Source organism: Niallia sp. NCCP-28, assembly GCF_023168165.1.
Lineage (GTDB): Bacteria > Bacillota > Bacilli > Bacillales > Cytobacillaceae > Niallia.
Genome location: NZ_BQYJ01000002.1, coordinates 461,371 through 576,713 on the forward strand (window position 1 = coordinate 461,371; position 115,343 = coordinate 576,713).

At 35.6% G+C, this 115,343-nt stretch carries 96 protein-coding genes, 1 pseudogene and 2 CRISPR repeat arrays (1 of these 99 running past the window's edge); of the genes and pseudogenes, 81 read left to right on the forward strand and 16 right to left on the reverse strand.

Features of this window, described 5'->3' with window-relative positions; genetic code table 11:
* From NCCP28_RS06975 to NCCP28_RS06985, 3 genes are all read right to left on the reverse strand, one after another.
* Nucleotides 1-451, reverse strand: the beginning of a protein-coding gene (locus NCCP28_RS06975; RefSeq protein ID WP_248560677.1) for a ring-cleaving dioxygenase. Its footprint begins 488 nt before the window's first position; only the first 451 of its 939 coding nucleotides appear in the window; its start codon is at nt 449-451; the stop codon falls past the left edge of the window.
* An 84-nt stretch (nt 452-535) separates the two neighbouring features.
* Entirely contained in the window at nt 536-934 is a 399-nt protein-coding gene (locus NCCP28_RS06980; RefSeq protein ID WP_248560678.1) for a DoxX family protein, read from the reverse strand.
* A gap of 59 nt (nt 935-993) precedes the next feature.
* Nucleotides 994-1,215, reverse strand: coding sequence for a MarR family winged helix-turn-helix transcriptional regulator (locus NCCP28_RS06985; RefSeq protein ID WP_248560679.1), 222 nt, complete (start codon nt 1,213-1,215; stop codon nt 994-996).
* Nucleotides 1,216-1,645: 430 nt separating this feature from the next.
* Between NCCP28_RS06985 and NCCP28_RS06990 the strand changes: the two genes are divergently transcribed.
* On the forward strand, nt 1,646-2,425 hold the full coding sequence (locus tag NCCP28_RS06990; protein ID WP_248560680.1) for a hypothetical protein: 780 nt from the start codon (nt 1,646-1,648) through the stop codon (nt 2,423-2,425).
* A 237-nt stretch (nt 2,426-2,662) separates the two neighbouring features.
* On the opposite strand, the gene NCCP28_RS06995 is transcribed toward NCCP28_RS06990, so the two are convergent.
* On the reverse strand, nt 2,663-4,681 hold the full coding sequence (locus NCCP28_RS06995; protein ID WP_248560681.1) for a helix-turn-helix domain-containing protein: 2,019 nt from the start codon (nt 4,679-4,681) through the stop codon (nt 2,663-2,665).
* 132 nt (nt 4,682-4,813) lie between these two features.
* Between NCCP28_RS06995 and NCCP28_RS07000 the strand changes: the two genes are divergently transcribed.
* The 17 genes from NCCP28_RS07000 (at nt 4,814) to NCCP28_RS07075 (ending at nt 31,647) form a co-directional block, all read left to right on the forward strand.
* Nucleotides 4,814-6,073, forward strand: coding sequence for an MFS transporter (locus NCCP28_RS07000; protein ID WP_248560682.1), 1,260 nt, complete (start codon nt 4,814-4,816; stop codon nt 6,071-6,073).
* Nucleotides 6,074-6,075: 2 nt separating this feature from the next.
* Nucleotides 6,076-7,515: a M20 family metallopeptidase gene (locus tag NCCP28_RS07005; protein WP_248561117.1), complete on the forward strand. Its 1,440-nt coding sequence runs from the start codon at nt 6,076-6,078 to the stop codon at nt 7,513-7,515.
* Nucleotides 7,516-7,557: 42 nt separating this feature from the next.
* Nucleotides 7,558-8,220, forward strand: a complete 663-nt coding sequence (gene sdaAB, locus NCCP28_RS07010) for an L-serine ammonia-lyase, iron-sulfur-dependent subunit beta (protein ID WP_248560683.1) — start codon at nt 7,558-7,560, stop codon at nt 8,218-8,220.
* A 76-nt stretch (nt 8,221-8,296) separates the two neighbouring features.
* Complete coding sequence (sdaAA, locus tag NCCP28_RS07015) at nt 8,297-9,172, forward strand: L-serine ammonia-lyase, iron-sulfur-dependent, subunit alpha (protein WP_248560684.1); 876 nt, start codon at nt 8,297-8,299, stop codon at nt 9,170-9,172.
* Between the two features lie 350 nt (nt 9,173-9,522).
* Entirely contained in the window at nt 9,523-10,554 is a 1,032-nt protein-coding gene (locus tag NCCP28_RS07020; RefSeq protein ID WP_248560685.1) for an alpha/beta fold hydrolase, read from the forward strand.
* Nucleotides 10,555-11,069: 515 nt separating this feature from the next.
* A complete protein-coding gene (locus NCCP28_RS07025) occupies nt 11,070-11,663 on the forward strand; it encodes a cell wall hydrolase (RefSeq protein WP_248560686.1) in 594 nt (197 codons plus the stop codon).
* Nucleotides 11,664-12,252: 589 nt separating this feature from the next.
* Nucleotides 12,253-12,453, forward strand: coding sequence for an HTH-like domain-containing protein (locus NCCP28_RS23970; protein ID WP_483870137.1), 201 nt, complete (start codon nt 12,253-12,255; stop codon nt 12,451-12,453).
* Between the two features lie 320 nt (nt 12,454-12,773).
* A CRISPR array of direct repeats spans nt 12,774-14,983; the repeat unit is 32 nt; unit sequence GTCGCATTCTATATGGATGCGTGGATTGAAAT.
* Nucleotides 14,984-15,371: 388 nt separating this feature from the next.
* Nucleotides 15,372-17,798: a CRISPR-associated helicase Cas3' gene (cas3, locus tag NCCP28_RS07030; protein ID WP_248560687.1), complete on the forward strand. Its 2,427-nt coding sequence runs from the start codon at nt 15,372-15,374 to the stop codon at nt 17,796-17,798.
* A gap of 260 nt (nt 17,799-18,058) precedes the next feature.
* The gene (gene cas5c / locus NCCP28_RS07035; protein ID WP_248560688.1) at nt 18,059-18,772 is read left to right on the forward strand and encodes a type I-C CRISPR-associated protein Cas5c; all 714 of its coding nucleotides are present in this window, start codon (nt 18,059-18,061) and stop codon (nt 18,770-18,772) included.
* A gap of 4 nt (nt 18,773-18,776) precedes the next feature.
* A complete protein-coding gene (gene cas8c, locus NCCP28_RS07040) occupies nt 18,777-20,666 on the forward strand; it encodes a type I-C CRISPR-associated protein Cas8c/Csd1 (protein ID WP_248560689.1) in 1,890 nt (629 codons plus the stop codon).
* A gap of 26 nt (nt 20,667-20,692) precedes the next feature.
* Nucleotides 20,693-21,553 carry a type I-C CRISPR-associated protein Cas7/Csd2 gene (cas7c, locus tag NCCP28_RS07045; RefSeq protein ID WP_248560690.1) on the forward strand — a complete coding sequence of 287 codons (861 nt, stop codon included), beginning with the start codon at nt 20,693-20,695 and terminating at the stop codon, nt 21,551-21,553.
* Nucleotides 21,543-22,202 carry a CRISPR-associated protein Cas4 gene (cas4, locus tag NCCP28_RS07050; RefSeq protein ID WP_248560691.1) on the forward strand — a complete coding sequence of 220 codons (660 nt, stop codon included), beginning with the start codon at nt 21,543-21,545 and terminating at the stop codon, nt 22,200-22,202. Before cas7c ends, cas4 begins: the two co-directional genes overlap by 11 nt.
* Nucleotides 22,199-23,230: a type I-C CRISPR-associated endonuclease Cas1c gene (gene cas1c / locus NCCP28_RS07055; RefSeq protein WP_248560692.1), complete on the forward strand. Its 1,032-nt coding sequence runs from the start codon at nt 22,199-22,201 to the stop codon at nt 23,228-23,230. The genes cas4 and cas1c overlap by 4 nt, the downstream gene beginning before the upstream one ends.
* A gap of 8 nt (nt 23,231-23,238) precedes the next feature.
* Nucleotides 23,239-23,529 carry a CRISPR-associated endonuclease Cas2 gene (cas2, locus tag NCCP28_RS07060; RefSeq protein ID WP_248560693.1) on the forward strand — a complete coding sequence of 97 codons (291 nt, stop codon included), beginning with the start codon at nt 23,239-23,241 and terminating at the stop codon, nt 23,527-23,529.
* Between the two features lie 168 nt (nt 23,530-23,697).
* A CRISPR array of direct repeats spans nt 23,698-25,846; the repeat unit is 32 nt; unit sequence GTCGCACTCTATATGGGTGCGTGGATTGAAAT.
* Nucleotides 25,847-26,138: 292 nt separating this feature from the next.
* Complete coding sequence (locus tag NCCP28_RS07065) at nt 26,139-28,085, forward strand: DUF2075 domain-containing protein (RefSeq protein ID WP_248560694.1); 1,947 nt, start codon at nt 26,139-26,141, stop codon at nt 28,083-28,085.
* Between the two features lie 11 nt (nt 28,086-28,096).
* Nucleotides 28,097-28,393: a nucleotide pyrophosphohydrolase gene (locus NCCP28_RS07070; protein WP_248560695.1), complete on the forward strand. Its 297-nt coding sequence runs from the start codon at nt 28,097-28,099 to the stop codon at nt 28,391-28,393.
* A 107-nt stretch (nt 28,394-28,500) separates the two neighbouring features.
* Nucleotides 28,501-31,647: a DEAD/DEAH box helicase gene (locus NCCP28_RS07075; RefSeq protein ID WP_248560696.1), complete on the forward strand. Its 3,147-nt coding sequence runs from the start codon at nt 28,501-28,503 to the stop codon at nt 31,645-31,647.
* Between the two features lie 11 nt (nt 31,648-31,658).
* On the opposite strand, the gene NCCP28_RS07080 is transcribed toward NCCP28_RS07075, so the two are convergent.
* Complete coding sequence (locus tag NCCP28_RS07080) at nt 31,659-32,051, reverse strand: (deoxy)nucleoside triphosphate pyrophosphohydrolase (protein ID WP_248560697.1); 393 nt, start codon at nt 32,049-32,051, stop codon at nt 31,659-31,661.
* A gap of 298 nt (nt 32,052-32,349) precedes the next feature.
* Between NCCP28_RS07080 and NCCP28_RS07085 the strand changes: the two genes are divergently transcribed.
* Entirely contained in the window at nt 32,350-33,348 is a 999-nt protein-coding gene (locus tag NCCP28_RS07085; RefSeq protein ID WP_248560698.1) for an HNH endonuclease, read from the forward strand.
* 261 nt (nt 33,349-33,609) lie between these two features.
* Nucleotides 33,610-34,194, forward strand: coding sequence for a DUF6241 domain-containing protein (locus NCCP28_RS07090; protein ID WP_248560699.1), 585 nt, complete (start codon nt 33,610-33,612; stop codon nt 34,192-34,194).
* Between the two features lie 147 nt (nt 34,195-34,341).
* Here NCCP28_RS07090 and NCCP28_RS07095 read toward each other — a convergent pair whose 3' ends face one another.
* A complete protein-coding gene (locus NCCP28_RS07095) occupies nt 34,342-36,243 on the reverse strand; it encodes a BglG family transcription antiterminator (RefSeq protein ID WP_248560700.1) in 1,902 nt (633 codons plus the stop codon).
* A gap of 169 nt (nt 36,244-36,412) precedes the next feature.
* Here NCCP28_RS07095 and NCCP28_RS07100 point away from each other — a divergent pair, with 169 nt between their 5' ends.
* From NCCP28_RS07100 to NCCP28_RS07210, 23 genes are all read left to right on the forward strand, one after another.
* A complete protein-coding gene (locus NCCP28_RS07100) occupies nt 36,413-36,724 on the forward strand; it encodes a PTS sugar transporter subunit IIB (RefSeq protein ID WP_248560701.1) in 312 nt (103 codons plus the stop codon).
* Between the two features lie 24 nt (nt 36,725-36,748).
* Nucleotides 36,749-37,978, forward strand: coding sequence for a PTS sugar transporter subunit IIC (locus NCCP28_RS07105; RefSeq protein WP_248560702.1), 1,230 nt, complete (start codon nt 36,749-36,751; stop codon nt 37,976-37,978).
* A 26-nt stretch (nt 37,979-38,004) separates the two neighbouring features.
* Nucleotides 38,005-38,364, forward strand: coding sequence for a PTS sugar transporter subunit IIA (locus tag NCCP28_RS07110; RefSeq protein WP_248560703.1), 360 nt, complete (start codon nt 38,005-38,007; stop codon nt 38,362-38,364).
* Nucleotides 38,357-39,793, forward strand: coding sequence for a glycoside hydrolase family 1 protein (locus NCCP28_RS07115; RefSeq protein WP_248560704.1), 1,437 nt, complete (start codon nt 38,357-38,359; stop codon nt 39,791-39,793). Before NCCP28_RS07110 ends, NCCP28_RS07115 begins: the two co-directional genes overlap by 8 nt.
* Before the next feature lie 358 nt (nt 39,794-40,151).
* Nucleotides 40,152-41,255, forward strand: a complete 1,104-nt coding sequence (locus NCCP28_RS07120; protein WP_248560705.1) for a 5-methyltetrahydropteroyltriglutamate--homocysteine S-methyltransferase — start codon at nt 40,152-40,154, stop codon at nt 41,253-41,255.
* Nucleotides 41,256-41,812: 557 nt separating this feature from the next.
* Entirely contained in the window at nt 41,813-42,847 is a 1,035-nt protein-coding gene (locus NCCP28_RS07125; RefSeq protein ID WP_248560706.1) for a LacI family DNA-binding transcriptional regulator, read from the forward strand.
* Nucleotides 42,848-43,012: 165 nt separating this feature from the next.
* Entirely contained in the window at nt 43,013-44,020 is a 1,008-nt protein-coding gene (locus tag NCCP28_RS07130) for a Gfo/Idh/MocA family protein (protein ID WP_248560707.1), read from the forward strand.
* A gap of 27 nt (nt 44,021-44,047) precedes the next feature.
* Nucleotides 44,048-45,280 carry a sugar ABC transporter substrate-binding protein gene (locus NCCP28_RS07135; RefSeq protein ID WP_248560708.1) on the forward strand — a complete coding sequence of 411 codons (1,233 nt, stop codon included), beginning with the start codon at nt 44,048-44,050 and terminating at the stop codon, nt 45,278-45,280.
* A 38-nt stretch (nt 45,281-45,318) separates the two neighbouring features.
* A complete protein-coding gene (locus NCCP28_RS07140; RefSeq protein ID WP_248560709.1) occupies nt 45,319-46,263 on the forward strand; it encodes a carbohydrate ABC transporter permease in 945 nt (314 codons plus the stop codon).
* On the forward strand, nt 46,263-46,658 hold the full coding sequence (locus NCCP28_RS07145) for an ABC transporter permease family protein (protein ID WP_248560710.1): 396 nt from the start codon (nt 46,263-46,265) through the stop codon (nt 46,656-46,658). The genes NCCP28_RS07140 and NCCP28_RS07145 overlap by 1 nt, the downstream gene beginning before the upstream one ends.
* Entirely contained in the window at nt 46,585-47,094 is a 510-nt protein-coding gene (locus tag NCCP28_RS07150; protein ID WP_248560711.1) for a carbohydrate ABC transporter permease, read from the forward strand. Before NCCP28_RS07145 ends, NCCP28_RS07150 begins: the two co-directional genes overlap by 74 nt.
* A gap of 28 nt (nt 47,095-47,122) precedes the next feature.
* On the forward strand, nt 47,123-48,091 hold the full coding sequence (locus NCCP28_RS07155; protein ID WP_248560712.1) for a sugar phosphate isomerase/epimerase family protein: 969 nt from the start codon (nt 47,123-47,125) through the stop codon (nt 48,089-48,091).
* 23 nt (nt 48,092-48,114) lie between these two features.
* A complete protein-coding gene (locus NCCP28_RS07160; RefSeq protein ID WP_375709382.1) occupies nt 48,115-49,275 on the forward strand; it encodes a Gfo/Idh/MocA family protein in 1,161 nt (386 codons plus the stop codon).
* 521 nt (nt 49,276-49,796) lie between these two features.
* Nucleotides 49,797-50,045, forward strand: coding sequence for a hypothetical protein (locus NCCP28_RS07165; RefSeq protein ID WP_248561119.1), 249 nt, complete (start codon nt 49,797-49,799; stop codon nt 50,043-50,045).
* 809 nt (nt 50,046-50,854) lie between these two features.
* Complete coding sequence (locus NCCP28_RS07170; protein WP_248560713.1) at nt 50,855-52,219, forward strand: SLC45 family MFS transporter; 1,365 nt, start codon at nt 50,855-50,857, stop codon at nt 52,217-52,219.
* 602 nt (nt 52,220-52,821) lie between these two features.
* Nucleotides 52,822-53,670 carry a BglG family transcription antiterminator LicT gene (gene licT / locus NCCP28_RS07175; protein WP_248560714.1) on the forward strand — a complete coding sequence of 283 codons (849 nt, stop codon included), beginning with the start codon at nt 52,822-52,824 and terminating at the stop codon, nt 53,668-53,670.
* A 261-nt stretch (nt 53,671-53,931) separates the two neighbouring features.
* On the forward strand, nt 53,932-55,788 hold the full coding sequence (locus NCCP28_RS07180; RefSeq protein ID WP_248560715.1) for a beta-glucoside-specific PTS transporter subunit IIABC: 1,857 nt from the start codon (nt 53,932-53,934) through the stop codon (nt 55,786-55,788).
* A 28-nt stretch (nt 55,789-55,816) separates the two neighbouring features.
* On the forward strand, nt 55,817-57,274 hold the full coding sequence (locus NCCP28_RS07185) for a glycoside hydrolase family 1 protein (RefSeq protein WP_248560716.1): 1,458 nt from the start codon (nt 55,817-55,819) through the stop codon (nt 57,272-57,274).
* Between the two features lie 214 nt (nt 57,275-57,488).
* Nucleotides 57,489-58,583 (forward strand): FecCD family ABC transporter permease, encoded by a 1,095-nt coding sequence (locus tag NCCP28_RS07190; RefSeq protein WP_375709373.1) that lies wholly within the window; start codon nt 57,489-57,491, stop codon nt 58,581-58,583.
* Between the two features lie 3 nt (nt 58,584-58,586).
* The gene (locus NCCP28_RS07195; protein WP_248560718.1) at nt 58,587-59,348 is read left to right on the forward strand and encodes an ABC transporter ATP-binding protein; all 762 of its coding nucleotides are present in this window, start codon (nt 58,587-58,589) and stop codon (nt 59,346-59,348) included.
* Between the two features lie 17 nt (nt 59,349-59,365).
* Nucleotides 59,366-60,376, forward strand: a complete 1,011-nt coding sequence (locus tag NCCP28_RS07200; RefSeq protein ID WP_248560719.1) for an ABC transporter substrate-binding protein — start codon at nt 59,366-59,368, stop codon at nt 60,374-60,376.
* 503 nt (nt 60,377-60,879) lie between these two features.
* Nucleotides 60,880-62,598: an ABC transporter ATP-binding protein gene (locus NCCP28_RS07205; protein ID WP_248560720.1), complete on the forward strand. Its 1,719-nt coding sequence runs from the start codon at nt 60,880-60,882 to the stop codon at nt 62,596-62,598.
* A gap of 307 nt (nt 62,599-62,905) precedes the next feature.
* The gene (locus NCCP28_RS07210; protein ID WP_248560721.1) at nt 62,906-63,742 is read left to right on the forward strand and encodes an STAS domain-containing protein; all 837 of its coding nucleotides are present in this window, start codon (nt 62,906-62,908) and stop codon (nt 63,740-63,742) included.
* Nucleotides 63,743-63,933: 191 nt separating this feature from the next.
* Here NCCP28_RS07210 and NCCP28_RS07215 read toward each other — a convergent pair whose 3' ends face one another.
* Entirely contained in the window at nt 63,934-65,565 is a 1,632-nt protein-coding gene (locus NCCP28_RS07215; protein ID WP_248560722.1) for a response regulator transcription factor, read from the reverse strand.
* Nucleotides 65,566-65,570: 5 nt separating this feature from the next.
* Complete coding sequence (locus tag NCCP28_RS07220; protein WP_248560723.1) at nt 65,571-67,277, reverse strand: sensor histidine kinase; 1,707 nt, start codon at nt 67,275-67,277, stop codon at nt 65,571-65,573.
* 352 nt (nt 67,278-67,629) lie between these two features.
* Here NCCP28_RS07220 and NCCP28_RS07225 point away from each other — a divergent pair, with 352 nt between their 5' ends.
* The 5 genes from NCCP28_RS07225 (at nt 67,630) to NCCP28_RS07245 (ending at nt 72,875) form a co-directional block, all read left to right on the forward strand.
* The gene (locus tag NCCP28_RS07225; protein WP_248561120.1) at nt 67,630-68,550 is read left to right on the forward strand and encodes an ABC transporter permease; all 921 of its coding nucleotides are present in this window, start codon (nt 67,630-67,632) and stop codon (nt 68,548-68,550) included.
* Between the two features lie 15 nt (nt 68,551-68,565).
* Nucleotides 68,566-69,486 carry a carbohydrate ABC transporter permease gene (locus NCCP28_RS07230; protein WP_248560724.1) on the forward strand — a complete coding sequence of 307 codons (921 nt, stop codon included), beginning with the start codon at nt 68,566-68,568 and terminating at the stop codon, nt 69,484-69,486.
* A gap of 17 nt (nt 69,487-69,503) precedes the next feature.
* Nucleotides 69,504-71,042 carry a type 2 periplasmic-binding domain-containing protein gene (locus NCCP28_RS07235; protein WP_248560725.1) on the forward strand — a complete coding sequence of 513 codons (1,539 nt, stop codon included), beginning with the start codon at nt 69,504-69,506 and terminating at the stop codon, nt 71,040-71,042.
* 88 nt (nt 71,043-71,130) lie between these two features.
* Nucleotides 71,131-71,760 carry a YesL family protein gene (locus tag NCCP28_RS07240; protein ID WP_248560726.1) on the forward strand — a complete coding sequence of 210 codons (630 nt, stop codon included), beginning with the start codon at nt 71,131-71,133 and terminating at the stop codon, nt 71,758-71,760.
* Between the two features lie 32 nt (nt 71,761-71,792).
* Nucleotides 71,793-72,875, forward strand: a complete 1,083-nt coding sequence (locus NCCP28_RS07245) for a Gfo/Idh/MocA family protein (RefSeq protein ID WP_248560727.1) — start codon at nt 71,793-71,795, stop codon at nt 72,873-72,875.
* Here the strand turns inward: NCCP28_RS07245 and NCCP28_RS07250 are convergent.
* A complete protein-coding gene (locus tag NCCP28_RS07250; RefSeq protein ID WP_248560728.1) occupies nt 72,850-73,023 on the reverse strand; it encodes a hypothetical protein in 174 nt (57 codons plus the stop codon). The two genes, NCCP28_RS07245 and NCCP28_RS07250, sit on opposite strands and share 26 nt — an antisense overlap.
* Before the next feature lie 390 nt (nt 73,024-73,413).
* Between NCCP28_RS07250 and NCCP28_RS07255 the strand changes: the two genes are divergently transcribed.
* The 10 genes from NCCP28_RS07255 (at nt 73,414) to NCCP28_RS07300 (ending at nt 84,789) form a co-directional block, all read left to right on the forward strand.
* Nucleotides 73,414-74,364 carry a DNA-binding transcriptional repressor DeoR gene (locus NCCP28_RS07255; RefSeq protein ID WP_375709374.1) on the forward strand — a complete coding sequence of 317 codons (951 nt, stop codon included), beginning with the start codon at nt 73,414-73,416 and terminating at the stop codon, nt 74,362-74,364.
* Between the two features lie 222 nt (nt 74,365-74,586).
* Nucleotides 74,587-75,888, forward strand: a complete 1,302-nt coding sequence (locus NCCP28_RS07260; protein WP_248560729.1) for a pyrimidine-nucleoside phosphorylase — start codon at nt 74,587-74,589, stop codon at nt 75,886-75,888.
* Between the two features lie 21 nt (nt 75,889-75,909).
* Entirely contained in the window at nt 75,910-76,584 is a 675-nt protein-coding gene (gene deoC, locus NCCP28_RS07265; RefSeq protein ID WP_248560730.1) for a deoxyribose-phosphate aldolase, read from the forward strand.
* Nucleotides 76,585-76,642: 58 nt separating this feature from the next.
* A complete protein-coding gene (locus NCCP28_RS07270; RefSeq protein ID WP_248560731.1) occupies nt 76,643-77,041 on the forward strand; it encodes a cytidine deaminase in 399 nt (132 codons plus the stop codon).
* A gap of 19 nt (nt 77,042-77,060) precedes the next feature.
* On the forward strand, nt 77,061-78,239 hold the full coding sequence (locus tag NCCP28_RS07275) for a NupC/NupG family nucleoside CNT transporter (RefSeq protein WP_248560732.1): 1,179 nt from the start codon (nt 77,061-77,063) through the stop codon (nt 78,237-78,239).
* Nucleotides 78,240-78,397: 158 nt separating this feature from the next.
* Nucleotides 78,398-79,000 carry an AmiS/UreI family transporter gene (locus tag NCCP28_RS07280; RefSeq protein WP_248560733.1) on the forward strand — a complete coding sequence of 201 codons (603 nt, stop codon included), beginning with the start codon at nt 78,398-78,400 and terminating at the stop codon, nt 78,998-79,000.
* Nucleotides 79,001-79,548: 548 nt separating this feature from the next.
* A complete protein-coding gene (locus tag NCCP28_RS07285; protein ID WP_248560734.1) occupies nt 79,549-80,406 on the forward strand; it encodes an AraC family transcriptional regulator in 858 nt (285 codons plus the stop codon).
* Nucleotides 80,407-80,921: 515 nt separating this feature from the next.
* Nucleotides 80,922-81,845, forward strand: coding sequence for a sugar phosphate isomerase/epimerase family protein (locus tag NCCP28_RS07290; protein ID WP_248560735.1), 924 nt, complete (start codon nt 80,922-80,924; stop codon nt 81,843-81,845).
* Between the two features lie 35 nt (nt 81,846-81,880).
* Nucleotides 81,881-83,047: a Gfo/Idh/MocA family protein gene (locus NCCP28_RS07295; protein ID WP_248560736.1), complete on the forward strand. Its 1,167-nt coding sequence runs from the start codon at nt 81,881-81,883 to the stop codon at nt 83,045-83,047.
* Between the two features lie 308 nt (nt 83,048-83,355).
* Complete coding sequence (locus NCCP28_RS07300) at nt 83,356-84,789, forward strand: sugar porter family MFS transporter (protein ID WP_248560737.1); 1,434 nt, start codon at nt 83,356-83,358, stop codon at nt 84,787-84,789.
* A gap of 100 nt (nt 84,790-84,889) precedes the next feature.
* Here NCCP28_RS07300 and NCCP28_RS07305 read toward each other — a convergent pair whose 3' ends face one another.
* Nucleotides 84,890-85,375 (reverse strand): GNAT family N-acetyltransferase, encoded by a 486-nt coding sequence (locus NCCP28_RS07305; protein ID WP_248560738.1) that lies wholly within the window; start codon nt 85,373-85,375, stop codon nt 84,890-84,892.
* Between the two features lie 287 nt (nt 85,376-85,662).
* Here NCCP28_RS07305 and NCCP28_RS07310 point away from each other — a divergent pair, with 287 nt between their 5' ends.
* The 15 genes from NCCP28_RS07310 (at nt 85,663) to NCCP28_RS07380 (ending at nt 102,271) form a co-directional block, all read left to right on the forward strand.
* Nucleotides 85,663-87,162: a BglG family transcription antiterminator gene (locus NCCP28_RS07310; protein ID WP_248560739.1), complete on the forward strand. Its 1,500-nt coding sequence runs from the start codon at nt 85,663-85,665 to the stop codon at nt 87,160-87,162.
* A gap of 28 nt (nt 87,163-87,190) precedes the next feature.
* Nucleotides 87,191-87,667: a PTS sugar transporter subunit IIA gene (locus NCCP28_RS07315; RefSeq protein ID WP_248560740.1), complete on the forward strand. Its 477-nt coding sequence runs from the start codon at nt 87,191-87,193 to the stop codon at nt 87,665-87,667.
* 15 nt (nt 87,668-87,682) lie between these two features.
* The gene (locus NCCP28_RS07320; protein ID WP_248560741.1) at nt 87,683-87,994 is read left to right on the forward strand and encodes a PTS fructose transporter subunit IIB; all 312 of its coding nucleotides are present in this window, start codon (nt 87,683-87,685) and stop codon (nt 87,992-87,994) included.
* A 19-nt stretch (nt 87,995-88,013) separates the two neighbouring features.
* Nucleotides 88,014-89,099: a PTS fructose transporter subunit IIC gene (locus tag NCCP28_RS07325; protein WP_248560742.1), complete on the forward strand. Its 1,086-nt coding sequence runs from the start codon at nt 88,014-88,016 to the stop codon at nt 89,097-89,099.
* Nucleotides 89,100-89,120: 21 nt separating this feature from the next.
* Entirely contained in the window at nt 89,121-89,975 is an 855-nt protein-coding gene (locus NCCP28_RS07330) for a class II fructose-bisphosphate aldolase (RefSeq protein ID WP_248560743.1), read from the forward strand.
* Nucleotides 89,976-89,990: 15 nt separating this feature from the next.
* Entirely contained in the window at nt 89,991-90,890 is a 900-nt protein-coding gene (locus NCCP28_RS07335) for a ketose-bisphosphate aldolase (protein ID WP_248560744.1), read from the forward strand.
* A 328-nt stretch (nt 90,891-91,218) separates the two neighbouring features.
* Nucleotides 91,219-91,992 carry an alpha/beta hydrolase gene (locus NCCP28_RS07340; protein ID WP_248560745.1) on the forward strand — a complete coding sequence of 258 codons (774 nt, stop codon included), beginning with the start codon at nt 91,219-91,221 and terminating at the stop codon, nt 91,990-91,992.
* Nucleotides 91,993-92,428: 436 nt separating this feature from the next.
* Nucleotides 92,429-93,433, forward strand: a complete 1,005-nt coding sequence (locus NCCP28_RS07345; RefSeq protein ID WP_248560746.1) for a LacI family DNA-binding transcriptional regulator — start codon at nt 92,429-92,431, stop codon at nt 93,431-93,433.
* A 331-nt stretch (nt 93,434-93,764) separates the two neighbouring features.
* Nucleotides 93,765-94,799 carry a Gfo/Idh/MocA family oxidoreductase gene (locus NCCP28_RS07350; RefSeq protein ID WP_248560747.1) on the forward strand — a complete coding sequence of 345 codons (1,035 nt, stop codon included), beginning with the start codon at nt 93,765-93,767 and terminating at the stop codon, nt 94,797-94,799.
* Between the two features lie 70 nt (nt 94,800-94,869).
* On the forward strand, nt 94,870-95,829 hold the full coding sequence (locus tag NCCP28_RS07355) for a sugar ABC transporter substrate-binding protein (protein WP_248560748.1): 960 nt from the start codon (nt 94,870-94,872) through the stop codon (nt 95,827-95,829).
* A 266-nt stretch (nt 95,830-96,095) separates the two neighbouring features.
* A complete protein-coding gene (locus NCCP28_RS07360) occupies nt 96,096-97,604 on the forward strand; it encodes a sugar ABC transporter ATP-binding protein (protein ID WP_248560749.1) in 1,509 nt (502 codons plus the stop codon).
* Nucleotides 97,605-97,671: 67 nt separating this feature from the next.
* Nucleotides 97,672-98,613 carry an ABC transporter permease gene (locus NCCP28_RS07365; protein ID WP_375709383.1) on the forward strand — a complete coding sequence of 314 codons (942 nt, stop codon included), beginning with the start codon at nt 97,672-97,674 and terminating at the stop codon, nt 98,611-98,613.
* Nucleotides 98,614-98,686: 73 nt separating this feature from the next.
* The gene (locus NCCP28_RS07370; protein WP_248560751.1) at nt 98,687-98,866 is read left to right on the forward strand and encodes a hypothetical protein; all 180 of its coding nucleotides are present in this window, start codon (nt 98,687-98,689) and stop codon (nt 98,864-98,866) included.
* A 102-nt stretch (nt 98,867-98,968) separates the two neighbouring features.
* On the forward strand, nt 98,969-99,517 hold the full coding sequence (locus NCCP28_RS07375) for a DUF3231 family protein (protein WP_248560752.1): 549 nt from the start codon (nt 98,969-98,971) through the stop codon (nt 99,515-99,517).
* Between the two features lie 393 nt (nt 99,518-99,910).
* A complete protein-coding gene (locus NCCP28_RS07380; protein WP_248560753.1) occupies nt 99,911-102,271 on the forward strand; it encodes a polyprenyl synthetase family protein in 2,361 nt (786 codons plus the stop codon).
* Nucleotides 102,272-102,375: 104 nt separating this feature from the next.
* Here NCCP28_RS07380 and NCCP28_RS07385 read toward each other — a convergent pair whose 3' ends face one another.
* The gene (locus NCCP28_RS07385; protein WP_248560754.1) at nt 102,376-103,056 is read right to left on the reverse strand and encodes an MFS transporter; all 681 of its coding nucleotides are present in this window, start codon (nt 103,054-103,056) and stop codon (nt 102,376-102,378) included.
* Nucleotides 103,057-103,264: 208 nt separating this feature from the next.
* Entirely contained in the window at nt 103,265-104,215 is a 951-nt protein-coding gene (locus NCCP28_RS07390; RefSeq protein ID WP_375709384.1) for an SDR family oxidoreductase, read from the reverse strand.
* A 217-nt stretch (nt 104,216-104,432) separates the two neighbouring features.
* Between NCCP28_RS07390 and NCCP28_RS07395 the strand changes: the two genes are divergently transcribed.
* The 7 genes and pseudogenes from NCCP28_RS07395 (at nt 104,433) to NCCP28_RS07425 (ending at nt 110,122) form a co-directional block, all read left to right on the forward strand.
* Entirely contained in the window at nt 104,433-104,597 is a 165-nt protein-coding gene (locus tag NCCP28_RS07395; RefSeq protein ID WP_248560755.1) for a hypothetical protein, read from the forward strand.
* Nucleotides 104,598-104,841: 244 nt separating this feature from the next.
* The gene (ilvD, locus tag NCCP28_RS07400; protein WP_248560756.1) at nt 104,842-106,557 is read left to right on the forward strand and encodes a dihydroxy-acid dehydratase; all 1,716 of its coding nucleotides are present in this window, start codon (nt 104,842-104,844) and stop codon (nt 106,555-106,557) included.
* Nucleotides 106,496-107,488, forward strand: coding sequence for a 2-hydroxyacid dehydrogenase (locus tag NCCP28_RS07405; protein ID WP_248560757.1), 993 nt, complete (start codon nt 106,496-106,498; stop codon nt 107,486-107,488). Before ilvD ends, NCCP28_RS07405 begins: the two co-directional genes overlap by 62 nt.
* A 68-nt stretch (nt 107,489-107,556) precedes the next feature.
* The gene (locus NCCP28_RS07410; protein WP_248560758.1) at nt 107,557-107,778 is read left to right on the forward strand and encodes a hypothetical protein; all 222 of its coding nucleotides are present in this window, start codon (nt 107,557-107,559) and stop codon (nt 107,776-107,778) included.
* Nucleotides 107,753-108,089, forward strand: a pseudogene (locus NCCP28_RS07415) (PfkB family carbohydrate kinase); the annotation flags it as partial. The gene NCCP28_RS07410 and the pseudogene NCCP28_RS07415, both read left to right, overlap by 26 nt.
* The gene (locus NCCP28_RS07420; protein WP_248560759.1) at nt 108,086-109,375 is read left to right on the forward strand and encodes an MFS transporter; all 1,290 of its coding nucleotides are present in this window, start codon (nt 108,086-108,088) and stop codon (nt 109,373-109,375) included. The pseudogene NCCP28_RS07415 and the gene NCCP28_RS07420, both read left to right, overlap by 4 nt.
* 102 nt (nt 109,376-109,477) lie before the next feature.
* On the forward strand, nt 109,478-110,122 hold the full coding sequence (locus tag NCCP28_RS07425; protein WP_248560760.1) for a bifunctional 4-hydroxy-2-oxoglutarate aldolase/2-dehydro-3-deoxy-phosphogluconate aldolase: 645 nt from the start codon (nt 109,478-109,480) through the stop codon (nt 110,120-110,122).
* 73 nt (nt 110,123-110,195) lie between these two features.
* Here the strand turns inward: NCCP28_RS07425 and trxA are convergent, their stop codons facing one another.
* The gene (trxA, locus tag NCCP28_RS07430; protein WP_248560761.1) at nt 110,196-110,519 is read right to left on the reverse strand and encodes a thioredoxin; all 324 of its coding nucleotides are present in this window, start codon (nt 110,517-110,519) and stop codon (nt 110,196-110,198) included.
* Between the two features lie 124 nt (nt 110,520-110,643).
* On the opposite strand from trxA, the gene NCCP28_RS07435 reads away from it, so the two are divergent.
* A complete protein-coding gene (locus NCCP28_RS07435) occupies nt 110,644-111,579 on the forward strand; it encodes a LysR family transcriptional regulator (protein ID WP_248560762.1) in 936 nt (311 codons plus the stop codon).
* 119 nt (nt 111,580-111,698) lie between these two features.
* On the opposite strand, the gene NCCP28_RS07440 is transcribed toward NCCP28_RS07435, so the two are convergent.
* Genes NCCP28_RS07440 through NCCP28_RS07450 form a run of 3 tightly spaced genes read right to left on the reverse strand, consistent with a single transcriptional unit; the run spans nt 111,699 to nt 115,176 of the window.
* Nucleotides 111,699-112,733: a sensor histidine kinase gene (locus NCCP28_RS07440; RefSeq protein ID WP_248560763.1), complete on the reverse strand. Its 1,035-nt coding sequence runs from the start codon at nt 112,731-112,733 to the stop codon at nt 111,699-111,701.
* Entirely contained in the window at nt 112,730-113,407 is a 678-nt protein-coding gene (locus NCCP28_RS07445; RefSeq protein WP_248560764.1) for a response regulator transcription factor, read from the reverse strand. The genes NCCP28_RS07440 and NCCP28_RS07445 overlap by 4 nt, the downstream gene beginning before the upstream one ends.
* A 23-nt stretch (nt 113,408-113,430) precedes the next feature.
* Entirely contained in the window at nt 113,431-115,176 is a 1,746-nt protein-coding gene (locus NCCP28_RS07450) for an ABC transporter ATP-binding protein (protein ID WP_282579530.1), read from the reverse strand.
* Between the last annotated feature and the right edge of the window lie 167 nt (nt 115,177-115,343).

Here is a 115,343-nt window from a genome sequence, read left to right on the forward strand (position 1 = left end):
TGACAGCCACTTCGGGGGTTACATCTCCAAATGTCCATTTATTGATTTCTCCAGCTTCTCTTTCTACTATTTCTAAGTGAAGGCCATGTGGGTCATCAAATTCTAAATATTGTTCTCCAAAGCGTTCCATTATAGTAAAAGGAACATTAAATTTTTTTAGTCTTTTGTTCCAAAAGTCCATAGAGCCTTTTGGAACAACATAAGAAGTGACTCCGACTTGGCCATCGCCTATGGTTCCTTGTCGAGCTCCTGCCCATGGAAAGAAAGTGATAATGGTTCCTGGTTTTCCGCCTTCATTGCCAAAATAAAGATGATAAGTGCCAGGATCATCAAAATTTACTGTTTGTTTTACCAAACGCAGTCCTAAAACACCAGCGTAAAAATCGACATTTTCTTGTGGATGGCCGACGATTGCAGTTATATGGTGAATGCCCAATGTTTTTTTGCTCATGTTTACACTCCTTTTTCATGAAAGTTCTGTTATTTAAATTATATAATATTTGCTTTAATTCGATAATCTTCAATTCGAGACATTTTAAAATAAGAAGGCATCTAAAGCATATTTACCAGGACCTGTCAAAGCTATTCCAATAGCAACCGCAAGCAATGTCAGATTGTATTCATAACCATTCGATGTTGCCCATAAGCCATTAGCTCCGTGCACTTTAACAATAGAAACTATCATTGCTCCTGCAATCATAATGCCTGCAAGTGGAGTCAGAAGCCCTAAAGCAAAAAGAATGCCGCCGATTAACTCGGCTAATCCTGCAAAAAGAGCCATGGTTACGCCTGGTTTCATGCCGATGGAATCAAACCAGCCGCCAGTGCCTTTTAATCCATACCCGCCAAACCAGCCAAACAGTTTTTGTGCACCGTGCCCGATGAAAAGCAAGCCAATTACTAAACGAATTATTAATAAACCAAAATCTATCATTGAAAAATCCTCCAGAATTATTATTTTATCTCGAAATCGAGATATTTTGTTTAAAAAAATTAATTTTCTACTTTTTTGTTTACCTTTTTTAATAGCGCAACAAGCATGTTTGCCTCCTCATCATTTAGAAAACCCAGCAAGTAATCAACTAAATTTCGATATTTTGGCATGCTATTGTCCATGAATTTATTCCCATCATCTGTTAAAGCAACATGGATTACTCTCTGGTCATCAGGACGTCCGCTGCGAATTAATAAACCGCTCTTTACTAATTTATCCATATGATAAAGCACTTCTAAAACAGAAAACTCAGTAATGCAGAGACTGCTTTTGGCTAAGTTCAGTTTTATTTGCCTTAAAACAAGGGAAGTTCGTGCACTTTTTCTTCATTTTATTTCACCTCCGAAAAATATCTTTAATTTAATTATCTTGAATATGAGATAATGATAGTATGTATAAACTTATATGTCAATAGCCTTTTAATATCTAGTCTGCGATTTTTTTAAAAAGCAAATAACTGCCATCTAAGAATTGTCGATAATTAAAGCCAACTCCAAGTTTGGAAAATAAAAAACCAGCGACCACAACGGGGATGGTAAAATGAATATAGATAATTTTAATCAGGGAAAAATAAGACTAAAATCCATAAATTCACAAAAAATAATATATATTTGCAAGCATATAGAAAAAAGTTATGGAGGAGAAGTTATTTTGGCAATAAAAAGCATAAGGAAAAACCTTGAGACACTTCGTGAAATTTATTCTAATAATCTTACGGTAGGATTAATAGCAGAAGAATTATCAGCGTGTTCCCCACAAGATGATGCATTAACAATAAAATTCCAAATGGAAAAACTTGATTTTGATTATTATGGAGTGGCGATTGATGGTAAAATCATCGGCTATATTATTCAATCTGAACTGGATGAAGGGCTGATTTCAAAGTATATGCATACCTTTCAAATGGAGGATCTTGTTTCAGAATCTACTTCTTTACTGGAATTGCTGTTGATTTTACGAGAAAGGCATCCTGTTTTTATATTAGAAAGCAACCGAATAAACAAATTAATAACTGTTGCGGATTTGCAAAAGCAGCCGATTCGCATGCTAGTATTTGGTTTAATATCTATTCTAGAAATGAATTTAGTTCAGTTAATTATGGATTATTATCCAAATAAACAGTGGAAAGAGCGCTTGAGTGCTAATCGGATAAATGAAGCAATGAACCTATTCCATGTAAGAAAAGAAAAAAATGCAGGCTTAGGATTAATTGACTGTCTGCAGCTTTCAGATAAAGGCATGATTGTCCAAAAAACTCCTGATCTATTGGGGAAATTAGAACTTCATTCAAGAAGAGAAGCAAAACAATTTTTTAACAGGATAGAAGAATTAAGAAATAATACGGCCCATTCACAAGAGTATGTCTATAACGATTTTAATGATTTTTTGGATATTATCACAAGGATAGAGAGAGTATTGAGCCTTATTTAAAGGTATTTTAAAGGAGTAGATGAATTTCCCAGGATTCCAGCTTTCCGTGGGGCAGGCGTATCGCCTGTCCCGCTAATTTTACAGGAGTCTTGCACCTTTCACTCCAATCAACCTGTTTTAACTATGGATTTACTCATGGAAACTATCTGAAAAACAACAATCTTTTAGAAAACATCCATTTTAAATGAGAGTGCTTAATCTCTAGTGCAGTAATTGGGGATAGGCATCTTTTTTAATCTATTTTTTATAGGTCATGCTAGATTGTCTTAAGAAGCATGCAAGCTGAATTTTTAACATGTCTTCCGAACTTGAAAATGAAATCTTTAGCTTATCCTCAATTTTTTTAATTCTTTGATAGAGTGTATTAACATGTATATGCAATTGTTTAGCAGTTAAGGAGATGGAACGGTTGTTTTGTACATAGGCCAATAATGTTTCTTCTAAAGATTGATTTTTATCGAAATCTACCTGCAATGGCAGAAACACTTCGTTAATAAATCTATGTAATTCCTCGCTTGGCTGGTTTAAAAATAGACGGTTAATGCCAATTTTCTGGTAATGCATGATCCCAATTAAATTTCTCGATTTTTGGAAATCTAAAGTTTTTTCAGCTTCCGAATAGCTAGCAGCTATATCTTCAAGATTTTCATAGCATGTACCCACAGCTATACGCAGAGAAGATCCGTTAGCATTCTTCCAGTTAGAATGAAGGTGATGCAGCCGGTTTTCGAAATCAATTACACTTATTTCTTGAGGGAATTGACATAAAAGTGTTACTTTATCCTGAGCACCAAACACAACTGGAAGATGACTTTGATAAGCTTTTTTTAGATCGGAAACTAAACGGTGAATTTGTATATTCATAAAATCTATTTCATGAGTATATGTCAGTTGAATAATAATTGCTGCATAAAAGAAATTCTGCTGAATGCCTAGTTCTAATCCCTTTTCGCAAAGCTGTCCATACTCTTTTAATTGCAGAAACTGATGGAAACGGTCCGATGTTTTTTTGTAAAAAGAATCTGTAAGAGATTGTTGTCTGATTATTTCTAAAGCAATAATGGAACTTGATTGTTCAAAAACCATTTTATCCAGTGAGGTTAATTCATCTTCATTTACAACGGCAATTAGCATGCCGATAATGGTATTAATTGCAAGAATGGGATGGAAATAAAATGTACGCTCTTGATCAGTGGTGATAAAGGTTTTGAATTCTGCTTTTTTTATCGTTGTCAGCTGTTCTGGGTGAAAAACTGGAGCGTTTTTATGCCAGCTGTTTGGTTTGGAATATACTTGATTATCAGTAAAATCAATGATGGCTATAGGTATATTTACCATTCTTCTTAATTCATTTGTTATAATTTTTAGCCCTTTGCTTTGTAAGGAAAGATTCATAAAAGAGTGGTGAATTTCATCTCGCTGAATAAGAATATTATTCTGTTCTTTTAAATGTTGATAAAGTCTTGAATTAGTTAAAGCGATGGATACTTGGTCAGAAAAGCTTTCCAATAGTTTTTGGTCTTTTGCAGTTAATAGCGGATAAGGACCATTTTGATAGATGATCAATACACAAAGGACAGTTTCCTCGACAGCAATTGGAACAGAAATAATCGATTGCAATTCTTCAAAATGATAAGAACTTTGTAAATATGTTTGGTTTTCAATGGTAATGGATAAAGATTCATTCCATATATCATTAAAGGATGTCAAGATAATGGAGTTATTTTCTCTGAAAGTTTTTCCAATGATTCCTTCGCTTATTTTCATCCGCATTTTTTGTATTTCTGCTGATGGTCCACCTGCCCATGCTTTTGGGATAAGAATATCTTCTTTTTGATTATACATCCAAAGTACTCCCATATCAGCAACGGGTATTACTGACAGGGAATTTTTAAGAATTTTTACTAATAGGTCATCCAAATTATTTAAAGAAGATATATCACGTATGCTTTCCATCATTTTATTTCGAATATATTTTTCTCTCTCCAACATATGTTCAAGATAATAGGTATAAATGAGCTGCTCCAAATGTTTTAGTTCCTTCTTTGGCAAAACTTTCCCTTCCGTAAAAATAACAATGGCAAATCCCTTGTCCAGTTCAAAATATAGATTGGATTTATGATGTTGAAAGATCATGGAATGATGATTTGGATATATCGGCAAAAATTCTCTATCATTTAATATTTCCCATATTTGAAAGGAAGAAATTTTGCATTCCTCTATTAAAAATTGCGTTAAAATTTTTAAGCTCTTCATAAACTTTCCTTTCGTATGTATATTTCTACATTAAATTATCCTTTATTATATATAAAATTATATTGTTTGAATAGTCTGATTTTTAATATATTTATATTAGTAAAATATTAAAAAGTTAGAGGGGGCATAAATGTGAATGCCAAAAAAAATGCCAAGTATATCATTATTGCTATGCTTTTTTTAGGATGGTGTCTCGGGAACTTTGATCGTTTTATCATTAATTATGCAATTCTTGGTATTTCAGAGGATTTACAGCTGTCAGCATCGACAACGGGAATTGTATTAAGCAGCTTTTTTGCTGGTTATGCATTAATGCAAATTCCAGGAGGATGGCTCGCTGATAAGTTTGGCTATCGAAAAGTTTTAATTGCAGCGATATTACTTCTATCAATTTTTACGGCACTAACAGGTTCTGCTTGGTCATTACTTTCTCTTGTATTTATTCGTTTCCTTTTTGGATTGGGGGAAGGAAGCTATTTTCCTGCTGCTTCAAAAGGAATTGCCAATTGGTTCCCGCAGAATGAGAGAAGTAAAGCGATGTCTATTATGCTTACATCAGGAACTATTATGGGCGTGGTTACGCCCATTGCTGGAACAATCTTGATGCAAAGCATCGGATGGAGAATGATTTTTTATGTTGTTGGAGGAATTGGGCTTTTAATAACAGGATTATTTTATTTCTTTCTTCAAGAAAAAGATAATTCGAAAAATATTCAGGTGAAGGAACCACTTCAGAAAAAAAATCAAAAAACATCGCCTTTAAGAGATGTTTTAAAAACACCAATGATTTGGAATTTATTTATCGCCTACTTTAGCATTTATGCAGTCAACTGGGGTTTATCTTCTTGGATGCCAACATATTTAGCACAGGTAAAAGGATTAGATTTAACAAGTGTTGGCATGATTTCGGCGATTCCAGCATTTGCGGGCATCTTTGCAATGCTTGCAAGTGGATATATTTTAGATCGTCTACCCGAAGGAAAGGACAAGCTGGTTGCTGCTATTTTTGGATTGCTGACTGCTGTGTTTCTATATTTAATGGGATCAGCTCCTACAATCACTATGTTTGTCACTTATCAAAGCTTAGTTACAATTTTGCTTTCTTTTAATATTATTCTAATTACTTCTGTTCCTTTGAAAATACTTCCAGAGTCTGTAGTTGGAACAGCAAATGGTTTTATTAACACTGGAGCACAGTTTGCAGGTGTACTGACTCCTATGCTTATAGGATTTTTAGTCGATTTCTTTGGAGGTTCTTATAGTGCTGCCTTTATTATGCTAGTTTGTTTTGCTTTATTATGTTCGGCGGCGCTATTTCTAATAAGACCAAAAAAACAGTTAATGTCATTGGAATCCAATTCATTGACTAGCTTAATAGAGGGGGAAAAATGAAAATGAATATTACAGCAGAAATATCTAGATTAATAGAAAACAAAAGCAATCTTTACAAGCAGTTAAGTGATCAAGTTTGGGAGTATGCAGAGACGCGATTTGAGGAATTTCAATCAGCAGAATTGTTATGTGATTCGCTAGAACAAGAGGGGTTTTCAGTAGAGCGGGGAGTTGTAGGGCTTGAAACAGGATTTATAGGAAGCTATGGAAGCGGTGGGCCAGTTGTTGCCATTTTAGGAGAATTTGATGCATTAGCCGGCTTAAGCCAGAAAGCGGGATTTAAAGAATATAACCCAGTTGATTTAAATGGCAATGGTCACGGATGCGGCCACAACTTATTAGGAGTAGGGGCACTTGCTGCAGCGATTGCTATTAAAGATTATTTGAAAGAAAATCAACTCCAAGGAACAGTGAAATACTTCGGATGTCCTGCTGAAGAAAGCGGCTATGGCAAGTCATTTATGGCTAGAGACGGGCTTTTTAAAGATATTGATTTTGCTTTATCCTGGCATCCTAGTACAGCAAATGCTGTAATGAATGCTTACTCCAATGCAGTCATTCATGCTACTTTTCAGTTTAAAGGCCGCAGTGCACATGCAGCCGCTTCTCCTCATTTAGGGAGAAGTGCATTAGATTCTGTAGAGCTGATGAATGTTGGCGTCAATTATATGCGTGAACATATGGAAGATGAAGCACGCATTCATTATGCCGTTACAAATTCAGGAGGGTTTGCTCCGAATGTAGTGCAGGCGGAAGCTGAAGTGACTTATTTAATAAGAGCGCCAAAACCTCACCAAGTAAAAAATCTGTATGAGCGAGTTGTAGATTGTGCAAAAGGTGCTGCATTAATGTCACAAACAAGCATGGAGGTTCAAATCGAAGGCTCTTGTCATAACTTAATTTCTAATAGCACATTGGAAAAAATCATGCATCAGCATTTGGATGATTTGGGTTTTCCGGAAGTAACAATAGAAGAAGTGGAGTTTGCTAAAGAAATGTATAATTCACTGACAGATATCGAAAAGAAAAGTGCTGAATTATCGGTTGGAAAAGAAATAGGGCAGCGCTTAAAGGAAAAACCGATTGTGGACTTTATTTTGCCTTATTCAGAAAAACCTGTTTTTATGGGCGGTTCTACGGATGTAGCTGATGTAAGCTGGAATGTGCCAACAGCGCAATGCACTACCGCAACTTGGGCGTTTGGCACACCTTTTCATACATGGCAAGTTGTTGCACAAGGCAAAGAATCATATGCCCATAAAGCAATGCTGTTGGCAGGAAAAGCGTTGGCGAGTACTGCAATCACAGCAATAGGGAATCCTTCTATAATTGAAAAGGCGAAAGCAGAATTGCAGGAAAGATTGGATGGAGAGACATATGAAGCATTAATACCAAAAGAGCTTCAGCCACCGAAGAATAAGAGGCAGGAAGCAGTTTATTAAGAGATAAATAAAGATAGAATGGGAAAGAAGTGATGGATTTCCATGAAATACAGAACTGTTTTTGACATAATTGGACCAGTCATGATTGGTCCATCTAGTTCTCATACAGCAGGTGCAGCTAAAATAGGCCGTGTAGCGAGAATATTATTTGGCAGACAGCCGAAGTGGGCAAAGGTATCTTTTTATGGTTCTTTTGCACAGACCTATCAAGGACATGGGACAGATGTCGCCATTATTGGAGGCATTCTTGATTTTGATACATTTGATGAACGTATTCCCTCCTCGTTATCGATAGCAGAAGAAATTGGAATGAATATTTCCTTTATAGAAGAAAAAGCAAATGTAGATCATCCTAATACAGCAAGGATTATTATAGGCGATGAAATGGACCAGCTTGAGCTTGTTGGGATTTCAATAGGCGGGGGGAAGATAGAGATAATAGAGATAAATGGTTTCCAACTGAAGCTTTCTGGAAATCATCCTGCTCTATTGGTTCTCCATCAAGATAGGGCCGGAACAATTGCCGCAGTAGCAAATGTTTTGGCTGAATTAAGCATTAATATTGGACATATGGAAGTATCAAGAAAAGAAAAAGGACAAATGGCAATGATGACAATAGAGGTTGACCATAATATGGATGATGATGTTTTAGAAAGCTTAATGAAATTGCCGAATATTATACAAGCAACAAAAATTATTCAATAAGATTAGCAATGCATTACTTAGAAAACAGCAAAAAGCAGCTCCAAAAGAGGAGATGCTTGGAGGAGCGAAAAGCAGCATGTTTAGAAATGTAGCAGAACTCGTAAGTTTGGCGGAAAAAGAGAATGTGAGTATAGCAGAAATAATGATTCGTCAAGAAATAGAGGTTCATGAAACAACTCGCCAAATAATAATGGAACAGATGGATAAGAACTTGTCGGTAATGGAAAGAGCAATTGAAAGAGGATTGGCAGGCGTTGCATCACATACTGGTTTAACCGGAGGCGATGCAGTTAAAATGCAAACCTATATTAATGGAGGAAACTATTTATCGGGAAAACCAGTATTGGACGCAATCAGCAAAGCGGTCGCAACTAATGAAGTAAATGCAGCGATGGGCATCATCTGTGCAACACCTACAGCAGGATCGGCTGGAGTAGTGCCAGGAACGTTATTTGCGGTAAAGGATCAATTACATTTAACTAGACAGGAAATGGTGGAATTCCTTTTTACAGCAGGTGCATTTGGATTTGTTGTGGCAAATAATGCTTCCATTTCAGGAGCAGCAGGGGGCTGCCAGGCTGAAGTGGGTTCAGCAGCAGGAATGGCTGCAGCTGCTTTAGTACAAGCAGCCGGCGGAACTCCCGCACAATCAGCAGAAGCCATGGCCATATCGTTGAAAAATATGCTTGGGCTAGTATGTGATCCAGTAGCTGGGCTTGTTGAAGTCCCTTGTGTAAAACGCAATGCAATGGGAGCTGCCAATGCGATGGTATCAGCTGATATGGCTCTTGCGGGAATAACAAGCCGAATACCATGTGATGAAGTAATCGAAGCAATGTATAAAATTGGCCAAACAATGCCTGTTTCTTTAAAAGAAACTGCTCAAGGAGGGCTTGCGGCAACTCCAACCGGACAAAGGCTTGCGGCCAAGTATTTTGGAAAAAGAGCATAAAAGGATTTATAAAATAATAATGTGAGAGGAAGCGGCCTTATTAATTATGAGGGCCGCTTTTTTGACGAGTATGAATCTTTTATTCCAGTTATTAAATAGTTATTTTGCAATTGCAATGCATTTGAAAATTATTATATTAATAGCAAAAAAATTATAGAGCGAGGCAGGCAGCAAAAAAGCTTTTCTTGTTATCAAAAGTTTATTAGGAAATTTTATAATTTTCTAAAAGTATATATTGGGTGCTGCTGAGTAAAAATAATAGGGGAAGTGTGCATATTAATATATTTTATTAGAGTTAAATTTTTGGTGCAGATGGCAGGGGATCGTCTGGCTGATGGGAGCTGATTCGTGTGAAGTTTTTTTCAAGAAAAACAGATTTCACTATTTCAAAAAACGGCATGAATATCATCGAAACAATCGAGATTGGCGGCATCAAGCAATCAATATTGATTCAAACAGAAGATCCCCAAAATCCTTTGCTGTTCGTTCTTCATGGTGGACCGAGCATGCCTATTCCTGGAATATCCAATCGAGGTGCCGATTACGCTTTAATTACTTGCACGAAGCGGCTAGTTAAACATTTTACCCTTGTCTATTGGGATCAGCGAGGCACAGGAAAGTCCTATTCAAAGAATATCCCAAAAGAAACGATGCATCTTAAACAATTTATCAGTGATGCCAAGGAAATAATCGGTTATTTATTACAACGTTTTAATCAGCCTAAACTGCATATCCTGGCCTATTCATGGGGCACGATTATCGGTCTTCCCCTTATTTCCAAATATCCCGATTTATTCTATTCCTATACGGCCTTATCCCAAGTCACAAATTGGGGAGAAAATGACAAACTAAACTATCAATGGCTGATGAAAAAGGCGAAAGAAAGCAATAATCAAAAAGCAATCAATGAATTGACAAGGCTTGGGGCACCGCCTTATCAAAAAAGCTTTAAGAAATGGAACATTCTTCAAAAATGGCTATTTAAATATAAATCCATGATTTACGATGCAAAAGATAAAGGGACACCCACCTATTTCAAAATGTTTCAAATGATGCTCACATCTCCCGATTACACCTTAAAAGACATTTATCATTCATTGGTTACAGGAATGAAACTAGCCTATTCAGAACAAATGCTTTATGATTTAAATCATTTTAATTTCTCTATAGAAATTCCTAAAGTGGAAATTCCTGTTCTATTTATCCATGGGAGAAAAGATAAGCATATTATGCCAAAGTTAATCCAAGACTATTTCGAACAGCTGGATGCCCCGAAGAAAAAACTATATTGGGCAAAAAAGTCTTCTCATATGTTTCACTTGGATGATGCAAGGGAGATTGAGGGATTGCTGATTAAATATTTGAAGAAGCTGAGTGAGTGAAATTCTCTTGAAAAAGGAGTTTTGCTCATTTTTTTATGCTATTGATAAGTTGAACTATACACTAAGGGAAGGAAGCTTTTTTTCTCTTTTTTCATAAAAAACTATTTCGCTAAATAAATCCTTTATCCTTCTGATTACCAACTATACACTGGCCGTTTTTCAAAAAAATATTAAACTTCCAATTGATGTCATTTGTAGTTGTTTATGCATCATCTTTACAAATAGCAGGAATCTAAGACTTCGAATAGTTGTAATGGTAAACTTGCTGTCCATGTTCTATGTACTTTCTTGTTACACAATATTTGCGTATTGTAAAACAACATCCATTTTTCACCATGAGAGGATTTTAATAGGGAATCGATTTATATGGATAACACTTCCTGTAAATCTATCAAGCTATGCACAGCATAGGGTAAGCATATTAGTCTTTTAGTTGCCACTTTTTGGGGGGATGATTAGAAATATTACATCTGCTAGCCTGATAGTAGAGAAACGACTACTAGGAGGCAAAGAATATGCAAAAACTAAAGAAACTAATAGTAGCCGCTGGGGTAATGTTATCTATTTCAGCATTTACATTAACAAATCAAGCCGATGCTGCAACAAATCGCACTATACAATCGGGTGATACGTATTGGAAAGTAGCAAAAGGATTTGGTATTCCTGTAAATGACTTAATGCAAGCAAACAATAGCAAACCTCTAATGACAGGTCAAAATATGATTCTGCCAAATGCTACAATCTCTGCAGCAGATAAAGATTTAATGGCACGTTTAGTGCGTGCAGAGGCTGTTGGCGAGCCTTATGCTGGCAAGGTTGCAGTTGCGGTTGTCGTATTAAACCGTGTAAAGAGCAAGCAATTTCCCAATACAGTCCGCGGAGTAATCTATGAAAAATCGAATGGATACTATGCTTTCACTCCAGTAAAAAATGGAGAAATCAATAAGCAAGCTGATGCACAATCTAAAAAGGCTGTAAACGAAGCAATCGCTTTAGGCGGAAAAGGCAATGGTTCATTATTCTTCTATAATCCTAAAACAGCTACAAGTGACTGGGTATCAACGCGTCAAGCTACCGTTACTATCGGAAATCATCGTTTTGCGAGATAAGTAGAGGAAAAGCATCAATCATTATGGGTTGGTGCTTTTTGTTTGGGGTTTTATGGTTTAAAGGAATGATGTATAAAAAATAAAGGATGCAGCACTGCTCGATACTAGAATGAGTTGTGCTGCATTTTGTATTTTATAAGTTTTTTTATTAGAAACTAGCACATAATTCACCTAGGTTAATCCTTATTATTGTTTGGAAGATTTAACTCATTGAATAACAAATAAGTATTTGAATTAAGATTAGCTAACTATTTTTTATTTGATTTTCTGAAATCAGCCTTTGGTATTTGAAAAAATCATTTTAGTATAATAATAAACACCGCAAGCAAGAAAATTATATACAGTTTTATTTATTCTTCTTTACTTACTATATTTATAGATCTATTGTATTAGATAAATTAAAGTGAAATAAATATTTTTTTTCTTTATCTAGTGAAAACTAACTGTAATATTGCTTGAATTTTAATAAATTAATCTAGTTATTTTTCTAAAAATAGTTAATAATGGATTTAATAGTAAGCATGCAAAATAATTACTTTGAAAATTAATTTTATGAAAAGAGTGGAAGCAATCGCATAGCTTAGGAATAATATTAAATAGATTGTATAGCGATGCACCTGATGGTTACAAAGTAGCAAGTATTCATTTTTTTGGAGTTAAATATGCGTCTTTTATCCAGGAAAATCACCTTAGTGTAAGAGAAATTATTAAAGCATCTGGTTTAAACACATCCTATGCCACGGAGATTAGTAAAGGTATTAAATTATCAAAGTATGTTGTCCCTAAATAAAAAATAGTTGTAGGTTATTTAATGCTTTAACTAGATTCGGGCGATGAGGGGCAACTCTATATGATGATTATTATATAGAAAATGCGCCTATTTTTAAGGGAAATGAGTGAAATTTAAAATGGATTTTAATCAGAGAATCCATAATTGTTTAGTGCGAATGTAAAGATAACATAATTTACTAAAGGGGTTCGCACCAATTTTTAAGAAGAAATATGATTGCTTTTTAAAATTTTTGAGTATATTCCTTGCTTTGGTTATAAAATTCATTATTAGTATAGGAATATCAAGTGTAATTTTACGATTTTTGTTAAAAAATCGGGGTCGCATTCTATATGGATGCGTGGATTGAAATAAAAAGAGTATTTGGAAAGTATAGAAATCGGTATGTCGCATTCTATATGGATGCGTGGATTGAAATATTTGTAAAATTGATGATCCAAAAGAGGTAGACAGTCGCATTCTATATGGATGCGTGGATTGAAATAATGACAACTGTTTTTGAATTGGATTTTACCGTCGTCGCATTCTATATGGATGCGTGGATTGAAATCCATCCATTTGGCGTAGGCATCCGGGATAAATTCGTCGCATTCTATATGGATGCGTGGATTGAAATAGGATAAACAGGCTATTTTGAGAAGAATTATAAGTCGCATTCTATATGGATGCGTGGATTGAAATGCCTTGGATCGGAATCGTTTAAGGATACTCCTGTGTCGCATTCTATATGGATGCGTGGATTGAAATCTCCACCAATATTTTTTAATGCATCAAACATTCGTCGCATTCTATATGGATGCGTGGATTGAAATCAGAATGGCTAGATATAGAAGATGAGACAACTACAGTCGCATTCTATATGGATGCGTGGATTGAAATGACAGGGCGTCAAAACACTGAATGACCCCACCAAAGTCGCATTCTATATGGATGCGTGGATTGAAATCACCATGACCAAATAGATGCCACAACAGTAAATAGTCGCATTCTATATGGATGCGTGGATTGAAATATGCTGCTATACGTATGCGAGTGAGGTTGTTTGATGTCGCATTCTATATGGATGCGTGGATTGAAATCTTTAGTACTTTTTGATCCGCCTCCTAAAATAGGGTCGCATTCTATATGGATGCGTGGATTGAAATAAAAGGAACACAAGGTGGTAAGAAGTCGATGGACGTCGCATTCTATATGGATGCGTGGATTGAAATTTTGCTGGTATCGGTCAAAAGAAAAAAGGCGAAAGTCGCATTCTATATGGATGCGTGGATTGAAATCTCCTAAATGCAATTTATTTTCAATAAAAACCCAGTCGCATTCTATATGGATGCGTGGATTGAAATATATAGCTGCTTTCACTGGATGCCCTCCACATGTTGTCGCATTCTATATGGATGCGTGGATTGAAATCATAGATTCCCACTCATTAGGAGGGCAATATTGACGTCGCATTCTATATGGATGCGTGGATTGAAATACAGCTTCAAAGAGTTTACACGGTTACGGTCAATCGTCGCATTCTATATGGATGCGTGGATTGAAATTTCATCAGCTGCTACAACGACAACACCACAACCGTCGCATTCTATATGGATGCGTGGATTGAAATTTGTTTGTGAGTAGAAACACTAAATGAACATGCGTCGCATTCTATATGGATGCGTGGATTGAAATAATCATGAAAGAGTACGGCAGAAACTCTGACTTTGTCGCATTCTATATGGATGCGTGGATTGAAATAATACAATGACATTGCACAGATACACTTATATGAGTCGCATTCTATATGGATGCGTGGATTGAAATTTATGTTTTTTACGTACTAGTTTAACAAACTCAGTCGCATTCTATATGGATGCGTGGATTGAAATCTCTATCTGACAACCAGTTATAAGCTGCCCTTGTAGTCGCATTCTATATGGATGCGTGGATTGAAATTTTCGGTTGGGTTGCTTAGTAGCATGGTGATAGGTCGCATTCTATATGGATGCGTGGATTGAAATCCCTGTTCATATACTGTTATGTTAATACCAAGTTGTCGCATTCTATATGGATGCGTGGATTGAAATCCCTTGCTGATTGGTAAATGTTCTGTTTACTGCTGTCGCATTCTATATGGATGCGTGGATTGAAATGCACCATTGGTTGCATAGTTGATTCCTGAAGCAGTCGCATTCTATATGGATGCGTGGATTGAAATAGTAGGCCGACAATAGGAAAGCCGGTTTTCTACCGTCGCATTCTATATGGATGCGTGGATTGAAATTATTGGGGAGCTAAGGGATCGTACAGAGACAGAGTCGCATTCTATATGGATGCGTGGATTGAAATGTATTGATGAAATAAAGCGTGCTTTTCCTACAGTAGTCGCATTCTATATGGATGCGTGGATTGAAATAACAAAACAAATGATGAACTTGGGGCGCTTAAAAAGTCGCATTCTATATGGATGCGTAGATTGAAATCTACAGATGGTGGACAACGAGCTTATGAATTGTGCTGCATTCTACATGAGTGCGTGGATTGAAATTTCATACCGTATTGTTGGCATTCTCGTAAGAAGAGTCGCATTCTATATGAGTACGTGATTGAGATGATACACTTTTCGATAGTTTTTTGGTGATGATGGGTGATCTCTACATTTTACGTGTATTATGTTTCATGCCCGGCCGACTCTTTCAGAAATAACTACCACTCAGTACGAAAAAATTATCTAAATCTAACTTTTGTATTCTCTAAATAACATGTACTCTGAAGAAATGACCTTCATAGTATAAATATAAAATGTTACGAGAATATACTAAAAGGTATGCCATTTTTGGTATACCTTTTAGTATATAATTACTTGTAATAGCAAAAGAGTTTGTACACATATATTTATCAATTTAGATAAAAAGTTAATAAATTGGAGGTGCCAAATGACTTATATTGCTCATATCAGAGAAAGCGATAGGAAAATCCAAACGGTGGAAGAGCATTTATTAGGAGTTCGAAGTATAGCTGAAACTTTGGGAGCGAAATTAGAAGTTAAGCATGTAGCTGGTCTTGCAGGTATGCTACATGATTTAGGGAAGTATACGAATGAATTTCGTACTTATATACTAGAGGCGGTGAATAATCCAGATGCTCCCCCAAAAAGAGGAAGTGTTGATCATTCTACTGCTGGCGGAAAGATACTGTACGAGTTATTTCATACAAAACAAATTACAGAATATAAAGGGAAATTAGCTGAGATTGTAGGAAATGCAATTATTTCACATCATTCGTATTTAAAGGACTATTTAAATGATGAGCTGGAATCAAATTATTTAAAAAGGGTACGGGAAAAAGATTTGCCTGAGTTTGAATTATCGAAGCAGAAATTTTTTGAGTTAGTTATTAGTAAAAAAGATTTTATGAATTATGTCGAAAAGGCAGCAAAAGAGTTGGAAAAATACTTAAAAAAAGATCCCTCAAAAACAAGTGAACAAAAGTATATGTTTTTAACAAAATTCGTTTTTAGTACATTGATCGACGCAGATCGAACAAATACAAGATTATTTGAAGAAAATCAGAACTATACTCCTAAAGAGAATCATTCTATTTTATTTGAAACCTATTATCAGAGATTAATGGAGAGAATAGAGTCCTTTCAACAGCATGAACATGTAAATACCCCTATCAACATATTACGGAAACAGATGTCTGAACAATGTGATCGTTTTGCAAAAAAAACTTCAGGAATTTATACATTGTCGATCCCTACAGGTGGTGGAAAGACGTTAGCTAGCTTAAGATATGCCTTAAAACATGCTAAACTTTATGATAAAAAGCATATTATTTACATAGTTCCCTATACAACGATTATTGAACAAAATGCAGAAGAAGTAAGAAAAATTCTAATGGATGAAATAAATATTCTAGAGCATCATTCTAATGTGATCGATGATGAGAATGATAATGATGAAAATCAAGATGGAGTAATGAGTACAAAGCAAAAGTTGAAATTGGCAAAGGATAATTGGGATTCTCCTATTATTTTTACGACGATGGTACAATTTTTGAATGTTTTTTATGCGCATGGTAGTAGAAATATACGAAGACTTCATAATTTGAGTGACTCGGTTATTATTTTTGATGAAGTACAGAAGGTGCCAATTAGTTGTGTCTCATTATTCAATCAGGCCTTAAATTTTCTGAAAGATTATGCGAAAAGTAGTATGGTTCTTTGTACGGCTACACAGCCAGCACTTGATTTTGTTGAAAATAAACTTTCTATTGATACAGATGCTGAAATGATTGAGCAGCTTGATGATGTGGTTGAGCAATTTAAAAGGGTGGACACAATAGATTTAGCAACAGATCAATCTTTTACAAATGAAAAACTAGCGGATTTTGTAAAAGAAAAATGGAAAAACACACAGAGTATATTAGTGATATTAAATACAAAGGCAGTTGTCAAAGATTTATACGAAAAGCTACAGGAGAATGAAATGCAAGGAACGGTGTATCATTTAAGCACGGCGATGTGTGCTGCACATAGAAATGAGCTATTAGCTGAAATTAGAGAGAAATTAGAGTTTAAAGAAAGAATTGTTTGTGTAAGTACACAATTAATTGAGGCAGGTGTTGATATTAGTTTTTCATGTGTGATTCGATCGTTGGCAGGGCTTGATTCAATTGCTCAAGCAGCAGGACGCTGTAATAGACATGGAGAAATGGGAATACAGCCTGTTTATATCATAGATCATACAGAGGAGAACTTAGATCACCTAAAAGAGATAAGGAAGGGGAAGGAAGAAGCAAAAAAAATCCTTATTGATTTAAAGAGAGACAGCAATAGTTATGGTGGAAACATTCTATCCAAGCAAGCGATGGATCGATATTTTCAATCTTTTTATTCTACTTTTTCGTCTGATTTAGATTATTTTATCCCTAAATTACGGAAGAATATGACAGAATTGTTAATGGTAGCTAGAAAGGAAAATCGTGATCGTTATGCCTATATTACTAAGTATAAAAGAGAGGTGGAATTATTTATTTTGAACAGTTATGGAACAGCTGCTAAAGCGTTTCATGTGATTGATCAGGCAACTACTAGTGTAATAGTTCCATATGGAGAAGGAGAAAATATAATAGCAGAATTAAATGGCAGCCAATCAATAGAGGATCTTAGTAAATGGTTGCGAAAAGCACAGCAGTTTACTGTGAATTTGTATTCTCAAGAAAAGCAGTTACTTATACAGAATAATGGATTGGTCCCGTTACTGGATGGAAAAATTATGGCTTTAACTGAAGGAGCATACAGTGAAGAATATGGAGTGGATGTTTTAAATGAAAGTGGATTTGGTAGTGTAATATTCTAAAAAAGATATATTGTTGAAATGAAAATGTTTAGGGGGATGTCCTCGTTCTTTAGACATTCCCCTTTAATCATATACTATACTTTTCAATCCACGCTAAAAATCAGCGACAATTACTTTTTATAGTATAACATAGATATTGAAATTTGATATGTTCACTTAATGTTCATAAATTTCGTATAATATATAATTAAATTACTTGAATATTATGTGGGAAAAAGTTACTATTTAACTATAAACTAGTAAAAAATGGAGGTGGGAAAATGCGTAACTCCATAGAATTTTCATTATTCGGAAAATACGCTCTATTTACAGATCCTTTAACAAAAATGGGTGGAGAGAAGATGAGTTATTCCGTCCCAACTTATCAATCTATTAAAGGCATAGTAGAAAGTATTTACTGGAAGCCAACCCTTTTAATGATTGTAGATGAAATTCGAATCATGAATGCGATTAATATGGAGTCGAAAGGAGTGCGACCGATTGAATACGGTGGTGGCAATACATTGGCACATTATACATATTTAAAAGACGTTCATTATCAAGTTAGAGCACACTTTATCTTTAATCCACATCGACCTGATTTGGCTTTTGATCGAAACGAGTTTAAACATCACAATATTCTTAAACGTTCTCTTAAAGCTGGTGGACGCAGAGATATTTTTCTTGGAACACGCGAATGTCAAGGATATGTAGAATCCTGTGAATTTGGAGCTGGTATAGGATATTACGATCAACTTAGTGAAATGCCTCTTGGGACAATGTTACATGGAATAAATTATCCAGACGAAACGGGTCATAATCAGATGGAGATTCGTTTGTGGAATCCTATCATGAAAAACGGGGTTATTCAGTATATTCGTCCTGATCAATGTACAAATATACGCAAAGTAAAGAAACTGGAATCGAAAACATTTGATTCTTCAAATGTAGAGTCAGTAGATGAATTATGGAGCGAAATAGAAACTGGAAGGTGAATAAATGAGTTGGTTACTTAATTTGTATGAAACCTATGAATCAAATTTAGATCAAGTAGGAAAAATTGAGAAAAAATATAATGGACAGGAATACACTCTATTGCCAGTTTCACATACAACTCAGACAGCCCATATTGATGTAATTGTAACAGAAGAAGGGGAATTTCATTTTGCAAATATAATTAATAAAAGTGATGCTAATACATTGATTCCTTGTACAGAAGATTCAGCAAGTCGTGCGGGTGCAGTTGTATCTCCATATCCACTGCATGACAAAATTAGTTATGTTGCAGGAGATTTTGTAGCGTATGGAGGGCAAATAAAAAAGGAGGTACCGTTTTCAAAATATATTACAAATTTAAAGAATTGGGCAGAATCCCCTTTTGCAACACAAACGGTAAAAAGTATATATAACTATTTAAGTAAACAAACTTTAATAGCAGACTTGGTAGAAAATAAAATATTATGGTTGGATACAAATGCTCATTTAATAGGAAAGTGGGATAAAAAAGCAGAAGATTTTATTGGGGAGAAGCCGCCAATTTTTTCTACTGTTACTGGAGGACAAGAAAGCGCCTTTGTTCGGTTTTCAGTCCACTCATCTAAACGTCTTATACCGCAACCATGGAAAGATCCAAATATGTACGAGTCATTTATTTTATATTACCAAAGGTTACTTGGAAACAATGATCTTTGTTATGTTACGGGGAATATTATGCCAAGTACAGAAAAACATGCTAATAAAATAAGAAACGCAGGTGATAAGGCGAAATTAATTTCAAGCAACGATACGAGTGGTTTTACCTATAGAGGAAGATTCAATAAGTCCAATGAGGTTGCTAGTATTAGCTATGAAGTATCACAAAAAGCCCATAACGCTCTTAAGTGGTTGATAAATAAGCAAGGTAAAATTGTTGACCAAAGAGCTTTTCTTGTTTGGGGAAATGATAATGAAAATAATGTACTAGATGTTATGGATGACAGTTTTTCAATCTTTGCTATGGATGAAGCAGCTGAATTAAAAGAAGAATTAAAGTCCTATACATATGAACATTTTGCTAGGGAACTAGCGAAAGCAATTGATGGCTATAAAAGTGATTTATCTGCAAATGATAGAGTACAGATTATGATACTTGATTCGGCAACAACTGGCAGGATGGCAGTTTTATATTATCGCAGCATAGAAAGATCAAATTATTTAGAGCGTTTGAAAAATTGGCATACAACATGTGTATGGCAGCACCATTATAGAAAAAATAAGGAAGGCTACTCCATGCCATTTTATGGTGCTCCTGCTCCGAAGGATATTGCATTTGCTGCATATGGACCAAAAGCGAATGATAAATTGGTAAAAGGATTAATGGAAAGAATGATTCCTTGTATTATTGATGAAGCAAAAATACCTTTAGATATTATGAAGAATGTCTTTTATCGTGCTTCAAATCCTATTTCTATGGAAAATTGGGAATGGGAAAAAACATTAAGTATTGCTTGTGCGTTAATTAACAAAAAGGAGGGATATTCTGTGGCTTTAGATCAAGAAAATGAAGATCGTGATTATTTATTTGGAAGGCTTCTAGCTGTTGCAGATGTGTTAGAAAGAAATGCTTTAGATAACAATGATAAACGCGCTACAAATGCAAGAAGATATATGTCTTCTTTTGCCCAGCATCCCGCAAGAACATGGACAACTATTCAAAAGGCGCTACAACCTTATCAAGCAAGATTAGGAGAAAGAGTTTGGTACTATAATAAATTAATAGATGAAGTTGGCACAAAGATCAAATTTGAAGATTTTAATAATAAGCCTCTTTCAGGAAGATATTTATTAGGGTTTTATAGTCAACGAAATGATTTATATCAAAAAAAGAATAAAGAATCCCAAGAAATTTAACTTATTTATGGAGAGGGGAAATAAAGATGTTATCTTTAGATCATAAAATTGATTTTGCTGTTGTTTTATCCGTAACAAAGGCAAATCCTAATGGAGATCCTTTAAATGGAAATAGACCGAGACAAAATTATGATGGCTATGGAGAAATTTCTGATGTGGCCATTAAAAGAAAAATTCGTAATCGCTTAATTGATATGGAAGAATCTGTATTTGTTCAATCGAATGATAAAAAAGTAGATGCATTTAATAGCTTAAGAGAAAGAGCTGATGCGAATGAAGAATTAACGAAGGCATTAAAGTCTAAAGATAATCCTAGTGGGCTATTTGCTGCGGAAGCATGTAAAGCGTGGTTTGATGTACGAAGTTTTGGTCAAGTTTTTGCATTCAAAGGTGGATCAGGAAAAGGTGTCTCTGTAGGGGTAAGGGGACCTGTATCTATTCATGCTGCAACAAGTGTAGGTCCTATTGATATTACTAGTATACAGATTACAAAAAGTGTGAATTCCGAACCTGGAAAAGAAAAAGGCTCTGACACAATGGGAATGAAGCATCGTGTAGACTTTGGTGTGTATGTATTTTATGGAAGTATAAATACACAATTAGCAGAAAAAACGGGTTTTTCGAATGAAGATGCTTTGAAGTTAAAAAATGTGCTTGTTACACTTTTTGAAAATGATGCATCTTCTGCAAGACCAGAAGGAAGCATGGAAGTTTTAAAAGTATGTTGGTGGGAACATAATTCTAAACTGGGTCAATACTCTTCGGCTAAAGTACACCGTTTGATTGAAGTGATACCGAATGTTGATGAACCGAAAAAGATAGAAGATTACGATATTATTGTGAATGAATTGGATGGATTGAAAGCAGAGATTATAGATGGCTTATGAGGAAGAAGAACAATTTTTAATGCTTTCAGGAATTCAGCACTTTCTTTTTTGCCGAAGACAGTGGGCGTTAATTCATATTGAACAACAATGGGCGGAGAATGTTAGAACTATTGAAGGACAGCAATTACACTCTAAGGCAGACCAACCGTTTATCCGAGAAAAAAGGGGAGACAAAATTGTAGTTCGGGCAATGCCAGTGAAATCTAATGACCTTAAAATTACCGGAATATGTGATATTGTGGAATTTATTCAAAGTGATAATGGTATTGAATTAGCGGGCGTGGCAGGAAAATATTTGGCTTATCCTGTTGAATATAAACGGGGTAAGCCGAAAAACGATGAATCGGATATTATGCAACTCACTGCTCAAGCTTTATGTTTAGAAGAAATGCTTCTTTGTGAAGTGAATAAAGGATTTATCTTTTATAATGAAATTAAACATCGAGTGGAAGTGCTAATCACACCTGAACATAAAAGAAAAGTGAAATCTGTTGTTACTGAAATGTATAGCTATTATCAGCGTTGTTATACACCTAAAGTGAAAACAGGTGTTTTTTGTAAAAATTGTTCTCTTCAAGATGTTTGTATGCCCAATATAATGAACAAACGTTCAGTGCGAAGTTATATTGAGGGGAAGATTGTAGAATGAAAAAGCTTCTTAATACATTGTATATTACACAGTCTGATGTTTATTTATCACTAGATGGTGACAATATAGTATTGCAAAAAGATAAAGAAAAAATAGGAAGAATACCGCTCCATAATTTAGAAACCGTTGTTTCTTTTGGATATACTGGTGCAAGTCCTGCATTAATGGGGTATTGTGCTGAAAAAAATATCTCTATAGTTTTTTTAACTGCAAGTGGCCGATTTCTTGCACGTGTGATTGGGAAGAGTAAAGGAAATGTAATTTTAAGAAAAAAGCAATATAAAATTTCAGAAGATGAAGAACTTTCAACAAAGATTGCACGTAACTTTATCACAGCGAAAATTTATAATAATAAGTGGATGCTAGAAAGAATGAAAAGAGATTATCCTTTAAGGTTAAACGTAAATCAATTTAAGGAAACTTCTCGTCATCTATCATCGATTATTCAGGAAGTCAGATTATGTAAAGAGTTAGAAAGGTTAAGAGGTTTAGAGGGACAAGCAGCAATTAGTTATAATAGATTGTTTAACGAAATGATTCTCCAACAGAAAGAAGACTTCTTTTTTTATTCACGATCACGAAGACCACCTCTTGATAATGTTAATGCAATGCTATCATTCGCCTATACATTATTGGCGAATGATATGGCATCTGCATTGGAAGGTGTTGGTCTCGATGCGTACGTTGGCTTTTTGCATCGAGATAGACCAGGGAGAATTTCTCTTGCTTTAGATGTAATGGAAGAGTTAAGAGGAGTATATGCCGATAGATTCGTTTTATCGCTAATTAATAAGAAGATTTTTAATAAAGATGATTTCTATAAAAAAGAGAATGGCGCTATACTTATGACAGACGAAGCAAGAAAAAAATTTTTGTCTGCTTGGCAGAATAAAAAGCAGGAGAAAATTACACATCCTTATCTAGGTGAAAAAATACAATGGGGATTAGTTCCACATGCCCAATCTTTATTATTAGCAAGATATTTACGAGAAGATTTAGATGAGTATCCTCCATTTCTTTGGAAGTAGGTGAACATATGTTGGTTTTAATTACGTATGATGTAAGTACTATAACTGGTGCTGGACAAAAAAGATTACGTAAAGTTTCAAAGGTATGTCAAAACTATGGTCAAAGGGTGCAAAATTCAGTATTCGAATGCATTGTAGATGCAACACAACTCACCTTATTAAAGCATGAACTTATAAGTATTATAGACAAAAGGCAGGATAGTTTAAGGTTTTATCAGTTAGGTAATAATTATAAAAATAAAATAGAACATATTGGAGTTAAAGAATCCCTTGATTTAGAAGGTCCTTTAATCTTATAGTGCGAATGTAAAGCTCACATAATCTTTCAGATAGATTCGCACCTCTAATTTTAACGTAAAAGTATTAAATCCTATTTTTTTAAATTGTTGTTCCTCGTAATTACTAGGAAAATAGAGGTTTTTAAACTATTTAAAGTGTAAAATTACTTTATTTGGATAAAAATCGCTGTCGCACTCTATATGGGTGCGTGGATTGAAATTTTTTCTAAATTTGGACTAAGAATTTCAAGAGCAGCGTCGCACTCTATATGGGTGCGTGGATTGAAATCCGACTTAAAGAAAGCATTAAAGAAATATGTATCGTCGCACTCTATATGGGTGCGTGGATTGAAATCCAAGCGAAAGATGTAAAAGGCATTGTTACTTATGTCGCACTCTATATGGGTGCGTGGATTGAAATTCCAGAGAACTTCGCAAGAAAAAAGAAAATATGGTCGCACTCTATATGGGTGCGTGGATTGAAATTATTGATCTAGTCCGGCATAAACGTAAAGGAGCGTCGCACTCTATATGGGTGCGTGGATTGAAATCTGCAATAACGGCTCTGGTCTTATAAATGTTGGTGTCGCACTCTATATGGGTGCGTGGATTGAAATTTTTTCATTAAAAAATGTCTTCATATCCTGAGCGTCGCACTCTATATGGGTGCGTGGATTGAAATCTCAACCGATGGGCACATATATGCAGCTGGTAGCAGTCGCACTCTATATGGGTGCGTGGATTGAAATAAATCTTTGACCAAAGCAGCCGCGTTTTCTTTTCGTCGCACTCTATATGGGTGCGTGGATTGAAATATCATTGATTACCTCCAGTTTTTTGTCGCATATGTCGCACTCTATATGGGTGCGTGGATTGAAATCACAAAGACACAAGGAAATAAATCAAATATTAAGTCGCACTCTATATGGGTGCGTGGATTGAAATATGAAGTGCTCTTTCATCAAAATAATCAACGTCACGTCGCACTCTATATGGGTGCGTGGATTGAAATGCATATTTTAGCTAAGTTATCTAATGGTACTCTTGTCGCACTCTATATGGGTGCGTGGATTGAAATGCATACTCATAAGCTTGTTTTCGATAAGGTTTACCGTCGCACTCTATATGGGTGCGTGGATTGAAATATAAACACCTTTCTCATTTTTACCAAAAGAGCATGTCGCACTCTATATGGGTGCGTGGATTGAAATTGAACATAGGCCAGCAGAACTGTTGGAAGGTCCGTGTCGCACTCTATATGGGTGCGTGGATTGAAATATTACTTTCTTTGATAACTACTGGTTGCGGAAGTCGCACTCTATATGGGTGCGTGGATTGAAATCAAGAAGCTATGAATAGAGGGTACAATGAAAATAGTCGCACTCTATATGGGTGCGTGGATTGAAATAAAGAAGGATTTTATTGTACAGATGAATTTGCTGTCGCACTCTATATGGGTGCGTGGATTGAAATAATCAGGCGCAATTTGCAGCTAAACCATTTGCGTCGCACTCTATATGGGTGCGTGGATTGAAATTGCTTAATATAAACAATATTGGCAGCACAGTAGGGTCGCACTCTATATGGGTGCGTGGATTGAAATAGGCCTTATTAATCTATATGCTGGACAAACTGTACAGTCGCACTCTATATGGGTGCGTGGATTGAAATCTCACCGAGAAACACAAGCAATACTTAGCAATCTAGTCGCACTCTATATGGGTGCGTGGATTGAAATTTCTAATGTTAGTAAAGAAACACGGAAAGAGTACACGTCGCACTCTATATGGGTGCGTGGATTGAAATCGTTATAATGACTGGAGTATGATCATCTATTAAATGTCGCACTCTATATGGGTGCGTGGATTGAAATCGTTATAATGACTGGAGTATGATCATCTATTAAATGTCGCACTCTATATGGGTGCGTGGATTGAAATATGCCTTTAGTTGCTAAACAATTCAAAGAAAGTGTCGCACTCTATATGGGTGCGTGGATTGAAATACCGTTTATTAGATAAAGTGTCATCTGTGAATGTGTCGCACTCTATATGGGTGCGTGGATTGAAATATATGTTGTGCGATTTGAAATATACTCCCGCGAAAGGTCGCACTCTATATGGGTGCGTGGATTGAAATCTGAATTAGATGATAGAGAACTTATACTACTGAGGTCGCACTCTATATGGGTGCGTGGATTGAAATTGATACAACATATCATCTATGTGCAAAAAATAATAAGTCGCACTCTATATGGGTGCGTGGATTGAAATAGAACCATCTTGACCAAACCACACAATTTTTCCGTCGCACTCTATATGGGTGCGTGGATCGAAATACTGAAAATGGTGTGAAATTTAGGGTCAGACCCCTTTTTAAGTTGTGCTGCATTTTATTTTCCCCAATTGATATATTGTGGAACTCTATTCTTTTATTATTTTGTTCTAATGTATTAGAGAAAAGGTGATATTCTATTTATTTCCTGAAAAATATCAAAAGGAATGGATTTGTTTAACTGGAGTCATAAATAGATGGTAAAATAAGTATAGAGACAGTTGATTAATTTAAATAAATTTGTTTAGTAAAAGAAATGGTCCTATCAAAAATATAAAAATAAAGGAAAAAGTATAATGATAGTCTATGAAGCTACAAAATCAGAATTTCTGCAGGATGTTTTTAACGATGAACTAGTAAATAATATTTGCGCAAACTATCACTCTAAGATTGGGAAAATTAATGAGCGTGAAGTTCGAGCATGGGATAATTCTATGCAATACATGTATCGCATCCTGCATGATGAGGAAATTCCAGACGATACGGGTGTAGCAATAGAATTTCGAATTCCCCATACATCCAAACGAGTAGATTTTCTTTTATCAGGAAAAAAAGAGGATAAAAACTCTGTTGTCATTGTGGAATTAAAGCAATGGGAAAAGGTTGAGGCAGTAAAAGGGAAAGAAGCAATTGTGAAGACAATGATTAATAAGGGGATTAGAGAAATGACTCATCCATCCTATCAAGCATGGTCTTATGCATCGTTAATAGGAGATTATAATGAAAATGCCCAGAATAATGATATGCAATTTTCCCCATGTGCATATTTACACAATTATATAAATCAAGGAGATCAAGATCCACTAACAGACAGCATTTATGATTATTATGTAAAGAAGGCTCCTGTTTTTAAAAAAGGAGAAGCAAAAAGACTGCGAGAATTTATCAAACGATATATACAAGTTGGCGATAATAAAGAAAATCTTTATAAGATAGAGAAGGGAAAAATAAGACCATCTAAATCCCTGCAAGACTCTTTAAATAAAATGCTAAAGGGAAATCAAGAATTTGTAATGATTGATGAGCAGAAGGTGGTTTACGAGGAAGCTTTATTTTTGGCAAAGGAAGCGATTCGCACCGGTACGAAACAAGTATTACTTGTAGAAGGAGGGCCTGGTACTGGAAAATCCGTGCTTGCGATTAATTTAATGGTAGAGTTAACGGGGCAAAATATGGTGTGCCAGTATGTTACCAAAAATTCCGCACCTCGTAATGTCTACGCAAGAAAACTAAAACAAGACTTTCGCAGAGGCCATATTGATAACTTATTTAAAGGATCTGGCAGCTACATAAATGCAGAAAAAAATGAACTAGATGTACTGATTGTGGATGAAGCCCATCGATTAAATGAAAAGTCTGGTATGTTTCAAAACCTTGGAGAAAATCAAACAAAAGAAATTATTCATGCAAGCAAGTTTTCCATTTTCTTTATAGATGAGCGACAAAAGGTTACTTTAAAGGACTCCGGAACAATCGGCGAAATAAAAAAGTATGCGAAAAAAGCAGGAGCAGATATTCATATAATGAAATTGGAATCCCAATTTCGCTGCAATGGTTCGAATGGCTACTTAGCATGGCTAGATGATGTCCTGCAGATTCGTAAAACAGCAAATAGTAATTTTATAGGAAGCCAGTATGACTTTCGTGTTTACGACAATCCGAATGAATTACGTGCAGAAATTGAAAAGCTAAATAAAGTGAATAATAAAGCAAGAATGGTCGCAGGCTACTGTTGGAATTGGATAAAAGAAGGGAAAAACAATCCGACTATTTATGATATTGAAATACCGGAACATGATTTTAAAATGAGCTGGAATTTAGGCAATACAGAAGCTTGGGCAATTGATGAACATTCTGTAAAAGAAGCAGGCTGCATTCATACATGCCAAGGGCTGGAATTTGATTATGCTGGAGTTATTATTGGAGACGATTTAAAAGTTGAAAACGATATAATTCTTACAGACCATACAGCACGGGCAAAAACAGATCAATCATTAAAAGGCTTAAAAAAGATGTTAAAAGAAGAACAAGAAAAAGCAGAAAAACTAGCTGATGAAATTATCCGCAATACATATAGAACACTTATGACAAGAGGACAAAAAGGCTGCTTTGTTTATTGCACTGATGCAGAATTAGCAAACTATCTCAAAGAAAGACATAACTTAAGCAATATACAATATAAAGAAAATGAATTTTTTAAATCAATTGAACAAGTTGCAGAAGATTCAACACGATATGAATAGGAGACAAAACAATGAAAGCATTAATAAAAGATATACTAGCATTCCGAGACGAACGAAACTGGAAACAATACCATGATGAAAAAGACTTAGCTATTTCGATTGTATTAGAAGCAAGCGAACTATTAGAAAACTTTCAATGGAAATCAAGCGAAGAAGCAAAAGAAAAAGACATGCAAAATATAAAGGAAGAAATGGCCGATGTGCTAATTTATCTGATTCAGTTGGCGGATAAATTAGGGATTGATTTAGAGAAGGAAGCGTTGGCGAAGATGGTGAAGAATCGGGAGAAGTATCCGGTGGGGGAGTAAATAATTAGTATTTCATAGAGATGTACCATTATTGGTGCATCTTTTGTTGTATAATTTTACCTATAATTAATAGGAAAAGAAGTAATAACCTCTAAGGAGTGACATGAGTGCTTAAAGAAGGAATTTATGAACAAATAATCAACGAAAATCTTAAAGATGAACTTGGTATGATTAATGCCGAAACAAATGATATAGGCAAAGAACCAATGGATGTAGAAGAAGCCCGTAAAATATTAGCATCCTATATTTCTCTTGTAACGAGAAGAGCGTTAATGTATGTAAGGGAACAGGTAAAGGATGATCGAGAAGCGTTGCTGCAGCAAATTCAAACATGCAATGATATGATTCAGACTTTAAGTGAGAAATTAGAGGAGGAAGAATTTGTTTCTTTAAAAATTGCAGAAGAAGGAGAGGTACTTACACATCTTTATTCAAAGATTAATAGTATAAAAAGCATTAAAAAACAAGAGATTATTCGGCCTGTAACACCTATTTCAGAAAGTTCGTTATTTACTGGTTCTAACTATGAACCTAGCATGCTAGAAGAATTAAAACGGGAGATTCTTTCTTCTAATATCATACATATGCTTGTTTCTTTTATAAAATGGAGCGGATTACGTTGTATCATCGAAGAGTTACGGCAGTTTACTGATAATGGTGGGCAACTACAAGTAATCACAACATCCTATATGGAAGCAACCGATTATAAAGCGGTAGAAGAATTAAGTAAATTAACAAATACAAAAATTAAGATTTCCTATGATATTGAACGAACAAGATTGCATGCAAAAGCCTATCTTTTTAAACGAGATACAGGGTTTAGTACCGCATATATTGGTTCTTCTAATCTATCTAATCCAGCATTAACATCTGGCTTAGAGTGGAATATAAAAGTAACAGAAAAGGATTCATTTGATATTGTAAAAAAGTTTGAAGCAACATTTGAAAGCTATTGGAATGATCGAGAATTCCAACCATTCAATCCAGAAAAGAAAGAAGATCAAGAACGATTAAAGCTAGCTTTGTTAAAAAAGAAAGATCAAACAAATGATTTTCAGTTTGTATTTGATATTCAACCATATTTCTATCAAAAGGAAATATTAGAAAAACTACAAGTTGAGCGGGAAACATATGGCCGTTATAAAAATTTATTAGTGGCTGCAACAGGTGTTGGAAAAACAGTTATTTCGGCATTTGATTATAAAAGATATTATCAAAGAAATAAACCAGCTCGACTTTTATTTGTTGCACATCGAGAAGAAATATTAAAGCAAAGTCGTGATACATTTCGTTATGTGTTAAAGGATGCAAACTTTGGAAATCTTTTAGTGGGGAATAATCAGGCCCACTCATTAGATCATTTATTTATAAGTATTCAAAGCTTTAATAGTAAAAAAATGCATAAACACACAACAAGTGATTTTTATGATTTTATTATTGTTGATGAGTTTCACCATGCAGCTGCAGAATCTTATCAAAAATTATTAGCACATTATCAACCGAAAGTATTACTAGGATTAACAGCAACACCAGAACGAATGGATGGAAAGAATATTCTAACCTATTTTGATGATGCAATTGCTGCTGAAATGCGATTAACAGAGGCGATTAATCAAAAATTACTGAGTCCATTTCAATATTTCTGTGTAAGTGATGATGTGGATCTATCGAAATTAAAGTGGAGTAGAAGAGGCTATGAGATAAAAGAATTAGAAAATATCTACACATCAAATGATAAAAGAAGCAATCAAATAATAAATAGTATTCATAAATATGTGACTGATATAGGGGATGTTAAAGGATTAGGATTTTGTGTCTCGATAGCACATGCAAAATATATGGCAGCGTTTTTTAGTAATGCAGGAATCCCTTCTTTAGCTTTATATGGAAATGTGGATAGCCAAATACGAAAAGAAGCACAAGCAAAATTAGTGAGTGGAGAAATCAAATTTATTTTTGTTGTAGATTTATATAATGAAGGGATTGATATACCAGAAGTGAATACCATTCTTTTTCTCCGACCAACTGAATCCTTAACTGTTTTCCTACAGCAATTAGGGAGAGGCTTGCGTTTGTCTGAGGGAAAAGACTGTTTAACTGTTTTAGATTTTGTTGGTCAAGCACATCAAAACTATAATTTTGAAGAAAAATTCCGCGCACTTATCGGGAAAACAAAACATTCCGTTCGACATTATGTAGAAAATGGATTTTTTAACCTTCCAAAAGGTAGTTTTATCCAATTAGAAAAGCAAGCAAAAGAATATATATTACGAAATATAAAAAGCAGTGCCTTAACAAAAGTAAATTTGGTAAACAAGATCAAATTTTTCACCGAAGATACTGGTTTAGAACTTACATTAAGTAATTTCCTACAGCATCATCATTTCACTTTATATGATCTATATGGAAAAAATGGTGATCGAAGTTTTTATCAAATGAAAGTAGCCGCAGGATTAATAGAGGCGGTAGAAATCGAAAATGAAAAATTTATTAAAAGTAGATTACCACATTTTTTTCATTTGAATTCACCGAAATTATTAAAGTTTCTACTTCATTATATAAAGGAAGGAACTATAAGTGGTGAAGAAGATAAATTAATGCTAGCCATGTTTTATTATACCTTCTATCAAGGCCATCCAGAAAAACAAGGATTCTCTTCAATAGAGGAAGGAATTCAACAAATCATACAAATAGCTGAATATAGAACTGAATTATTAGAAATCTTACATTACCTATACAACTCTTTAGAAACAATTGAAATCGAAAACGATTTACCCTTTCCTTGTCCTTTAGGAGTGCACAGCAAATATACAACAACTCAAGTTTTAGCCGCAATGGGCTATTACAATGAAAAAAGCAGTCCAGCATTCCGAGAAGGAGTAAAACATTTAAAAGAAAAAAATATGGATATCTTTTTCACAACATTAAATAAATCAGAAAAAGATTTCTCACCATCCACTCTTTACGAAGACTATGCCATCAACGAAAAACTATTTCATTGGCAAACACAAAGTAAAGTAGCAGAAACGAGTGAAACAGCAAAAAGATACATCACACACAGGAAAAATGACCATCAGATCGCACTTTTTGTTCGTGAATATAAAAAGGAGAATAGTTATACTTCTCCATTTGTTTTTTTAGGAACAGTAGATTATGTGAAAAATTCTGGAAGTAAGCCAGTTAGTTTTGTATGGGAACTAAGGGAAGAGATGCCGGCTTATCTAGTGCCTAGAGCTAATAAAAGTGTGTTGTAGAGAGAGATCTTTTATTCATTTATTAATGCAGTAACCGCAAGAATATCTGCAGGTGCCCAGTTTAGAGAGTCAAGATTTTCCCTTTTTAGCCATATAAGTTTCGAGTGTTCACTAGTAGTGGGAGTACCCTCTATAATGTTTGCTTTAATGCATATTAAAGTAATAATAAACGCTTCGTATTCATGAGTATTTTCGTGAAATAATTCGTTAGCTTTTATTTGGCATCCTAGCTCTTCTTGGATTTCTCGTTCCAAAGCAGAAAAGATATTTTCCCCCTTTTCTACTTTACCACCAGGGAACTCCCATCTATTAGGAAGAGACATTTGTGGAGAGCGAAGTGCACATAGTATTTCGTTTTGGTCATTTTCAATGATTGCTGCGACGACATTTATTGTTTTTTTCAATTTGCTAGGGCCTCCTGTGGGTGTTTGGGTTATTATTATGATAGCATTTTTTAGTGAAAATATAATGGATGCTTTAGTTGATTTTTGCTGACTTTTTATAATGTATTATTTTTAATAAGATGTTTCTACAGTCATGCATGTGGAGTGCGGAAACAAGAGCAGTTTTATTAAAAATAGGAATAAAGAAAAACTTAACTGCATGTTTTATATAGGCAGTAGTTAAAATGTTAGATATCTAGAAGTAGGAGATTAGATTAATTCTTACTAGAGGATAGAGATAGAAAATAGGTGAACAAGCATGAGTTTTAAGCTGCAAGTCGGGGAAATGAAGACAGAATATTTAACAGATAAGGAAATATGGGGGCATTTTAATTATATTTTTTCGAGTAAATCTCGAAATTCAACTACTTATAAGTTTGTACTGATAAAGTCTATGTTGGAGAATTTATATAATGTGAATGAGCATCTCGAGCTTTCTTATTCTAGTTTATTTAGTAGTTTTGCAAAGATATATTGGAATTTGGTTATCCACCATAAACTAAACCAAATTAATATGAAGGGGAAAAAAGCAGAGATACAGAGGGTACTGATGGATATTCAGGCGAAATATCAGATTCCAGAAACGCTTATATTTGATAAACTTTCTCCCCAGGTTCAAGTAGAAGTTACTATAAAGGTAAAAAGAAAATGCAAGATTAACGTGATGGGAGCTTTATATGGGGATACAGACCATACAGTTTATGACTTTGATAACACAAAAGAAAGGATAAGATTTAATCCAGCCTTCTATTCATTTATGCAGCGATTTCAGCGAATACTTAGCTATTTGACGAATTACCAGCTGGCATTATTTTTAGAGAAATTCAATGAAGAAGGGGACACAAAGAATCTGCTGATGAAAGTAGAAAATGTCTCTAAACGAGCATCATTGAATCAATTTTATGTACTTTTATCTTCTTTTTATAATGGCTTCTGTTTCTATTGTGGAAAAGAAATTAAAAGGAAAACATCTGTACATGTAGATCACTTTATTCCATGGAGTTTTGTTCAGGCAGATCAAATATGGAACTTGGTTATCTCCTGTAAAACTTGCAATCTTGCAAAAAATGATAAATTGGCAGAAGATCAATATTTAGCATCATTAATTGATCGAAATGAACATTTTTTAGCAGAAAAAAAATTCATTACTCGGCAGGATATGCAGGTGTACAGCGGAAAAAAGCTGACGGATTTGTATCATTATTCCATTGATAATGGGTATACGGATTTTTGGAGACCAAAGGATATTGGTATGTAGAAAAGTTTATTTTTTATGATTTTAGTAATTAGATTTATTAATAACGCTACAATTTAAATTGCTTGTTATAATATTTTTCTTACGAGTTAAAACATAAAACCATTTGGAGTTTACCTAATATCCAAGTGGCATTTATTTATTTCTCTTTTTCATGATTTTCTGTATTCTTATGGTTTTATTACCAATAAAAGGTTTGTTAGAATAGAAGAAACATAGATAATCAATCATTAAAGCGTACATAGCTGACTAAGGGGGATTAGCATGAAAAAGGAATTAATTATCACTTTATCAACCATATTATTGGCTGCTTCACTAGCCTGGGGGGTCTCTATACTTCCTACATATAATCCGGAAAACAGCGGGAATTCTGTGGTGAGCTCAGCGTTGGCCAAAGAGACTGATGAACAAGAGGAATCTGCAGGGAAAGAGCGCAAAAACGAATCAGAAGAACAAACTGGTAAAATAGATGGTGTGACATACGATACGAAACTAAATGATCAGTCAACAGAAGATGAAGTTGTGCAGGTTATGCATCAAATGACACATCAGAAAGTAAAAGCAAAAGAAAAGTGGGGAGCAGTTCCTATTTTAGAAGATACAGTAAATCAAGTGTATGATATTATTGAAAAAAGTGATTTTGAACATAAAATAGAACTATTAGATATAGTGGGTAAATGGAAAAATAACAATTTTGAAGAGATAGATGAAGATCATAATTATTTTTGGAAATTGCAAGATGGAACAATTGGCAAAGCTTATGGAATATTAAGCGAAGAAGAAGAAGAAGAGTTTATAAAAAATAACTATAAAGAAGATGTAGTAAATGGAATGTTGGGTCTCAAGTGAGGCCTGTTTTCTTTGATTTTTAATAAGTGCCTGACCACGGGTGCAGCAATACTTTCATGTACTTGGGGCCAGGCATTTTTATTAAGTTTGCTAAACGGCCATTAACTTAAAAGTCTAGTGCATCATGAGAAACTACATTTCCTTTTATCAATAACATCCCACAAGCAAGTCCACAAATTTCTGATAATCGCCCGCAGTCAAAATTTGCGAAACATTTCCTTCTTCGGTCAGAATAGCTGCTAGTGAATCAAATACATCATGAAATAGTCTTCGATCATCTTTGCTGACAGATATAAGCAAGACTAGATTTATTGTTAAATCATTCCACTTTATTCCCTTATCATTTATCAAAACGAACATCCCGGTCTTTTTGGCATTCATTTTGATGGCATGTGGTATGGCGATACGGCCAAATCCTGTGGAGGACATGGCTTCTCTTTCTATTACGTTTGCAAGAAAGTTAGCATCCACATACTCTTTTTTATTCATAATTTTACACATCATTTTAAGTGTTTCCTCTTTTGTCCTAACGGAATGATCTATGTTAAACAGTTGTTCATCCATCATTGTCTCAAGATTTTTCTTAAATAATTCTTTTTGCTTTGTTTCTTTAATTTCTTTAATCTTATTTGCCACTTTATTTTTATCGTTGTTTGAGAATAATGGGTTAATCAAAACAAATGGCACTTTTGGCACTAGATTAAGTTGTACTGCTGAAATGATTAAATCGCTGTTTAGAAAGTCTAAATCACTTTCATTTGTTACAACATGCTGAATGAGCAGATCTTCACCGAAATATTGGGTTAACTTTTCCATAAGGTGTACGTTGAAATTATAATAAAAAGGAAAAAGGATAGAGCAAGCAATTTTAGAATTGGCCTGCTTTTGCATTTCTAGAGCATAGCCTAAATGAAAGGCAATATAGGCTATTTCATCATCATTAATCGTGTATCCGGTTTCTTCTTTAATGGTATAGGAAACATGAACAGCACAATCATAGATGGATGGGCAGTTTTGCTTTATGGCAACAGTCAGCGGGTTTTTGCTGGAAAATTTATTTTCCAAACGCATAAGCAAATTTTTGAGATGGAGTGTCAAGCGCACGAGAACATCTGCATCTTCAATGACAATATAATAATTGTTCTGCAGATCTTCAAGTATTCGCTCCACTAAATTTAAGCACCTTAGCCCTGCGACATCTTGCAAATCAGATAGCTGCAGATGCATAAAGTTGATGCTTGTTCCGCTGCTGGAAATAAGGAAAGCAAGGTCGAGCATTTCTCCTTCCGAGTATTTCACACCAAAGTGAACTTCAAGTCTTTTGGCGATTTCATTTGCGATTTTGTATTCCTTTTCTAAATGGGCTTCTCTATCTATTTGCTGTGTATAAATAAAACTATTTTTCATTCGATCAATGGCAATGGCAATATGAAGGATAATATTGGTAAGGGAATAATCATTTGTAAAATAATGATAAGTGGAAAAAACTTCAGCAACCACATCTCGAATATAATCGATATCATGTCCCACAAAAGCTGCCTTTAATTTATCTATATCTAGAAAATTGCCATTTGTCTCACTATAAAGGATGGAACTCATTAATTTGCGTTTGCTCTTTTCCTGGCCAACAATTTGTATAGTGTCTCCGTAAATTTTCAGTTCCAAATTATAGTCGCTCAAACGTTTTTTGACCTTCCGCAAATCGCCTTTTAAGGTGACTTCACTGATAAATAATTCCTCGCTTAAATCAAAAATACTTACTGGACTATCTGCATTAACCAAGCATTTTAGAAGATATTCAGCTCGTTCTTTTTGTGATTGAGGAATGGCATTATTCAGGGATGCGAAAAAGAAGTTTAATTTATTTAAGTTCACTTGATACCCCTTATTGGACGAAGCAATCAAACCGAACTCCATTGAATTAATATCAGCAATATATGTTTTGACACTTCTTTTGGAAATGCCTAATGCATTGGCAAGTTGGGTCGAGGAAGTCCAGCCATTTTGATTACTTAGATAGCGAAGAATATCTCTGTATTTAATATTCATTACTCTCTCCTCATTTCATTGAAATAATGTGATTTGTTATGTATTTGCACTCCCAAAATATTCATTTGCACCGCCTAAGTGTAAATGAATATTGGAAAGGTGCTACTATTCATATTATATTTTAATTGTAAGAAATGATAGCGTTATCATAAAGGGAGGAGGATTTATTATGAAAAAATTAAACGTATTATTAGTATGCGGATCTGGGGCAAGTTCTGGTTTTATGGCGTCAAATATTCGGAAAGCTGCAGCAAATCGTAATCTAGATATTAGCATTAAAGCTAGAGGGGAAGCCGAAATCGAAAATTATATTGATGAAATCGATGCTTTAATGGTCGGACCTCACTTAGCGTACATTTTAGATGAAATTGAGGAGTATATAGGGGATGCTGATGTAAAAGTTTTACTAATGAAGCCGTCATATTATTCCACTCTTGATGGAGAGGCAGCCATAGAGGATTTATTAAAGGAATTCAAATAATTTACGAATCGAGGTTTGTCATATATGGAGAAACTGATTGGTTGGCTGGAAAATGACTTCTCACCTAAAATGAACAAAATTAATCATAATGTCTGGGTAGTGACATTAAAGGATTCTATTATGCAGCTGCTTCCGTTTATCTTTTTAGGTTCTGTATTCTGTTTGTTGACCATTCCTGGAGATGTATTTCATATTAAAAACTATCCTAATTTTTGGGCATTATTCGGATGGACAATGGGCATGCTGTCTCTTTTAATTTCTTTTTTGATTCCTTTTAACCTAATGGAAAAGAAACGCTTGCGCAAACAGCGCTTTATCGCTGGATGCACCGGTCTTATTACCTTTTTGATTATTATTTCTCCCCAGGTTATTGCAGATAAAGCAATTGGTTTCAGTCATGAATCACTTGGTGCAGGAGGCATGTTTGTCGCCATTGTTGCAGGAGTATTTGCCGGATGGATAATGGGGCTGTTTGGAAGGTTCTCTTTCTTTAAAGAAGAGTCGGTTATTCCGGATTTTGTCCGTGCATGGTTTGATGCCATGCTTCCTATTGCAGTTGTTCTTGTGGCAGCTTGGCTAGTAGTCGATATTGTCGGATTTGATTTATATAATACTATTTTGCGAATATTTATGCCATTAGCATCTATTATGGAGTCACCATGGGGTTTTCCATTGATTATGTTTATTACTTGCTTTTTATATACACTGGGCATTTCAACATGGGTGCTTACTCCTGTAACAAAACCAGTTTTTTTAGCGGCGATTACTGCTAATGCCACTGCTGGGGCTGCTAACCTTGTAACTTCGGAAACTATTTTTTCTGCTTATTTGTGGGTTGGCGGGATAGGCTGTACACTGCCCTTAGTAATCATGTTAGCTTTTTCTAAAAATGCCAAACTGAAAGCTCTTGGGCGAGCAAGCATTACTCCAAGCATTTTCAATATTAATGAACCAGTCGTTTTTGGAGCAATTGCATGGAATCCAATTATGATGCTGCCAATGTGGATTATTGGAATTGTATTGCCAATCATTATTTGGATCGGCACAAAAGTAATTCCTTTTGCTCCTATTCCAAAGATTGTTTTTGATTTATGGTATGTGCCTTTTCCAATTGCAACATGGGTCACAACAGGAACAATAAGTGGAATTATTTTAATGCTGATATGTGTTCTTGTAGCTACTCTTATTTGGTATCCATTTTTTAAAGTGTATGAGAAACAAGAAATGGAAAATGAATTAAAAGAAACAAAATAATTATTTTTTTAAGGAGATTAATAAAGATGGATGAAAAAACTGCACAAAATGCCATGCAAATTATTCTCCATGCAGGAGATGCCCGTGTTCATTGTATGAATGCATTAAAAGCAATCGAAAATAGCAGCTTTGAAAAAGCAAAAGAAGAAATCAAATTAGCAAATGGTGAAATCGTCAAAGCACATCATATTCAGACAAATGCCATTTCAGCAGAAACCCAAGGGGAATCAGGGGAGTATTCGGTGCTTTTTGCACATGCTCAAGATACATTAATGACAATATATAGTGAAATAAATATTGCCAAAAGAATGATCAAGATTTTTGAAGCCTATGAAGCTCGTTTAGCAAAATTAGAAAAAGCAGAAATGGAGGATAAATATGAGTAAAGTGCCAACAGGTTTTCCAAAAGATTTTTTATGGGGCGGTGCTATTGCAGCCAATCAAATAGAAGGAGCATATGATATCGGTGGAAAAGGATTAAGTGTAGCGGACATTAATGAATTCCGCGCTGATATTCCCATTGAGAAAAAATCAAATAAAGAAATAGATACAGCATATATTGAAGCTGCCTTAGATAGTGCAGACCGTGTTTTCCCAAAACGTTGGGGCATCGATTTTTACCATACGTATAAAAAGGATTTAGAATTATTAGCAGGAATGGGCTTTAAAACATTCAGAACCTCTGTTGCATGGTCACGAATCTTTCCGAATGGCGATGAATTAGAGCCTAATGAAGAAGGTTTGAAGTTCTATGATGATTTATTTGAGGAAATCTTAAAAAATGGAATGGAGCCGATGATTACCATTTCTCACTATGAAATGCCTCTGCATTTAACAACTGCCTATAAAGGCTGGTATTCTCGCGAATTAATTGAATTCTTTAATCGTTTTTGTGAAGTATTATTTGACCGTTATCATGAAAAAGTAAAACATTGGATTATTATCAATCAAATTAATTTAATTGTTCATGAATCATTTAATCATCTAGGCATTGCAGAAGATAAAGTAGATAATCTTTTGGAAGCAAAATATCAAGGTGTTCACAATGAAATGGTTGCTTGCGGCTATGCAACAAAATATGCTCATGACAATTATCCAGATCTGCAAATTGGCATGATGTTATGCGGGGGTCCTGTGTATCCAGCGACCCCAAAACCAGAAGATGTGCTGGCTGCTGTTCGCCATAATCAAATGGAATATTTTTTTTCCGATGTATTGTTAAGAGGATATTATCCAGGTTATGCATTCAGATATTTTGACGATATCGGCATTAGTATTGAATTTGGCAAAGGGGACGAAGAAGCACTGAAAAATACGGCGGACTTTATGTCATTCTCCTATTATTATACCCGAATTTGCGATGCTAAAAGCTATGCAAATGGAAATGAAGATTACCGAAATCCAGAATTGGATGCAAATCCTTGGGGATGGTCTATTGATCCAGTCGGTTTAAGAACATATCTTAACCTATTCTATGATCGATATCAGTGTCCAATTTATATTACCGAAAATGGTGTAGGCTACTATGATAAATTAGAAGATGGAGAAATTCATGATTCTTATCGTATTGACTACTATCGAGCTCATATCGAACAAATGAAAGAAGCAATCAAAGATGGTGTAGATTTGCGCGGCTATTATGCATGGGGGCCAATTGACATTATCAGCTGCTCCTCATCAGAAATGTCCAAACGCTATGGCTTCATTTATGTAGATCAAGATGACTATGGCAAAGGCAGCAAGAAGCGTCTGCTGAAAGACAGCTATCATTGGTATAAAAAAGTGATTGCAACAAATGGAGAAGATTTTAAGTAGGAATAAAAGCAAAAATAATAACAGTAGGCTTCTGGAGTTTTATAATATACTGAAATATCGATTCCCTCAGGACTGGTCGGCTGGGGGAATTTTTATTGCTTATTGGAAAGTGATTTTGACAAAGAACAACAATCGCGGTTCTAGCTTAAAGTTATAACAAGAGATAGATTTTATGTATTATCCTATCCTCCTTTTCTCATGTTACATTTATTTTATAGTACATAAACAAAAGAAATGAAGAGAAAGAAAAAATTAGTTCCAACTATTCTAAAACAGTCTTGCTTAGAGAGGAAATATCCTCTAGATACCTTGATTATGGACCTTTGACATAAAAAACATAATGAAAGAAGGAATTCAAATGACTAAAACAATTATTAAAGCACCATTTAGGGCAGATCATGTAGGAAGCTTGCTTCGCCCTCAATCGATTCACGATGCAAGAAAACAATTCGCAGAAGGTGCTATTACAGCTGAACAGCTGCGTGCTATAGAGACAGAGGAAATCAAAAGAATCGTAGACAAACAAATTGAAGTTGGCCTGCAAGCGGTAACGGACGGGGAATTCCGCCGCAGATTTTGGCATACGGATTTTATGGAGCATTTAAACGGTGTGGAAGGTTATGTTCCTGAGCATGGATATAAATTTAAAGGTGTAGAAACCGAGGCTTACGATGTGCGTGTGACTGGCAAGGTATCCTTTAATCCAGATCATCCTCATCTGAAAGATTTTATTGAATTTAAAGAAATTGTCGGTGATCGTGCTGTTGCAAAAATGACTATTCCTAGTCCGAATCAATTTTTTAATGCTGGCATTCGCAATGAAGAAACGTATCCAACTGTTGAAGAGTTCGCTAAAGATATTATCCAAGCTTATCGTGATGCCATCCAAGCATTTTATCAGGCTGGCTGCCGCTATTTGCAGTTGGATGATGTATATATTGCAGGACTTTGTGCACCAGAGCTTCCATTTGCGAAAAGTGACTTAGAAAGAGAAAATTTAATTGATCTTGCTTTGCATGTTGTAAATGGGGTGCTTGAAGGCAAACCTGAAGACTTAGTGGTGACAACTCATCTTTGCCGCGGAAACTATCAATCAGCTTGGGCCTTCGAGGGTCCATATAATCGAATCGCTCCCAGCTTTTTTGCGAAAGAAAAAGTAGACGGCTTCTTCTTAGAGTATGATGATGATCGTTCTGGCGATTTCAAACCGTTAGAATATGTTCCAACTGATGGAACGCAAGTGATTTTAGGAGTTTTCACTTCTAAAAAGGGCGAACTAGAAGATAAAGAAGCAATTAAAGCTCGTGTGCAAGAAGCATCTAAATATGTTCCTCTTGAACAGCTTTGCATCAGCCCGCAATGTGGATTTGCTTCCACACACCATGGCAATAAATTAACAGAAGAACAGCAATGGGCAAAATTAAAATTTATTGTGGATGTGGCACAGGAAATTTGGGGATAAAGAATGAAACTATAGTTAAATAATTGTTACTAAAAACCCCCGGCATGTATAAAAGAATGTCGAGGGTTTTTAGCATGATTCCGAAGGCAGCAAGTCGCTAATCATCCCTATGTTATTTTGTCCAGTACTCGGCAAGTGGGCCTAATTGTTGTAAAAATACTATCAGCTAAACAGTAGTGATTTTTTATGGATTTTGATTAGAGGAAATAAATTAACATGTAATCGTCCTGAAACATATAACTTAGACAGGTTGAATGAACATTTTTTCATCTCCCGTAAGCTTACACTATTTATAATAGTCAGCAGCAATTGATAGAATAAGTGGTTTTAGTTCGGGGGAATTTATCATGTAAGGATTTCCACGATTGATTGGCAATGAATCTATGAATTTTAAAGAGTAAAGAATAAACATTCCGAAATAATTAAATTAGATGTCAAAAAAAAAAGAAAAGTGAAAAAATAGGAATTGCATTGTTAATAAAAATGATGTACGATAATCATATAGAAAAAATTCTTTGTTTTCTAAAAAATAAAAATCATTAACAGAAGGTGTAAATTTGAAATCTCAACAAAGAATTACTGCGAAGACTATAGCAGAACAATTAGGTTTATCAATAGCAACTGTAGATAGAGTGTTAAATAATCGCGGCAATGTAAAAGAGGAAACTCGCCGCAAAGTTTTAGATAAAGCGAAAGAGCTTGGGTACACTCCTAATAAGTTAGCTCGTTTTTTATCAAGAAAAAAAGAATATAAAATTGCAGTTATCTACGGCAAGGTACCTGAATATTTTTGGGCGCAAATTGAAATAGGCATTAAAAAGGCATACAATGAATTAGCTGATTTTGGGCTGGAATTGGAAATCTATCGCTATCCATCCGAGGATTCTTCAGCAAATGCTGAATTTGTCAAACATATTGTAGAGGCAAAGGAAGTTGCAGCAATTGCATTGGCTGCAGGAGATGAAGCGTATGTCCATGCAATTGATTATGGCATTGACAATGGCATTCCTATTTTTACTTTTAATAATGACTCTCCTGAGAGTAAAAGATTAAATTATATAGGGTCTGATTACCGAAATTCGGGAAGATTGGCTGCAGAATTATTATGTAAATTTATAGGGATGACCGGGAAAATTGCTTTGATATTAGATACTGAATTTGTGTATCAATCAAGAGAAAAGGTTGCTGGATTCCGGGAAGTATTAAAGGCGTACCCTAATGTAGAAATGATTGGTCCATTAAAGATAGAGCCTTCAAATCCCCTTGCTTCTCTTGAAAAGCTAACGGAAACTATTTCTTCTGTTTCTGGAATTTATGTGGCGAATGCTCAGCTTACCAATACTGCAAAACATTTAGAAGAGCATTTAAAACAAAATTTGGTATTGATAGGTCATGATATGAATGAAGAAATATATGAATATCTGAATAAAGGAATCATAACAGCAACTATAAGCCAGGATCCTATAAATCAAGGATATCTGACTATTTATAAGCTATTTGAATATATAACGGAAGCAAATAATGTAAAAAATGAAGAAGTAATTACAAAATTAGAGGTTGTAATGAAAGAAAATGCCAAGTTCTATATTTAGAACTTGTTATTATTGGCATAAAATGATGTACGATAATCATTTTAGTTTTTTTAAAGAGGAAGATTATTTAAGGAGGTGAATGGAAAAAGGAGATATAAAATTTTTTATCAGATAAAATGAAAGCGTTTTAAATTGAAAGAGTCAATTCATGAAAGGAAGTGTCCTATGAATAAGTTGCGTGTGATTCAAGTTGGAGCAGGAGGTTTTGGCCAGTCATGGCTACAGCTACTAAACAATTATAACGATGTTGAGCTGGCTGCGATTGTAGATGTAATGGAAGAGAATTTGGCTAAAGCAAAATTGATTACTGATTTACCTAGTAATAGGTTGTTTTCTGATCCAATAGATGCTTTTCAAAAAGTAGAAGCAGATTTTGTTCTAATTGTGACACCACCACAAACACATAAGAATCTTGCAATGGAAGCAACTAAAAATGGACTTCATGTCATGATGGAGAAACCTCTTACCCATACATATAAAGAGGCTGCCGAATTGCTGGCATTTACTCAAAATTATCCTAATAGTGTCATGATCAGCCAGAATTATCGCTGGAATAAACCAATACAAACAGTAAAGAGCTTGTTAGAGAAAAATGTAATTGGGGATGTGGAGTTTGTAAATTATTCTTTCCATAGAGCAACTAATTTTGGCGGTTGGAGAGATGAATATGAAAATATTCTATTAGAAGATATGTCCATTCATCATTTTGATATTATGAGATATTTACTAAATAAAAATCCACTAGAAGTATACGCAAAGAGCTACAGGCCTTCTTGGAGCTGGTTTAAAGGGAATTGTAATGCCCATGTTTCTATCACCTTTGAAGATAATATTTTTGTAAGCTACGCTGGAAGCTGGGTGGCAAAAGGAAAGGAAACCCCTTGGAATGGAGAATTCCGGCTAGTAGGAGAAAAGGGAGCAATTGAATTAATCGATGATGAAGTATACTTATATGATTCTGGTAATATAGCAAAAAAAATTCCATATGTGGAGCTTCCATATGATGATCGAACTCTTTCCCTTGATCATTTTGTAAAATCCCTTAAAAATGGCACAAAGCCGATTACATCAATAGAAGATAATTTTAAAAGTTTTGAATTGACATGTGCAACAATTGAATCGGCTCAATCAAATCGAGTAGTAAGCATTCCATTTTCATTAGTTGAAAATTAAAATACTCATTTTATGGAGGCTATTGTGATGAAGAAAAAGCTGTCGATGATTATTACTATTATAGCAATGTTAATGTTGGTAACTGCTTGTGGAAATAAGAGTGCAAGCAGTGATGGAAAAGTGACATTAACATGGTGGGATGCTTATACAGATACAGATGGAACAGTAATTTCTATTAAAAATGCCATAAAAAAATATGAAGAAGCTCATCCAAATATTAAGATTGAACGAGTAGAGGTTCCCTTTGCAGAGTTAAAAAAGAAGCTATTATTAGGTGCAGCGGGTGGGGAACTTCCTGATATTGTAATCATTGATAATCCTGATCATCAAGCAATGGCTGCAGCTGGTGTATTAGCAGATATAACAGATAATGTAAAAGAGTGGGGAGAATCAGATTCTTATTTTGAAGGACCATGGTCTTCTACCATCTATAAAGGGAAAAATTATGGTGTGCCGTTAGGAAGCAATAATTTAGCTTTATTTTATAATAAAGAGCTATTAGACAAAGCAGGCATAAAACCACCGACAAATTGGAATGAGTTAACAGCAGCTGCTGAAAAGCTGACAGATAAAAGTAAAGGCATTTACGGTATGTCTGTATCGGCAATTAAAAGTGAAGAGGGAACATTTCAATTTTTACCATTTGTTTGGCAAGCTGGCTCTGATTTAAATAATTTCAATAGTGAAGGTACAGTAAAAGCAATTACATTATGGAAAAACTTAATTGATAATGGTTACATGCCGAAAGATATATTAACACAGAATCAGCAAGATATCGCTTTGCAATTTATTAATGGAAAAACAGCTATGATGGTAAATGGTACATGGCAGACAAGTAATTTGCAGCAAAAAGCAAATTTTGATTGGGATATTGTCCAATTACCTGAAGATAAAAAAGGCGGTACTATTTTAGGCGGAGAAAACTTTGCTGTTACAAGCACATCTGAACATAAAGATGAAGCATGGGATGTTTTAGAATTTATTCAACAAAAGGATGTTTTAAAAGAACTTGTTAAAGAAAAAGGCTATATCCCGGCTAGAAAAGATTTGGTCGAAGATGACTACTGGCAAAATGATAAGCTGCTAAAACCATTTGCAGACAGTATGCAGGTTGCAAAAGCAAGAGCATATGGTTCAAAGTATCCAAGCATTTCAGATGAAATTCAGAATATGATTCAAGGAGTATTAACAGGAGAATCAACTCCAGAAGAGGCTGTTAAACAAACTGCAGAGAAAATTAAACCGTATTTATCAGAGTAATATTTACACCATTTTTGCAAACTGGAGGTGGAATTCTAATGCAGACAGAAACACAGAAAACACCATTAGTTAAAAAAGCAGCTGCTGAAAGAAAAGGAAACGTAAAATATGCTGAGAAGTTAGGGAAGTATATGTTTATTATACCTGGCATGACTTTTCTTCTAGTGTTTTTAATATTGCCCATCGGCTACAATATTATGATTTCTTTTAAAGATTTAACTGCTATGAATCTGCTGGGAGAACAAAGTTTTGTAGGATTTCAGAATTATATCACCGTTTTAAAAGATAAACTATTTTTTCTTTCATTAAAGAATTCAATTGTATTTACAGGATTATGCCTAGTATTTCAATTTATCATTGGTTTATTATTGGCGCTGTTTTTTAATCAAAAATTCCCTGGAAGAAATGTACTGCGTTCTCTTATATTAATGGCATGGATGATTCCATTGGTTATTACTGGAACCTTATTTAAATGGATGTTTGCAGGGGAATATGGAATTATCAATCACTTCCTTTTATGGGTAGGGATCATTGATCAGCCTATTCAATGGGTTTCTAACGCAACTACATCTTTGTATAGTACTGTTATTGCAAATATTTGGATTGGCATCCCCTTTAATATGGTTATTTTATTAGCTGCTCTTCAATCACTGCCTGAGGAGCTGTATGAAGCAGCTAAAGTAGATGGGGCAGGCAGAATACGAAGATTCTTTTCTGTCACACTGCCTCTTTTAAAACCAACAATGTTTATTTTAATTATGTTAGGGATCATTTATACCTTCAAAGTGTTCGATATCATTTTAATTATGACTGGCGGTGGTCCAGTACATTCATCAACAGTGCTGCCATTCTATGCATATGAACGCGCATTTACAGATTTTAATTTTTCTCTTGGGGCAACTGTAACAACTATCATGCTTATATTGCTTGTTTTAGTATCCTCTATCTATTTATGGATGGTTAGAAAGGAGGAGCAAGAATAATGAAAAAAAACCTTGTCGGAAGCAAGTATATGGCAACGATTATAGCAGTTTTTTCTACCATTATATTCTTGTTTCCTGTTTATTGGATGTTTGTTACATCGATTAAGCCAATGTCTGCCATATTTGCGATACCGCCAAAAGTAATTCCTGATGATGTTAATTTTGATGCATATGTGAAAAATTTTATTGATAACCCAGAAATATTAACATACTTTGGAAATAGTTTTATTATAGCTGGCGGGACATTAGTTTTGACACTTATCTTAGCTGCCAGTAGCCTATGCTCTTGCTCGACTGCAGATAAGAGGAAAAGGGATTGTCATGATTACTTTGCTGATAGCCCAAATGCTTCCGAGTATTATGTTAGCGCTTCCTTTTTTTATTCTTTTTTCTAAAATGCAGCTTCTAAATAGCTTTCTTTCTTTAATAATTGCCAACACCACATCATCGCTTCCTTTTGCCATACTTGTGCTCCGTCCATTTTTTATGTCCATTCCAACAGGATTGGAAGAAGCAGCTGCCTTAGATGGATGCAATAAATTTAAAACTTTCTACAAAATTATTTTGCCACTGGTAAAGCCAGGTCTTTTGACAGTAGGATCATTTTCATTCTTATTCGCCTGGGGAGATCTATTATTTTCTTTAATTTTAACGACAGATAAAGCAATTCGCCCTTTGACTGTTCATTTATATACATTTGTAGGGCAGCATGGAACCGATTGGAGCAGTTTAATGGCTGTTGCCACCATCTCGATTATTCCGATCATTTTAATTTTTATTGCATTCCAAAAACATATCGTTGGCGGTATGACATCTGGATCTATTAAGTGAAAATTAACTAATAAAGGAGAAATGAATAATGAAATTAGGAGTTTTTGCAGTATTATTTTCAAAAAAGACGTTGGATGAAACATTAGATTATATTCAAGCTAGCGGTCTGCAAACAGTAGAAATTGGAACAGGTGGCTATGTTGGGGATGCTCATTGTAAACCTGCAGAACTTTTAAAGGATGAGAAAAAGCTAAAAGAATTCAAGGAAGAATTTGATAAACGTGGTATAGAAATCAGTGCATTAAGCTGTCATGGAAATGCGCTGCATCCAAATAAAAATATTGCAGATTTGCATCATCAAGCATTTCAAGACACAGTAAAACTTGCTTCTAAATTAGGGGTGGAAAATGTTATTACATTTTCAGGGTGTCCTGGCGAGTCAGACTATTCCTTGCACCCTGTCTGGATAACTTGTCCATGGCCAAATGATTTCTCTGATGTTGTGGATTGGCAATGGAGGGAAAAAGTAATTCCTTATTGGAAAAAACAGAATGAATTTTTAAAAGAATATGGAGTGAAAGTAGCTGTTGAACCACATCCTGGATTTGTTGTTTATAATACAGAAACATTGCTCCGCTTGAGAAAAGAATGTGGAGAACAGATTGGTGCTAATTTTGATCCAAGTCATTATTTCTGGCAAGGGATGGATCCTGTTGCATGTATTAAAGCATTAGGCAAAGAAAATGCATTGTATCATTTTCATGCAAAAGATACGAGAATAGATGACCAAAATGGTGCTATAAATGGTGTGCTGGATACAAAGAGCTATCGAGATATAGCCAATAGATCTTGGGTGTTTAGAACAGTTGGCTACGGGCATGGGGAAGATACGTGGAAAGAAATTATTAGTGCATTGCAGACAGTAGGATATAAGGGAGCAGTCAGCATTGAACATGAAGACGGCCTTATGAGCATTGAAGAAGGTTTTGAAAAAGCAGTGGCCTTTTTGCAAAATAATATTATTAGAGAAGGAGAGGTGGAAATGTGGTGGGCATAAGTAAAAAACAAGTGCGAATTGGCATGGTAGGCTATAAGTTTATGGGAAAAGCCCATTCTCATGCTTATCGAGATGTAGCTTTTTATTTTGACAATAATGTGGAGCCTGTCATGCAGGCGATATGCGGGCGCAATGAAGCTGGGGTAAAGGAAGCCGCAGCAAAGATGGGATGGCAAAGTTATGAAACAGATTGGAGAAAGTTAATTGAAAGAGAGGATATTGATTTAATTGATATTGTAACAACAAATAATAGTCATGCGGAAATTGCTATTGCCGCAGCTGAAGCAGGCAAGCATGTATATTGCGAAAAACCGCTGTCAATGACGCTTGAACAATCTGCAAGAATGTTAGAAGCAGTAGAGAAAAATGGTGTGATTCATATGATTAATCACAATTACCGCTTTGCACCTGCTGTTCAGTTTGCAAAGCGGCTGATTCAAAGTGGAAGACTAGGGAAAATTTATCATATTCGTGCAACCTATTTGCAAGATTGGATTATGGATCCATCATTTCCCCTTGTATGGAGATTAAATAAAGAAGTTAGTGGCTCAGGTGCCCATGGTGATTTAGCTGCACATATAGTGGATTTAGCTAGATTTTTAGTCGGCGAATTTAAAGAGGTTAATGGGATGATGGAAACTTTTATTAAAGAGCGCCCGATAGTGGAACAAAGTTCTGGTTTAAGTGGAACAGCATCAAGTGAGCAAATGGGAGAAGTAAATGTAGATGATGCAAGCATTTTTATGGCCCGTTTTGAAAATGGTGCAATCGGAACATTTGAAGCAACACGTTTTGCAGGTGGAAACCGCAATGGCAATCGTTTTGAAATCAATGGAGAAAAAGGATCTATTCGGTGGGATGTAGAGCATATGAATAATTTACAGGTGTATTTCCATGATGATGAGCCTGGTTTGCAAGGATATAGAACAATCAGCTGTACAGAAGAAATGCATCCATATGCCAGTGCCTATTGGCCAGCAGCCCATATTATCGGCTATGAACATACATTTATTAATCTGGCAGTAGAACTATTAAATGGTATAGATAAAGGTTACAGTCCATCCCCTAACTTTATGGATGGAGTCAAAAACCAGGCTGTACTAGAGGCTGTTGAGCAATCAGCGTCTTCAAGACAATGGGTTTCTATTTCCCAAGTACAGCAAAGTTCGGAGTATTCCATGTAATGGAAGTGCTTGGAAAAGACAAGTTTTATGATTGTTTTTTTATGGAGAATATATTTTATCATGCATTAAGGAACTTTTGACCCCTGCTTAAGGAATGATAAGAGCAAACAAAATCAGGTGGGGACATGGAAAATCTCTGCTGATTGAAATTTCACTTTATGCATAATAAGAGTAGTCATCTTTCTGACATAGAACGATGGCTATTTCTGGTTGTATTTCTTTCTTTTTTTATCATCATTTGTTGCCGTATGGATTTGTTACAAGTAAAACATTTGTTAGAATATTTGCGAATCAGCAACAGTATAGGGCATGACAGCAGCTGGGACTAGACCAGAACTGTAGGGGAGAAAAGCATAATGGATGGTTCTTTAACTTTCATCTAGGTGCAGGACAATGTTTTTCTTTCTTTTTTTGCCGCCGAAAAACTCTTGTTCAACTATATATTTTTTGTAATTGTTCTATTAATATTTAATAGAATAGTACTAGGAAAGAAATATTAATAGAAGGAGGTAACGGTGTATATGGAAGGTTTAGGACTAATTATCAATATATTAACTACCGTATATTTGGCAGTAGATGCCCGTAAACATAATAAAAGCCCTATCCTTTGGGCAATATTAGGTTTCGTGTTTGGTTTGCTTGCCTTAGCTGTATATTTTATTAGAACGGAACGAAAACTTATAGGCTGGATATTGCTTGTAGTTGTCAGTATCGTCTATATACTTATTATACTGTTTTTCATTGCTGTTTTATTTATGTCTTTTTCATAATGAAAAAACGCATGAATTGTTGGCATAACAAATTCAAGGAACCTATCGTCCAATGAGTTGTATTATTGGGCGAAGGTTCTTTTTTGCTTATTGTCCTTAATTTCTACTGGCAATATCCTCTGTATTTCATTTGCATGTTTCTTTTTCAATGACCAATCAAAAATCCTTTTTTGTTAGAGTATATATATTATAATAGTGCAATAATGCACTAAAAGTGATTTTTGCGAAATGTAGAGTTGTAGCGGAATTTTATACGATTACTGCGGACAGCAAAAATCTTCATAACAATGAATTTATTAAGTGGATAAAGTCTGAACAAGGGCAAAAACTAGCAGAAGAGACAGGATATGTAGCCTTGCATAATAAATAAATAGCAGCATAGAATCGTTAGTTGGATTTCTAGCAAGCAATAAACACAGTAAAAATTATAGAGAGAAAATGGATGCAGGTAATTTTTGTGGGGTGGGCGTTTGCCTTTATACATTAAGGTCAGTGCTTTTTTTCATATGGCCATTCTTTTAATTGCAGCTGTCTTTTAACAAGTAGTTATAGTTTTATAAGAAAGATAGTGCAAACGATTGCACTATCTTGTTGTCTGTTATATAATATAGAATATTCAAATAAGTGCTTTTAAATTATCCATTTAAGCTTTGTTGCACAACAGGGAAGCAAATTATTAGATAGTAAAAGCAATCATTATTTTTATTTGTTTATGCAAACGATTGCACCAAGAAGTGAAATCAATACACAAAAATATTCAAACTGTGACAGCTGCTCATTAAAATTTAATTAGATTACAGGAGGAAATTATGTTAGCAGAAAAACTTGTTGAAACTACTGAAAAAAACTCTAGACAGCAGTTGCCCAATCTGCCGATCAGTACAATCTGGCTAATTAGTTTTGGCTTTTTGGGTGTGCAAATGGCATTTTCCTTGCAAAGCTCCAATATGGGCCGTATATTCCAAACGATTGGCGCCGACCCCCATCATTTAGGTTTCTTCTTTATATTGCCGCCATTGGCAGGTTTAATTATTCAACCTTTAGTCGGGTATTTTTCTGACCGGACTTGGATGCCAAAACTCGGCCGACGCATTCCTTATCTGCTTATTGGAGCTGTTGTGTCTGTCATTGTTATGTGCTTGCTTCCGAATGCTGGAAGTTTTGGTTTTGGTTTTGCTTCGATGGCCGCACTGACTTTTGGGGCAGTGACCATTTTGTTTATGGACTTATCATCAAATGTAGCCATGCAGCCATTTAAGATGATGGTTGGTGATATGGTTAATGAAGAACAAAAAGGCTTTGCTTATTCGATCCAAAGTTTCCTATCAAACAGTGGTGCTGTGTTAGCCTGTATTTTCCCTTTTTTATTAACTGTGCTTGGTGTGTCAAATAGTGCGCCAAAGGGTGTAGTGCCGCAATCTGTTGTTATTTCCTTTTATGTTGGAGCAATTATCTTAATTATCTGCAGTCTGTTTACAGTATTTAAAGTAAAAGAGTATTCACCAGCTGAACATGCTGCTTATCATGGCATTACGGAAGACAATAAAAAGGAAAAGGTAAGCTTTTTTAAATTGCTTCGCAACGCTCCGAAAGTATTTTGGACGGTTACTTTGGTCCAATTATTCTGCTGGATGGGTTTTCAATATTTGTGGACTTATGGAACTGGAGCCGTTGCAGCAAATGTTTGGCATACGGTTGAACCATCCAGTTCAGGGTATCAAGCGGCTGGGAACTGGTTTGGCATTTTATCAGCTGTTCAATCTATTGCTGCGGTATTATGGTCGCTTGTGTTGTCACGTGTGCCAAATAACAAACGGAAGCCGGCTTATGCAATTAGCTTATTGCTAGGCGGGATAGGCTTTAGTTCTGTATTCTTTATTCAGAATCAAGAGTTATTGCTCAGTTCCTTTATTTTAATTGGGATTGCCTGGGCTGCTATGATGACATTTCCTTTCACGATTCTTACCAATGCTTTATCAGGCAAGAATATGGGAACATATCTTGGACTGTTCAACGGCAGCATTTGTTTGCCGCAAATCATCGCTTCTTGTTTAAGCTTTGTTTTGTTCCCAGTATTCGGAGCGTCAATGCCGGCAATGGTTTTGTTTTCGGGTATATTGCTTGTTATTGGTGCGTTATCTGTTTCAACTATTAAAGAAACATCTTCAAACTAACTTTTATAAGCTTAAATGGCTGAATAAAAAATGCCCATGGTGCTTCGAGAATGAATCCTTGTTTGGATTGATCATTAGAAGTGAACTGTGGGTGTTTTTGCATAAACCTATCTAAACGAATGACAATGTCGTTTGGCCTTAAAAAGAATCAGAACAAGGGCATTTATGACTTGCATTTTTTAACATGCATTAACGGGCACCCGACCTAAGGGATTAGGATTTAGGCGGGGAGAAACTTGCTGAGTCAAAGCCAGATTGAAGTCTTCCTTTATTATTGGCAAGCCGTTAGATGAAAAAATGAAAAATTCAACTTGCAATAGAAAACGTTATCATTTATAATGAAAGCATAAACAGGATTGTTACTGGTAGGCAGGCAAAACCTGAATCAAATAAACTTATAGAATAAGTACATGCTTCTATGGGTTCATTTGGTTCGGGTTTTTTCGTTTTTTATTAGTTGTAAATGTTTACATTTAATTTGAGGAACATAGCTAAGAACCACCAAAAATCTGCATACTCAAAGAATTTGTCAAAAGCCATGCAATACAGTGATGAGCAATGTGCAATAACATTATTTACTACTTGAAGGAAAAGTGATTAATATGAAAATTATAAAAGTATTTAATAATAATGTCGCTCTAGCGAAGGATTCCAAACAGGTTGAGATGGTCGTAATGGGAAAAGGCCTCACTTTTCAAAAAAAAGCTGGCGACGAAATTGATGAAGAAAACGTGCAGAAAATTTTTGTAACACCATCTAAAAACTTTGCGAGTAAGTTATCAGATCTTTTGAATGAAATTCCATATGAAATAATGACCCTCTCAAAAGACATTATTGAGATGGCAGAAAACGAATTAAAAACGTCGTTAAATGATTCTTTGTATTTATCCTTATCAGATCATATACACTTCGCCATAACAAGAGCTAAAAATGATGTACCCATAAAAAATGCATTAATGTGGGAAGTGAAAAAGTTCTATAAAGCAGAGTATCAAATCTCTAGAACCGCTCTAGCAATGATTAAAGACCGTATGAATGTTGAATTGCCAGAAGATGAAATTGCATCTATTGCACTTCATATCTTTAATGCGAGACAAGACCAGTCAGGCATGGAAGAAACGATGACTATGACCAATATGGTGAAAGATGTGACTAATATTGTCAAATATCATTATGGAATAGAGTTTGATGAAGAATCGATCAATTATAGTCGTTTCATTACCCATCTTCGCTATTTTGCATACAGAATGCTGCGCGGAGAAGTAAATAATGATCTTAATGATATTTTATTCGAGCAAGTAAAGCAGCAATATCCAGAAGCATATCAATGTACTTCCAAGGTAGAGCTGTATTTAAAAAATAAATATTCGATGGAAATGACGAAGGATGAGCTTGCTTACTTTATGATTCATATACATCGGGTATCAAGCAGGGAAAAAAATAATCGTTAATCTCAGGATTGTTACTGGTAGGCAGGCAAAACCTGAAAAGAACCACTTTAGACTATTGTCTGATTGTGTTCTTTTCAGGTTTTTGTTTTTTTATAAAACGTTTAGTTGTGAAAACGATTAAATTCAAATTTCCTAAACAGATTGCAAAAGGTAGTGCCTCCATATCAGAAGCAATAAATAAAAAAATAATTGCTTCTGATATGGGGGCGCTAAATAAACCAAAGCAAAAAATAGGAAGAATATAAAAAAGGAGCAAAACAAATGGATAACAAACAATTAGGCAGCCGAATTGTTGAATTAGTGGGTGGAGAAGGCAATATTAATTCTCTTGTTCATTGTGCAACAAGATTGCGGTTTAAATTAAAGGATACAAAAAAAGCAGATAAACAAGCATTAAGCGAAATAGCAGATGTGCTGACAGTTGTAGAAAAAGGTGGACAATTCCAAGTTGTAATTGGAAATAAGGTCGGAAAAGTATACACAGAAATTATGAATCATCATCATATTTCAGCGGGTGAGGGAGGAGAAGACAAAAACGAACAAAATAAATCTGGAGTAGTTTCCAAAGTATTTGAATATATTTCTGGAACATTTTCTCCGTTGATTCCTGCACTTGCTGGAGCTGGAATGATTAAAGCGCTTCTTGCCTTGCTTTCTACATTCCATTGGATAGATACGGCAGGAAATACGTATGCTGTTTTAAATGCGGCATCGAGCGGTGTTTTCTATTTTTTGCCTATTCTAGTTGGGATTACAGCTGCTAAAAAGCTTGGAGCAAATCTATTTGTAGGGGGAGCAATAGCGGCGAGTTTATTAGAACCTAATTTTACAGCCTTGCTAAGTGCGGAAGGAAGCACTAGTTTTATGCATATTCCGCTAATTGTTGTAGATTATTTGTCTACCGTATTTCCTATCTTAATTGCAATGGCGCTTTATGCACCATTAGAAAGATTTTTAAAGAAATATACACCTGATATGATTCAATTATTTTTTGTGCCAATGGTTAGTTTGCTTGTAATGGTGCCATTAACAGCATTAGTATTTGGACCTTTCTCGGACTATTTAAGTGCGGGGCTTGGGAGTGGGGTTATTTTCCTTTTAGATAAATCAGCTATTCTAACCGGAATAATTATCGCTTCCATTTGGCCAGTATTAGTTATTTTAGGAGTGCATTGGGGAGTTGTCCCAATTATGATTTCCAACTTTTCAAGGGGAGGAGATATGATTGGGCCAATTACAGCTGCTTCTACATTTGCACAAATGGGGATTGCATTTGGTATTTTCCTTCGCTATCGAAAAGACAAAAATTTAGGATCTTTATCTCTTGCTTCTACTTTATCTGGTCTATTAGCTGGTGTTACAGAGCCTATTATCTATGGGATTATTTTGAAATATAAACGCTTGCTTCCGCTTTTATTCATCTCTGGCGCTGTAGGCGGTGCAATCGTTGCGATTTTTAAGATTAAAGTATTCACTTTTGTATTCAACAGCATTTTAACGATTCCAGCATATACACCATCTATTGGATATGCTATTGGAATTGGAACAGCATTTTTCCTTGCTGCTGCTTTAGCCTTTATTGTCGGCAAAGATGGGAAGAAGAAAGAAGAAGATACTGTAGAAGAAATGCAAGACAATCATTCAACGGTGCCTGCTGCAAAAGGAAAAATTGAAATCAGCTCTCCATTAGTGGGAGAAATGATTGCACTAGATTCTATCGAAGATCCAGTGTTCTCAAGTGGAGCAATGGGCAAGGGAATGGCAATTGAACCAACAATAGGATTAGTAGTGGCCCCATTTGATGCTAAAGTTTCTACATTGCTTTCATCTAATCATGCCATTGGATTGGTCAGTAAGGAAGGAGTAGAAGTGCTGATTCATGTTGGCATGGATACCGTTCAATTAGGGGGAACACATTTTGAAGCGTTTGTTCAACAGGAAGATACAGTAAAAAAAGGAGATAAATTATTATCCTTTGATATAGATGCCATCCAAAAAGCAGGGTACAAAACTACAACACCAGTTGTGGTAACAAATACTTCAGACTATTTAGATGTCATTCCTGCTCACAGCGGCAAAAAAGATATAGGGGAAACAATAGTTACTATTGTTGAATAATAAATATACGAAAAAAGGAGAAAAAATCATGACAGAATTTAAAGCAGAATTTCCAAAGAATTTTTTATGGGGAGGGGCAACTGCGGCTAATCAAATAGAAGGCGGCTTTAATGAAGATGGAAAAGGGTTGTCAGCTGCTGACTTTGTAGCATATATACCAAAAGCAGAACGTACAAAAGATCATGCAATGGAAATTACTTCGGAAGAGATTAGAAACGCGTTAAGCGGTGAATCAAACGCTCGTTTCCCTAAAAGAGAAGGAAATGATTTTTATCATCGTTATAAAGAAGATATTGCATTGCTGGCAGAGATGGGATTCTCCGCATTTCGTTTCTCTATTCATTGGTCGAGAATTTTTCCAAATGGCTATGATGAAATGCCGAATGAAGCCGGATTACAATATTATGACAATGTGTTAGATGAATTATTGAAATATAATATTGAGCCGATTGTAACATTATCTCACTATGAAACTCCATACGGTTTAACAGAAAGGTATAATGGCTGGGTTAGCCGTGAAGTTATTGATCATTACGTTCGTTATGCTGAGACTGTATTCAAACGTTATAAAAATAAAGTGAAATATTGGCTTTCTTTTAATGAAATTAATATTATTAACCTGAGTCCATATACTGGCGGCGGGGTTCTTTCAGACCGTGAAGAAAATCCTTTGCAAGCATCTTACCAAGCGTTGCATCATCAATTTGTCGCAAGTTCTTTGGCAACGAAAAAGCTCCATGAGATTATGCCAGATGCAAAAATGGGCTGCATGCTTGCGAGAATGAGCCATTATCCAAATACAGCGAATCCAGAAGATGTTCTAAAGGCGCAAAAAGATAACCAAAATAATTTATTTTATACAGATGTTCATGCACGTGGGGAGTATCCAAAATACATGAATCGCTTCTTTAAAGAAAACGATATTGAGATTGTAAAAGCGGTTGGGGACGATGAAATTTTAAAACAGTATCCAGTAGATTTTATTTCCATCAGCTATTATATGTCGATGCTGTCTTCTGCATCACCAGAGGGAGAGCGCACGGAAGGGAATTTAATGAATTCATTAAAAAATCCTTATTTGGAAGCATCGGATTGGGGATGGCAAATTGATCCGATTGGAATTCGCATTGTATTAAATGATTTGTATGATCGTTATCAGCTGCCTATCTTTATTGTAGAAAACGGCTTAGGAGCATATGATCAAGTAGAAGAAGATGGGTCGATTCATGATGCTTACCGTATTGATTATTTAAGAAAACATATTCAAGAAATGAAAGAAGCCATTGGAGACGGAGTGGAATTGCTTGGCTACACAGCTTGGGGCCCTATTGATTTAGTTTCGATGTCTACAAGTGAAATGTCCAAGCGTTATGGTTTTGTTTACGTAGATAAAGATGATGAAGGAAATGGAACGCTGGAGAGAAAACGCAAAGATTCTTTCTATTGGTATAAAAAAGTTATTGAAAGCAATGGAGAAGAACTATAAGAGGAAATACAAAAAAGCAGGGATGAGAGTCACCTGCTTTTTTTGTATTTTTAGTTTAATGTTTTGGTGAGGTTCGGCTATTATAGCAAAAAATTAAAGAACGGAAAAAATATAAACTCTTATAAATAAAAAACTTGTAAATATTTATTGTATTTTGTCAAATTATATCTTATTATTGTTAATAATGATAATCATTATCATTGATATTCAATGCATGGGAGGTGAATTTTTGAATACAAAGGATACAAACAAAATAGGGATGGGAAATATCTATTATGTCATTATTTTTCTTTTAATAATTCTAATTATGTTCTCTGCTGTTTATTCAGTATCAATTGGACAAGTTAATATTCCTTTCAAGCAATCTATGGATATATTAATCCATGCATTGACAAATGGCAGATTTGGATCGCTGGATAATATTGAAAGCGAATCCTATTTGAATATTATTTTGCAGGTTAGGATGCCTCGGGTTATTTTTGCTCTTCTGATTGGCATGGGGCTTTCTTTGTGTGGAGCCGTCATGCAAGCAGTAGTGCAAAATCCACTCGCTGATCCATATATCCTTGGGATTTCATCAGGAGCTTCCTTGGGAGCAACATTTGCGATTTTGATTGGATTTGGAAGCGGTGCGCTGCTGTCTCAGTTTGGAGTAGCATTTGGAGCTTTTGTTGGTGCTATGATTACTTCAATAGCTGTGCTTGTTTTGTCTAGTATAGGAGGCAAAGCAACATCGGTGAAACTCGTTTTATCGGGGGTTGTTATTGGAGCATTGTGCAGTTCCTTTTCAAGTCTTATTATCTATTTTGCCAATGATTCAGAAGGAATTAAAACAGTTACTTTTTGGTCTATGGGAAGTTTGGCTTCATCCAGCTGGAGTAAAGTGCCTATTATGGCGATTGTAGTTTTACTTGGATGCGGCATGTTTCTTTTTCAGCATCGAGTGTTAAATACAATGCTTTTAGGGGATGAATCCGCAATTACACTTGGAATCAACTTAAGCGCCTATCGTAAATTCTATATGATAATTACTGCCCTTATCACTGGAACCATGGTTGCATATGCAGGAATGATTGGTTTTGTCGGTCTTATTATCCCTCATATATCCAGAGGAATCTTTGGCGCGGATCATAAACGGCTAATGTTAGGAACATTACTATTAGGAGGCCTATTTTTAATTTGGGCGGACATTTTGTCAAGAACCCTAATACATAATATTGAATTGCCGATAGGCATCATTACATCTGTTATTGGCTCACCATTATTCATTTATATGATTGTGAAAAAAGGCTACAATTTCGGAGGGTAGAAAATGGAATTGATTGCGAAGGAAATGGAAATAAAAATCGGCAAAAAAGAAATTGTAAAAAATATTTCACTTCTAGTAAAAAAACAACAATTTGTTGGCCTGATTGGGCCAAATGGCTGTGGAAAATCGACGCTGTTAAAAAGCATTTATAAAAGTTTAGTTCCTCATAAAGGAACTGTTCTTTTAGATGATTTGGATGTACTGAAAACTTCTGAAAAAAAAGTTTCACAGCGGTTAGGCGTAGTTGGTCAATTTAATGAAATGAATTTTGATCTGACCGTGCAGCAAATGGTCATGCTAGGCAGAACACCGCATAAAAAATTATTGGAGTCAGATAAACAAGAAGATTTTGCGATTGTTGAAGAAGCGTTGGCGCGAACGAATTTGCTTGATTACAAGGATCGGAGTTTTTTATCGTTGTCTGGCGGCGAAAAGCAAAGGGTTATTTTAGCGAGAACGATTGCACAGCAGCCGAAGTTTATGATTTTAGATGAACCGACAAATCATTTGGATATTCGTTATCAGATTGAAATTTTAGAATGTGTAAAAGGGTTGAATATTGGTGTACTTGCAGCTCTCCATGATTTAGAAATGGCAGCACATTACTGCGATTATCTTTATGCAATAAAAAATGGAGAAGTATATGCGCATGGCACACCTGAAAAGGTTCTAACACCTGACACAATTGAATCATTATATCAAATAAAGTGCCAAACATTCATTAATCCAGTTACAAATGGGTTGGGCTTTGCATATGGCATATAAAATAGGGGGATAAAAACTTGAAGAAGAAATTATTGCTAGGGATTGGTTTGGCAACAATGTTAACATTAACGGCATGTGGGGGTGGAGCTAAAACTAGTTCTACAGAGGAAGCAAAGGCTAAAGACCATTATCCGCTGACGGTTCAAAATTATACAAAAGCAGAAGGAGGAACAACTTGGGAAGAGAAAAAGCAAGTATTTGATAAAGCGCCTGAACGAATAATGGCAAATACCAGACCAGCAGCAGAACTGCTATTGCATTTAGGGTTAGGAGATAAAATTGCTGGGGTAGGCGCAAATTTTGGTGCACCAGATAAAACAGTAGAAAAAGAATATTCTAAACTAAATATATTAAGTGATGAATATGTTGGAAAAGAAGTTGCATTAGGAACGAACCCAGACCTAGTATACGGTAGAGGCGGTTTATTCGATAATGCAGACTGGGGAGTAGGAACAGTAGATACGCTTAATGATATGGGAGTTAACACATACGTTCTTGAATCTTCTGTTACTGGGGGAACATACAGCTCTATCTATAAAGATATTGAAAACTTAGGAAACATTTTTAACGTACAGGATAAAGCAGAAAGTTTTATTAAAGAATTAAAGGGTAGACAAACATCTATCGCCTCTAAATTAGCTAGTATAAAAGAAGAAAAAACATTTGCTTATTTGCATATGAGTGATCCAAAAGAAGTATACGTGTATGCAGCAAGTACGGAAACATTCTTTAATGATGCTTTTAAAATGGTTAAACTAGATAATATATTTAAAGATCAAACGGGAGAGGTCAGCATTGAAATGCTTATTGAGGCTGATCCAGATGTATTAATCATTCCTGATTGGGAAGATTCAAGTGCCAAGATAAAAGAAGGACTTTACAGCAATCCAAAATTATCAAGCATGAAAGCGATAAAAAACAAACAGGTATATGCAGTTGACTATAACTATATGTTTGGATATGGCTACAATACAATAGATGGAATGGAAATATTGGCTAAAGAAATGTATCCAGACTTGTTTAAATAAAAAGCTGGTTGTCAGAGCTTTGAAATGAACTATTGAGCAGCTGCTGCATAATTAATATATTGTCAAAAGCTGATGCTAGCAATATGAAATAGTTTACTAGAAGTATATTTATATTCTGCATTAAAGGGAGTTCTCTGTAATTTTTGAATGATAACGATAATCATTTTCGTTTTATGTTCGGTTTTATTGTAATGCTGAATAGACAATTGCAATAAGAAGAGAAGAAATAATATGGAGACAGCGGAATGGGGAGTTTGTTTATATTCATTTGCTGCAGCCGTTATTAATTGAAGGCTCGCTTTATAACAAGATTTATTGTTGGTTGCAGGAACTGCTTTTGCGGGGATGTTCCTGTTCTAGCAATTGACAAGACTAGAGGCTGGATGTATCCAGCCTCTAAAATTTTCAGCGCATTTTAGGCAGGAAAGTAATGGAAGCACTTTTTATATTTGCTTGTCTGTTTAAGAGACCGATAAGCAAAAAGGAGGGGAATTTTAATAAAAATGTTAAAACAGTTTTTTTCTTATTACCGACCGTATAAGTGGTTATTTACCGTTGATTTTACTTGTGCCATTTTAGCTGCCTTATTGGAGCTTGCCTTTCCCTTAGCAATTAATAAAGTAGTCGATGACTTATTGCCAATGGGCAACTGGATGCTCATCATATGGGCATGTGTAGGTTTGTTGGGGATTTATGCGTTAACAGCTTTTCTTCATTTTGTTGTTACCTATTGGGGGCATATGCTAGGAATCAATATTGAGACAGATATGAGAAAAAGGTTATTTGATCATGTTCAAAAGCTGTCTTTTCGATTTTTTGACAATAACAAAACAGGTCATCTGGTTTCCCGAATGACCAATGATTTAATGGATATTGGAGAAATTGCCCATCATGGTCCTGAAGATCTATTTATTGCGGTGATGACTCTGACAGGAGCTTTTGGTTTAATGTTATCGATTAATTGGAAGCTTGCTGTGCTGACGTTCATTATTATTCCATTTTTAATCTGTTTATCCATCTACTTTAGCAGAAAAATGTCACGTGCCTTCAGTCAAATGTTTGTAGATATTGCTGATTTTAATGCAAGAGTTGAAAATAATGTCAGCGGTATTCGCGTTGTAAAAGCATTTGCTAATGAAAATCATGAGATGGAACACTTTGCGATAAATAATGGACGATTCCGCAAAACAAAGCTTGTTACTTATAAGGTAATGGCATGGAACTCATCGATTAGCCATTTGCTGATGAAAGTTGTTTCTCTATTCGTACTAGGTTGCGGCACTTGGTTTGTGATTGACGGACAGATGACATTTGGCGAATTTATGGCCTTTGTGCTTCTTTCGAATGTATTTCTTACACCGATACAGCAAATTAATTCTGTTATTGAAACATATCCAAAGGGAATAGCTGGGTTCCGCCGTTATTTGGAGCTGCTTAACACTGCTCCTGATGAAAAAGATGAACATGATGCTATTGAAGTAGAACATATCAAGGGTGATATTGAATACAAAAATGTAATATTCGGCTACGAAGGAAAAGGCAAAGTTTTAAATAAAGTTAGTTTTTTTGTCAATAGAGGAGAAACAATTGCCCTCGTTGGTCCATCAGGAGCTGGAAAAACGACGATTTGCAGTCTGCTTCCTAGATTTTATGATAGTGAATCAGGCAGCATTGAGATTGACGGCATCAATATTAAAGAGATGTCCCTTACCTCCTTGCGCCAGCATATTGGAATTGTACAGCAAGATGTGTTCCTTTTCGATGGAACAATTCGTGAAAATATCGCTTACGGAAAACTTAATGCAACAGAAGAGGAAATTTGGAATGCAGCTAGACGGGCACAGATAGAAGAAATTATCCTCAATCTTCCAGAGGGATTAGATACATTAATTGGTGAACGTGGCGTCAAATTATCAGGAGGCCAAAAGCAGAGAGTTTCTATCGCTCGGATGTTTTTGAAAAATCCGCCAATTCTTATTCTCGATGAAGCTACATCTGCTTTAGATACAGAAACAGAAGCAGCAATTCAGACAGCATTAAATGAATTGTCACAGGGGAGAACTACACTAGTGATTGCTCATCGTCTGGCTACGATTAAAAATGCTGATCGAATTTTAGTTGTAACAGAAGAAGGCATAAAAGAACAGGGAACACATAAAGAGCTGATTGAAGTTGGGGGAACATACAGCAGACTTCATCATGCACAGTTTCAAATGGATTAATAGAATGAATGTTCATAGAAATAATAAAAAATGTTTCATTTATAATGAATTTGTATTGATCGATCCGTTTTTCAACAACTATATTATATTTGTACGGAATGAAAGAGGTTTTTAGGCTGGCAAGTTAGTTGGAGCAGAGGTTGAGCTGCGAAAAATACTTAGAATATCGTTTTCCATTTCCATTTCCATTTATTTAATCGGAGATGATAGAGAGGTTCAATTTACTTTTAGTATAATCCTTCTGCATGTATAATGATAATAAATATTTATCTATTAAAAAATACGGAATGCATTACTGGAGGAGAGTATGAAAGCTGAATTATCCTATCTAGGAGAAGCGATAGTAAAAAAGAAATATGAAATTGCTAGAGTAGTTCATGAAGAGAGATTAGAGGGAGTAAGAGAAGAAGATCTCCGGGAATTAAAAAAAGTAGAAAATGAAATCATTAATATCCGTGCTAATTTTATAGAGTTGTTTGGAGAAGCTTTGAAAAATAGACCAGAAAAAGATGGAGGAGTTGATAAGTTTTCAAAATGGGGAAAAGAAACTGGAGCTGCTTTTTGTGCTCAAGGTGTGCCCCTTAATGAAGCTTTACAAGATGCATCTTATTATAGAAGGTCTATTTGGAAAGTTATTAAGGAAGAAGTGATGGAGCATCATATGTCTTTAGATATAGTGTTTGAAGTGGGGGGAATTATTGATCCTCTATTAGATCACGCTGTCCATAGTTTTAGCTTAGCATATGTTGATTCTTATTCGGAGACTTTTAATAATACTCGCAGGTCTTTTCTTGAATTATCCGTTCCAGTGGTTCCACTTACAGATACAATAGCTATTCTGCCTTTAGTTGGCGATATTGATACAGAAAGAGCAAAGCTGTTAATGGAAGAGGCGCTCGCTAAATCAAAAGAATTGGGGATCAACAATTTAATTATCGATATATCTGGGGTAATGATTGTTGATACTATGGTCGCTAATGAATTGCTTAAAATTATTAATGCATTAAGACTGCTAGGAGTAGAAACTATATTTACAGGCATTCGACCAGAAATAGCTCAAACAATTGTCAGTCTTGGTTTAGATTTGAGAGAGCTAACATTTATGAAGAGCTTAAAAGTAGCTTTATCAAAATTGCAGAAATAAACACATCTTATCATTTGGCGGATAATTCCTTCTGTTTGGCAATATAGAAAATCTTCTATTGTCAAGCAGAAGGGATTTTTTTGTGGAAAACATAAAAAAATGTAATGAATCTACTTGTTCCATGTTAAGAAACGGAAATTTAACCTTTAGTGGAGAAGAGAAAAAGCCCATCGCTAGAAAAAATATTTCCATTAGTTTTCATTTTTTGAATAGAACTTTTTTCGAAATTCGATTGGAGTATAATTTGTTTCTTTTTTAAAAAGCTTCGTAAAATAGGAATAATTTTCATAACCTACTTTATCAGAAATAATATGAACAGGAAAATTTGTATTAGCAAGCAGGTCTTTTGCGATGTCCACTCTTTTGGTGATAATGTAATGGCCAAGTGATATTCCAGTTTCTTTTTTAAAAAATCTCGCAATATAATCTGGGCTGAGATATACAATTTGGGCTAAACTAGTTCGTGTGATATTTTCGTGATAATTTTGATCAATATAATCACGAATCGTATTGACAACAGATTTCTGTGAGTTAGTAAATTCCATATAGTCGAGAGAAACATCCACTAAATAGGAAATGTAAATCATTAAATCATCTATGGATCTAGAGGATTGTTCCAATAATAAATCATTGATCTTCCCCTGGAATAATTTATTTGCAAGAATTTCTTTTTTCTTTAAATGCGTATAGATTAACTGAGTTATATCTACTCTAAAACAACACAATACATTATGATTTAAAGCATTTTTATCTAGTAAGTTTGTAAGGTATTGATAGCACTTATTAGTGAAACTTAATCTATTGCCAGTTTCGAGGCGATGTTCCAGTAGCTGGAGATTTGGTTCCACATAATTAGGGATATTTTCATTGTAATCTTCAAAACAAAAGGTTTTGTTTCGAAAATCTATTGTTTCATTTTTCTTATCTTGAAGTTCCTTTACAGCAGCATGAATTTTATCCAAAGTACTTGAAATTCCTATACCACATTGAACATCACAATTTAATTGACTGTTAATAGCTGCGATTAACTGGTTAGAAGAAGAGAGAAACTTTATAAATGGCTCAGAATTGCAGTCTGTTAATTTAAAAATGGCAAGATACTTATCTTTATAGGTGCTTGGTTTTAGAATCCCCTCTAAACGAATAGAATCGTTTTGGAAAGTGTTTATAATGATAGATTTCAGTTTGTTTGGAAAGTCATTTTCTTTATCAAATATTGAAATTATTTCCTTGTTATCAACTAATTTATATGGAAAAAGATCAAGTAATAATGGCAAAAAACAATCATGCAGAGAATAATCTATATTTTTGATTTTAAGTTGTTCTTGAATTTTCTCGCTAGATAAGGTGTCATTGTTTTTTAAATAATTGTGCCAAAAATGCTCTACTAGTTCTTCCTTGTTATGTTGCCAATACTGTCCGACTTTAATAGCATTTTCTTTTAATTGACTTACTTTGACTTTGTTTACTGCCTTTTTTATGATAAATTCGAGTTTGTCAAATTCAATTGGTTTTAAATAATAGTCAAAACTTTGAAGTTCGATAGCTTTTTGGGCGTAGTTAAAATCAGCAAAGTTAGTTAAATAGATCGCTTGTATATGGAGTCCCTCTGACCTTATCCACGCTAATAGCTCAAGACCGCTGCCTTGTGGCATTTCTATATCGGATAGGAGAATATGAATTGTATTTTCACTAAATATTTTTTTCGCTTGACGAATATTGTAAGCGGTATAAATTTGTTGGATTCCTAAAGAATTCCAATCTATTTTTTGTTCTAAAGCTGAAACGACAAATCGATCATCGTCAACAATCAATATATTCAAGCTATTCACTCCTCATATATATGATATGGCATCATTAGATTAATAAAAGCGCCGCCAGATGGGCCGTTTGAAAACTCTATGAAAAATTCTCCGTCATATAAAAGTCGAAGCCTTTGAATTACATTATTGATTCCAATATGATTTCCCTTTTTATCTGTTACAGGAATATTGTTCTGAAGTTTATCTAATACATCAGAAGGAAATCCTGGGCCGCTATCATTTATCATGATTTTCATGTATTTTTTGTTATCTATATCAATTGAAAAAATTCTTAAGGAAATTCTCGCTTCTTCATCTAAAGAAACGGAATATTTAATGGTATTTTCTATAAATGTTTGCAGCACTAAAGGTGGAATCTTCGCTTTTTCAATATCCTGTTCAATAAATTTTTCAAAAAGAAATGCAGGTCCATGCACTAATTGCTGTATGGCTAGATAATCATTAACATGGTTTAATTCCTTTTCTAGCTTTACAAAGTTTTGATTTGTTTGAAATAAGTATCTAAAATATTTAGATGTTGATAATGCCATTTCTTTTATTTCTTTATCCATTTTCATTTGCGCCATGCTATAAATGGTTGTTAAACAATTTAAATAAAAGTGTGGTTTAATCTGAAGTTTCATAAAATCCATTTGTATTTGTTTTTTTTCAAATTCTTGCTCGTAAATATTGACTTTTAATTTTTTTATTTCCTTTATCAAACCCCTGAATTGTTCATTAGCTTGTTCAAGCTCGATAATGCTGCTGCTTTCAAAATCGATTGTTTCATTATTTCTATTGATATCAGAGAGATTTTTTGAAAAAACTTGAATGGGGGATATCACTCTGTTTTTTATATAGAGCAGAATCAGAAATAAAATGATACTTATCATAATTGTCGCAGCTATAAGAGCAAATTGAGCAATAACGACTTTTCCAAAAGCGCTAAAATGGTCTACAGATACATGTAAAGAAAATGGTAGAGAAGTGTTTTCTCCTTTAAATACAAGGCTGCTTCTAAAAAAATGATTAAATCCTTTCTTTTTAAATGAATGGACTTGATTGGAGCTAGAAAGAAAACCGTACTCATCACTTTTTATAATTATTTCACCATTAGAACCCAAATTGATGTCTTTTAAAGGCAAAAGAATATCATCTATAGAAATCAAACAAATAAACATTCTATTTTCATAATCTAATTTGTGAGATAAATAGAATTTATTGTTAACTTTAAGGGGTTGCCAAGTATACAGATTCTCATAGCTATTTGGATATGCATTTCCTGATAAGTAGAATTCCTTTATTTTAAGATATTCAGAATACTTCATTCGGATGGAAGAACTATTAAAAAAGTAGTTCTCTTTTTTTAGTGATAAAAAAAACTGGTATTCCTTCCCTGTTGAGTATTGAAAATCATTCACTCTTGATCTGAAATCACTAATGCTTTTGGGTAACTGTGCCATATCTTGGGCGTCTTCAATATTCTTAATCAATGGTTCATGTTTAACAGTCCATATCATAAAATGGTCGACAGCATTAAGTTTTTGCTGAGTATCCTTTAAATAGAGATTAATTGTATTAGTAATGTAATCAATACTTTGCTGCCTAGTAATAGAAATAGTAAAGAAACTAACTAAGATATTGATAAGTAATATAGAAATTAAAATGATAAATAGAACTTTTGAATAATAATTAACGGAATGGGAGGAATTTTTTCCAATATGCAGCTTCAATGCTTTTTCAACTCCTATACTTACCTTCCTTTTCATTATACAGAATACGTTTGCATTTTCTAGCAAAATAACGTCAAGAAAGCGATTGAAAAGGGAGATAAGGACTGAATAGTGCTATTTTATATAGAGTAATTTAGAGAAATCATGTATTTGTACGGAATAGTATAAATTTTTAAACCGTTTACTACTATTTATAAATGAATGCGCTACCATATAATGAAACTATCCAATAGAGGAGGAGGTAAAACTACTTAATTAATACGTTAGAAAATTCGTGAATTTATCAATTAAAGGAGGGAGAAAATTGGAAAATAAAGTTATTTCTCAAAATATTTCAAGTTCATCAGTCGTAATGACCAAAAGAAAAGCATCTAAAACAATGAAAAAGCTACAGAAAAGTGGGCCATTATATCTTTTGCTACTTCCTTCTATAATATTGTTAATTTGTTTTACATACTTGCCTATGTATGGGCTGATTATTGCATTCAAAGATTATTCGCCTGTTTTAGGGATATGGAATAGCCCCTGGGTTGGATTAAAGCATTTTATTCAATATTTTCATTCCTATCAATTTAATCTAACGATAAAGAATACGTTAAATATCAGTTTATATAGTATTTTGGTAGGATTTCCATTGCCGATTGCATTAGCAATACTTTGTAACCAAATGCGTATTGGCATGTTTAAAAAGGTTTTTCAGGTAACAACCTATTTGCCGCATTTCATTTCTACAATGGTTATGTGTGGAATGATTTTGATTTTCTTGTCACCTAGCAATGGATTGATAGCTAATTTTTTAGGATTAATTGGAATTGAAATGCCAAACGTTTTATCCAAATCAACATTTTTTAGCAGCATCTATGTTTGGAGCGATATATGGCAGCATATTGGCTGGGACAGCATCATCTATTTAGCAGCTTTATCAGCAATTAATCCAACCTTTTATGAAGCGGCTACTATGGATGGCGCGAGTAAAATGCAAAAAATTCTTCATATCGATTTACCACTGCTTTTGCCTACTGCCATGATTTTATTGATATTACGAGCAGGCAGTATGTTAAGTGTAGGGTTTGAAAAAGTCCTTTTACTTCAAAATCCTTTAAACTTAGCTGGAAGTGAAGTTATTTCAACATATGTGTATAAAATAGGGATGCAAAATTTTCAATACAGTTTATCAACAGCAATTGGCTTATTCAATACAGTTGTCAATATAGTTATCTTGCTTTTAGTCAATTGGATGTCTAAAAAACTTACGAAAACAAGCTTGTTATAGAAAGGAGTGAGGGATATGGAACTTTCTATGAAAAATAAGTTCACGAAAAAATCTAGGATGAAAAAAAGTTGGAAAGACCGAATTTTTGATATGGCCGTCTATGGCATAGCAATTGTAATGATATTGATGATTGTTTATCCACTATGGTTTATCATTATCGCTTCATTTAGTAATCCAGCTGATGTCTCCAACGGAAAAGTGTGGTTTTGGCCACAAGAGTGGAAGTTAGATGGATATATGGAATTGATGAAACAAGATATCATTTGGCGAGGATATTTAAACACAATAATCTATACGGTTGTTGGAACCATTATTGCTTTATTTGTAAATATACCAGCAGGTTATGCATTATCAAGGCAAGAGTTGTTTGGAAGAAAGTGGATTTCGATCTTTTACATTATTCCAATGTTCGTAAGTGGTGGATTAATACCAACATATTTAGTAATAAAGAATTTTGGCTTATTAGATACATTTTGGGTATTGGTATTACCGTTTGCTGTTTCAGCTTTCAACATTATTATCGCAAGAACCTTCTTTAAATCGAGTATTCCTGAGACTTTATGGGAAGCGGCTCAAATTGATGGCTGTGGCACATTCAGATATTTCCTAACGATGGTGTTGCCATTGTCAAAAGCTATTCTTGCTGTCATTGGACTTTGGACTGCAGTAGGGATATGGAACTCTTGGTTTGATGCGATGATTTATATTTCAAATGAAAATTTGCAACCGCTTCAATTAGTGCTGCGAAGAATTTTGATCTCGAATGAGTCGCTTCTTGGAACAGCATCAGGAGAACTGGCATCGGAATTAAGGAGATTATCAGAGATGATGAAATATGCAGCGATTGTCGTTTCTACTCTGCCAATTATGTGTTTATATCCATTTTTGCAAAAGTATTTTAATCAAGGTGTTATGGTTGGTTCTATTAAAGAATAGTATAGGGGGAAAGCTGGATGATGAAGAAAAAAGTTAATATATTATTGAGTTGTGCATTAGCAGCTAGTTTAATGGTTGGCTGCAGTAAGGATTCAGCCACTTCGACATCTAAAGAAGATGGTTCCTATAAAATAGCGACAGTTCGTTGGTCCGATTGGGGAGATGACTTTCTAAAAGGATTTGTGGAAGAGACTGAAAAAGAAGCAGGAATTTCAGTAGATTGGGATACGTATCTAAATAGTGAATGGGGAGATAAAAAATCGTTATTAATGGCTGGTGGCGATTTGCCAGATGCATTTTGGGGCTCTTTGGCTCTAGGGGATGCCGATGTAGCTAAGAACTCAGGCTTGTTTATTCCACTAGAAGATTTGATTGAAAAAAATATGCCTAATTTAAAAGCTGCATTTGAAGCGGATCCTACTTTACGTGCTATGGTTACATCTCCAGATGGACATATTTATAGTTTGCCAAAGAAACTGCCATTAAGACCAACTGCAGGAAATTCATTGTTCATTAATAAAGAATGGCTGGATAATTTGGGTCTTTCTGTGCCGGATACGCATGAAGAATTTTATAACGTTTTAAAAGCATTTAAAGAGAAAGATGCAAATGGAAACGGAGACGCTAATGATGAAATTGCTTACCAAGGCGATGTTTTGAGCTATATCTTGCCATTTGGTTTGCCTAAAGGAGCGTATTCAACTTCTATGACAGTAAAAGATGGAAAGCCGAGTTTTATGGCAACAGAAGATGCTTATAGAGAAGGCATTGAATGGATGCATAAAGCGTATGCAGAAGGGCTGATTGATCAAGAGGTATTTACACAAGATGAGTCTATGGCTGAAGCAAAACGGAAAAGCGAAGAAGGTTCATTGGTGGGAGTATCTAGTGGTTGGACACCAGATGCCACATTTGGACCAAATTCAGCAGAGTATGTTCAACTGCCTGCGCTTAAAGGTCCAGATGGACAAAGGTATGTAATGACTGATGCACCAGTTTATGCTAGAAATGAGTTTATGATTACAACAAAAGCGAAGGATCCTGCTAAATTATTAAAATGGGCAGATAAATTCTACACAGAAGATGCTAGTATCCAAACTTTCTACGGCTCTTTCGGTGTTGGGGTTGAAAAAGGAGAAGACGGAAAATACAAAGTGTTAGATGCTCCTAAAGGGGAATCAGCAGATATATTTGCATGGACGAACTCCTTCCGTGATTTTGGCCCTAAATATATCGGAGAAGGGTTTAATGAAAAAGTAACCCTTCCAACTAATGGTGGAGATGGTTTAAAGCTTGAATTAGACAAACAAATTAATAAGTATGTAAAAGAACAATTTCCAAATGTTGTTTATACAGCAGAAGAGATGAATCGTTTAAATACATTAAGCGTGGATATTACTTCATATGTGCAATCAACGCAATCCAAATGGGTTGTTGAAGGTGGAGCTACAAAAGAGTGGGATTCCTATATTTCTCAATTAAAGAAAATGGGGTATGACGAATATATGGAAATTCAGAACAAAGCATTTGATAGATATCAAAAAAACCTTAAATAATTTATTTTAAATTACAAATGACAGTCGGTTTACTTTTATTATGTAGCCGACTTTTGTCTTTATTCTAAATGGAAATAGGTGGTAAAACATGGGTCAACTATTTAATTTGGAAAGTCCGCTTTATAAAATTTTATCAAGAGCAGTAGATTTAGTTATCTTAAATTTTTTATTTTTGCTCTTTTGTATTCCTATCATAACTATTGGTGCTTCTATGACTGCTTTATATTCTGTTTTGATCAAAATGGTAAAAGATGAAGATAAGCATATTGTTAAGAGTTTTATCGTATCTTTTAAAAAGAACTTTACTCAAAGTACTATTGTTTGGTTCATTATGTCTGCCGCCGGATTTTTACTTCTTGCAAATGCATTTCTTTCGGGAAGTCTCAGTGGAGTTTCTAAGATATTTTTCGCAAGCATGTTAATAATTTTTGGGTTTGTTTATCTTGGCAGTTTCCTTTTTATTTTTCCGTATATGGCTAGATATGAGGACACTATTAAGAAAACATTTTTAAATTCTTTATTAATAGGATTTTTTAATTTGCCTTATCTTTTATTATTATTACTTGTTAACTTAAGTCCAGTTATTTTTATATTATCTTCATCCATTGGATTTCTTTCAGGCTTATATATTGGAACATTTGGGGGATTTGCATTATTTGCTTTTATTAATTCATATATTTTAAGAAAAGCTTTTTCAAAATATGAGGTTAGAGTTTAAAGAAAAAATGTGCTGAAACGAGGAGTGACTAGATGATTAGCAATAATATAGTAACTGTTGGGGTAATTGGTCTTGGTGGGATGGCAAATGAACATCTACGAAATATTTCTAGAATAGATTCCCTTCAACTTGGGGCGATTTGCGATATTAATCAAGAACTTCTAAATAAAATCGGTGATCAAGAGGGCATTAGTCAGGATAAACGCTTCAATAATATAGAAGATATAATTGCTTCTCCCAATGTTAATGCCATTATCTCGGTTGTTCCAAATAACTTGCATGCTAAGATCATAGAATTATGCATTTTACATCGAAAACCTATTATGGCCGAAAAACCATTTACATTAAATTTTGCAGAAGCAGAGAATTTGAATCGATTATACAAACAAAATCCAATTCCCTGCATGATAGGGTTCATACATCGTTACACACCATCTTTTCAATATGCCAAAAAGTTGTTAGAAGAAAATACAATAGGCCGAATCCGTCATATTGATGTACGATATCAACAATCATTTGGAGCTCCTTTATTTAACGTTCCTTATTTGTGGCGTTTTAATAAAGAGGTTGCTGGTACAGGTGCATTAGGAGATTTGGGAGCTCACATGATTGATAGTGCACGTTTTTTTGTAGGAGAGTTCCATTCCATTTCTGCATTGATGAAGACCTTTATTGAAAAAAGGATAGATCTTATCACTGGGGAAGAGAAACTGGTTGATGTTGATGATTTTACAAGCTTTCAAGCTATTCTTGAAAATGAGGTTGTTGGGAATTTTGTCACCACAAGAAATGCAATTGGATCAGCGAATCAGCATGAAGTAACATTATATGGAGATTTAGGCACATTGCATGTGAATATCGAGCGTCCTAATGAACTTGATATTATTGTTAACAGTAAATTGGAAGCGAAGCCAGTTTTGAAAACAGAAAGAGTGCCAGATATATATAATAAGACGCTTTTAAGTGATTTTGCTGAACTAATATTAAATAAGGAAAGCGATGATATGCCAACTTTTTATGATGGATATAAAAATCAAAGAATCATTGACTGCATTATATATTCTGCAGAAAAGGGCCATATGGTGAAAGTTAATGAATTGATTTTAGAGAAATAGTATGCTTAAAAGCATCTTTCTGCAAAATACAAGTAGTTATCAGAAAGGATTTATAGCGTACAGCGGCAAGTTTACTTGGCCTTCTTCTTGTAATGCGCAAATATTGTTTTACTTTGTCTGCATCGTCTGTTGCAATGCAAATTGTCATTTGACTTCCATTCTGATGAGACGGATCAGGGAAGATACCGGAAAGCTGAATTTTGTTTCGCCAACATTTAAGATTGCGTGTAAGACAAGATTTTTTGCATCATCTGGCAAGAGAAATTCTGAGTTCACTGGCATTTCGCCAAAGAATTTAGAAAATAACTTCTGCATGTAATGCTTTTTCGTCACATCGAATTGCTTCCTTCACATCTCCATTCATTATTAAGTAGGATAATTGCCTGCGATTTTAATGAGTTCCTAATTTTGAATAAAGAGTATTTTTTTTATTATTTCGACATCTTATTGAAATTTTGTTCATATAAAGGGTAAAATATAAGCATAAGTGTTGATGATATAAAAGAGAAGGGTTTCAAAGGGGAAGGGAGAACTTCGTGTGGAGTTGGACAAAGAGAAATTCAACCAGATAGTAGAAGCAGCAAAAATGTATTATATCCTGGATTACAATCAAAGTGAAATTGCGAAAAAGCTTGGCATATCACGACCTACAGTTTCTCGGCTGCTGCAGAGGGCAAAAGAGGAAGGCATTGTGCAAATTAATATTGTAGATTCTTCCATTAATAGCGAGGAACTGTCAAATGAGCTTGAACAAAAATTCAATTTAAAAAAAGCTATTGTCGCCTCAGTTCCTCAATATGAAAGCCATATTATTAAAAGTCATTTAGGTGTTGCAGCAGCAGAATATCTTCATGAAATTGTAAAGGATGGGGATATTATCGGCGTTACATGGGGAACGACTTTATACCAGGTAGCGATTGATTTAAAGCAAAAATATGTAAATGATGTACAAGTAGTTCAGCTCAAAGGTGGGGTAAGCCATTCGGAAAAGAGCACCTATGCGTCAGAAATTATGTATTTATTTGGGAAAGCCTATAATACGCCGCCGATGCATTTGCCTCTTCCTGTAATTGTTGACCATATTGTGGTGAAAAAAGCGATGGAGACAGATCGCCATATTAAACATATTTTAGATTTAGGAAAAAAAGCAAATATTGCTGTGTTTACAACAGGTCCCATTAAACAAGATTCCCTGCTGTTTCAGCTGGGGTATTTTTCAGAGGAAGATATGAACATGATTTCAGCAAATGCGGTTGGTGACATTTGTTCAAGATTTTTTGATAAGGATGGACAAATTTGCAATGAAAGTTTGGATGATCGAACATTAGGTTTAGATTTAGCCGAACTGAAAAAGAAAGAATATTCCGTGTTAGTTGCAGGCGGAAATCAGAAAATTGACAGCATTTATGGGGCATTAAAAGGGAAAATAGCGAATGTGCTAGTAACGGACCAGTATACAGCAAGGTTTTTATTAGATAAACAGGAGTAGCTGCAAAAAGTTTTTCATCTAAATGAGAGAAAATAAATAAAATAGACAAAAAGTGAGAGACTACGCAGAAGCGGAAGTCTTTTTTTGTTTTTTAGATAATATTTTTGAACAAATGTAAAAACTACTGTTTACATTTGTTCAAAAATGATTTATAGTAAGGAGGTAGTTTTGAAAGCGTTTAATTGAATGTTAGTATCCATATATTTGTAGGAGGAAAACATTATGAGAATGGTTGACTTAATTGAAAAAAAACGCAATGGACAAATATTAAATAAAGAAGAAATTGATTTTATCATTACTGCTTATACAAATGGAGATTTGCCTGACTACCAAATGTCAGCATTTGCGATGGCCATCTATTTTCAAGGAATGACACAAAAAGAGCGCGTGCATTTGACCGAAGCTATGGTTAATTCTGGAGATCAAATTGATTTATCAAAAATTGAAGGAATCAAGGTGGATAAGCATAGTACAGGCGGTGTAGGCGATACAACGACGCTGGTATTAGGACCATTAGTAGCATCTTTAGGCGTTGCAGTTGCCAAAATGTCCGGCCGCGGTTTAGGTCATACGGGGGGGACGATTGATAAACTTGAAGCTGTCCCTGGTTTTCATGTTGAAATAACCAACGAGGAATTTATTCGTCTTGTGAACACAAATAAAATTGCAGTAATAGGTCAAAGCGGTGATTTAACGCCGGCAGACAAAAAGCTGTATGCTCTTCGCGATGTAACAGCAACAGTAGATTCCATTCCGCTTATTGCAAGTTCTATTATGAGTAAAAAGATTGCAGCTGGTGCTGATGCCATTTGTTTAGATGTTAAAACAGGAAATGGCGCTTTTATGAAAAAATTAGAAGACGCGGAAGAACTGGCAAAAGCAATGGTGGAAATCGGCAAAGGAGTAGGCCGAAATACAAAAGCGATCATTTCGGATATGAGCCAGCCTTTAGGTTTTGCGGTAGGCAATGCCCTTGAAATAAAAGAAGCAATTGATACATTAAATGGTAAAGGTCCTAAAGATTTAACAGAACTTTGTTTAACGCTTGGAAGCCATATGGTTGTTCTTGCAGAAAAAGCGGAAACTCTAGAAGAGGCACGCAACATGCTGGAAGAAGTAATTGAAAATGGCAAGGCGCTTGAAACATTTAAAATATTCCTAGCAGCGCAAGGAGGAGATGCATCTGTTGTTGATGATCCATCTAAATTGCCAGATGCTGCGCATAAAATTCAAGTTCTTGCAAAAGAAGACGGCTATATTTCTGAGATAATTGCAGAAAATATAGGTGTAGCTGCAATGAAGCTAGGAGCAGGCCGTGAAACGAAAGACTCTATCATTGATTTAGCAGTTGGCATTATGCTGAATAAAAAAGTGGGAGACGAAGTGAAAAAAGGCGATGCTCTTGCAACAATTCACAGCAATAGAGAAGACGTACAAGAAGTAATAGGCATGGTATACGATTCTTATAAAACAGTGGCAGAAAAAGTGAAAGCTCCGACATTAGTTTATAAAGAAATTCATTAGAAAATAGTTAGGGTGGGTAAAATGAGCAAAAACATTACAAATATTATTGATCATACATTATTAAAAGCAGACGCAACACTAGAACAGATTACTGTGTTGGCACAGGAAGCAATCCAATATTCATTTGCTTCAGTCTGTGTTAACCCGACTTGGGTAAAAACAGCAGCAGAGCTGTTAAAAGATGCTCCTGAAGTAAAAGTTTGTACAGTCATCGGTTTTCCTCTTGGTGCGTCAACTTCTGAAGTGAAGGCATTTGAGACAACAAATGCTATAAATAATGGCGCAGATGAAGTAGACATGGTTATCAACATAGGAGCTTTAAAAGACAAAAATTATGATTTGGTATTAAATGACATTAAAGCAGTTGTGGATGCTGCAAAAGATAAAGCATTAGTAAAAGTGATTATTGAAACAGCATTATTAACAGAAGAAGAAAAAGTGAAAGTTTCAGAGCTTGCAGTAGAAGCAGGAGCTGACTTTGTCAAAACATCAACTGGTTTTTCCACAGGCGGAGCAACGGCAGAAGATATAGCACTTATGAGAAAAACAGTTGGACCTGAAATTGGGGTAAAAGCTTCTGGAGGAGTAAGAGGTTTAGAAGATGCAAAGGCTATGGTAGAAGCTGGTGCAACTCGTATTGGCGCAAGCTCTGGCGTATCGATCGCCAAGGGCGAAAAAAGCGATTCGGATTATTAATAAATAAAGAAGCAGGTGAGCCTTCTGGCTTGCCTGTGTTAAAAAGGAATGATCAATAGTGGATCCAAAACAATTAATAGAAGAAGCTATTTTAGCAAGCAAACAGGCCTATGTTCCCTATTCCAAATTTACTGTCGGAGCGGCACTTCTAACAGCTGATCATAAAATATATCGTGGGTGCAATATTGAAAATGCTTCCTATGGATTGACAAATTGTGCAGAAAGAACAGCAATTTTTAAAGCGGTTTCAGAAGGGGACAAGCACTTTTTGGCGATTGCTGTGGTTGGCGATACAGATGGACCAATCTCTCCATGCGGTGCGTGCAGGCAAGTGTTGTCAGAGTTTTGCGGGAAAGATACGCAAATTATTTTGGCAAATATCAAAGGGGATTTTGTTATGACGACTATCTCTGAACTATTGCCAGGTCATTTTTCATCAAAAGATTTACAAAAATAAGAAAGCGACGGAGGAGACTATGACATATTTAATCGGCATCTTAGGGTTGCTTGTTGTCTTTGGGCTTGCATATCTTGCAAGTAATAACCGTAAAAAAATCAAATATAAGCCAATTGCAATAATGGTTGTCATTCAGCTCTTATTATCAGCACTATTACTTAATACTAAGTTTGGTTTTGTCATTATTAATGGGATTGCAAGTGTTTTTGGAAAACTGCTGGAATTCGCGAATGAAGGAGTTGCTTTTGTATTTGGAGGACTGGCGAATAAAGGAGAGGCGCCGTTTTTCTTAAATGTGTTGCTGCCGATTGTATTTATTTCCGTGCTAATTGGGATCTTGCAGCACTTTAAGATACTTCCATTTATTATGAAGTGGATTGGGCTTGTTCTCAGCAAAATCAATGGAATGGGGAAACTTGAATCCTACAATGCAGTAGCTTCTGCTATTGTAGGTCAATCAGAAGTGTTTATTACGGTTAAAAAACAATTGGGCAAATTGCCTCCTAATCGTCTGTATACGCTCTGTGCATCGGCGATGTCTACTATATCCATGTCTATTGTTGGAGCATATATGACAATGATTGAGCCAAAATATGTTGTAACAGCTATTGTTATTAACTTATTTGGCGGATTTATTATTGCTTCTATCATTAATCCATACACAGTTCCTGATGAAGAGGATATTTTAGTAGTGCAAGAAGAAAAGCAAACCTTTTTTGAAATGTTGGGCGAATATATTATGGACGGATTTAAAGTTGCCGTTATCGTTGGAGCGATGCTGATTGGTTTTGTTGCTCTTATGGCAGCTATTGATGGCTTATTTGAAATGATATTCGGCCTTTCCTTCCAACATATTCTTGGCTATTTATTCTCTCCAATTGCTTTTATTATGGGAATTCCTGCTTCAGAAATTATAACAGCAGGTGGAATTATGGCAACAAAACTTGTTACAAATGAATTTGTAGCAATGATGAGTTTATCAGATATTGCTTCGACGCTAAGTCCAAAAACAGTTGGTATTGTATCTGTGTTTTTAGTGTCATTTGCAAACTTCTCTTCAATTGGAATTATTGCAGGAGCGGTAAAAAGTCTCCATGAAAAACAAGGAAATACAGTTGCTCGATTTGGACTTCGATTGTTGTATGGCGCAACGCTTGTAAGTGTACTGTCGGCGATTGTTGTGAGCTTTATCCTATAAGATTAGATGGGTAATCACCAAAAGAAAAAGCAATTTCTCTAAGCAATAGTGAAATTGCTTTTTCTGTCTAACTGTAAAGCAATCAATACAATGTATATTCTTTAATGGAATAGATAATAAAGGAGGGGAGAAAAGTTTAAAGCTTTTCTCTATAAAAAATGGATCAAATTGGACTATTGCTCTCTGGAGCAGCACTGTTTTTAAATGGGCTGATGCTGCTAGGGAAAGCGGATGACAAAAATGTCGCCATATATAATTTATTTGTAGGGGTTTTTCAAGTAATCGCCCCGTTTTATTTAATTATCACTTCTGATCAAAGCAACTGGGTGCTATTTGACAAAACTGCTATATTCTTGTTTGGTTTTACCTATATATATGTTGGCATGACAGTATTAAAAGGCATGAAGGGAACAGGACTTGGATATTATTCATTATGGGTATCGATTATCGCTCTTGTGTATGTAACTGTTTCTCTTGTCCATTACCAGGATGTAACCAATGCTCTTACATGGGTGCTTTGGTCCTTTTTATGGTTTTTGTTTTTTGTGCTTAACACAAGCAAAAAAGATGTTTCAAAATTCGTGGGGACAGTCGCCGTTGTGCAGTCTTGGGTAACTTTGACGATGCCTGCTTTATTTTCTTTGACAGGAGTCTGGAAAAGTATATCTGATATATGGAATGTTGTGCTTGTTTTAACTATTTTATATTTTTTCTGCATAGCTTATCGAATGTTTTTTGTTCGGCAAGAAAAGGCGCATTAAAATGTAAGAATCTTCGAATTGAATTCATTTCCCTTATTAAGGAAAAGAGAAGGAATTCCCTTATGAAAGTGCCCCTTTAATTAACAATTTTAGCTTAATCTCCTACTATTTTCTTAATGACAATAGGAACAACCAAAAGCCTGCAGCTTGATACAACTAAGCTGCAGGCTTTTTCATAATGGATATTTAAGTCTGGTTCGCTAATAAATAAGCTCAGGGTCAGGGCAGCAAGACTCCTATCTCAAATAGTTATGGCTATTTCTACTCCGTATACCATCACATTTAGGGAACCTTTTTATATCTTATTAGTTGCTTAACAATTTTCTTAATCAGGGTTCTAATTTTATAAATATTCCAAAATTTTCGGCTTATTCTTAGCTTTGTTTTGCAAGTATGAAGAAGATTATTCAGAATGGAAAAGCGATTGCACTTGTATTATCCATCATATAGAGTGTAGTTAACAGGTTATTTTATATGATTTAAAAATCATATTGTAAAACCAATCGGTTCCTTTAAAAGGTTATTAAAGCTAATGGAGGGATAAAGCAGTGACTCAGTATTTTGTTAATAAAGATTTAACTCCTAGAATTGAAAGTGATTTCATACCTAAATTGCTTTATATTTGTGATGTTGATGATACTCATACAAAGTTTCCTCGAGCAATGCATAGTCATAATGATATGCTGGAAATTATTTTTATCAAAGAGGGAAAGGGCAGCAATATGATTGGCGATCAGCATTATCAAATACAAAAGAATGATATTTTAATATATAACAATGGTGTCCTTCATGATGAATACAGTAATACTAATTCGAATATGAGTGTTTATTGCTGTGGAATTACCGATGTTAAGCTAGCTGGATTGCCAAGAAATCATTTGGTTTCAAAAGAACAATCCTATGTTTTGCATAGTGGAGAGTATGCTTCAAATATTGAATCATTGTTAGAAATGATGTATGCACAAGTTACGGGGAAAAGACCTGGGGCGGAGGAAGTTTGCAGTTATTTGATTTGTGCAATGCTGGCGCTTATTTTGCAAGTTCCACAGGAGAACGTCTTGTTGCCAAAAACAGAAGAATCAGTATTATTAAATGAAATTAAATCTTATATTGATAAACATTATCGGGAGGATATTACTTTACAGTTGCTTTCTCGACAATTCCATATAAGTACATATTATCTAGTCCATGTTTTTAAGAAGTATACTGGCTTTTCTCCTATTCAATATATTATTCGGCGCCGAATTGGAGAAGCACAGTCATTGCTTATCAATACAAACGACAGTATTACAAAGATTGCTGGTTTGGTTGGCTATGATAATATGAGTTACTTTGCGACACTCTTTTCTAAAACAGTCGGTATGTCTCCAAAAAAGTATCGTCATTTTTGGACTGAAAATGAGTGATTTATAGTAAAGTGAATGAGCTTTTTATAAACATCAAACTTGAGAAACAACTGCCTATTCATTTATTTATCTTTTAATGTGAGCTATTTATAGTAGTTTTTTAACTGGCTCTGTTCGTAAATTTTTTTGTTTACAGCAAATTAGTGGATAGAAGCGGAAAGCTCCTGGTTCCTGCAAGGGGCAAAGAAAGACCGGCAGGAAAAAATGCCCTGGCTCTTCTCAGGTAAACAAATTGCCTGAAGTCGATATCCACTAGTGAGATTGCATGATGTATATAGACAAATAATCATGGATGTAAAAATAGCCTTTGAGCGAAGTTGACCTAATATATAGTATTTTTGGTTAAAATGTTTGCATGTTTTGCTTATATAATGTGGATTTTATGATTAAAAAAACAAGAATGTGAAAGTTTTTGTTTTATATAGATAAAAAAGGGTTTAAATCAAACAATTTTATGAAAGCGTTTTACAAAGGCGTTCTTTATAATGAAAATATAAGTTTTGGAGGTGTTTCAAATGAGTATTAAAATTTCAGGAGCCCCCTGCTGCTGGGGTGTCGATAATCCGAAAAATCCTTTTCTGCCGCCATGGGAGCAAGTATTGCAGGAGGCATCTCAAGCTGGCTATAAAGGGATTGAATTAGGGCCATATGGATATATACCTATGGATATTCAGAGAGTACAAGCAGAGCTCTCTAAAAATGATTTGAGTATAATTGCGGGAACCATTTTTGATGATTTAGTATCTGAAAGTAATTTAGAAAGTTTATTATATCAAGTCGATGATATTTGTTCATTAGTAACAAATCTTCCTACTTCCTCAATAGAAAAAGGGACAAGATTTTCGCCGCCTTATTTGGTTATTATTGATTGGGGGCATGATGAAAGAGATTACAATGCGGGTCATTCTAATCGAGCAAAAAGATTACCTGAAAAAGATTGGAATAATATGATGAAACATATTCGCATTCTTTCAGAACGGGCTTGGAGCAAGTTTGGAGTAAGGCCAGTAATTCATCCACATGCTGGGGGATATATTGAATTTGAAGATGAAATCAAAAAACTTTTAGAAGATATTCCATATGAAACAGCAGGCCTTTGCTTGGATACAGGCCATTTATATTATTCTCAAATGGATCCGGTACAGTGGCTTAGAGATTACTCCGATCGCCTAGATTATATTCATTTTAAGGATATTGACATCGATATATACAATCAAGTAATGAATGAAAAAATTCGCTTTTTTGATGCTTGTGCTAAAGGGGTAATGTGCCCAATCGGTCAAGGAATTATTGATTATAATTCGATTCATCAATTGTTAAAAGAGATAAATTATCATGGATATATCACGATTGAGCAGGAGCGTGACCCAAGAAATTGTGATACTAGCTTGCATGATGTAAAACAAAGTGTTGACTATTTAAAAAATGTTGGATATTAACGATAAAAATACTTCGGGTTAGGGAGAGCTGAAAGATGATCAATGGAGAAAGAAATATAGAAAAACCAATACGCTGGGCGATGGTAGGCGGCGGACGTGGAAGCCAAATTGGCTACATACACCGTTCATCTGCACTGCGGGATTATAATTTTGAATTGGTTGCAGGAGCTTTTGATATAGATCCAGAACGAGGACAAGATTTTGGCGTAAATTTATATGTTGATGCAGAACGCTGCTATCCTGACTATAAAGCAATGTTTGCAGAAGAAGCAATGCGCGAAGATGGAATTCAAGCTGTTTCCATTGCAACTCCAAATGGAACACATTATGAGATTACGAAAGCAGCCTTAAATGCTGGACTGCATGTAGTGTGTGAAAAGCCTCTTTGTTTTACGACTAAAGAAGCAATGGAGCTAGAAGAGCTAGCAAAAGCGAAAAATTTGGTAGTGGGCATTACATATGGTTATGCAGGACACCAAATGATTGAACAAGCTCGCAAAATGGTTGAAAGTGGAGAGATAGGAGAAGTGCGCATTGTAAATATGCAGTTTGCACATGGCTTCCACTCTTCGAATGTAGAGGAAAATAATGCAAGTACGAAGTGGAGAGTGGATCCAAAAGTTGCAGGACCAAGTTATGTTTTAGGTGATTTAGGAACACATCCACTGTATTTGTCAGAGGCTATATTGCCAAACTTAAAAATCAACAAATTAATGTGTTCCCGCCAGAGTTTTGTCAAGAGCAGAGCACCTCTAGAGGACAATGCATTTACCATTATGGAATATGATAGCGGTGCTGTTGGGACAGTGTGGTCTTCTTGTGTGAATGCTGGTTCTATGCATGGGCAAATGATTCGTATTATCGGTTCAAAAGCCAGCATTGAATGGTGGGATGAACATCCTAACCAATTAAAATATGAAGTGCAGGGGCAGCCGGCAAAGATTTTAGATCGTGGCATGGATTATCTTTATTCGGGAGCGCTTGCAGATGATCGTATAGGCGGAGGGCATCCAGAAGGATTATTTGAAGCATGGTCTAATCTGTATACTCGTTTTGCAAAAGCGATGAATGCTGCAGATCGGGGAGAATCGCTAGAAGATGTTTGGTACCCGGGAATTCAAGCGGGAGTGGAAGGAGTCCGCTGGGTTGAGAATTGTGTACGCTCTGCCGATAATGGTGCTGTCTGGGTTGAATATCAATAAATACTATTAAATGTTTGGCCGGATGAGGACTTGGAAAAATCTATCATGCATTAACGGGCTTTTGACTCCCGCTTTCAGATTATAGGAGAAAATGAGAAATCTAGGTGGACAGAAATTAGCCCGTAAATGCTCGGTATTAAAACACACACTTGTTAGTGGCAGAAAAGCAAAAAAGATTAGAATTATAGACTTTAATTTCCTTTTATGAACAAAAATGAAACCGTTGCCATTCCATGTTCTATAGCTGAAAATCCTATAAATAAGTCTGCTGTTTAGAAGTGAAAGATGGACGCTTAAGGGGGATAATTATGAGTAATCAAGTTATAAAGAAAACTAGAAATCATAATAGATATTTACAAATTATTATGATTTCTGCAACTTTCGGTGGACTTCTTTTTGGGTATGACACGGGTGTTATAAATGGGGCTCTACCTTTTATGTCAAAACCTGACCAATTAAATTTAACACCGGTTACAGAAGGACTTGTTACAAGTATTCTTCTATTGGGAGCGGCCGTTGGAGCACTGTGTGGCGGTAAATTATCCGACCAATATGGACGCCGCAAGATGATTCTCAATCTATCCTTTTTGTTTTTGCTAGCATCACTTGGAACAACATTTGCATCAAATGTTTTATTAATGGCTGTTTTTCGTTTTTTGCTTGGGCTTGCTGTTGGTGGAGCATCATCAATGGTTCCAGCCTTTTTAGCAGAGATGGCACCACATGAGAAAAGGGGCCGAATGGTAACACAAAATGAATTGATGATTGTTGGCGGGCAACTGTTAGCATATGTTTTTAATGCTATTCTTGGTGTTACAATGGCTGATACTGGCCATGTTTGGCGGTATATGCTATTTTTATGTGCAATTCCAGCTCTTATTCTTTTTATTAGTATGCTCTTTGTTCCAGAAAGTCCAAGATGGCTGATTGCAAAAGGAAAAAGGAATGAAGCTTTTGATGTTTTGAAACAAATACGCGATGAAAAAAGAGCCAAGGATGAATTTAATGAAATCAAAATAGCGGTAGAAAAAGATTTAGAAGTGGAGAAGGCTTCTTTCAAAGATTTTTCAACTCCGTGGCTGCGCCGCATCTTGCTGATTGGGATTGGGGTTGCCGTTGTAAATCAAATTACGGGTGTCAATTCTATTATGTATTATGGTACTCAAATTCTTCAAGAGTCTGGTTTCGGAACAAAAGCAGCATTAATCGCTAATATCGCGAATGGACTTATTTCACTTATTGCTGTTATATTCGGAATTTGGCTGGTAGGCAAGGTAAATCGCCGTCCGATGTTAATTGTGGGTTTATCTGGAACAACAACAGCGCTTTTGCTTATTGCTGTATTTTCAATTGTACTTGATGGATCTGCTGCATTGCCATATGTTGTTCTTTCTTTGACCGTGCTGTTTCTTGCCTTTATGCAGGGATGTGTTGGACCAGTCACATGGCTAGTCGTTGCAGAAATATTTCCACAAAGATTAAGAGGGCTTGGATCTGGAATCAGTATATTTTTCTTATGGATTGTGAACTCTATTATTGGTTTTGTGTTTCCGATATTGCTAAGCTCTGTAGGTTTAGCTGCAACATTTTTTGCCTTTGTCGTTTTAGGAGTATTAGGAATCGGCTTCGTCTACAAGTTTATGCCGGAAACAAATGGACGTACACTTGAGGAGTTAGAAGATCATTTTCGGACACAATTCGATAAAGATTCTTCAAAGGATTTAATTGTTAAATCGCAATAAAGCATCCAATTTATTAATGATGTCCATTGTACTGGATAATAAAACAGGAAGCGTTTCTACAATGTTTTGAACATTAGAGGAAGGCTCCCTTTTTTTATTTCTATAATTTTTTGCTCATATTATACCAGATCATCCCTCCATGTTCAGAGCTTGAGACACCATTGTTGCAATATCCATGCTTTTCATAAAAGGAGATTAAATTCTCTGTGCATGTCAGTGTGATGGTTTCCCGTTTTTTTGCAGCTGCTTCTTTTTCAAGATGCTGAAGCAAGCTTGCTGCGATTCCTCTTTTTTGATGATGGGGATCTACGGCTAATCCCAAAATGCTTTGATGGCAGCCAGCTGCTGGGTTTTCTTGAATATTCGTAAATAAATCATCTGTAATAAATTTTGTTTTTATAACCGGTCCATTAATGAGGCCTGCTATTATACCATCCTCCTCGGCTACGAAATAACTATCCGGAATTAACCGAATGCGTTTTTCTGTGGACTCCTTCGTTGCAGCTTCTTCTTTTGAAAAACAAAGATGTTCAATTTTTACAACAGCAGATAAATCGTTTATGGTTGCATTGCGTATTTTTAGCATATTGATTATTCCTCCATTTAGAAAAGGGTATCTAAAGATTAATAGATAATCTAAGAGTGATATGTATCTAGTATTTCATAAATATTGCCTATATAAAATATATGGACAGATAATACCTATGAAGATTATTAGTTGTTTTAAGCGGTTATGCCACTACAATAAAGCAGTTTTAATTTAGCCTACATTAATAGGGACATAAAATTCAGCTTAAAATTGTAATTGTGTATCCGTTTTCAAGTTGATAAGATAAGGTCATAGAAAGGATAGAAATGAGGTGAATACAGTTTTTGAATGAGCGCCAATATAAAATCGTCGAAATGCTGCAGAAAAAGAGGCGTTATGTGACCGCTTCTGAATTGGCTGAAAAGCTGTCTGTTTCGAAAAAAACAATTTACCGAGACATCCAAGAGATAATAGAAACCAACCCTGCTGAGTATAAAATCAGAAAAAAAGAAAACTTTGGATATCTCCTTGAATTTTATGAGGAAAGTAGGTGGAATGAGTCCCAATTTGATCATCCAGAAGAACGACGGCTAAATTTATTATTATTTCTCCTTTCTATTGCACCAAATAAAACATCCATCCAGAAAATAGCAGATAGATACTTCGTTAGTCAAAGCTCTATTATAAATGATTTTAAGCATATAGAAAAAAAAATCAGCCCATTCAGCTTGCATTTATCGAGGAAAAATGATGGCACATTTATAGAAGGAGATCAGCTTGCCATCTATCGGCTAATGTCTGTCATTATTGAAAGCTATTTGACACAAACAGGAGATCCTTTCAGCCAATATGATATACCTGATTCCATTAAGGATATTAGAGTGATAAATGCAAAATTAAGTGAAATAAAAGAACTTTTGCATCATATCCAAGTGGAACATGATTTGCTTTTGGACCAGCCATACTATTTAACTTTATTCTGTTCGCTCCTTTCTATTATAGAAAAGCATACGAACAATATTCAGCATGTGCCAAAAGAGGAAAAGATATATGAAGAAATAAATGAAAACTCCGCTATTTATCCAATGACGAAAAATTTGGTTGAAAGCTTAGAATTGCGTTACTCCATTTCATTAAAGAAAACAGAAATTTATCATCTATATTATATTTTAAAAGCCTATAAACTTAATTCTCGATTTTTGCTTAATCAGGATACAGAAAAAATCATGAATAAGCAAGTCAAGATGCTGGCAGCGCAGTTAATTCAAAAAGTAGCAAAAAAAAGCGGCTATCAGTTTATAGAAGATAAAGAATTAACAGAGCAATTGACGCTGCACCTTCACTCCATGGTTTATCGATTAAACCATCAAATCTATATTATTAATCCTATCATAAAATCAATCAAATCTAATTTTGCCAATATATTTAATCTAGTAAAATATTGCACGGAAGAATTAAATAAAGAAGGAATCTATGATGAGTTTGTAACAGAGGAAGAAATCGGTTATATCACATTGTATTTTCAAATTTCCTTTGATGAAAGATTTGCGAATAAAATCCCTATATTAATTGAGTGTACAAGCGGAATAGGGACATCTCACTTATTAAGCGAAAAAATCAAAAAGAACTTTCCGAATATTCTTATAAGGAAAATTATTGCACAACAGCGAATTAAAAAAAGCGACTATGATGAAGTCGAACTTGTTATATCAACAGTCAAAAAGCACAGCATTATCGATAAACCGACTATTCTTGTCAGTCCTATTTTAAATGAAGAAGACAAGTATAAGATTAATCAATTTATAAAAAATTACTACCAACAACAGGTGATTATATCAGAATAATGATTAGGAAAGGCAGGGAGATTCTAAGATGGAGGCTAAAATGGAGGAATTAGATTTCAGTAAAGTAGTGACAGAGGACCTTATTCAATTGGATATGCTTGCTGCAACAAAAATGGAAGTCATTGAGGAATTGACCCATCTTTTATTTGTAAACGGTTGCATAGAGGATGAAGACACATTTGTTAAGGATGTAATGTATCGAGAAAATGAAGGGGTTACTGGATTAGAGAAAGGAATAGCTATTCCTCATGGGAAATCAGATGCTGTTCTAAAAACATCTATTGCAATTGGCAGAACAAAAAAACCGGTAGAATGGGAATCCATGGATGGCAATCCCATTAATATTATCATATTGTTTGCCGTAAAAAATGCTGATAAAACGACAACACATATTAAACTGCTTCAGAAAGTTGCGGTTTTACTCGCAGATGAAGAGACAATTGAACAGTTCCAAACACTTCAAACAAAAAAAGATTTTTTGCAGCTTTTATCCAAAAATAATTAGCAGGGGGAATCAAGGATGAATATTGTAGGAATATCTGCTTGTACTTCTGGCATCGCCCATACGTATATTGCAAAGGAAAAACTAATTAAAGCAGGGCAAGAGTTTGGGCATAAAGTACGCATTGAAACACAAGGAACCATCGGCACAGAGGATGAATTAACAAAAGAAGAAATTATGGAAGCTGATTTAGTTATTATCGCTGCTGATATAAAAATTAGCGGAAAAGAACGTTTTAAAGGCAAAAAAATAGTGGAAATCCCAACCAATATTGCCATAAAGGCACCAAAGCAATTATACAAAAAGATTGAAGATGAGTTAAATAAATAACAAGAAGGAGGGCTATGATATGTTAAAAAAACTTCAAATTAAGAAGCATGCTTTAACTGCTATATCCTTTATGCTGCCACTTGTTGTTGCTTCAGGACTTTTAATTGCGATTGGAAATTTAACTGGTGGAACGGTAATTGAAAATTATAAGGAAGCATATTCGATACCATCCGCACTTGTCTCTTTAGGTGTTTTGGGAATGGGCTTATTAGCTCCTGTTATTGCAGGCGCCATTGCCTATTCCATTGCAGATCGGCCGGGGATTGCACCAGGTTTATTGATGGGGTTGATTGCAAATGCAATTGGAGCCGGATTTTTAGGCGGTATGTTGGGTGGATTTATTGTCGGCTATTTTGTTTTATTCCTTAAGAACCGTTTAAAAGTGCCTAGATGGGCAGAAGGCTTAATGCCGATGATGATTATTCCATTAATATCGAGTGTTGTTATCGGATTATTGATGTTTTTTGTACTAGGAGTGCCAATTGTATGGGCAACAGATGGATTAACTTCCTTTTTAACAAGTATGCAAGGTTCGATGAGATTTGTTTTTGGGGCAATTTTGGGAGGAATGGCAGCATTTGATTTTGGTGGACCGGTAAATAAAGTAGCTTCCCTGTTTGCAGATGGCCTTCTTTTGGAGGGCATTTACGAGCCTGAGGCAGTAAAAATTTTGGCTTCCATGGTTCCTCCATTTGGTGTAGCCATTTCATGGGTGCTTTCAAAAATGTTACGCAAAAAAAGGTATACGAAATCGGAAGAAGACAATATTAAAATCGCTTTTCCGATGGGGGTTTGTATGATTACAGAAGGTGTTATTCCAATAGCTGCTGTTGATATTGTAAGAGTAGTTGCTTCCTGTACAATTGGTGCAGCAATTGGCGGAGGTTTTTCGATGATGTGGGGAGTAGGTTCACCTGTTCCATCAGGCGGCATGTTTATCGTACCAGCAATGAATCACCCGCTGCTTTTCTGTTTGGCTTTATTGATTGGCTCGCTGATTACAGGAATCATGCTGTTTTTATGGAAAAAAGAGCCTGTAGAAAAAATTATAGAGGATGCTCCTGAGGAAGAAATGGATTTATCTAATATCAAAATCAATTTTTAAAAAGGTAGGTGAAGATGATCAATGTATGTTTCGATGAAAGGAATGCTAGAGCGTGCAAATAAAGGAAGATATGCAGTCATGGCAATTAATTGTTTTAACTTAGAGACGGCTAAGGCAGTAATTGATGGGGCTCAAGCTTTAAGAGCGCCCATTATTATTGACTTGCTGCAAGACCATTTAATGGATCACTTAGGAAGCAAGCTTCTCACCCAGCCAATTATAGAAATGGCAAATGCTGCAAGCGTGGAGATTGCAATTAATTTGGATCATGGCCAGGATATAGGCTTTGTGAAAAGATGTTTAAGAGATGGATTTTCCAGTGTTATGATGGATGCTTCTTCTTATCCAATTGAGAAAAATATAGAGATTACTCGCAATATGGTCGAATTTGCCCAGACCTATGATGCGAGTGTAGAGGGAGAGGTTGGTAATATTGGATCGATCTCCAATAATCATATGACAGGAGATGATATGTATACAAATCCAGATTTAGCGATTGAATTTGCGAAGAAAACAGGAGTAGATGCCCTCGCCATTTCTTACGGCTCCAGTCATGGAGATTATCCCGATGGTTATGTTCCTGAATTTCGTTTTGATATTGTGAAAAAAATAAAAGAGGCTACCAATATTCCACTCGTTCTCCATGGAGGATCAGGATGCGGAGAGGAAAATATCAGAAAATCCATTGAGTTTGGAATCAATAAAATTAATGTTGGTTCAGACTTTATGAATGCCCAAATGCAAAGCATAAAAGACAACTTAAGCCATGATCCATCAATCAGTTATCCCCAATTAATACATGAAACGATAGCGGCAGGAAGCGAATTGGTAAAATATTATATTCAGCTTTCCCAATCTGAAGGGAAATCACTATAAAAGGAGATTGATAGTATGTTATTAAATATGAAGCAATTATTAGATGTAGCAAAAGAGTATAAGTTTGCAGTAGGAGCTTTTAATGTAGCAGACAGCAATTTTCTTAGAGTAGTAGTGGAAGAAGCAGAGAAAAACAACTCCCCAGCCATTATAGCTGTTCATCCGACGGAATTAGATTTTACAAAGGATGATTTCTTCTCATATGTGTTAACTAGAATCAAAAATAGCCATGTTCCCTTTGTGCTACATTTGGATCATGGAGGCAATGTAGCGGATATTATGCGGGCAATTCATGTAGGCTTCAGCTCTGTCATGATTGATGGATCCTTGCTTCCTTTGGAAGAAAATATTAAACTGACAAAACAAATAGTCGATATCAGTCATCCATTAGGGGTATCTGTTGAAGGAGAATTGGGAACAATCGGAAACACTGGAACATCAGTAGAAGGAGGAGTTTCAGAGGTTATTTATACAAGACCAGAGGATGCAAAGGAATTTGTAGACAGAACGGGTGTGGACACATTGGCGGTCGCAATCGGCACGTGTCATGGCATCTATCCAAAAGATATGAAACCTGAACTGCGAATGGATATCTTAAAGGTCATTAAACAAAATGTAGATATTCCCCTTGTTTTGCATGGAGGATCGGCTAATCCAGATGAAGAAATTGCTGAGGCAGTGCAAATTGGCATTCAAAAGGTAAATATCTCGTCCGACTATAAATTCGCCTTTTATAAGAAATGCAGGGAAATTCTGGCTGCCACAGAATTATGGGATCCAAACGCTATCTATCCAGAATGTATTGATGCGGCAAAAGAAGTGGTAAGGTACAAGATGAATTTGTTTAACTCTATTGATAAAGCAGATATCTATAGAGAAAAGAAAATTACAGCATGGAGAAGTGAACTTCTATAAAATTATTGACTATAACCTTATTACTAAAGGAACCCTATTGTGAATGATGTCACAATAGGGTTTTTTAGTAATAAGGAATATATGATTATATCATTATTGCTATTTTTCTTTTACATGCTATATTCTTATGGAAACGCATAAATAGAGAGGAATACATAAGAAAAGATATCCATTTTACAGGATGAGATAGTGTACTTTTTAATAAATAAATGGACTTGAAAGCACGAAGTTTTAGGTCATTTTTATCTTAAAAGAGTTTATTCGTGTAAGCGCTATTAAAAGGTAGTAGAATAAATACATAGATGAAATGAAAGGAATGTGGTTGTATATGGCATTAATTCAATGTCAATTTTTTTCTGATGTATTGCAATTGAGTACTTCTATGACTGTTATTCTTCCAGAGCAAACAAAAACACAAATTGGTTTAGAAAATAATAAAGCAGAAGGCAAACATCAAACATTATATCTTCTTCATGGTTTAAGTGATGATGAAACTATTTGGACGAGAAGAACTTCTATTGAAAGATATGTTGCACCACTTGGATTAGCGGTTGTTATGCCGAATGTTCATCGCAGTTTTTATGCAGATATGAAATATGGAAACAAATATTGGACATTTTTAACAGAAGAGCTGCCTTTTGTTGCCCGGTCTTTTTTTCCATTATCCGAAAAAAGAGAAGATAATTTTGTTGCTGGACTTTCCATGGGAGGGTATGGGGCCTTTAAGTGGGCGTTGAATAAACCAGAGCAAATCAGTGCAGCTGCAAGTTTATCAGGAGCATTGGATATTGTAAACCTTCAAGAAGAACGGAAAGAAGATCGTTTTTTTGAACCGATCTTTGGAGAGGAAAAGATTGCAGGTACATATAATGATTTAATCTATTTAATCGAAAAAATGAAGAACGTTGATGCATTGCCTAAACTTTATCAATGTTGTGGAACCGAAGATTTCTTATATAAGGATAATTTGCGATTTAAAGAAGCATGTGAAACAACTGCATTTGATTTTACGTTTGAGGAAGGTCCTGGCTCTCATGAATGGGGTTATTGGGATGAAAAGATAAAAGATATATTAGTTTGGCTGCCTTTGAGAAATAAGTAGGTCTGAATAAAATCTCCTTTGTACTATTAACTTTATGGTGCGGAGGAGATTTTTTTCAAAAATTGTGTATTATCGTTTTTAAATGTTGTTCATTATTAATGGAGGCTGTTTTTGTAAACTTTGATGTTTTTAACAGAAAAAATGGAAGAAGTAGGTTTAAGCAGATGGAATACACATAGACTTTTGTGGAAATGCGAGAAAGGCGAGACTCAAGCAGAGTATGCAAGGAGGAGGCCTTGACGCTCACCCGCGAAAAGCGAAGTGTATTCCGTCTGGGTGTAGATGTTATGAATGGACCTAAAAATATGCATGTGGCTAATGTAATATTATAAAACTGGAAAACCCTTGTATCTTATACTATATTTAGAATAACGAAATGAATAACAATCAATTGGAATGATGGTTCAAGAAGAGAGAATGAAAGTAGGCTAAATATATGAAAACAACAATCTATCACGTGGCACAGGCAGCGGGGGTGTCCATTTCGACTGTTTCTAAAGTGATAAATGACACTGGACGTATTAGTGAGGAGACAAGAAAAAAGGTGAAAAAAGTCATGAAGGAGCTTAATTATCAGCCAAGTGTTGTGGCATCTGCTTTAACGGGAAAACAGACGAAAGTGATTGGGTTGCTGATTGCGGATATCTCCAATCCGTTTTATGCAGAGGTGGCTCGTCAAATTGAAAACAGAAGTCGGGAGCGTGGCTTTCATGTGATGATGTGCAGTACAGATAATGAAGAAGAAAAGGAAAAAAATTATTTGTCTTTGCTGACAAGGCAGCGCATTGATGGGCTTATTGTGGCATCAGCATTTCATGATACGGATGTATTAGCAAAAGTTATCCAAAATCAAAAGTATCCAGTAGTTATGATTGCTTCTGATATTCCAAAGCTTCCCATTCATTCTGTCAGAGTAGATGATTATCAAGGAAGCTATTTGGCAGCTTCCCATCTGGTGCAGCTAGGGCATAAGAGAATTGCGATAATTGCAGAGAACATTAGAAGCAATCATCAGCGAGTTACTGGATATAAAGATGTATTGGGAGAATATGATTTGCCTTTACTGGAAGAATACATGGTGCAGACGGAAGCTACTAATGAAAAGGGATACGAAGCAGCCAAGCAGCTACTTTCCTTAGCGAATAGGCCAACTGCTATTTTTGCAGGAAATGATTTGCTCGCTACAGGTGTCATTAAAGCAGCAAAAAGTTTGAATTTAGACGTTCCAAAACAGCTTTCTGTTGTTGGATTTGACAATACTATTTTATCCACGGTGCTAACCCCTGCGTTAACTACAATTGCACAACCGATCCGAGAAATGGGATCGAAAGTAGTTGATCTGTTGATTGAAGAAATGGAGCAGCCGAGCAAATATAAACAGCGATTATTATTTACTCCTGAGTTAATAGTGCGTGAATCAACAGCGGCATGGAATGAATAGTGAAAAACAATTCCAACACATATCCAATAGTTGATCATTGGAGTGGAGGTAAAAATCAATTATTAGAAAAAAATAAACTATTTCTTATTGCAACAAATGAATTTATGATATAAAATGAATTTAACAACAAAAGAAAGCGCTTTACTACAGGGTTTCTAGGAGTATTGGTTAAATAATGATTATTTTTTGAGGAAGTTTTTCCTTATTTGGTATAAAAGGAGGAATTTATTTTATTCTAATGCTTTGATTATATTTTTTTGTTTTGTCCCTTGAAATTAATGGTATGGGAAAAATGATTCAGAAGAGTAAACAACATATTAGGGGTGATTAGATGAAAAATAAAACAAAATGCGCTATTTTGGGTATTGGAAGATTAGGATATTGGCATGCGGTCAATGCGGCTACAAGAATTCAGAATGTAGAAGTTGCTGCAATATTTGATATTGATTTAATTAGAGCCGAACAGGTAGCAAGAGAATTAGAAATTCCTAAATTTACAGCAAATGAAGATGATATTTTTCAAGATGACAGCATTGAGGCGGTTATTATTGCCACACCAACAAGCACACATTATGAATTATTAAAAAAAGCATCTTTGGCTAACAAAAAGATTTTTGTGGAAAAGCCATTAACGATTGATTTGCAAGAAGCAGAAGAAATTACAGGTTTACTAGATAAAAATAATACATACTGTCAACTTGGATTTATGAGAAGATATGACCCTGCTTATGCAGAAGCGAAAAGAAGAATTCTTGCTGGGGATATTGGGAAACCGCTTTACTTCAGAGGCGTTTCAAGAGACCCAGATTGTCCTCATGAAGCCTTTATAAAAAATAGCGGGGGAATTTTTGTAGATGTTTCCATTCATGATTTTGACATTGCAAGATATTTATTAAATTCAGAAATAACAAAGGTTTCATCTAATGGAAGAGTGCTGAAGCATCCTTTTGTAGAAAAATATCAGGATGTTGATCAAGCGCTTTCCTATATTGAATTTGAATCAGGCGCAGCAGGAGATGTAGAAGCAAGCAGAAATGCTTATTATGGCTATGATATTAGAGCGGAAATCATTGGATCTGAGGGAACGATTGTAGTAGGAGATAATCTGCAGATGCATAATCTTCATATTTACACAAAAGCAGGAAAGACACATGATATTCTGCCTCATTTTCCGGAACGATTTGTAGACGCTTACAACTTGGAGTTAGTAGATTTTTTTGCAAGATTAAGAGAAGGAAGCCCAGCGCCAGTTACTGCTTATGATGGATTGAAAGCGCTTAGAGTGGCTTGTGCTGCAAGAACTTCATACTTAACGCAAAAACCAGTATTGCTAGCAGAAGAAACGACTGCATCATCTCGCAATTAATTGTGCAAAGATCATAATTTATTTCAGTATTTCCATTCTTTAAATAATAGATAATAGGGGGAAATGGGTAATGAAGATGAAAAAATTTGGTTTGATTTTAGCGAGTATAGGATTGGCAGCAGCAATGGCAGGATGCAGCAAGGATACTTCTAGCAGCAGTAGCGGTGGCGATGAAAGTGTTGCAGTTGTGCTCAAAACATTAAGCAGCCCATATTGGAAATATGTTGAAGCAGGAGCCAAAGCAGCAGGAAAAGATCTAGGGGCAGATGTAACAATAGTAGGTCCTGCTTCTGAGTCGCAGATTATGGAGCAGGTTAATATGATTGAAGATTCATTAAATCAAGGAATTGGGGCTTTAGTTGTTTCTCCTTCACAGCCAGATACAGTGGTTCCTGTTTTGGAGCAAGCAAAACAAAGTGATGTACCTGTTCTTTTGATTGATACAGATGCGGACTTTTCTGATAAAGAATCTTTTATTGGAACAGACAATTTGACAGCAGGGAAAGAAGGGGGAAAGCTGCTTGCTTCTATGCTGAAAAAAGGGGATAAAGTCGCATTAATAGCTGGTGCTTTAGGAAATACTGCGATGGACCAACGGGTTAAAGGGGCAAAAGAAGCTCTTGAAGAAGCAGGCATGGTGATTGCCGCAGAACAGCCGGCAGACAGTGATAAAACAAAAGCGAATACAGTAATGGAAAATATTCTCCAAAAAAATGGCGATATTAAAGGGGTGTTTTCCGCAAATGATGATATGGCAATTGGGGCTTTGCGTGCAACAGAATCAAAAGGACTTAGTATTCCTATTATAGGAACAGACGGAACAGTGGAAGCAATTCAGTCTGTTATTGATGGAAAATTAGCAGGAACAATTGCACAAAATCCATATGAAATGGGCTATCAAGGAGTAGAAAATGCAGTGAAAACGATTAAAGGAGAAAAAATTGATGAGCGCATCGATAGCGGCATTGATGTAATTACAAAAGAAAACGCACAAGAAAAACTAGAGTTCTTGGAAGGCATTACAAAATAAATAGCTTAAATATACGAATTCTACCATACAAGAGCAGAGTTCGTATATTTCTCCTTTATCACGCATTAACGGGCAGTAAAACCCCCACCTAAGGGATTATAAGAAAAAACGAGCAATCTAGATGGTCAAACTAGCCCATAAAAGCCTGATTGGTTCCACTAACAATCAGTGGGGATGAAGAAAACCTCCACTGATTAAAGTTTCACTTTATAAAGGAATATTTCATGAGAGAGTCCATAAAAGAAGCTGGAGAAAGGAGAAATAGTATGGCGGATAATCGACAATTGCTTGCGGTAAAAGGAATTAAAAAAAGCTTTTCTAATAATCATGTCTTAAAAGGCATCGATTTAGAAGTAAATGCAGGGGAAGTTCATGTTTTGCTTGGAGAAAATGGAGCAGGTAAATCAACGCTAATCAAAATTTTGACTGGTGCGTATGAAAAGGATGAAGGAGAAGTTTATTGGGAAAATCAGCTTGTTTCCATTGATAATCCAGTAGATTCTATGAAACTTGGAATTGCTACTATTTATCAAGAATTAAATGTAATTCCTCAACTAAAAGTATATGAGAATATTTTTCTTGGAAGAGAATTAAAAACTGGAGGGAAAAATTCTCTGCTTGATCATAAAAGCATGCGCGAAAAAGCGAAAGAATATTTGACTATGCTAGGGCAAGATCCTGATTTGGCGGATGCGGAATTAAGTGAATTGGGAATGGGGCAGCAGCAATTGGTAGAGATTGCAAAAGCACTGACATTGGATGCAAAATTGTTGATTATGGATGAGCCGACTTCCAGCTTAAGTGGATCAGAAGTGGAACAGCTATATAGCACAGTAGAAAGTTTAACGCAAAAAGGAATGGCAATTGTTTTTATTTCTCACCGATTAGAAGAAATTAAAAGAATAGGCGATAGGATAACCATTTTGCGGGATGGATTTAAAATTGAAACATTGCCTGTAAAAACAACAAGCACCGATCACTGGATTGAGTTGATGGTGGGACGGTCTTTAGATGAAAAGTATCCGAAACAAAACTTCCAGCTAGGAAAAGAAGGGTTTCGCGTGGAGAATTTAAAGGTAAAAGGATCTCCCCACACCCTTAGTTTTCAGGTTAACCATGGAGAAATTGTTGGTTTTTCAGGATTAGTTGGCGCAGGAAGAACAGAAGTGGCCAGAGCAATTTTTGCTGCTGACCCAAATGATGGCGGGAAGATTTTTGTAGAAGGGCAAGAAGTGAAAATTCGTTCACCAAGAGATGCCATCAATGCGGGCATTGCATTTATTACAGAAGACCGCAAAAGTGAAGGGCTTTTATTAGACCAGCCTCTTGATTTTAATATGGCGCTGGCAAATATGAAGGGATTCCAATCCAAAACTTCCAAGCTTATTAATTTGCAGCGAATTAAAGAAGTGGCGAAATCCTATATTCGAGAATTGCAGGTTAGGCCAAGCAATATTGAATTAAATGCTCGGAAATTAAGCGGGGGAAATCAACAAAAAGTTGTTATTGCAAAATGGCTGGAAACTAAAGCAAAAGTATTTATTTTTGATGAACCGACAAGGGGAATTGATGTAGGGGCAAAAGTAGAAGTATATCGTTTAATGAATCAGCTGGTAGAGCAGGGTGCAACTGTTTTGATGATATCTTCTGATTTGCCGGAAATTTTAGGAATGTGCGACCGAATTATTGTGATGAGTGAAGGCGAAATTACTGCCAATTTAGATCGAACAGAAGCTACGCAAGAAAATATTATGAAAGCAGCTACTGGAGGGTGAGAAAATGTCAAAAGCAATGGTAAGTGAAACACAAACAAAAACAGAAATAGTAGAAAAGAAAAAAAACATGCGCTATTATCTAGATAAATTTGGTGCAGTCATCGGACTAGTTGTTTTGAGTGCTATTTTAACATTTTTATCGGATCGCTTTTTAACATTAAATAATGTGATGAATATTGCTCGCCAGTCTTCTATCAATGCGTTATTGGGGCTTGGGATGCTGCTGCCGATTTTAACAGCGGGCATTGATTTATCAGTTGGATCTATTTTAGCTGTTTCCATTATGGTAATGGGCGTTGTGGTTGTTAATATGGGAGTGCCTCCTTTACTAGGCATATTGATTTGTTTAGCTGTAGGCGCCTTTTTTGGCTGGCTGAATGGCATAATGTTGACGAAACTTCGTTTGCCCCATCCGTTTATTTCAACACTAGGAACGATGAATATTGCAAGGGGATTAGCGCTTATTATTACAGCAGCAGCTCCGATTGCAGGATTTCCATATTTGATTCAATACTTGGGACGCGAGTTTGTTGGGCCAATTCCTGTTAGTTTTGTATTAGTAATTGTCATGTATGTTATTTTCCATATTTTCTTAACACGTACGCAAACAGGGCGTTATATTTATGCAATTGGCGGAAATAAAGAAGCAGCCCATTTATCAGGGATCAACGTAAATAGAGTATTAATTATTGTTTATTCCATCAGTGGATTTATGGCAGCGCTTGCGGGATTGGTGATGGTAGGAAGAGTAAACTCCGCATTCCCACTAGCAGGCCTATCCTATGAACTAGATGCAATTGCTGCAGTAATCATTGGAGGCGCAAGCTTCTTTGGCGGCGTTGGAACGGTTTGGGGAACACTGATTGGTGCGATGATTATTGCGGTTCTCCGAAACGGATTAAACTTATTGAATGTATCTGCAGACTTCCAAATGACAGTCATAGGCTTTGTTATTATTGCCGCAGTATATGTAGATGTGCTTCGTCAAAGAAGATCGAAAAAAGATTAATAAATACTGCCTCCATTTTGTGAAACTTTTCAAAAAATGGAGGTTTTTTAGTGGAAAGAAGAAAGAAGAATCAATGAACAGAGAGTATAGGTTATGTTTGTGGACTTTTGGTGAGATACCGTTTGAAGAAAAATGCAGATTAGCCAAAGAAATTGGAGTAGATGGGGGCGAAGTGCAAGGGAATATTAGGAAAAATCCCAAGGAAATAGGAGCGATACTAGCAAAGCATCAATTGAAAATTAAATATAAATAATAAAGGGGAGGAGGGGAGAAATTTAGCTGACTTTTTATTTTTATGTATAAAATCCAATTTTTGGAACAAATTAATAATAAAAAATAACGAGGTGTAGAAAATTTGGCACATAAAGTAGAAGCATTTCTTGATTATTTTAAAACAAGATTTGATTCAGAACCTAAACCGAGGCTGCATATTGGAGAAGCGATGGGATGCTGGACTTATTATACTGCCCTTGCAGAAGAGATACCAGTATTGGAGATGGCTCTTAATACAACGACAGATAATGTACTAATTGAATTACTAAGAGAGGCAAAAGAAATAGCAAAAGAACAGCGTATCACATTAGAGAAATTTATGTTGAATGAAGGAGTGCCTCTATCTATCTCATCAGAATCAAAACCGAAATCAGACCCCAGTGCTATCCCGTTAGGAGCAAAATCAACCGATTTAGAAATAGCGAATTTACTTGTAGCAAAAGTAACATCCAACATTGTCTTGTGTTCTACAAACATTACTCAAAGTGTTCGCAGTGATGTTGGCTTAATGTGGGTGAGATTTCATACAGAAAAATGTATTTATGGAATGGATTTAAAAACAAAAATGAGGAAGCATGGATGGATAAAGATGCCGCCATATTATTATCCTCCAGGAGCACCTCATGAATAAATCTGATAGAAGCAAAGTGGAAGTTAATTCGAACTTACGTCAATCTAGTGTTTAGCGCACTAGATTTTTTTATGGTGAAAAATAAAGGCCGAGTGGAGGAGGGTTTATGGAATTTGATGCTGGAAAAAATGTAGTTGATTAATAATGGATAAGCTGGTGGGAGGTATGGTGCATATTTATTAAGCAAGGTATTGGACTGTTTTCCATCCCTTTTTTTTTTTTTTTTGAATAAACAGAATATAAAATAAAAAGCAATGAAAATTAACTAAGCGTAAGGTCATTATAACTGTAAACGAGTCTTTTTCAGTTATAATCATGCTATCCTTAGATTATATTTAAATATGCGGTAGCAAAATGTTTAATAAACTACTATAAAATAGAGGACTGTCATGTATGAATGATAAGCTGATTAAAAAAGCAAATAATTGTTATCAAGTGGCTGAGAAAAAGGCGGGACATTATTTTAATGAGCTCTATGAGCAAGTTGCTGAAAAAACTTATCTTTCTCCTTTAAAGAAAGATATCCAGTCATGGAAAATCAAGCATATTCAGCCTCCCTCCTTTTTTTCGTTTTTTTCGCGGCGAAAAAAAATGCCAGAAGCAAGCGGGTATTTTCCTTATATTCAATGGCTGAATTATACTGGCAAATTGGATGATTATTTAGATCGAAGCATTTCCTATATTTATATGCGGGATCTGGGGAGAGCATTGGATTCGTCAAATATCCAAAGCAAGATTCGCAGTGTAGCAGAACAGTTAAAAGAGAACCTCCTGTCAGACAGTGGGAAGAAGAAAGAGGCATTCAGCATGACTGGCTTGTACAAGCTGGCAAAAAAGAATGGTGTGGAATCCACAATGATTTGGGCAATGGACAAACTGAAGATTGTCTCTGCAAATATTCCAAAGGGGATGGATGTGGTGCATGCCCAGCGAAAGATTCTTAAAGTCATGACTGGGGTAGTGATGAATGAGATGGAAGAAATGGATAGCGGAACAGCGCCTGAAGTTCGTACAAAAAGATTAGAAAAAGCAATGAAACTAGGATTCTATTATGGATTGACCTATCCTTTTATTGATGATTTGTTTGATGCTAAAATTTTATCGGACGAAGAAGAGAAACAGTATGCTGAAATGATACGCACAACACTTCTTACAGGGAATGTGCCTGAGTGGGGGAAGTGGCGTGGCGGCAATGCAGCATTCATCCGCTGTGTTCATTCAGAACTTCGAGAAGCCTTTCTCTATATAACGGCACATCAGCATCCTGCGTCTTTGCAAAATTTTTTGGACCAATCTTATGTATTTTTTCATGCGCAGGAAGTGGATCGTCTAAAAAATTTAAGCGTTGACAATTATACAAACGAAGAGCTGTATATACCGGTTATTTTGAAATCTGCTGCTTCCCGCCTAATTGTCCGTTCTTTAATCAGTGCGCCAGAAGACAAGCATTTTGCTAATCAAACATTCTATTATGGAATATACAATCAATTGGCGGATGATTTTGCAGATATGTATGATGACGAAAAAGAAGGAGCAGTAACGCCGTATACGTATTATCTGAAATACCATCAAAGACGAAAGGATCTTATTAATCCTTTTGCATTATATTGGACGGTGATCGCTCATTTGATTCATCGCACCTACAATGGCGATGAGAAGACATGTGAGGTGATATTAGATCGTGCGGTAAATGGGCTGAAGCGTTTTAAAAAGAAAATGGGTGATCAGAAGTACAAGGAAGTGATGACCATTTTTGCAACAGAAAATGCTTCCTTTAACCACCTTGTTCAACAGTTGGTGCAAAAGGCAGATAATATTGATTTTTTTGATAAGCTGCTTCGGGATCAGATGATTGCAGCGCTAAAAGAGGAACGGCAAGAGCAAGAGGATTTTGCAGATACGATTAAGATGGTCCGCACAAAAGTAAATGCCATGCTGCCGATACTTGAGGAACATAAAAAAGATTCAATAATTGATGCAGCCAATTATAGCCTCAGCGGAGATGGAAAGCGTCTGCGACCGATTATTGCATGGTTTATGGCGGTAAAAAAGTATGATTTGCATGAATCCGCAGTCGCGCCGCTTTTGAAGTCTTTGGAATATATGCATACAGCTTCCTTAATTTTTGATGATCTGCCGTCACAGGATAATGCGTCTATCAGGCGAGGCCGCCCAACTTTACATGAAGTGCATAATGCGGCTATTGCAGAATTAACGGGACTTTTTCTTACACAGAAGGCTATTGAAGAACAAACAGCATTAAGTGCCTTTGATGCAAAAAACGTGCTTTCATTGATTCAATATACAGCAAAAATGACAGGGGATATGTGCAAAGGACAGGCGATGGATTTAGATTCTCGCGGAAAACGATTGACGCTGGAACAATTAAAGACCATTTCCTACTATAAAACAGGAATCGCCTTCGAAGCAGCTCTTATCATGCCTGCCATATTGGCTGAAGCGACTAAGCAAGAAATAAAAGCATTAAAAAAATACGCTTACCATGCGGGGATTGCGTTTCAAATGAAAGATGATCTTCTTGATGTAGAAGGAGATGCAGAATTAACCGGAAAACAAATTGGCAAGGATTGTGAAAATAATCATTCTACATTTGTTTCTATTTTAGGAATGAAAGAGGCTAAAATAGAAATGTGGGAACATTATTGCCTTGCTTTAGAGGCACTAGAAGAAATGCCTCAAAAAACAAATTTTTTAAAGCATTTAGCGGATTATATGGTGCATCGAAAGCGGTGAACGAGTAGAAAATAACAAGCTGCTTTTTTCCAAACTGAATGATAATCTATAGAAAGAAAAAATCGATTCCTTTTTAGAAATCGATTTTTTCCTTTTATAATGAATCAATCTGCTTCCTGCTTTTCTTCCACTTCTGATTTTGGAGACAATACTTCCTTTTTCAAAAATAAGCATAATACAAAGGCAATAATCATGCATGCAAAAGCGTATAGATAAATATGCTGAAAAGATTCAATAAATAGTGTTTTGATTTGGATCAGCATGTTTGGCGAAAGGTCGTTTGGAATGCCGCCTGCTGCTAGATTTTTTATATTTCCTGCTATGCTTTCTGGAAGGCTTGTGCCAAGACTCTCTAATTTATTTGTCAGAGAGGAGGATAATAGGCTTCCAAATACACTTACCCCAACTGTTGCCCCAATTGTTTGAAATAAAGGCACTGTCGAAAGGGCAATTCCTTTATGTTCTGATTCTACTGATTCTTGAATAATTAAATTATCTCCACCAAACATAACTCCTAATCCAAGACCTGTAATAACAAAAAAGATAATGATTTGCACGATACTTGTATCAATTGTCAGATGTGCAAATAAATAAAATCCAACAATCGGTGCGATAAAAGCGATGGCAAATAACTCACGATAGCGCACTTTTGTCAGAAGAAATCCGCAAATCATGGAAGAAACAATGGCGCCGCCCATCATTGGCAGCGTGATATACCCAGATTCTGTCGGCGTAAGCCCAAGTACATTTTGCGCTAAAAATGGAAAGGATGAAAATGACCCCATCAATTACTTTAATGAGAAAGGTAAAGCAGGCTGGCTATCAAGAAGCAATTATTGTAAATCTTATAAATGATATAAAGATCTACTTGAATGGAAAGGAAGATTGAAGTTTCAAGTTAACTAGTAATTTTCTAATTTGCAAATAGTGAAAAATCAAAAAAGTGCAGACATTAAAAGAGGGATTCCTCCTCCAATATGTCTGACACTTTTTTTAAGAATGTGTAGATTCTCCCCCATCTACATGCAGCACCTGCCCTGTAACATGGCGGGAATCATCGGATGCAAGGTAGACAAATGTGGGAGCTAATTCAAAAGGCTGTGCCATTCGATTAAATAGATTTGTTCCATGCAATGCATTCACATCGGATGAGAAGCTTGCGGGAATAAGCGGTGTCCAAATCCGACCTGGTGCTACCGCATTTACGCGAATCTGTTTACTGGCAAGACTTTTGGCAAGGGAACGAGTCCAGCCGACAATGGCTCCTTTTGTGGCAGTATAATCAATGAGCAGCGGCTCTCCTGCATATGTAACGACAGAGGCAGTGCCGATAATGGAACTCCCAGCTTTTAGGTGGGAAAGTGCTGCTCTTGTTGTATAGAAATGGGAATAAATATTGACTTTAAATGTTTCGTCAAATTGCTCATCTGTGATATCGAGCAGGCTGTTCTGCTGAAATTGGATACCCACATTATTGCAAAGAATATCTAATCTCTTAAATGCTTCAATAGTTTTTTGTACTATGAGGGTGCATTGTGCTTTTATCTTTAAATCCCCAGGCAAAAGCAGGCATTTTTGGCCAATTTCTTCAATTCTATTTTTGGTTCGTTCGGCATCTTCTTGTTCATCTAAATAAGCAATGGCAACATCAGCACCTTCCTTTGCAAAGGCGATTGCTGCTGCTGCACCAATTCCGCTGTCTCCACCTGTAATTAAAGCAACTTTTCCTTTTAGTTTTTCGCTGCCTTTATAATTGGGATTTTCAATGATAGGTTTAGGAATCATGAGGTTTTCAAGACCAGGCTGCCTAAGCTGACGCTGTTCAGGATTGCTTATTGGAACTTCTTCATATTTTGTTATTTTTCCGTAATTCGGATAGATGGGATAAGGATCTGTCAGCATATTATCTTCATACCACTTCTGAAATCGTCTAATTTCCTGCATTTGTTCTTCCGTTGGCATCTGCTTTTGATTATTTGTTGAATTATTATCTTTAGACAAAGGGGAGCCTCCTTTAAAGTTTTCTACTTTTATCCATATGAACAGTTGATGGGATATATGTACTGGAAAAAAGCAGTTGATAATATGTTGGTTTTTACCTAATCCAAGTGAATGAAATAAATTTAGCAAACATAGGATACTAAAAAAGGAGGGAGCTTTGATGCGTATAGAATTTAATCCTAAAGTGAAGTGGATGCTAGTTCAACAATCAGAGGAAAAAGTGGTAATGCATTATATGGATAAGAGATGGGAGATGCCTGTTATTGCGAAAAGGCCGCCTTACTATGACAACCCGCTTTATGAACCATATTATCCAAAAGTATAAGGCTATGAGCGAGAATAGCCACAGCAAAAAAATAGCTTCGCAAGGTGCGCCTTTTAGGAGCATCTTTTTTCATAGGAATTTTGGATTGTAGTGTATAAATAGATAAAAACAGAAAATAAAACGTTTTACTAAACCGATTTATTAGTTCGGAAAACGGACACATTTAACAGGGGAAAAATTAATTTTCTATATTATAATCATCTTGTAAACGTTATCCAAAAAAGAGAGGTTGAGGTGAAATTTGATGAATAACAAATTATCTACCATAAAGCCATATACTCGTGCTATCTTAAAAGGACATTTATGTTCATGTGGTTTTAGCTATAGCCAATTTGACAAGCCGATTATTGCTGTAGCGAATTCATGGAATGAAATCGTCCCAGGCCATGTTCATTTGCGCGAATTAGCGGAATATGTAAAAGAAGGGATTAGAGAAGCGGGCGGTTTGCCTTTGGAATTTAATACGATTGCTGTTTGTGACGGAATTGCTCAAGGCCATGAAGGGATGAAGTATTCTTTGCCTAGCCGTGAGCTGATAGCAGATACAGTAGAAACAATGGTGAAAGCACATGGAATTTTTGATGGCATGGTCGTTATGAGTTCATGCGATAAAATTGTCCCTGGAATGCTGATGGCAGCAGGCAGATTAAACTTGCCGGCAACAGTTGTACTTGGCGGGGTTATGCCAAACTACATCAAGCCATATGAATCGAAGCAAGCGCGCCGCGACTTCCTTGATGGAAAAATTGGCGAGGAGGAACTTGTCAAAGTAACTAATCAATATTATCCGAGCGCAGGAGCTTGTCCGTTCTTGGGAACGGCCAATACGATGCAAGGCTTATCGGAAGCATTGGGAATGGCTTTGCCTTATACATCTTGGATGAGAGCGCTGTCCGAAGAGCAGTTGGAAGCTGCTAAAGAAGCAGGGCGCAGAACGGTTCAAATGGTGAAGGAGAAGGTGTCGCCAAAAGATATTATGACGCGTGAAGCATTTGAAAATGCGGTTTCCGTCCTTTTGGCAATGGGTGGATCATTAAATGCATGTCTGCATTTGCCAGCTATTGCAAAAGAAGTAGGGGTAGATTTGCCGTTAGAAGTATTTGATCAATTAAGCCGGAAAATTCCGTTTCTTGCAGGCGTTACGCCCAATAATAATTTATATACAACAAATGATTTGCAGCGAGCAGGCGGTGTACCAGCTTTAATGAAGGAAATCCAATCTTTGATACATCCGAATGCTTTGACGGTTTCTGGAAAAACGGTGGCAGAAAATATTGCAGATGCAGATGTAGCGGATCGGGAAATCATTAAAAAATTAGAGTCTCCAATTGACCAAGAAGGCGGCATTGCTGTTCTTACAGGTAATTTGGCAAAAAACGGTGCATTAATTAAGCAGTCAGGTGTGGCAAAAGAAGCACTGCAATTTAGAGGAAAAGCAAATGTCTTTCATTCAGAAGAAGAATTTGTGGAGGCATATGAACACGGAAAAATTCATGAAGGAGATGCTGTAGTCATTTGTTATGAAGGACCAAAAGGCGGTCCAGGAATGAGAGAACTTCATCGCTGTACGGAAATATTGAATAAATATAAACATGTCGCGTTAATTACAGATGGCCGGTTTTCAGGCGCATCTGCAGGATTGTCCATTGGATATGTGAGTCCAGAAGCAGCAGAAGGCGGCATAATCGCTTTTGTAGAAAATGGAGATGAAATTATCATCGATGTAGCAGCACGAGACATGACCTTAAATGTTGCGGAAGATGTGTTGGAAAATAGAAAAGCACTATTTGTTCAGGAGTTAAAAGAGATGGACAGCAGCTTTTTGCAAATGTATGCACAAACAACAACTTCAGCAGCAACTGGTGCAGTTCGCATGAATATTAAAGGAGATGATTTAAATGAAGAAAAAAATTCTAGTAACGAAGCCTATTCCAAAAAACGTGGAGGAATACTTGCATGAAAACTGTGATGAGGTAACTGTTTGGAATTCTAACAGTATGATGCCGGAAGATAAACTGGCTGAACAGCTAAAAGATATTACTGGTTTAATTACAACAAATAAGTATAAAATCGATTGTGAATTATTGAGCAATGCTCCAAAACTAAAATTTGTCAGCAATATCGCTGTCGGCTATAACGGATTTGATATTGAAGAAATGAAAAAAAGAAATGTTGTTGGCATGCATACACCATCTGTATTAGATGAAACAGTCGCCGATTTGGCCTTTACCTTAATGCTTTCTGCTGCAAGACGAATTGGTTTATTGGATCGTTATATAAAAGATGGAAAATGGACAGAGTCTATTGGAAAAGACTTATTTGGATTAAATGTTTATGGAAAGAAATTGGGGATATTAGGACTCGGCAGAATAGGCTCTAAAGTAGCGAAACGGGCAAAAATGGGATTTGATATGGATGTTTCTTATTTTGATGCATTTCGTAAAGCAGCCTTTGAACAAGAATTGGGTGTTCATTATGCAGCGATTGAAACTATCATGGCAGAATCTGATTTTGTACTTGTTATGCTTCCTTTAATGAAGGAAACAGAAAATTTGATTGACTATGAAAAATTAAGCTTAATGAAGCCGAACGCTATATTAATAAATTCTTCTCGTGGAGAAATTGTTAATGAAGGAGATTTAGTAAGAATCTTAGAAGAAGGAAAAATCTTTGGAGCTGCTTTAGATGTGTTTCATGAAGAACCTATTCCATATAATCACCCGCTTTTGCAGTTTGACAATGTATTGACAACACCGCATATCGGATCTGCTGTAGAAGAAACAAGAAATGAAATGGCATGGACAGCCGCAAGAAATATTGTCAATAGCATAAATGGTGCAGGAAAAACGTTTATTGTGCCTGAATTGCAAGAATCCATTCAGCGTGCGTAAATCATAAATCGGTTTATCTCCATATGAGAAAAGGCAATTGCAGATTTTTCATGAAAGGAGTGACAAGTTTGCGAGAGATTTATATTGCTTTAAATTCGTTTAATCAAGAACTGCTTAAGCAAAAAGGGCAGCAATCTTTTATTGAATCCGTACAAGAGTCGGGTGCTGAAGGAATTGAATTCAGAAGAGAGCTGCTTAGAAATCAAAAGGATCTTATGCAAATTTCTCAAGTAATGAAATGTACAACATTAAAAGCAGTCTATAATAGCAGATTTTTATTTAACCCATAGTGAAAATGTGGAGCGAGTGATTGTGAAGTTAGGTCCAGATGGCGCTTATTATAAATCACGTGATGAAGAAGATTATGTAAGCGGATTTGCTGTAGAACATGTGGTGGATACAGTTGGCGCTGGAGACGGTTTTTGCGACAGGTGCAATCAGTGGCCTGATTGAAGGTCTGCCGATTCGAGAAGCCATCATCCGCGGCAATGCAATTGGCGCTTTAGCAGTTCAATCGCCTGGAGACCATGATGGCTATCCGACTAGAAAACATTTAAATAATTATTTAAAAAATCACTTGGAAGGAGCTAGTGTGTTATGAATAAAGGACTTGCGAAATCTAGATGGTGGCGTTTAATTCCATTAATTTTTATAACGTATAGTTTAGCATATTTGGATCGAGCCAACTATAGCTTTGGGGCAGCCTCAGGATTAGAACATGATTTGAAAATTACGGCTGCAACCTCGTCTTTATTAGGATCTTTATTCTTTTTAGGATATTTTTTCTTCCAAGTGCCAAGTACTAATTTTGCCGAAAAACGCAGTGCAAAAAAATTGGTTTTTTGGGCGCTGATTATTTGGGGAATGCTTGCTGCTGCAACTGGAATGGTGTCCAATATTCCTACATTAATGATTATTCGTTTCTCTTTAGGGATAGTGGAAGCAGCAGTTATGCCGGCGATGCTTGTCTTTATAAGTCATTGGTTTACCAAAGCAGAACGTTCTAAAGCAAATACGTTTTTAATTCTTGGCAATCCTATAACAGTTATGTGGATGTCAATTGTTTCCGGATACTTAGTAGAAAACTTCGGCTGGAGAATGATGTTTATATCGGAGGGAATGCCGGCAGTTATTTGGGCAATTCTTTGGTGGTTTTTAATTTGTGATCATCCAAGTCAAGCAAAATGGCTATCGAATGAAGAAAAAGTTGATCTTCAAGCAGCGTTAGATGAAGAACAAAAAGGCATAAAAGAAGTAAAAGATTATAAAACTGCTTTTAAATCAAAAATAGTTATTATGCTTTGTGCACAGTATTTCTTATGGAGCTTAGGCTTATACGGTTTCGTTATGTGGCTTCCAAAGATTATTGGCGGTGCTTCTGATATGGGCATGGTTGCAACAGGCTGGCTGGCTGCTGTTCCATATATATTTGCGGCGTTAGCTATGCTTCTTGTATCCTACTTCTCTGATAAAAAGCAAAATCGATCTGCATTTGTGTGGCCGTTTCTATTAGTAGGAGCGATTGCCTTTTTAGGTTCCTTTATCTTTGAGAGTTCATTCTGGATTTCTTATAGCATGCTAGTGGTTGCTGGTGCAGCAATGTATGCTCCATACGGCCCGTTTTTTGCAATTATTCCGGAAATCTTGCCAAGAAATGTCGCCGGCGGTGCAATGGCTTTAATTAATAGCATGGGGGCACTAGGTTCATTTGCAGGATCTTATTTAACTGGTTTAATTGCATCACTTACAGGAAGTTTCACCTCTTCGTATCTATTATTAGGGGCTGCATTAATAGCAGGAGCCATTCTTACTATTTTAGCCGTTAAAGAAGGGAAAATATTTTTGAAAAAAGAGCCAGTACAACATGGGGAATTAAAAAAGGCCTAATTGTCAGCAAACAATTAGACCTAATATGAAAACAACGACTAAATAAATTTTACTAGTTTAAAAGCGATAAATCAATTCTGAATTACTAGGAGGGTATCCATTTTGTTGCAAGATATTAAAGCTAGAGGGATTGCTGCAGTTATTCGCGATATTACAGAAGACAGCGCCATTGATTTAGCAGAAGCTTTAAAAAAAGGAGAAGTAACCATTTTAGAAATTACAATGGAAAATCCACATGCTGTGAAAGCCATTAAAAAGTTGGTAGATTACTATAAAAATGGAGAAGTGATTGTTGGTGCAGGAACTGTTTTAACTGCTGAAGCTGCCAAACTAGCGATTGAAGCAGGGGCAGAATTTATTTTTACACCAACTGTTCAAGAAGATGTTATAAGAACGGCAAAGCAGCATGGAAAAACATGTATACTTGGGGCAATGACACCGACAGAAATTAATGCAGCCTATAAATTAGGGGCTGATGCAGTAAAAGTTTTTCCTGCGGGCGTCTTAGGAGTAGATTTTATTAAAGGGGTAAAAGGCCCGCTCCCGCATATCCCATTATTGCCAACAGGAGGAATTAACATCGATAATATCTGCGACTATTTAGAGGCAGGAGCGATTGCAGTTGGTGTTGGCAGCAATCTGACAAAGATTCCAAGTCCGTATACTTCAGAAGATTTAGAAAGAGTCACAAATACTGCAAAACAATTTGTTGGTGCGATGAGAAGAAAGCAATTGACAGTGAATTAGCATTTCTGATAGAAAACACTTATTTTCACTAGCGGAAATAAGTGTTTTTGATTTAAAATATCACAAAGATTATTTATCTACATTTAAGCGCTCCATGCTTTTCTAATATTTCTTTGAGCGCTTCTTTTGGCTGAAAACCAGTTATTTTCTCTACAAGCTGATTATCTTGAAAAAGCAATAATGTCGGCAATCCTAATACTCCAAATGAACTTGTAAAATCCTCATTATCATCTGCATTCACTTTTACTATTTTTAATCCAAGTTCTTGATGAATTTCATCTAATATAGGTGTCAACATCCTGCATGGAGGACACCAAGGTGCCCAGCAGTCTACTAGCACGAATTTGCTTGTTTCAATTTCTGTATAAATTTCTTGGCCATCCGCATTAATTAACAAACTTCTCACTCCTTTTTTGTGTATTATTTGCTGTTGTTTGTAGTATATGATGAACTATAATATAAGTAAAATTAATACTTTTAATATAATGCATAAGTAAATGTTAATGTAAGGGAGGTGCTGAATGACTCTTTTTCAATTAGAAGTGTTCTTAAAGGTAGTAGAAACGGGAAGTTTTACAAAAGCTGGAGAGCAAATTGGTCTTTCCCAATCTGCAGTCAGTCAGGCAGTAGCTGCATTGGAGTCGGAATTGAATTGTAAATTATTAACTCGAAATAGAAACGGTGTGAGCTTAACAAATAGAGGAGAACGTATCACAGGTCATATTAGAGATTTGCTGATGATAAAAGCAAAAATTATTAATGAAGCAACTGGCATTACGGAAATGGAAAACGAAACAATAAGAATTGGAAGCATTCCAAGCATGTCTGCTAAATTGCTGCCAGGATTGATCGGCTCCTTTAAAAAAAGATTTCCAGGTGCAGAGGTTATTTTGTATGAGGGCAGCTATGAAGAAGTTAGGAATTGGCTGAAGGGATCTGTGGTTGATGTAGGGGTGGTTGCTGGGGGGAAAAATGAATTTGAATTTATTCCGCTTCTTCAAGATAAAATGGTCGTTTTTGTACCAGAAAGCCATCGATTAAGCAATCAGTCAACTATTGAACTAAAGGACATTGCACATGAATCATTTATTATGCCAAAAGAATATCAGGATGTACTTCAAACTATTTTTAGGGAACAAAACATATCTCCTCCGATTCCATTTGAAGTTCGTGATATGGCGACTATTATGGCGATGGTGCAAGAGGGAGTGGGAAATACTATTGTTCCAGAAATGGCTATTCCTGCAACTTGGACAAAAGTCAATGCTTCCTATTTGCATCCGCAAGTATATCAAAATTTAGGACTCGAGGTGCGTTTGCCCGATTATATCAGTACTGCAACAGCTGCATTTATTCACGAGGCGCAAGAATACACAAAAAATTTATCCATAAAACTATTTAACAGCTATCATTCGGTTTTAGTTCAAAAAGCAAAAGGAAATCTGCCGCCATTGTAAGGGAAAAGCAGATCCGCTGCTTTTTCCCTTAGTTCAATTTATCACTATTTAACGGGCCTTTGACCCCCAAGGGAGTGTAAGAAAAAACGAAAAATCTAGGTGGGGGATGAAGTTTCACTTTATAAAATAGGAAGCTCAACCCTAAATGTTGCTCCCGCTCCCAATTTACTTTCAACCGATATGTTTCCTTCATGCATATCTACAATTTTTTTTACGATAGACAAGCCTAAACCGCTGCCGCTTTTTGTCCGGTCTCTTGCCAAGTCCGCTTTAAAAAATCGTTCGAATACATGAAGCTGATCTTGTTCGGAAATGCCGATTCCTGTATCTGTTATCGTGATGACTGCCTGATTTTCCATTTGCTGCAAACGTATCGAAAGTTGTCCGCCGTTTGGTGTGAATTTAATGCTGTTATGGATGAGATTTGTCCATACTTGGCTCATTAATTCTTCATCTGCAGTGATGGATAATTTGTCTAATAATACATCCATTTCCAATTCTTTTTCTGTCCAATTTGGTTCACAAGCTAAAATAATATTGCGGATTTGCTGATCCAACCGATAGCTTTTTTTCTCAAATGGATGGTGATCCGATTCAAGAGATGTTAGTTTGAGAAGATTATCGCTTAACTTCGATAATCTTCGGCTTTCTGTTTCAATAATAGTAAGATAATGATTCCTTTCTTCTGATGTCAGCTGATTAAATTGAAGGGCCTGGGCAAAGCCGACAATTGATGTAAGGGGCGACTGTATTTCATGTGATACATTAGAGATAAATTCTTGCCGCATTTCTTCCATTTGCTTTAATTGTTTTGTCATATGATTAAAATGGCCAATAAGTTCACTTATTTCATTTCGCTCATCCATATCAAAATCTAACTGTACATTAAAGTCGCCATTTGCAATTTTTCTTAAGGCAGCAATGATTTCTTCAATAAAATGCCGGCGTTTAGAACGATGAAAAAAATGTATTAAATATCCAATAAGAAACATGATGCAAATGCTTGATAAAACCGTTGCCAGATATTGAATATAGTTCGGAATATCTAGAGGCAGCAGTTGAATAAGAAAGTATCCGACTGAAAAGCTGAATGTTATAAAAGATAAAAAGAACAGGATGCCGGTTATATGTTTGAACCATTTTTTCTTAGTCATGAAGATTTCAGCTCCAAACGATAGCCAAGCCCCCAGATTGTTTTAATTCGAAAAGGAAATGCTGTTTCTGGAAATCGCTCTCTTACTCTTTTGATGTGAACATCCACAGTCCGTTCATCGCCTTCATAATCATACCCCCAAATATTTTCAATCAATTCTTCCCGGGAGAAAGTTTTTCCCGGATAGCTGCCTAGTTTAAACAGCAGTTCAAATTCTTTTAAAGGCAGGGTATACTCCTGGTCTTTGTAAGAAATTTCATATGTGCTGCGGTTCATTTTTAGGTCTCCAATGGATAATGTTTGCGAAACGGTAATATTATAGCGTTTTAATAATGCTTTTACTCGCATAACCAGCTCAATTGGCTCAAATGGTTTCACAAGATAGTCGTCCGCTCCAAGTTTGAAGCCTTTTACTTTTTGGGATGTTTCACCTTTTGCTGTCAGCATTAAAATCGGAATATCGCTAAAATTTCTTAAACTTTGGCATAATTCCCAGCCATCCATATTTGGCATCATGATATCGATAATTGCTAAATCTGCTTTCACTTTTTCAGTTATAGTTAATGCTTGAAGCCCGTCTGCTGCTTCATAAAGATCAAATCCTTCTTTTTTCAGAAAAAGCCGGATGAGTTCCCGAATATGGGCATCGTCATCCACTATTAATATTTTTGTCATTTCTATTCTTTCCTTTCAGCAAATTAAGCTAATTTAATCATGTGCAATTGTTGCTCTGCAAATTCACGATATAAGGAGTGTGCATGAAAGAGCTCTTCATGTGTGCCTTTTCCAGTAATTTTTCCTTTTTCCAGAAAAATGATTTGATCTGAATCAATAACTGTTGATAAACGATGGGCAATCACAATAGTTGTTCTGCCTTTCATTAAATTGCTTAATGCAAGCTGGACTACTTTTTCTGATTTGCTGTCAAGACTGGAAGTTGCTTCATCGAGCATCAATATTTTCGGATTTCTTAAAAATGCCCGGGCAATTGCTATTCTTTGTCTTTGGCCCCCAGACAATTTCATGCCTCTTTCCCCAACTTCTGTATCAAATCCGTTTGGCAGTTCCGAAATAAATTGATCAGCATAAGCCATTTTTGCAACTTCCTGCAATTCTTTTTCGGAAACCGCACGATCTAGCCCATAGCAGATATTATCACGAATGGTGCCTGCTACAATAGGACTTTCTTGAGAAACATAGCCAATTTGACTTCGCCAAGAAAGCAAGGAGAAATCATGAATGGAATCACTTCCTATGGAAATGGTGCCTTTTTGTGGTGCATAAAATTGTTCAAATAAGGAGAAAAGAGTAGTTTTACCGCTGCCGCTAGGTCCGACAATTGCTGTCGTTTTGCCTGCTTCTATTGTGAAATTAATATCTTTGAGCACTTCTTCACCATTATTATAGCTATAATGGACATTGTCGATATAGATGGTTTCATTCATATTTTCGACCAACTGCTTGCCGTCTTTTTCTATGTCTGCATCTAAAATGGCACGAATGCGTTCGGTTGCCCCTGTTGCTTTTTGAAATTGGGTGAAAAATTGCGCTAATTGAGCCATTGGCATAATAATTTGGAAAAGATACATAATAAATGCAACTAATGCCCCAGCTGTTATTGCTCCCGTAGAAACGCGCATTCCTCCGTATCCTAAAATCAAAACAAGCAATACCATCATCACAAGGCTCATCAATGGCCCAATTAAAGCTTGGATTTTTGCTTCTTTTAATCCAAATGTAAAAAGGTTCATAATGCCTTTTTTTCCATTTTCATATTCTGATTTTTCTGCATTAGAAGCTTTCACAAGACGAATTTCTGACAAAACCTGCTGCAGAATAGAGGTGAAAGAAGCTGTTTCATCTTGCATGCCTTTTGAGATGTGATGCATTTTTTTGCCTAAAGGAACTAGGATGAATGCTGAAAGAGGAATGACGATAAACATCAGCAATGTCATTTTCCAATCCAACACAATTAATACAATAATGGAGCCGATAATGGAAATAATACCAGTAATAAAATTAGCAAAATGTTCCGAAATTAATCCTTTCACAACAGATGTATCATTTGTCATACGGCTTACTGTCTCTCCAGATGGATGTTCATCAAAATAGCTGACAGGAAGGACAAGCAATTTCTTCCAAAGCTGCTCGCGAATTCCTGCAACCACCGACTGTCCAATGCGATTCAATAAATAAATGGAAAATCCGCTGGCTAATGCTTGAACAATTATTGCCAGCACAAGCATGGCAATGCGACTAGGACTAAGGGAACTAAGGGAAAAATCATTAATAAGATTTTTAGTGAATAGAGGGACTAATAAAGCCACACCAGTAGTTGCTAAACTTAATAATAAAGCAATTCCAATCATGACTTTAGAAGGCTTAGTCTGCTTTACCAATTGAAAAAATGGGCGCCAGCCAGTTTGTTTTTTTATTTTTGTCATTATAATACTTCCTCTCAAAATTCTTTTACAAAAGGAGTATATAAAAAAGTTGTGAATTGAATATGAACTAATGAAGGTTTTAGATATTAATTTTAAAAATTATTTTAGGAGCAGAAAAATAAGGAATTTTGCCTACTGGAAAAACTGCCAATAATCCACTAATGTGT

Coding starts and splice junctions, on each gene's coding strand:
- NCCP28_RS07235 (WP_248560725.1), top strand. CDS start 69,504: ATGATGAAGAAAAAAGTTAATATATTATTGAGTTGTGCATTAGCAGCT.
- NCCP28_RS07160 (WP_375709382.1), top strand. CDS start 48,115: ATGGTAGGCTATAAGTTTATGGGAAAAGCCCATTCTCATGCTTATCGA.
- NCCP28_RS06985 (WP_248560679.1), bottom strand. CDS start 1,215: ATGGATAAATTAGTAAAGAGCGGTTTATTAATTCGCAGCGGACGTCCT.
- NCCP28_RS07165 (WP_248561119.1), top strand. CDS start 49,797: ATGGAAGGTTTAGGACTAATTATCAATATATTAACTACCGTATATTTG.
- NCCP28_RS07025 (WP_248560686.1), top strand. CDS start 11,070: ATGCAAAAACTAAAGAAACTAATAGTAGCCGCTGGGGTAATGTTATCT.
- NCCP28_RS07395 (WP_248560755.1), top strand. CDS start 104,433: ATGCGTATAGAATTTAATCCTAAAGTGAAGTGGATGCTAGTTCAACAA.
- NCCP28_RS07450 (WP_282579530.1), bottom strand. CDS start 115,176: ATGACAAAAATAAAAAAACAAACTGGCTGGCGCCCATTTTTTCAATTG.
- NCCP28_RS07230 (WP_248560724.1), top strand. CDS start 68,566: ATGGAACTTTCTATGAAAAATAAGTTCACGAAAAAATCTAGGATGAAA.
- cas8c (WP_248560689.1), top strand. CDS start 18,777: ATGAGTTGGTTACTTAATTTGTATGAAACCTATGAATCAAATTTAGAT.
- NCCP28_RS06995 (WP_248560681.1), bottom strand. CDS start 4,681: ATGAAGAGCTTAAAAATTTTAACGCAATTTTTAATAGAGGAATGCAAA.
- NCCP28_RS07190 (WP_375709373.1), top strand. CDS start 57,489: ATGGGAGGTGAATTTTTGAATACAAAGGATACAAACAAAATAGGGATG.
- NCCP28_RS07280 (WP_248560733.1), top strand. CDS start 78,398: ATGGATCAAATTGGACTATTGCTCTCTGGAGCAGCACTGTTTTTAAAT.
- cas1c (WP_248560692.1), top strand. CDS start 22,199: ATGAAAAAGCTTCTTAATACATTGTATATTACACAGTCTGATGTTTAT.
- NCCP28_RS07115 (WP_248560704.1), top strand. CDS start 38,357: ATGAGTAAAGTGCCAACAGGTTTTCCAAAAGATTTTTTATGGGGCGGT.
- NCCP28_RS07295 (WP_248560736.1), top strand. CDS start 81,881: ATGATCAATGGAGAAAGAAATATAGAAAAACCAATACGCTGGGCGATG.
- NCCP28_RS07330 (WP_248560743.1), top strand. CDS start 89,121: ATGTATGTTTCGATGAAAGGAATGCTAGAGCGTGCAAATAAAGGAAGA.
- licT (WP_248560714.1), top strand. CDS start 52,822: ATGAAAATTATAAAAGTATTTAATAATAATGTCGCTCTAGCGAAGGAT.
- NCCP28_RS07005 (WP_248561117.1), top strand. CDS start 6,076: ATGAATATTACAGCAGAAATATCTAGATTAATAGAAAACAAAAGCAAT.
- NCCP28_RS07390 (WP_375709384.1), bottom strand. CDS start 104,215: ATGCAGGAAATTAGACGATTTCAGAAGTGGTATGAAGATAATATGCTG.
- NCCP28_RS07340 (WP_248560745.1), top strand. CDS start 91,219: ATGGCATTAATTCAATGTCAATTTTTTTCTGATGTATTGCAATTGAGT.
- cas5c (WP_248560688.1), top strand. CDS start 18,059: ATGCGTAACTCCATAGAATTTTCATTATTCGGAAAATACGCTCTATTT.
- NCCP28_RS07320 (WP_248560741.1), top strand. CDS start 87,683: ATGAATATTGTAGGAATATCTGCTTGTACTTCTGGCATCGCCCATACG.
- NCCP28_RS07335 (WP_248560744.1), top strand. CDS start 89,991: ATGTTATTAAATATGAAGCAATTATTAGATGTAGCAAAAGAGTATAAG.
- NCCP28_RS07085 (WP_248560698.1), top strand. CDS start 32,350: ATGAGTTTTAAGCTGCAAGTCGGGGAAATGAAGACAGAATATTTAACA.
- NCCP28_RS07170 (WP_248560713.1), top strand. CDS start 50,855: ATGTTAGCAGAAAAACTTGTTGAAACTACTGAAAAAAACTCTAGACAG.
- NCCP28_RS07405 (WP_248560757.1), top strand. CDS start 106,496: ATGAAGAAAAAAATTCTAGTAACGAAGCCTATTCCAAAAAACGTGGAG.
- NCCP28_RS07120 (WP_248560705.1), top strand. CDS start 40,152: ATGACTAAAACAATTATTAAAGCACCATTTAGGGCAGATCATGTAGGA.
- NCCP28_RS07145 (WP_248560710.1), top strand. CDS start 46,263: ATGAAAAAAAACCTTGTCGGAAGCAAGTATATGGCAACGATTATAGCA.
- NCCP28_RS07185 (WP_248560716.1), top strand. CDS start 55,817: ATGACAGAATTTAAAGCAGAATTTCCAAAGAATTTTTTATGGGGAGGG.
- NCCP28_RS07420 (WP_248560759.1), top strand. CDS start 108,086: ATGAATAAAGGACTTGCGAAATCTAGATGGTGGCGTTTAATTCCATTA.
- NCCP28_RS07290 (WP_248560735.1), top strand. CDS start 80,922: ATGAGTATTAAAATTTCAGGAGCCCCCTGCTGCTGGGGTGTCGATAAT.
- NCCP28_RS07325 (WP_248560742.1), top strand. CDS start 88,014: ATGTTAAAAAAACTTCAAATTAAGAAGCATGCTTTAACTGCTATATCC.
- NCCP28_RS07250 (WP_248560728.1), bottom strand. CDS start 73,023: ATGACAATTTGCATTGCAACAGACGATGCAGACAAAGTAAAACAATAT.
- ilvD (WP_248560756.1), top strand. CDS start 104,842: ATGAATAACAAATTATCTACCATAAAGCCATATACTCGTGCTATCTTA.
- NCCP28_RS07090 (WP_248560699.1), top strand. CDS start 33,610: ATGAAAAAGGAATTAATTATCACTTTATCAACCATATTATTGGCTGCT.
- NCCP28_RS07110 (WP_248560703.1), top strand. CDS start 38,005: ATGGATGAAAAAACTGCACAAAATGCCATGCAAATTATTCTCCATGCA.
- NCCP28_RS06980 (WP_248560678.1), bottom strand. CDS start 934: ATGATAGATTTTGGTTTATTAATAATTCGTTTAGTAATTGGCTTGCTT.
- NCCP28_RS07360 (WP_248560749.1), top strand. CDS start 96,096: ATGGCGGATAATCGACAATTGCTTGCGGTAAAAGGAATTAAAAAAAGC.
- NCCP28_RS07300 (WP_248560737.1), top strand. CDS start 83,356: ATGAGTAATCAAGTTATAAAGAAAACTAGAAATCATAATAGATATTTA.
- NCCP28_RS07135 (WP_248560708.1), top strand. CDS start 44,048: ATGAAGAAAAAGCTGTCGATGATTATTACTATTATAGCAATGTTAATG.
- NCCP28_RS07205 (WP_248560720.1), top strand. CDS start 60,880: ATGTTAAAACAGTTTTTTTCTTATTACCGACCGTATAAGTGGTTATTT.
- NCCP28_RS07355 (WP_248560748.1), top strand. CDS start 94,870: ATGAAGATGAAAAAATTTGGTTTGATTTTAGCGAGTATAGGATTGGCA.
- cas7c (WP_248560690.1), top strand. CDS start 20,693: ATGTTATCTTTAGATCATAAAATTGATTTTGCTGTTGTTTTATCCGTA.
- NCCP28_RS07380 (WP_248560753.1), top strand. CDS start 99,911: ATGAATGATAAGCTGATTAAAAAAGCAAATAATTGTTATCAAGTGGCT.
- NCCP28_RS07275 (WP_248560732.1), top strand. CDS start 77,061: ATGACATATTTAATCGGCATCTTAGGGTTGCTTGTTGTCTTTGGGCTT.
- NCCP28_RS07350 (WP_248560747.1), top strand. CDS start 93,765: ATGAAAAATAAAACAAAATGCGCTATTTTGGGTATTGGAAGATTAGGA.
- NCCP28_RS07445 (WP_248560764.1), bottom strand. CDS start 113,407: ATGACAAAAATATTAATAGTGGATGACGATGCCCATATTCGGGAACTC.
- NCCP28_RS07365 (WP_375709383.1), top strand. CDS start 97,672: ATGCGCTATTATCTAGATAAATTTGGTGCAGTCATCGGACTAGTTGTT.
- NCCP28_RS07440 (WP_248560763.1), bottom strand. CDS start 112,733: ATGACTAAGAAAAAATGGTTCAAACATATAACCGGCATCCTGTTCTTT.
- NCCP28_RS07385 (WP_248560754.1), bottom strand. CDS start 103,056: ATGGGGTCATTTTCATCCTTTCCATTTTTAGCGCAAAATGTACTTGGG.
- NCCP28_RS07345 (WP_248560746.1), top strand. CDS start 92,429: ATGAAAACAACAATCTATCACGTGGCACAGGCAGCGGGGGTGTCCATT.
- NCCP28_RS07210 (WP_248560721.1), top strand. CDS start 62,906: ATGAAAGCTGAATTATCCTATCTAGGAGAAGCGATAGTAAAAAAGAAA.
- NCCP28_RS07240 (WP_248560726.1), top strand. CDS start 71,131: ATGGGTCAACTATTTAATTTGGAAAGTCCGCTTTATAAAATTTTATCA.
- NCCP28_RS07140 (WP_248560709.1), top strand. CDS start 45,319: ATGCAGACAGAAACACAGAAAACACCATTAGTTAAAAAAGCAGCTGCT.
- NCCP28_RS07095 (WP_248560700.1), bottom strand. CDS start 36,243: ATGAATATTAAATACAGAGATATTCTTCGCTATCTAAGTAATCAAAAT.
- NCCP28_RS07305 (WP_248560738.1), bottom strand. CDS start 85,375: ATGCTAAAAATACGCAATGCAACCATAAACGATTTATCTGCTGTTGTA.
- sdaAB (WP_248560683.1), top strand. CDS start 7,558: ATGAAATACAGAACTGTTTTTGACATAATTGGACCAGTCATGATTGGT.
- NCCP28_RS07435 (WP_248560762.1), top strand. CDS start 110,644: ATGACTCTTTTTCAATTAGAAGTGTTCTTAAAGGTAGTAGAAACGGGA.
- NCCP28_RS07155 (WP_248560712.1), top strand. CDS start 47,123: ATGAAATTAGGAGTTTTTGCAGTATTATTTTCAAAAAAGACGTTGGAT.
- NCCP28_RS07370 (WP_248560751.1), top strand. CDS start 98,687: ATGAACAGAGAGTATAGGTTATGTTTGTGGACTTTTGGTGAGATACCG.
- NCCP28_RS07195 (WP_248560718.1), top strand. CDS start 58,587: ATGGAATTGATTGCGAAGGAAATGGAAATAAAAATCGGCAAAAAAGAA.
- NCCP28_RS07100 (WP_248560701.1), top strand. CDS start 36,413: ATGAAAAAATTAAACGTATTATTAGTATGCGGATCTGGGGCAAGTTCT.
- NCCP28_RS07260 (WP_248560729.1), top strand. CDS start 74,587: ATGAGAATGGTTGACTTAATTGAAAAAAAACGCAATGGACAAATATTA.
- cas4 (WP_248560691.1), top strand. CDS start 21,543: ATGGCTTATGAGGAAGAAGAACAATTTTTAATGCTTTCAGGAATTCAG.
- NCCP28_RS07065 (WP_248560694.1), top strand. CDS start 26,139: ATGATAGTCTATGAAGCTACAAAATCAGAATTTCTGCAGGATGTTTTT.
- NCCP28_RS07150 (WP_248560711.1), top strand. CDS start 46,585: ATGATTACTTTGCTGATAGCCCAAATGCTTCCGAGTATTATGTTAGCG.
- cas3 (WP_248560687.1), top strand. CDS start 15,372: ATGACTTATATTGCTCATATCAGAGAAAGCGATAGGAAAATCCAAACG.
- sdaAA (WP_248560684.1), top strand. CDS start 8,297: ATGTTTAGAAATGTAGCAGAACTCGTAAGTTTGGCGGAAAAAGAGAAT.
- NCCP28_RS07070 (WP_248560695.1), top strand. CDS start 28,097: ATGAAAGCATTAATAAAAGATATACTAGCATTCCGAGACGAACGAAAC.
- NCCP28_RS07130 (WP_248560707.1), top strand. CDS start 43,013: ATGAATAAGTTGCGTGTGATTCAAGTTGGAGCAGGAGGTTTTGGCCAG.
- NCCP28_RS07180 (WP_248560715.1), top strand. CDS start 53,932: ATGGATAACAAACAATTAGGCAGCCGAATTGTTGAATTAGTGGGTGGA.
- deoC (WP_248560730.1), top strand. CDS start 75,910: ATGAGCAAAAACATTACAAATATTATTGATCATACATTATTAAAAGCA.
- NCCP28_RS07315 (WP_248560740.1), top strand. CDS start 87,191: ATGGAGGCTAAAATGGAGGAATTAGATTTCAGTAAAGTAGTGACAGAG.
- NCCP28_RS07245 (WP_248560727.1), top strand. CDS start 71,793: ATGATTAGCAATAATATAGTAACTGTTGGGGTAATTGGTCTTGGTGGG.
- NCCP28_RS07105 (WP_248560702.1), top strand. CDS start 36,749: ATGGAGAAACTGATTGGTTGGCTGGAAAATGACTTCTCACCTAAAATG.
- NCCP28_RS07225 (WP_248561120.1), top strand. CDS start 67,630: ATGACCAAAAGAAAAGCATCTAAAACAATGAAAAAGCTACAGAAAAGT.
- cas2 (WP_248560693.1), top strand. CDS start 23,239: ATGTTGGTTTTAATTACGTATGATGTAAGTACTATAACTGGTGCTGGA.